General features: G+C 58.4%; 106 protein-coding genes (1 of these 106 only partly in view). 49 read left to right on the top strand and 57 right to left on the bottom strand.

Translation table 11 applies throughout. From position 1 onward, the window contains the following. The 7 genes from WH7805_RS13450 to WH7805_RS13420 form a co-directional block, all read left to right on the top strand. Window positions 1-590 (top strand): sodium:calcium antiporter (locus WH7805_RS13450; protein ID WP_006043690.1); only part of this gene is annotated, 590 nt, incomplete at its 5' end. Between the two features lie 110 nt (window positions 591-700). Continuing rightward, entirely contained in the window at window positions 701-1,201 is a 501-nt protein-coding gene (locus tag WH7805_RS13445) for a DUF2231 domain-containing protein (RefSeq protein WP_006043689.1), read from the top strand. Continuing rightward, window positions 1,198-1,818, top strand: a complete 621-nt coding sequence (locus tag WH7805_RS13440) for a DUF2231 domain-containing protein (protein ID WP_006043688.1) — start codon at window positions 1,198-1,200, stop codon at window positions 1,816-1,818. The genes WH7805_RS13445 and WH7805_RS13440 overlap by 4 nt, the downstream gene beginning before the upstream one ends. After that, window positions 1,815-2,750, top strand: coding sequence for a cytochrome c oxidase subunit II (locus WH7805_RS13435; protein ID WP_006043687.1), 936 nt, complete (start codon window positions 1,815-1,817; stop codon window positions 2,748-2,750). The genes WH7805_RS13440 and WH7805_RS13435 overlap by 4 nt, the downstream gene beginning before the upstream one ends. Window positions 2,751-2,753: 3 nt before the next feature. After that, window positions 2,754-4,442, top strand: a complete 1,689-nt coding sequence (locus WH7805_RS13430) for a cbb3-type cytochrome c oxidase subunit I (RefSeq protein WP_006043686.1) — start codon at window positions 2,754-2,756, stop codon at window positions 4,440-4,442. A gap of 3 nt (window positions 4,443-4,445) precedes the next feature. Continuing rightward, entirely contained in the window at window positions 4,446-5,042 is a 597-nt protein-coding gene (locus WH7805_RS13425) for a heme-copper oxidase subunit III (protein WP_006043685.1), read from the top strand. A gap of 4 nt (window positions 5,043-5,046) precedes the next feature. Then, on the top strand, window positions 5,047-6,567 hold the full coding sequence (locus WH7805_RS13420; RefSeq protein WP_006043684.1) for a GMC oxidoreductase: 1,521 nt from the start codon (window positions 5,047-5,049) through the stop codon (window positions 6,565-6,567). Here the strand turns inward: WH7805_RS13420 and WH7805_RS13415 are convergent. The 6 genes from WH7805_RS13415 to gorA form a co-directional block, all read right to left on the bottom strand. Continuing rightward, a complete protein-coding gene (locus WH7805_RS13415; RefSeq protein ID WP_006043683.1) occupies window positions 6,564-7,031 on the bottom strand; it encodes a hypothetical protein in 468 nt (155 codons plus the stop codon). The two genes, WH7805_RS13420 and WH7805_RS13415, sit on opposite strands and share 4 nt — an antisense overlap. A gap of 69 nt (window positions 7,032-7,100) precedes the next feature. Further along, complete coding sequence (locus tag WH7805_RS13410) at window positions 7,101-7,742, bottom strand: hypothetical protein (protein ID WP_006043682.1); 642 nt, start codon at window positions 7,740-7,742, stop codon at window positions 7,101-7,103. Next, window positions 7,705-8,064, bottom strand: coding sequence for a hypothetical protein (locus WH7805_RS13405; protein WP_006043681.1), 360 nt, complete (start codon window positions 8,062-8,064; stop codon window positions 7,705-7,707). The genes WH7805_RS13410 and WH7805_RS13405 overlap by 38 nt, the downstream gene beginning before the upstream one ends. Continuing rightward, window positions 8,061-8,423 carry a hypothetical protein gene (locus WH7805_RS13400; protein WP_006043680.1) on the bottom strand — a complete coding sequence of 121 codons (363 nt, stop codon included), beginning with the start codon at window positions 8,421-8,423 and terminating at the stop codon, window positions 8,061-8,063. Before WH7805_RS13400 ends, WH7805_RS13405 begins: the two co-directional genes overlap by 4 nt. Continuing rightward, complete coding sequence (locus WH7805_RS13395) at window positions 8,423-8,944, bottom strand: MotA/TolQ/ExbB proton channel family protein (protein ID WP_006043679.1); 522 nt, start codon at window positions 8,942-8,944, stop codon at window positions 8,423-8,425. The genes WH7805_RS13400 and WH7805_RS13395 overlap by 1 nt, the downstream gene beginning before the upstream one ends. 101 nt (window positions 8,945-9,045) lie before the next feature. Continuing rightward, the gene (gorA, locus tag WH7805_RS13390; protein WP_006043678.1) at window positions 9,046-10,407 is read right to left on the bottom strand and encodes a glutathione-disulfide reductase; all 1,362 of its coding nucleotides are present in this window, start codon (window positions 10,405-10,407) and stop codon (window positions 9,046-9,048) included. Window positions 10,408-10,646: 239 nt separating this feature from the next. Here gorA and WH7805_RS13385 point away from each other — a divergent pair, with 239 nt between their 5' ends. Genes WH7805_RS13385 through WH7805_RS13375 form a run of 3 tightly spaced genes read left to right on the top strand, consistent with a single transcriptional unit; the run spans window position 10,647 to window position 12,040 of the window. Beyond that, on the top strand, window positions 10,647-10,811 hold the full coding sequence (locus tag WH7805_RS13385) for a hypothetical protein (RefSeq protein ID WP_232199020.1): 165 nt from the start codon (window positions 10,647-10,649) through the stop codon (window positions 10,809-10,811). Window positions 10,812-10,817: 6 nt separating this feature from the next. Next, the gene (locus tag WH7805_RS13380; protein WP_006043676.1) at window positions 10,818-11,342 is read left to right on the top strand and encodes a DUF2808 domain-containing protein; all 525 of its coding nucleotides are present in this window, start codon (window positions 10,818-10,820) and stop codon (window positions 11,340-11,342) included. A 29-nt stretch (window positions 11,343-11,371) separates the two neighbouring features. Continuing rightward, window positions 11,372-12,040, top strand: a complete 669-nt coding sequence (locus WH7805_RS13375) for a ParB-like protein (RefSeq protein ID WP_006043675.1) — start codon at window positions 11,372-11,374, stop codon at window positions 12,038-12,040. Here the strand turns inward: WH7805_RS13375 and dnaA are convergent. Next, complete coding sequence (dnaA, locus tag WH7805_RS13370; protein ID WP_006043674.1) at window positions 12,037-13,431, bottom strand: chromosomal replication initiator protein DnaA; 1,395 nt, start codon at window positions 13,429-13,431, stop codon at window positions 12,037-12,039. The genes WH7805_RS13375 and dnaA overlap by 4 nt on opposite strands. Window positions 13,432-13,519: 88 nt before the next feature. Here dnaA and WH7805_RS13365 point away from each other — a divergent pair, with 88 nt between their 5' ends. From WH7805_RS13365 to WH7805_RS13355, 3 genes are read left to right on the top strand one after another with little or no spacing between them, the layout of a single operon-like run. After that, window positions 13,520-14,674 carry a trypsin-like peptidase domain-containing protein gene (locus WH7805_RS13365; RefSeq protein ID WP_006043673.1) on the top strand — a complete coding sequence of 385 codons (1,155 nt, stop codon included), beginning with the start codon at window positions 13,520-13,522 and terminating at the stop codon, window positions 14,672-14,674. Continuing rightward, complete coding sequence (locus WH7805_RS13360) at window positions 14,671-15,312, top strand: TIGR04282 family arsenosugar biosynthesis glycosyltransferase (RefSeq protein ID WP_006043672.1); 642 nt, start codon at window positions 14,671-14,673, stop codon at window positions 15,310-15,312. Before WH7805_RS13365 ends, WH7805_RS13360 begins: the two co-directional genes overlap by 4 nt. After that, entirely contained in the window at window positions 15,309-16,010 is a 702-nt protein-coding gene (locus WH7805_RS13355; protein ID WP_006043671.1) for a TIGR04283 family arsenosugar biosynthesis glycosyltransferase, read from the top strand. The genes WH7805_RS13360 and WH7805_RS13355 overlap by 4 nt, the downstream gene beginning before the upstream one ends. On the opposite strand, the gene WH7805_RS13350 is transcribed toward WH7805_RS13355, so the two are convergent. Then, complete coding sequence (locus tag WH7805_RS13350; RefSeq protein WP_038005557.1) at window positions 16,007-16,510, bottom strand: GNAT family N-acetyltransferase; 504 nt, start codon at window positions 16,508-16,510, stop codon at window positions 16,007-16,009. The two genes, WH7805_RS13355 and WH7805_RS13350, sit on opposite strands and share 4 nt — an antisense overlap. A gap of 79 nt (window positions 16,511-16,589) precedes the next feature. On the opposite strand from WH7805_RS13350, the gene WH7805_RS13345 reads away from it, so the two are divergent. Further along, on the top strand, window positions 16,590-17,345 hold the full coding sequence (locus WH7805_RS13345; protein WP_006043669.1) for an alpha/beta fold hydrolase: 756 nt from the start codon (window positions 16,590-16,592) through the stop codon (window positions 17,343-17,345). Here the strand turns inward: WH7805_RS13345 and WH7805_RS13340 are convergent. Next, on the bottom strand, window positions 17,318-19,147 hold the full coding sequence (locus tag WH7805_RS13340; RefSeq protein WP_006043668.1) for an ABC transporter ATP-binding protein: 1,830 nt from the start codon (window positions 19,145-19,147) through the stop codon (window positions 17,318-17,320). The two genes, WH7805_RS13345 and WH7805_RS13340, sit on opposite strands and share 28 nt — an antisense overlap. Further along, window positions 19,147-19,800 (bottom strand): ATP phosphoribosyltransferase, encoded by a 654-nt coding sequence (gene hisG, locus WH7805_RS13335; RefSeq protein WP_038005555.1) that lies wholly within the window; start codon window positions 19,798-19,800, stop codon window positions 19,147-19,149. Before hisG ends, WH7805_RS13340 begins: the two co-directional genes overlap by 1 nt. A 29-nt stretch (window positions 19,801-19,829) precedes the next feature. Here hisG and gloB point away from each other — a divergent pair, with 29 nt between their 5' ends. Next, window positions 19,830-20,588 (top strand): hydroxyacylglutathione hydrolase, encoded by a 759-nt coding sequence (gloB, locus tag WH7805_RS13330; protein WP_006043666.1) that lies wholly within the window; start codon window positions 19,830-19,832, stop codon window positions 20,586-20,588. Here gloB and WH7805_RS13325 read toward each other — a convergent pair. Further along, window positions 20,572-21,702 carry an ABC transporter ATP-binding protein gene (locus tag WH7805_RS13325; RefSeq protein WP_006043665.1) on the bottom strand — a complete coding sequence of 377 codons (1,131 nt, stop codon included), beginning with the start codon at window positions 21,700-21,702 and terminating at the stop codon, window positions 20,572-20,574. The genes gloB and WH7805_RS13325 overlap by 17 nt on opposite strands. Between WH7805_RS13325 and WH7805_RS13320 the strand changes: the two genes are divergently transcribed. From WH7805_RS13320 to WH7805_RS13310, 3 genes are all read left to right on the top strand, one after another. After that, entirely contained in the window at window positions 21,701-22,099 is a 399-nt protein-coding gene (locus WH7805_RS13320) for a RidA family protein (protein WP_006043664.1), read from the top strand. The genes WH7805_RS13325 and WH7805_RS13320 overlap by 2 nt on opposite strands. Before the next feature lie 107 nt (window positions 22,100-22,206). Then, window positions 22,207-22,701 (top strand): hypothetical protein, encoded by a 495-nt coding sequence (locus tag WH7805_RS13315; RefSeq protein WP_156783723.1) that lies wholly within the window; start codon window positions 22,207-22,209, stop codon window positions 22,699-22,701. 42 nt (window positions 22,702-22,743) lie between these two features. Further along, complete coding sequence (locus WH7805_RS13310) at window positions 22,744-22,971, top strand: DUF3136 domain-containing protein (protein WP_006043662.1); 228 nt, start codon at window positions 22,744-22,746, stop codon at window positions 22,969-22,971. 9 nt (window positions 22,972-22,980) lie between these two features. Here WH7805_RS13310 and cbbX read toward each other — a convergent pair whose 3' ends face one another. The 13 genes from cbbX to WH7805_RS13245 all read right to left on the bottom strand — a co-directional run bounded on the left by cbbX (window position 22,981) and on the right by WH7805_RS13245 (window position 36,404). After that, window positions 22,981-23,910 (bottom strand): CbbX protein, encoded by a 930-nt coding sequence (cbbX, locus tag WH7805_RS13305; protein ID WP_006043661.1) that lies wholly within the window; start codon window positions 23,908-23,910, stop codon window positions 22,981-22,983. Further along, window positions 23,894-24,145: a 4a-hydroxytetrahydrobiopterin dehydratase gene (locus tag WH7805_RS13300; RefSeq protein WP_006043660.1), complete on the bottom strand. Its 252-nt coding sequence runs from the start codon at window positions 24,143-24,145 to the stop codon at window positions 23,894-23,896. The genes cbbX and WH7805_RS13300 overlap by 17 nt, the downstream gene beginning before the upstream one ends. A gap of 27 nt (window positions 24,146-24,172) precedes the next feature. Continuing rightward, window positions 24,173-25,321: a CO2 hydration protein gene (locus WH7805_RS13295; RefSeq protein ID WP_006043659.1), complete on the bottom strand. Its 1,149-nt coding sequence runs from the start codon at window positions 25,319-25,321 to the stop codon at window positions 24,173-24,175. Further along, window positions 25,318-26,817, bottom strand: a complete 1,500-nt coding sequence (locus WH7805_RS13290) for an NADH-quinone oxidoreductase subunit M (RefSeq protein ID WP_006043658.1) — start codon at window positions 26,815-26,817, stop codon at window positions 25,318-25,320. Before WH7805_RS13290 ends, WH7805_RS13295 begins: the two co-directional genes overlap by 4 nt. Window positions 26,818-26,824: 7 nt before the next feature. Beyond that, window positions 26,825-28,669, bottom strand: coding sequence for an NAD(P)H-quinone oxidoreductase subunit F (locus WH7805_RS13285; protein ID WP_038004764.1), 1,845 nt, complete (start codon window positions 28,667-28,669; stop codon window positions 26,825-26,827). 81 nt (window positions 28,670-28,750) lie between these two features. Beyond that, the gene (locus WH7805_RS15140; RefSeq protein WP_006043656.1) at window positions 28,751-29,329 is read right to left on the bottom strand and encodes a BMC domain-containing protein; all 579 of its coding nucleotides are present in this window, start codon (window positions 29,327-29,329) and stop codon (window positions 28,751-28,753) included. Window positions 29,330-29,382: 53 nt separating this feature from the next. Beyond that, window positions 29,383-29,634 (bottom strand): carboxysome peptide B, encoded by a 252-nt coding sequence (locus WH7805_RS13275; RefSeq protein ID WP_006043655.1) that lies wholly within the window; start codon window positions 29,632-29,634, stop codon window positions 29,383-29,385. Next, window positions 29,634-29,978 (bottom strand): carboxysome peptide A, encoded by a 345-nt coding sequence (locus tag WH7805_RS13270; RefSeq protein WP_006043654.1) that lies wholly within the window; start codon window positions 29,976-29,978, stop codon window positions 29,634-29,636. The genes WH7805_RS13275 and WH7805_RS13270 overlap by 1 nt, the downstream gene beginning before the upstream one ends. Window positions 29,979-29,980: 2 nt before the next feature. Then, window positions 29,981-31,729, bottom strand: coding sequence for a carboxysome shell carbonic anhydrase (locus WH7805_RS13265; protein ID WP_006043653.1), 1,749 nt, complete (start codon window positions 31,727-31,729; stop codon window positions 29,981-29,983). 7 nt (window positions 31,730-31,736) lie between these two features. Continuing rightward, window positions 31,737-34,103, bottom strand: coding sequence for a CsoS2 family carboxysome shell protein (locus tag WH7805_RS13260; RefSeq protein WP_006043652.1), 2,367 nt, complete (start codon window positions 34,101-34,103; stop codon window positions 31,737-31,739). Window positions 34,104-34,204: 101 nt separating this feature from the next. Then, entirely contained in the window at window positions 34,205-34,546 is a 342-nt protein-coding gene (locus WH7805_RS13255) for a ribulose bisphosphate carboxylase small subunit (RefSeq protein ID WP_006043651.1), read from the bottom strand. A 59-nt stretch (window positions 34,547-34,605) separates the two neighbouring features. After that, window positions 34,606-36,021 carry a form I ribulose bisphosphate carboxylase large subunit gene (locus WH7805_RS13250; RefSeq protein WP_006043650.1) on the bottom strand — a complete coding sequence of 472 codons (1,416 nt, stop codon included), beginning with the start codon at window positions 36,019-36,021 and terminating at the stop codon, window positions 34,606-34,608. A 71-nt stretch (window positions 36,022-36,092) separates the two neighbouring features. Beyond that, window positions 36,093-36,404, bottom strand: a complete 312-nt coding sequence (locus WH7805_RS13245) for a BMC domain-containing protein (RefSeq protein WP_006043649.1) — start codon at window positions 36,402-36,404, stop codon at window positions 36,093-36,095. Between the two features lie 267 nt (window positions 36,405-36,671). On the opposite strand from WH7805_RS13245, the gene WH7805_RS13240 reads away from it, so the two are divergent. Beyond that, on the top strand, window positions 36,672-37,274 hold the full coding sequence (locus WH7805_RS13240; protein ID WP_006043648.1) for a non-canonical purine NTP pyrophosphatase: 603 nt from the start codon (window positions 36,672-36,674) through the stop codon (window positions 37,272-37,274). 2 nt (window positions 37,275-37,276) lie between these two features. On the opposite strand, the gene WH7805_RS13235 is transcribed toward WH7805_RS13240, so the two are convergent. Continuing rightward, entirely contained in the window at window positions 37,277-38,062 is a 786-nt protein-coding gene (locus WH7805_RS13235) for a BMC domain-containing protein (protein WP_006043647.1), read from the bottom strand. 95 nt (window positions 38,063-38,157) lie between these two features. On the opposite strand from WH7805_RS13235, the gene WH7805_RS13230 reads away from it, so the two are divergent. Beyond that, entirely contained in the window at window positions 38,158-38,565 is a 408-nt protein-coding gene (locus WH7805_RS13230; protein WP_006043646.1) for a hypothetical protein, read from the top strand. A 14-nt stretch (window positions 38,566-38,579) separates the two neighbouring features. On the opposite strand, the gene WH7805_RS13225 is transcribed toward WH7805_RS13230, so the two are convergent. Beyond that, complete coding sequence (locus WH7805_RS13225) at window positions 38,580-39,053, bottom strand: hypothetical protein (protein WP_006043645.1); 474 nt, start codon at window positions 39,051-39,053, stop codon at window positions 38,580-38,582. Between the two features lie 137 nt (window positions 39,054-39,190). Between WH7805_RS13225 and WH7805_RS13220 the strand changes: the two genes are divergently transcribed. The 3 genes from WH7805_RS13220 to bchL all read left to right on the top strand — a co-directional run bounded on the left by WH7805_RS13220 (window position 39,191) and on the right by bchL (window position 43,098). Next, window positions 39,191-40,465, top strand: a complete 1,275-nt coding sequence (locus WH7805_RS13220; RefSeq protein ID WP_038005550.1) for a ferredoxin:protochlorophyllide reductase (ATP-dependent) subunit N — start codon at window positions 39,191-39,193, stop codon at window positions 40,463-40,465. A gap of 4 nt (window positions 40,466-40,469) precedes the next feature. Further along, a complete protein-coding gene (locus WH7805_RS13215) occupies window positions 40,470-42,056 on the top strand; it encodes a ferredoxin:protochlorophyllide reductase (ATP-dependent) subunit B (RefSeq protein ID WP_006043643.1) in 1,587 nt (528 codons plus the stop codon). 151 nt (window positions 42,057-42,207) lie between these two features. Then, window positions 42,208-43,098 carry a ferredoxin:protochlorophyllide reductase (ATP-dependent) iron-sulfur ATP-binding protein gene (gene bchL, locus WH7805_RS13210; RefSeq protein WP_006043641.1) on the top strand — a complete coding sequence of 297 codons (891 nt, stop codon included), beginning with the start codon at window positions 42,208-42,210 and terminating at the stop codon, window positions 43,096-43,098. On the opposite strand, the gene WH7805_RS13205 is transcribed toward bchL, so the two are convergent. The 3 genes from WH7805_RS13205 to psaM all read right to left on the bottom strand — a co-directional run bounded on the left by WH7805_RS13205 (window position 43,099) and on the right by psaM (window position 44,625). After that, entirely contained in the window at window positions 43,099-44,049 is a 951-nt protein-coding gene (locus WH7805_RS13205) for a protochlorophyllide reductase (protein WP_006043640.1), read from the bottom strand. A gap of 68 nt (window positions 44,050-44,117) precedes the next feature. Next, entirely contained in the window at window positions 44,118-44,459 is a 342-nt protein-coding gene (locus WH7805_RS13200; RefSeq protein WP_006043639.1) for a hypothetical protein, read from the bottom strand. A gap of 61 nt (window positions 44,460-44,520) precedes the next feature. After that, on the bottom strand, window positions 44,521-44,625 hold the full coding sequence (gene psaM, locus WH7805_RS13195; protein ID WP_006043638.1) for a photosystem I reaction center subunit XII: 105 nt from the start codon (window positions 44,623-44,625) through the stop codon (window positions 44,521-44,523). Between the two features lie 78 nt (window positions 44,626-44,703). On the opposite strand from psaM, the gene WH7805_RS13190 reads away from it, so the two are divergent. The 3 genes from WH7805_RS13190 (at window position 44,704) to WH7805_RS13180 (ending at window position 46,907) form a co-directional block, all read left to right on the top strand. Beyond that, the gene (locus tag WH7805_RS13190; protein WP_006043637.1) at window positions 44,704-45,204 is read left to right on the top strand and encodes a CRR6 family NdhI maturation factor; all 501 of its coding nucleotides are present in this window, start codon (window positions 44,704-44,706) and stop codon (window positions 45,202-45,204) included. Window positions 45,205-45,401: 197 nt separating this feature from the next. After that, a complete protein-coding gene (locus WH7805_RS13185; RefSeq protein WP_006043636.1) occupies window positions 45,402-45,812 on the top strand; it encodes a hypothetical protein in 411 nt (136 codons plus the stop codon). 87 nt (window positions 45,813-45,899) lie between these two features. Beyond that, entirely contained in the window at window positions 45,900-46,907 is a 1,008-nt protein-coding gene (locus WH7805_RS13180) for a hypothetical protein (RefSeq protein WP_006043635.1), read from the top strand. A gap of 2 nt (window positions 46,908-46,909) precedes the next feature. On the opposite strand, the gene WH7805_RS13175 is transcribed toward WH7805_RS13180, so the two are convergent. Further along, window positions 46,910-47,689, bottom strand: coding sequence for a sulfite exporter TauE/SafE family protein (locus WH7805_RS13175; protein WP_006043634.1), 780 nt, complete (start codon window positions 47,687-47,689; stop codon window positions 46,910-46,912). Here WH7805_RS13175 and WH7805_RS13170 point away from each other — a divergent pair. Beyond that, on the top strand, window positions 47,688-48,461 hold the full coding sequence (locus tag WH7805_RS13170) for a lipoate--protein ligase family protein (RefSeq protein ID WP_006043633.1): 774 nt from the start codon (window positions 47,688-47,690) through the stop codon (window positions 48,459-48,461). The two genes, WH7805_RS13175 and WH7805_RS13170, sit on opposite strands and share 2 nt — an antisense overlap. On the opposite strand, the gene WH7805_RS13165 is transcribed toward WH7805_RS13170, so the two are convergent. Further along, window positions 48,452-49,702, bottom strand: a complete 1,251-nt coding sequence (locus WH7805_RS13165) for a site-2 protease family protein (protein ID WP_038005545.1) — start codon at window positions 49,700-49,702, stop codon at window positions 48,452-48,454. The genes WH7805_RS13170 and WH7805_RS13165 overlap by 10 nt on opposite strands. A gap of 72 nt (window positions 49,703-49,774) precedes the next feature. Here WH7805_RS13165 and WH7805_RS13160 point away from each other — a divergent pair, with 72 nt between their 5' ends. Together WH7805_RS13160 and WH7805_RS13155 are read left to right on the top strand one after the other, a co-directional pair. Further along, complete coding sequence (locus tag WH7805_RS13160) at window positions 49,775-50,452, top strand: phosphoribosylanthranilate isomerase (protein ID WP_006043631.1); 678 nt, start codon at window positions 49,775-49,777, stop codon at window positions 50,450-50,452. Between the two features lie 25 nt (window positions 50,453-50,477). Further along, window positions 50,478-50,969 carry a hypothetical protein gene (locus WH7805_RS13155; RefSeq protein WP_038005543.1) on the top strand — a complete coding sequence of 164 codons (492 nt, stop codon included), beginning with the start codon at window positions 50,478-50,480 and terminating at the stop codon, window positions 50,967-50,969. 31 nt (window positions 50,970-51,000) lie between these two features. On the opposite strand, the gene folE is transcribed toward WH7805_RS13155, so the two are convergent. The 6 genes from folE to WH7805_RS13125 form a co-directional block, all read right to left on the bottom strand. Further along, window positions 51,001-51,759 carry a GTP cyclohydrolase I gene (gene folE / locus WH7805_RS13150; RefSeq protein WP_006043629.1) on the bottom strand — a complete coding sequence of 253 codons (759 nt, stop codon included), beginning with the start codon at window positions 51,757-51,759 and terminating at the stop codon, window positions 51,001-51,003. Window positions 51,760-51,771: 12 nt separating this feature from the next. Next, window positions 51,772-52,479 (bottom strand): SDR family oxidoreductase, encoded by a 708-nt coding sequence (locus tag WH7805_RS13145; protein WP_006043628.1) that lies wholly within the window; start codon window positions 52,477-52,479, stop codon window positions 51,772-51,774. A gap of 24 nt (window positions 52,480-52,503) precedes the next feature. Beyond that, the gene (locus tag WH7805_RS13140; RefSeq protein WP_006043627.1) at window positions 52,504-53,493 is read right to left on the bottom strand and encodes an acetyl-CoA carboxylase carboxyltransferase subunit alpha; all 990 of its coding nucleotides are present in this window, start codon (window positions 53,491-53,493) and stop codon (window positions 52,504-52,506) included. A 20-nt stretch (window positions 53,494-53,513) separates the two neighbouring features. Further along, window positions 53,514-54,554, bottom strand: a complete 1,041-nt coding sequence (locus WH7805_RS13135) for a long-chain acyl-[acyl-carrier-protein] reductase (protein WP_006043626.1) — start codon at window positions 54,552-54,554, stop codon at window positions 53,514-53,516. Between the two features lie 137 nt (window positions 54,555-54,691). Next, the gene (locus WH7805_RS13130) at window positions 54,692-55,423 is read right to left on the bottom strand and encodes an aldehyde oxygenase (deformylating) (RefSeq protein ID WP_006043625.1); all 732 of its coding nucleotides are present in this window, start codon (window positions 55,421-55,423) and stop codon (window positions 54,692-54,694) included. A gap of 49 nt (window positions 55,424-55,472) precedes the next feature. Next, on the bottom strand, window positions 55,473-56,318 hold the full coding sequence (locus WH7805_RS13125; RefSeq protein WP_006043624.1) for a creatininase family protein: 846 nt from the start codon (window positions 56,316-56,318) through the stop codon (window positions 55,473-55,475). Window positions 56,319-56,369: 51 nt separating this feature from the next. Between WH7805_RS13125 and WH7805_RS13120 the strand changes: the two genes are divergently transcribed. From WH7805_RS13120 to pgeF, 3 genes are read left to right on the top strand one after another with little or no spacing between them, the layout of a single operon-like run. Continuing rightward, window positions 56,370-57,662, top strand: a complete 1,293-nt coding sequence (locus tag WH7805_RS13120) for a S1 RNA-binding domain-containing protein (protein ID WP_006043623.1) — start codon at window positions 56,370-56,372, stop codon at window positions 57,660-57,662. After that, window positions 57,659-58,573, top strand: a complete 915-nt coding sequence (locus WH7805_RS13115) for a Tab2/Atab2 family RNA-binding protein (protein WP_006043622.1) — start codon at window positions 57,659-57,661, stop codon at window positions 58,571-58,573. Before WH7805_RS13120 ends, WH7805_RS13115 begins: the two co-directional genes overlap by 4 nt. Before the next feature lie 2 nt (window positions 58,574-58,575). Further along, on the top strand, window positions 58,576-59,400 hold the full coding sequence (pgeF, locus tag WH7805_RS13110) for a peptidoglycan editing factor PgeF (RefSeq protein ID WP_006043621.1): 825 nt from the start codon (window positions 58,576-58,578) through the stop codon (window positions 59,398-59,400). A gap of 12 nt (window positions 59,401-59,412) precedes the next feature. Here the strand turns inward: pgeF and WH7805_RS13105 are convergent, their stop codons facing one another. The 6 genes from WH7805_RS13105 to hemH form a co-directional block, all read right to left on the bottom strand. After that, the gene (locus WH7805_RS13105; protein WP_006043620.1) at window positions 59,413-61,080 is read right to left on the bottom strand and encodes an NAD(P)/FAD-dependent oxidoreductase; all 1,668 of its coding nucleotides are present in this window, start codon (window positions 61,078-61,080) and stop codon (window positions 59,413-59,415) included. A 34-nt stretch (window positions 61,081-61,114) separates the two neighbouring features. Further along, window positions 61,115-62,371 (bottom strand): hypothetical protein, encoded by a 1,257-nt coding sequence (locus WH7805_RS13100; RefSeq protein WP_006043619.1) that lies wholly within the window; start codon window positions 62,369-62,371, stop codon window positions 61,115-61,117. 34 nt (window positions 62,372-62,405) lie between these two features. Beyond that, entirely contained in the window at window positions 62,406-62,633 is a 228-nt protein-coding gene (locus WH7805_RS13095; protein ID WP_006043618.1) for a GIVxVP protein, read from the bottom strand. Between the two features lies 1 nt (window position 62,634). After that, entirely contained in the window at window positions 62,635-62,991 is a 357-nt protein-coding gene (locus WH7805_RS13090) for a hypothetical protein (protein ID WP_006043617.1), read from the bottom strand. Then, on the bottom strand, window positions 62,991-64,844 hold the full coding sequence (gene ilvB, locus WH7805_RS13085; protein ID WP_255344571.1) for a biosynthetic-type acetolactate synthase large subunit: 1,854 nt from the start codon (window positions 64,842-64,844) through the stop codon (window positions 62,991-62,993). Before ilvB ends, WH7805_RS13090 begins: the two co-directional genes overlap by 1 nt. 82 nt (window positions 64,845-64,926) lie before the next feature. Beyond that, entirely contained in the window at window positions 64,927-66,102 is a 1,176-nt protein-coding gene (gene hemH / locus WH7805_RS13080; RefSeq protein ID WP_006043614.1) for a ferrochelatase, read from the bottom strand. A gap of 72 nt (window positions 66,103-66,174) precedes the next feature. Between hemH and WH7805_RS13075 the strand changes: the two genes are divergently transcribed. The 3 genes from WH7805_RS13075 to cobO are packed head-to-tail and all read left to right on the top strand — an operon-like array spanning window position 66,175 to window position 68,654. Then, window positions 66,175-67,329 (top strand): site-specific integrase, encoded by a 1,155-nt coding sequence (locus WH7805_RS13075; protein WP_006043613.1) that lies wholly within the window; start codon window positions 66,175-66,177, stop codon window positions 67,327-67,329. 15 nt (window positions 67,330-67,344) lie between these two features. Then, window positions 67,345-67,992 carry a class I SAM-dependent methyltransferase gene (locus WH7805_RS13070; protein ID WP_006043612.1) on the top strand — a complete coding sequence of 216 codons (648 nt, stop codon included), beginning with the start codon at window positions 67,345-67,347 and terminating at the stop codon, window positions 67,990-67,992. Beyond that, complete coding sequence (gene cobO / locus WH7805_RS13065) at window positions 67,989-68,654, top strand: cob(I)yrinic acid a,c-diamide adenosyltransferase (protein ID WP_006043611.1); 666 nt, start codon at window positions 67,989-67,991, stop codon at window positions 68,652-68,654. The genes WH7805_RS13070 and cobO overlap by 4 nt, the downstream gene beginning before the upstream one ends. A gap of 3 nt (window positions 68,655-68,657) precedes the next feature. Here the strand turns inward: cobO and WH7805_RS13060 are convergent, their stop codons facing one another. Continuing rightward, window positions 68,658-68,843 (bottom strand): hypothetical protein, encoded by a 186-nt coding sequence (locus WH7805_RS13060; RefSeq protein WP_038004757.1) that lies wholly within the window; start codon window positions 68,841-68,843, stop codon window positions 68,658-68,660. Window positions 68,844-68,945: 102 nt separating this feature from the next. On the opposite strand from WH7805_RS13060, the gene pyrH reads away from it, so the two are divergent. The 3 genes from pyrH to WH7805_RS13045 are packed head-to-tail and all read left to right on the top strand — an operon-like array spanning window position 68,946 to window position 71,337. After that, window positions 68,946-69,653: a UMP kinase gene (gene pyrH, locus WH7805_RS13055; RefSeq protein WP_006043609.1), complete on the top strand. Its 708-nt coding sequence runs from the start codon at window positions 68,946-68,948 to the stop codon at window positions 69,651-69,653. Between the two features lie 8 nt (window positions 69,654-69,661). Then, window positions 69,662-70,210 carry a ribosome recycling factor gene (frr, locus tag WH7805_RS13050; protein WP_006043608.1) on the top strand — a complete coding sequence of 183 codons (549 nt, stop codon included), beginning with the start codon at window positions 69,662-69,664 and terminating at the stop codon, window positions 70,208-70,210. Further along, window positions 70,207-71,337: an NAD(P)/FAD-dependent oxidoreductase gene (locus WH7805_RS13045; protein WP_006043607.1), complete on the top strand. Its 1,131-nt coding sequence runs from the start codon at window positions 70,207-70,209 to the stop codon at window positions 71,335-71,337. Before frr ends, WH7805_RS13045 begins: the two co-directional genes overlap by 4 nt. Here WH7805_RS13045 and WH7805_RS13040 read toward each other — a convergent pair. From WH7805_RS13040 to WH7805_RS13015, 6 genes are all read right to left on the bottom strand, one after another. Continuing rightward, entirely contained in the window at window positions 71,334-72,815 is a 1,482-nt protein-coding gene (locus WH7805_RS13040) for a deoxyribodipyrimidine photo-lyase (RefSeq protein WP_006043606.1), read from the bottom strand. The genes WH7805_RS13045 and WH7805_RS13040 overlap by 4 nt on opposite strands. Window positions 72,816-72,856: 41 nt before the next feature. Then, window positions 72,857-73,243 (bottom strand): Crp/Fnr family transcriptional regulator, encoded by a 387-nt coding sequence (locus WH7805_RS13035; protein ID WP_006043605.1) that lies wholly within the window; start codon window positions 73,241-73,243, stop codon window positions 72,857-72,859. A 66-nt stretch (window positions 73,244-73,309) separates the two neighbouring features. Beyond that, entirely contained in the window at window positions 73,310-74,482 is a 1,173-nt protein-coding gene (locus tag WH7805_RS13030) for a transaldolase (RefSeq protein ID WP_006043604.1), read from the bottom strand. A 107-nt stretch (window positions 74,483-74,589) separates the two neighbouring features. Then, window positions 74,590-76,380: a penicillin-binding protein 2 gene (locus WH7805_RS13025; RefSeq protein WP_050751996.1), complete on the bottom strand. Its 1,791-nt coding sequence runs from the start codon at window positions 76,378-76,380 to the stop codon at window positions 74,590-74,592. A gap of 3 nt (window positions 76,381-76,383) precedes the next feature. Beyond that, window positions 76,384-76,839 (bottom strand): hypothetical protein, encoded by a 456-nt coding sequence (locus WH7805_RS13020; protein WP_006043602.1) that lies wholly within the window; start codon window positions 76,837-76,839, stop codon window positions 76,384-76,386. An 84-nt stretch (window positions 76,840-76,923) separates the two neighbouring features. Next, window positions 76,924-78,291 (bottom strand): CPBP family intramembrane glutamic endopeptidase, encoded by a 1,368-nt coding sequence (locus WH7805_RS13015; RefSeq protein WP_232199018.1) that lies wholly within the window; start codon window positions 78,289-78,291, stop codon window positions 76,924-76,926. A gap of 110 nt (window positions 78,292-78,401) precedes the next feature. On the opposite strand from WH7805_RS13015, the gene WH7805_RS13010 reads away from it, so the two are divergent. Together WH7805_RS13010 and WH7805_RS13005 are read left to right on the top strand one after the other, a co-directional pair. Further along, on the top strand, window positions 78,402-79,730 hold the full coding sequence (locus WH7805_RS13010; RefSeq protein ID WP_198005779.1) for a histidine phosphatase family protein: 1,329 nt from the start codon (window positions 78,402-78,404) through the stop codon (window positions 79,728-79,730). 6 nt (window positions 79,731-79,736) lie between these two features. Further along, window positions 79,737-81,017: a hypothetical protein gene (locus WH7805_RS13005; RefSeq protein WP_006043599.1), complete on the top strand. Its 1,281-nt coding sequence runs from the start codon at window positions 79,737-79,739 to the stop codon at window positions 81,015-81,017. On the opposite strand, the gene lepB is transcribed toward WH7805_RS13005, so the two are convergent. Then, window positions 80,989-81,672, bottom strand: coding sequence for a signal peptidase I (lepB, locus tag WH7805_RS13000; protein WP_232199017.1), 684 nt, complete (start codon window positions 81,670-81,672; stop codon window positions 80,989-80,991). The genes WH7805_RS13005 and lepB overlap by 29 nt on opposite strands. A gap of 126 nt (window positions 81,673-81,798) precedes the next feature. Between lepB and WH7805_RS12995 the strand changes: the two genes are divergently transcribed. After that, window positions 81,799-83,304 (top strand): hypothetical protein, encoded by a 1,506-nt coding sequence (locus WH7805_RS12995; RefSeq protein ID WP_006043597.1) that lies wholly within the window; start codon window positions 81,799-81,801, stop codon window positions 83,302-83,304. On the opposite strand, the gene WH7805_RS12990 is transcribed toward WH7805_RS12995, so the two are convergent. The 4 genes from WH7805_RS12990 to WH7805_RS12975 form a co-directional block, all read right to left on the bottom strand. Beyond that, window positions 83,267-83,626 carry an arsenate reductase family protein gene (locus WH7805_RS12990; RefSeq protein WP_006043596.1) on the bottom strand — a complete coding sequence of 120 codons (360 nt, stop codon included), beginning with the start codon at window positions 83,624-83,626 and terminating at the stop codon, window positions 83,267-83,269. The two genes, WH7805_RS12995 and WH7805_RS12990, sit on opposite strands and share 38 nt — an antisense overlap. Before the next feature lie 7 nt (window positions 83,627-83,633). After that, a complete protein-coding gene (locus WH7805_RS12985; protein ID WP_006043595.1) occupies window positions 83,634-83,993 on the bottom strand; it encodes a 2Fe-2S iron-sulfur cluster-binding protein in 360 nt (119 codons plus the stop codon). A 93-nt stretch (window positions 83,994-84,086) separates the two neighbouring features. Next, a complete protein-coding gene (locus tag WH7805_RS12980) occupies window positions 84,087-84,599 on the bottom strand; it encodes an inorganic diphosphatase (protein ID WP_006043594.1) in 513 nt (170 codons plus the stop codon). A gap of 290 nt (window positions 84,600-84,889) precedes the next feature. Further along, a complete protein-coding gene (locus WH7805_RS12975) occupies window positions 84,890-85,354 on the bottom strand; it encodes a hypothetical protein (protein ID WP_038004752.1) in 465 nt (154 codons plus the stop codon). A 146-nt stretch (window positions 85,355-85,500) separates the two neighbouring features. Between WH7805_RS12975 and WH7805_RS12970 the strand changes: the two genes are divergently transcribed. The 4 genes from WH7805_RS12970 to WH7805_RS12955 all read left to right on the top strand — a co-directional run bounded on the left by WH7805_RS12970 (window position 85,501) and on the right by WH7805_RS12955 (window position 90,265). Beyond that, window positions 85,501-87,297, top strand: a complete 1,797-nt coding sequence (locus WH7805_RS12970) for a proline--tRNA ligase (RefSeq protein ID WP_006043592.1) — start codon at window positions 85,501-85,503, stop codon at window positions 87,295-87,297. 32 nt (window positions 87,298-87,329) lie between these two features. After that, window positions 87,330-87,755, top strand: a complete 426-nt coding sequence (psb27, locus tag WH7805_RS12965) for a photosystem II protein Psb27 (protein WP_006043591.1) — start codon at window positions 87,330-87,332, stop codon at window positions 87,753-87,755. Between the two features lie 112 nt (window positions 87,756-87,867). After that, window positions 87,868-89,181, top strand: coding sequence for an adenylosuccinate synthase (locus tag WH7805_RS12960; RefSeq protein WP_006043590.1), 1,314 nt, complete (start codon window positions 87,868-87,870; stop codon window positions 89,179-89,181). A 70-nt stretch (window positions 89,182-89,251) separates the two neighbouring features. Continuing rightward, window positions 89,252-90,265 (top strand): adenosine kinase, encoded by a 1,014-nt coding sequence (locus WH7805_RS12955; protein ID WP_006043589.1) that lies wholly within the window; start codon window positions 89,252-89,254, stop codon window positions 90,263-90,265. Here WH7805_RS12955 and WH7805_RS12950 read toward each other — a convergent pair. Beyond that, window positions 90,262-91,071, bottom strand: coding sequence for a precorrin-6A/cobalt-precorrin-6A reductase (locus tag WH7805_RS12950; protein ID WP_006043588.1), 810 nt, complete (start codon window positions 91,069-91,071; stop codon window positions 90,262-90,264). The two genes, WH7805_RS12955 and WH7805_RS12950, sit on opposite strands and share 4 nt — an antisense overlap. A gap of 14 nt (window positions 91,072-91,085) precedes the next feature. On the opposite strand from WH7805_RS12950, the gene WH7805_RS12945 reads away from it, so the two are divergent. Beyond that, on the top strand, window positions 91,086-91,550 hold the full coding sequence (locus WH7805_RS12945; protein ID WP_006043587.1) for a single-stranded DNA-binding protein: 465 nt from the start codon (window positions 91,086-91,088) through the stop codon (window positions 91,548-91,550). Here WH7805_RS12945 and WH7805_RS12940 read toward each other — a convergent pair whose 3' ends face one another. Next, window positions 91,551-91,760: a hypothetical protein gene (locus tag WH7805_RS12940; protein WP_006043586.1), complete on the bottom strand. Its 210-nt coding sequence runs from the start codon at window positions 91,758-91,760 to the stop codon at window positions 91,551-91,553. Window positions 91,761-91,827: 67 nt separating this feature from the next. On the opposite strand from WH7805_RS12940, the gene WH7805_RS12935 reads away from it, so the two are divergent. The 3 genes in view from WH7805_RS12935 to WH7805_RS12925 are tightly spaced (at most 10 nt apart) and all read left to right on the top strand, a layout consistent with a single transcriptional unit that may run on beyond the window. Next, complete coding sequence (locus tag WH7805_RS12935) at window positions 91,828-92,394, top strand: DUF2854 domain-containing protein (protein WP_006043585.1); 567 nt, start codon at window positions 91,828-91,830, stop codon at window positions 92,392-92,394. Window positions 92,395-92,404: 10 nt separating this feature from the next. Beyond that, the gene (gene argB, locus WH7805_RS12930) at window positions 92,405-93,262 is read left to right on the top strand and encodes an acetylglutamate kinase (RefSeq protein ID WP_156783720.1); all 858 of its coding nucleotides are present in this window, start codon (window positions 92,405-92,407) and stop codon (window positions 93,260-93,262) included. 3 nt (window positions 93,263-93,265) lie between these two features. After that, on the top strand, window positions 93,266-94,113 hold the 5' portion of the coding sequence (locus WH7805_RS12925) for a DUF3153 domain-containing protein (RefSeq protein WP_006043583.1). Its footprint extends 244 nt past the window's final position; the window shows 848 of its 1,092 coding nt (coding positions 1-848); it begins with the start codon at window positions 93,266-93,268; its stop codon lies beyond the right edge, outside the window.

Raw genomic sequence — 94,113 nt, 5'->3', positions numbered from 1 at the left:
AGAACGCAGCGAGCGGGGGTTGGATCCTTGCGGTTCTGCGGTTGATCGGAGGTATCGGCATCCTCACCATCGGATCCCGTGTGTTGGTCAGCGGCGCCACTGAAGCTGCCACCTATCTGGGGGTCAGTGAGGCGGTGATCGGTCTGACGATCGTTTCCGCAGGAACCTCGATGCCGGAATTGATCACCTCCCTGGTGGCCGCCCTGCGCGGCCGCACTGATCTGGCCATCGGCAACGTGGTGGGCAGCTGCCTGCTGAACCTTCTGCTGGTGCTGGGCGGTGGAGCCTTGGCTGCCGCTGGCCGCGGCCTGGACGTCAGCCCCGAACTGATTCAGGACGACCTGCCGGTGATGTTGCTGACCAGCCTGGCCTGCTTGCCGATCTTCTGGACGCGCGGTCGGATCAGCCGACTGGAAGGTGGACTGTTGCTGGGTTTGTACATCTTGTACATCGTTGACAACGTTCTTCCGAGAACAACTCTCGCCAGTTGGTCAGACGAATTCCGGCTGTTGATGCTCTGCCTGGTGCTACCGGTCGTGATGATTGTGATCATGACTCAGGCCTTGGTGTTCTGGAGAACCAAGTCCTAACAGCATTCAATTTCGGCCTTTGATGGCTCGGATGAAGTTGTATTTCCACACCCAGTGCTGACCATCTGATCCACCGTGGTCATCCTTGGAGGGTGTCGATCGGCTTGCCGATGCTCGGGCTGCTACCACCACTCAACGACAAAAATCTTCCCTGGCTGGATGTCATTCATCCAATCGTTGTTCACTTCGTGATCTCGATGGCACTGATTACAGTCGTTTTCGACGTCATCGGAGTGATCACAAAAAAGAAAAACCTGTTCGAAGTCAGCTTCTGGAATCTGATTGTCGCGACTATTGCAATCTTTGTAGCGATTATCTTCGGACAAATTGAGGCTGGGCTCGCCAATCCTTACGGAGCCTCGCGCGACATTCTTAATTACCACAGCACGCTCGGTTGGTCCCTGGCTGGAGTCCTGTCGTTGCTCACCGGATGGCGCTATGTAGCTCGCCAAAAAGATGCGACTGCGTTGCCGAAAGGCTTTCTAGCGATTGACTTCGTATTGGCCGGTCTGGTCTTCACCCAGGTTTATCTCGGAGACAAACTCGTGTGGGTTTACGGGCTCCACACTGTGCCTGTGGTGGAAGCAATCCGCAATGGGGTGGTGTCATGACTCTTCTTTCCGCGATTGCGTCGCCGATCAACGACATCGCCGACTCCCTTGGCGCTAACGATCTTCCCTACGCGATTCCCCTTCACCCCAACTTGGTGCATCTCACCATCGGGCTGTTCTCGATCGGGATCGCCTTCGACTTCGCTGGCGCGTTTTATCCCTTGGAGAAACGGGTCTTCCGCTTTCTCGCCCTGCCAGTGACCCGCAGTGGATTCCATGATGTGGGCTGGTACAACCTGGTGGCCTGCAGCGGGATCAGCTTCTTCACCGTGGCTGCCGGCTTTTACGAAATGCTGTTGGCGGTGCCCCTGCCAGGCGTCCGCAGCATTCTCGGCCAGACCGCCATCGACACCATGCTCTGGCATGCCATCGGTGGTGTTGCCATCCTGATGGTGATCGTCGCCATGACTGTCTGGCGCGGCTATCAACGCTTTGTCTGGCGCAAGGATCTCGGCCGTCAGGTGACATGGCTGTATTTGCTCTGTGGAGCCTCGATGCTGATGGTGATGGGCCTACACGGAAGCCTCGGCGCCTGGCTCGCCAGCGACTTCGGAGTGCATATCACCGCGGATCAGCTTTTGGCCGCCGGCGCTGATCTGAATGAGGTGCTGCCATGACGACCACTTCACCGAAGAAAAGCCCCAACATTGGCGCGATCGTGATCATCGTTGTCGCGGTTGTGCTCAATCTGGTGATCGCCAAGCTGATGGCCACTTGGTCCTACAGCTGGTTCCCGCCGCAAGCCTCGACGGCAGCGCCTTACGTCGACGATCTGTTCGCGCTTGAAACGGGGATCGGCTCCTTCATCTTCTTCGGCTGCACAGGCGTGATGGGCTGGGTCCTGCTGTTCAATCGGGCCGGCAAATATGACGAAAGCGACGGTGCGCCGATTGAAGGCAATACCAAACTTGAGATCACCTGGACCGTGATTCCCCTGCTTCTGGTGTTCACCATCGCCTTCTATTCCATGAAGGTGAATGACACCCTTAACACCTTGGGGCCCAAGCAGAAGTACTCCCTCGGGACCGATACCCGTGAGCTGATTACGGCCGATCCCATCGCTCAGGTGGGACCGATTCAAGTGATCGCTCGCCAATGGAGCTGGGAATTCATCTATCCCAACGGCGTTCGCAGTTCAGAACTGCACCTCCCCATCGATCAGCGCGTCAACCTGCAGCTGCAATCTGAGGACGTCATTCACAGCTTTTATGTACCGGCCTTCCGATTGAAGCAAGACATCGTTCCTGGCAGCCTGATCTCCTACAGCCTCACGCCAACCAGGCAGGGGCGCTTCCGACTGCGCGACGCCATGTTCAGTGGCGCCTACATGTCGGTGAATCAATCCAACGTGATCGTCGAATCAGAGGAGGCGTACTCCGATTGGCTGAAGCGTTCGGCGCAGCAAGCTCTCCAACCCGGCCTCGACCCAGGCCGCACGCTTTACGACCGCCGCATCGCCCGCGGGAACAAGGGCTGGGGCACGGTGCCACCGGCACCACCTCCGTTAGTGAATGACCCTGGCGATCCCTCAATCCCCCACGACGCCTGAGCCATGAGCACCACCAACTACGACCCCCGCATCCTCAAGGCGCCCCATCCCGTACCCGGTGCACCGGACAACTGGAAGCGCTTTTTCAGCTTCAACACCGATGCCAAGGTGATCGGGATTCAGTACATCGCCACCGCGTTGTTCTTCCTACTGGTAGGAGGCTTACTGGCGATGATCGTACGTGGTGAGCTGATCACACCTCCGGCTGATCTGGTGGATCCCAGCGTCTACAACGGCCTCTACACCATGCATGGAACAGTGATGCTGTTCCTGTTTCTCTTCCCGATCCTCAACGGCTTCAACAACCTGTTGATTCCCACGATGATCGGGGCACCCGACATGGCGTTTCCAAAACTGAACGCTGCCGCCTTTTGGCTGGTGCCGGTCTTCGCCGTGGTGCTGATGGGCAGCTTCTTCGCCCCTGGAGGACCAGCCTCATCAGGTTGGTGGTCCTACCCACCGATGAGCATTCAAAACCCTCTGGGGCACTTCATCAACGGACAGTTTCTCTGGATCCTGGCGGTGGCTCTGTCGGGCATTTCCTCAATCATGGGCGCCGTCAACTTCGTGACGACGATCATCCGCATGCGGGCCCCCGGCATGGGCTTCTTCAAAATGCCGATCTTCGTTTGGACAGCCTGGGCCGCCCAGACGATTCAACTGGTGGGCCTGCCGGCACTGACCGGAGGAGCTGTGATGCTGTTGTTTGATCTCAGCTTCGGCACCACGTTCTTCCGACCGGAGGGCGGAGGCGATCCGGTGCTGTTCCAGCACTTCTTCTGGTTCTATTCGCACCCGGCTGTTTACGTGCTGGTGCTGCCGGTGTTTGGCATCTTCTCTGAGCTGTTTCCTGTCTATGCCCGCAAGCCTCTCTTCGGCTATCGGTTCGTGGCCATCGCCTCCTTCGGCATCACCTTCCTCAGCCTGATTGTGTGGGTGCACCACATGTTTTATTCCGGCACACCGATGTGGATGCGCAATTTATTCATGGCCACCACAATGCTGATCGCTGTGCCCACCGGCGTCAAAGTATTCGCCTGGCTTGGAACTCTCTGGAAAGGCAATCTGAGACTGAACACTCCGATGTTGTTCTGTCTCGGTGGGCTGTTCAACTTCATCTTCGCCGGAATCACTGGAGTGATGTTGGCCACCGTTCCAATCGATGTGCACGTTGGCAACACCTACTTCGTGGTGGCCCACTTCCACTACGTGATCTTCAACACGATCGGCTTCGGAGTTTTCGCAGGGATCTATCACTGGTTTCCGAAATTCACTGGCCGCATGTATTACGAAGGTCTGGGCAAGGTGCACTTCGCTCTCACCTTCATCGGCGCCACACTCAACTGGCTGCCGTTGCATTGGGCCGGTCTGCTCGGCATGCCCCGCCGTGTGGCCTCCTATGACCCCGAATTCGCAATCTGGAATGTCATCGCCAGCATTGGTGCCTTCATGCTCGGCGTCGCCTCGATCCCCTTCATCCTCAACATGGTGAGTTCCTGGGCCCGGGGGCCGAAGGCTCCCCCCAATCCCTGGCGAGCCATTGGTTTGGAATGGCTTTTGCCCTCCCCGCCACCTGCTGAGAACTTCGAAGACGACATCCCCACAGTGATCAGTGAGCCCTACGGCTATGGCCTGGGCCATCCCCTCGTCGAGGACGAGGAGTTCTACGTTCGCCGCTCCCTGGAGGCCTGATCGATGACCAGCGTCAATCCCGATTTGCAGCTCCATCACACCCCTGGCCATGTGAAGCACGACGGTCACAACATGACTGGTTTCGTGATCTTCCTCTGTTCCGAGAGTGTGATCTTTCTGGCTTTCTTCGCCGGGTATGCGTTGCTCAAGCTCACGGCACCCCAATGGCTCCCCGATGGCGTTGAGGGACTAGAGGTGCGCATGCCTCTGATCAACACGGTGGTGTTGGTGAGTTCAAGCTTCGTGGCTTACTTCGCTGAGCGTTACCTCCATCACCGCAACCTCTGGGGCTTCCGTGCGGTTTGGCTCCTCACCATGGCGATGGGCTCCTACTTCGTTTACGGGCAGTACCTCGAATGGTCCGAACTCACCTTCAGCCTCAGCAGCGGTGTGTTCGGAGGAATGTTCTATCTGCTCACCGGATTTCATGGCCTTCATGTGATCACCGGCATCCTGCTGATGGGTTTGATGCTGGCCCGGTCGTTCCGTCCTGGTAATTACGACAAAGGCGAAATGGGCGTCGCTTCAGTGAGCCTGTTCTGGCACTTCGTCGATGTGATCTGGATCATTCTTTTCCTTCTTATCTACGTTTGGCAGTAATCCCATGATCATCGACGATCGCCATTACGACATCATTGTCATCGGCAGTGGCGCCGGCGGAGGAACCCTGGCGGGAGCTCTAAGCAGGCAAGGTCGCTGTGTGCTTCTGCTTGAACGCGGAGAGGCCATGGCCCTGAGTGATCAGAACGTGGCCGATGTTGATCTCTTTCGCAAAGACCGTTATCACCCACGCAACGAGCGCTGGTTCGGACCGGATGGCGACCCGATCGCCCCACAGACCACCTACGCCCTAGGCGGCAACACCAAAATCTGGGGAGCCGTTCTCGAGCGCATGCGCGAGAAGGACTTCGAAGACCTCCCACTTCAGGACGGCATCTCCCCTCGCTGGCCCTTCAATTACGAGCACCTGGCTCCTTTTTACGACGAGGCCGAAAGCCTGTATCAAGTGCACGGCAAATCGGGCGTGGATCCAACGGAACCGACCCGCAGCGACGACTTCAGCTACGCACCCAAACCGTTGATGCCTTTCCTTGAGCCCTTGCGTGAAAGTCTCAAGCGCCAAGGTTGTCAACCCTATGACTTGCCCTTGAGCTGGTCGAGCAGTCAGGAAGACCCCAGCGGAGACTCCCAGCTGTACGGCCTAGACAACGCCGACCCAGAGAAACTGGAGGTGCGATCGATGGCCCGGGTGTTACGACTCCACGTGAATCCAAGCGGCCGCGAAGTGAAGGCTGTTGAAGCCGATGTAGCCGGTGAAACCTGGTTGTTCTCAGCTGATGTTGTTGTGCTTGCCGCTGGGGCGATCAATACAGCGGCAATCCTGCTGCGCTCCAGCAGTGAAAAGCATCCCCGAGGTCTCAACAACGGGTCTGATCAGGTGGGCCGCAATCTGATGAATCTTCAGCTCACCTCGATTCTCCAGCTGGCAGCTGAACCGAACAATGGTCGCTATGCCCGATCGCTTGGCGTGAACGACTACTACTGGGGAGACAAGAATGTGAGCTTTCCACTGGGTCACATCCAGACGGCTGGTGGTGTTTTGCAGGATGCCCTGTTCGCCGAATCACCACCGGTGCTGTCTCTCGTCAGCAAATTGATCCCTGATTTCGGCTTGGAACGCCTGGCATCCCGGTCAGTGGCCTGGTGGGCCATGACGGAAGTGCTTCCCGACCCCCACAACAAAGTGTGGCTGAACAACGATCAGATCCGCATTAATTATCTGCATAACAATCGCGAAGCCCACGATCGCCTCGTTTATCGATGGATCGACACCTTGAAGGCCGTTGAATCGGATCCCATCACCAAGGTGGTGACCAAAGCACCGACGCACCCTCGTGGAGAAGCTCCATTGAGCGTGGTGGGCTATGCCTGCGGCACTTGCCGCATGGGTGAAGATCCAGCTGCGTCAGTGGTCGATGGTGATGGCCGTTGCCACGAACTTGACAATCTCTACATTGCCGATTCCAGCGTGTTTCCCAGCTGCCCAAGCGTCGGCCCTGGACTCACCACCATCGCCTTAGCTCTTCGCATGGCCGGTGCCCTCAAGCAACGATTCGATGCCTAGCGGGGCAGGAAAAACGCCCGAATCTTGCCAATAGGCCCGCGCGTGTTGTTGTCAATCAGCGCGCCACTAATTAGGCCACCTGCAATCAGCGAGTTGGGAATAATTCTGGAAGCCAAGCGAGCTTCCAGCTCCCCATTCACTTCCTCTTCCGGATAAAAACTGAGCACGGCCATCACCTCCCGATCATCCATGCCGTGGCGCACCAATGGCGTCAGCAAAGCATCAGGGAGGAATCCCTTTCCTCCAAAGCCGAAGCGGTGCTGGATGGCGTGAAAAAACTCGTGGCGGGCCACTTCGCCCAGGGATCGCTGCCCCTGCATCGCATGCTCTGCACAGAGGCTCACCTGCTGATGATCAGGATCAAAGCTACCCAGGTAATGCGCCTTGGCCTCACAACCTTCCCCACCGGTCACAGTGCTGACGCCTGCGAGAGAGGCGAGAAACACCAGAACAAACAACGGCATCAATCATTAACTATTCCTTAACTTCTATTCTTATGGCCCTTAACCCTCTTCTCAAGCAAGAATTACTACTCAATCCAAGGATCGACGAGCGATCCACACGGCCTCATCCCTGGCGCGAAGTAGAAACTCGGCGTCTGGTGATGTGATCACAAGAGCGTTCAGCTGCAACGTGGTTCGAGGACGGAAGGAATCCAGCGGCACCTCTCGCACCTGTGAATCTTCAGGAAACGCACCGAACTCATCGGGCCAGCTCTCGACGGGATCACCCTCTTCCCAGAGGGAGCTGACCTGTTGAACCTCCAGAGGCGGCAAAAACGCCATCGTGCTTTGAGAAGCCAACGCCCCCGTCGCAACAGACGGATTCGTACGGTCTTCCTGATCAGCTTTCGTCCTTGGATCGCAGTTTTGAACCTGCTTTTCCCCAGATGGAGCATCCAGGAGATCCGGTGCAGGTGGCGGGGGCAACGTTTCACTCAAGCGCAGGCCAACCGAGGCCACAGGTTGAGTCTGGGCCACTCGCCTGCTCAGACGCACCAGTTCCCGGGAGTTGTCGATCACTTGCGGGGGCCCGGATTCCACCGTCGTTCGCGGCGCCAGCACCGTGCTGGTACCAATCACAACGGCATGGCCAGCAACGGCGACGCCCACCGGCAACGCAACCATGGCGAGACCGTCAGGAACGCGTCGGCGCAGGGAGTTGAAGATCCACATCGAGGGAGCTGGAATTGAAGAAAGGAATCAGGTCTTGCACCACACCCCAAGACACCTGGGGCGCCAGAGACAAACGGATGCGAGTACCCGGATCAAGACGATTCAGACGAGCGATCAAAGCAGGCAGCATCAATGGCTCAATCGGTTGATTCCAGAGACGCAGTCCGCCATCGGCCTCAAGATGGATCACGATCACGCCGTCACTGGCCGCCTGTTGTTGCTGCCACTGGGGGAGCAGCAACAGTGCTGTCGCGGCGAGAGCGATGCAAAGGGAGACCACTGAGCAGCCAAGCGCACGACGCTGGGCGAGAGGCAATGTCATGGAGCCATCACCTCTGGCACACCCTGCAAACTGACGGGGATCGATGACTGGCGTCTAAGCCAGGCAAGGTCAGACACGACAGCCGATACCGGTCGGGCGCTTGAGGGAAGCAGCACCAGTTCATCTGGCGTGTCCTCACTCAGATCGAGCTGCCGGCTGAGCACCGCAGCTGACATGGGTTGTCCATTGAGATACCAACTACCACCGAGAGATCGGACCACGAGCCAACGCGTCCGTGACGAAGCTCCAGACATCTGCCGCGATTCCAACGAAGGAGTCTGTTGCACCAAAAACGGAAAGGATGCCAGGAACGTCATCAGCGACAGAACAATCACACTGAACGAGAGCACGAGAGGCATCAGATCAGGCCAGAACGACGTTCCAAGCAACGATCGGAGACAGCATTGAGAACCACCTGGGCACGAAGACGATTCAGGCGTTGCACCAAAAGGGCCAGAACCGCAATCAAAAGGCCGAGAACCGTGCCGATGAGCACCTGGCCATACCCAGCGACCAGTTCGTTTCCTTGGGAAGGAAGCGTGAGTCCTGGTCCAAGCGCTTGAAGCAACTGCATCAAGCCGATCACTGTGGCCAGCAGCCCCAGCAGCGGCCCAAGAACCATGCAGAGTTCCAGCGCACCATCCCAGCGACAGAGCTTTCGCTCAAGACGCGCCAGAAGCAAATGCTGACGCAGTGATGCTTCCGATGGATTGAGTTGATCCAGTTCAGGCAACGAAAGCTCGGGACTGAGAAGATCGCCGTGGCTCCATTGCCACCAGAAACGCAACCGCTCCACTCCGATCGATGCAACAGCAACGGAGACCAGCATCAAAGGAACGATCAACATCCCTCCACGACGCAGGGCCTCAAGAGTCAGCACCGCTTGACAAAAAACACTTTCGGCAAAGTAGTGCGTCTTCCGCAGCCCCGCTGTCACGTGGAACCTTGACAGCGATTGGCCAGACGATCTCTAGGCCATCGCTAGGCCATGGTGACAAATTCCTCTGACACCGTGGGATGGAGAGCCATGGTGCGATCAAAGTCCGCCTTGGTAGCGCCCATCCCCACAGCAATCGCCGCCATCTGAATGATTTCAGCGGCATGATCTCCCACCATGTGACAGCCCAGCACCTTGTCCGTGTCGGCCTCAATCACCAGCTTGAGCAGAGTGCGCGGACCACGCTTGGGAAGTGCCTGCGCCATGGATCGGAACCGCGCCCTCTGGATCACAACAGCGTCAGCACCCAATCGACTGATGGCGGCTTCTTCGGAAAGACCGACGGTGGCCAGCTCAGGCTGACTAAACACCGCGCTCGCCACAAGGTCATGATTCACCTGGCGAGGTCGGCCACCAAACTCAGTATCAGCAAAGGCTCTGCCCTCATCCACCGCCACCGGGGTGAGGCAGATGCGATCGGTCACGTCGCCCACAGCGAAGATATGAGAAGTGCTGGTGCGCTGGTCAGCATCCACCGCCAGCTTCCTGCCGTCACTGCGGAGACCAGCTGCTTCCAGGTTCAAGCCCTGCAGAAAAGGCTGACGCCCGGTCGCCAGAAGCACGCCTCCGGCAGGGATCCGATCTCCTTGATCCGTGATGAGAACAAGATCACCGGGCGCGCCTTCGATGGCCGCAGGACTGGTGGATAAACGCAGATCCACCCCCTTCTCGATCATTCCTTCCTGAACCGCAGCGGCGAGTTCCCGGTCGAAACCACGCAACAGGCCGTCGCTCCTTACAAGCTGGGTAACGGCGATGCCAAGTCCACGGAGGATGCAAGCGAACTCGCAGGCGATGAAACCGGCTCCTACCACCACCACGTGGTCTGGGAACCTGTCGAGGAGAAACATGTCGTCACTCACCCAACCCAGCTCTGCACCTGGAATCGCAGGGCGCCTGGGACGCCCTCCCACGGCGATAAGAATGCGGCCGGCATTCAAAACCTTCAAAGCTTCGCCTCCGGGTTTGGAGGAAACAGCAATGCGGTGGTCATCTTCAAAACGACCCCAGCCTTGGATCAGGGTGACTCCCGCTTTCTCGAGGAGGTTCACATGCAGAGCATTCAATCGGTCCACTTCGGCCCGCACCGCCTTCAGAAGCACATGGGTGTTGATCGTCGCCGGCGGAACATCAACGCCGTAGCTCGGTGCATCAGCCAAGTGCTCTGATACCTGAGAGCCGTACACAAGCAGTTTCTTCGGAACACACCCACGGATGACGCAGGTCCCGCCGACCTTGTCGCCTTCAACGAGAGCGACACGTGCGCCATAGGCCGAGGCTCGCTTGGCAGCGGCGAGACCGCCTGAGCCGGCGCCGATCACCACGAGATCAAAATTCTGGTCCACCGGAACACCTCGATCAGGTCCATTCTGATCAAAAGCTGCAACTGCTCCTGTCCCTGATCCTGCTAAGCCGATGTGCGCCGGAACACGGCATGGACGTAAAGGCTTGATTATGGTCCGAGTAAGACCCAAGCCAGGGTTGTTTGATATTTGCTCAAGACACCATGAGCTCTAAGCGTTTTCGCAGAGTCCACCCCCCCGACAGCTTTGCTCTCCAAGCCGATCAGCGCAGGGAGCTGGTCATGATCATCACCAAAGATGATATGAACCAGAGGCTGAAAGAGCTCGCTCAAGAAGGCAAGCGCGATGATTGTCTTGCCTTGATGCGAGAACTTGGGGATTGGCAAGGCAGTTCCAAGCCGTCTGAGGTGCTCTTCGCCCCCTACCTTCGAAGACCAGAACTCTGATCATTGATGAGTCTGATCTACTCCGCTCTGACGGCGGCGCTGATGCTTGTCGCCATCCCAGCAAGAGCCCTAGAAATCAACGGTCAGACCAGTTTTGTCGCGGTACCAACCAAAGCTCGTCTTGTGAATTACCAGTGGTACGCCTTTGAAGGGCGCGCCACTTACTACGTTGTTCTCGACTTTCCTCAAGGTGCCGAAGCGGGACTTGGAGGAATCAGCCTCGAACAAATCCGAGGCGTACAGCCTGCTTTCCAGTACGGGGCTGTCCCAGTTAGAGCATTCCTCGGAACTCCGCGCAAAGAAGGCCGAAACATTCCCACGGCCGCCGAGTTCAGCATCGAGTCCCGCACCGTCAACGTTCAATTCAAAGAACCTGTCGAACCAGGGAACACGGTGACAGTCGCCTTCAAAGCTGGAACCAATCCACCTGCAGACCTCTACACCTTCACACTGGCAGCGATTCCTTTTGGACCGAGTCCCATCCCACAAGTTGTCGGGGTAATACAGATGGATATTCACACTCCCTATTGAGCCAACTCTCCTCATAAGATTTCCTGGCAATGGTGAGGGATTTCCTGCAACTTCCTCGATACGACTCCATCCCTGATCACGACAAAAACCACCCTCTTTTTGAGGTCAAGGTCAATGATCTACAGCCCACGCAGATGTGCGTGGGCCTCACAGAGGTATGGAGCCGGCAGCAAGATTTCCACGACCAGAGCCCCAAAGACAGACTGCGTTATCTCCGCGGAAAACCTGTTCCACTGGTCCGCAACCGCCGAGGGCAGCTTTGGATGGTGGATCGTCACCACAGACTTCGTGCGCTTCTCGAACTTGACCGGAGCGTTACGTCCTTCGGCTATGTAATTGCCGAGCTTGAGAGCGAATCGAGGGAATCGGCACTCGAGGCTCTCCAGAAGCGCGGCTGGCTTTACCTGTTTGACGGTCGGGGTAATGGCCCGAAGCCTGCGACGGAACTTCCCCACACCCTCCTCGGCCTGCAGGACGATCCCTACAGAAGCCTGGTATGGAAACTGAAAAAAGAAGGATTGATCAAACCACAACCCCTGATTCCTTACCACGAGTTCCGTTGGGGAAGCTGGTTGCGAACCAGGCCTCTGCCTCCATTCAGCTCCGCGCGTTTGGAGCCCGCATTACCGGCGGCGCGATGTTTGGCCCGGTCAGCCGCCGCTCGACATCTTGCAGGCTGGAGAGGAGGCGCTGATTAACGCTTCCGGCGGGAGTCAATCTGAAGAAGATCCTTCACCTTCTGCACCTGACTGGCCAATTGCGGGTCGCTCGACAATTTCTTCTCGACCTGTTCGATGGCATACATCACCGTTGTGTGATCTTTCCCCCCGAAGGTGTCGCCGATGCGCGGAAGGCTGAGACCTGTCCCTTGTCGCATCAGAAACATGCCAACCTGCCGGGCCTGACTGACAGCTCGTCGACGGCTGCTGCTGCGCATGTCATCGCAGCTCACTCCGAACACCTCGGACACCTTGTCGATGACCTGTTGCGGGGTGACCTCCACGCCTTGGCCACTGGGATCAAGCATGGGAGCAACCGATTCCACCGTCATTGGCAACCCAGTGATGGAGGCGAAAGCGACAGCCCTCGTCAGTGCACCTTCCAGCTCCCGAATATTGGACGTGAAACGTCCGGAGATGTACTGAATGAGATCCCTGGGCAGGGCCACCCGCTCCTGTTCCGCTTTCTTCTGAAGGATGGCCATCCGTGTTTCCAGATCCGGTGCCTGGATGTCGGCAATCAACCCCATGGAAAATCGGGAGATCAAACGCTCCTGAAGCCTGGGGATTTGACTGGGAGGCCGATCGCTGGCAATCACGATCTGACGGCCTGCTTCATGGAGCGCGTTGAAGGTGTGGAAGAACTCTTCTTGGGTGTATTCCTTGCCCTCGATGAACTGGATGTCATCCACCAAGATCAAATCAGCAGCCCGATATCTGTCACGGAACGCCTGCATTCCGTCTCTGCGGATCGCCAGGATTAGATCATTCGTGAAACTTTCAGTGGAAACATAAAAGACCCGCGCCTCGGGATCGATTTCGAGCCGATAGTGGCCGATGGCCTGCATCAGATGCGTTTTGCCGAGCCCGACACCGCCGCAGATGAACAGCGGATTGAATTCCCGTCCCGGTGCTTCGGCCACTGCCAGAGCCGCGGCATGGGCCATCCGGCTGTTCGGACCCACCACGAAGCGGTTGAACACGTAGCGCATGTTCAAGCCGGGGAGACGGCGTGGTGCCTTCGAAGCCTTCGGCAGCGCCTCGACCGTGGGAGGCGACGGGGCTGACTCGGCAGTCACTGCGGTCGTTTGGCTGTTTGGGCTGCCACCACGGGGCTCAACGTCCCGGGCCTCAACCATCACAAGGACGGGACGACCAACGATCTCACCAGCGACATCGGCAATCGTGCCGGCGTAGTTCTTGCGCAGCCAGTTACTCGCGAAGCTGTTGGGCGCCAGCAGAGTGAGCGTTCCATCCGTGAAAGCGCTGCATTGGGCTGGCCGGATCCAGGTCTCGAACGTGGGCTTGCTGAGGTTGCTCTGAAGGGTCTGCTGAACCTTGCTCCAAAGTTCACTTCCCGTCAGATCCACACCTCTCCTGCCTCGCGGAATTGAATCTACGCACTCTCCGTCGATCAATCGGTCTTTAATGAGGCACTGACAACAACACTCTCTCTTCATGGCTCCCGCCATTAAGCGCTCCAGGCAGCCAATCCTCGCCACGCTGACCCTCGGCCTCCTGAGCACCGGTCTCAGCAGCTGCGATGGCTCGTGGCGGCAGCGCATTGGCCTTGAGACGAAGCCTGTTGCAGAGCCGATGCCAGAGGTCAGTGACGGCCCCCGGTCAGCACCGCTCAAGCCGGGAGAGAACGTGATCGTTGAGGCGGTGGACCGGGTGGGCCCTGCGGTGGTTCGCATCGACACCCTGAAACGGGTGGCCAGTCCACTCGGAAATTTATTCGGCGGCCGAGCCCCCATCCAGAGGCAGGCTGGCCAGGGCTCCGGCTTCATTACCCGATCAGACGGATTGATCTTCACCAACGCCCACGTGGTTGAAGGCGCTGATCAGGTGTCGGTCACCTTGCCCGATGGACGCAGTTTCAGTGGTCGTGTTCTCGGGGGAGACCCGTTGACGGATGTGGCCGTCGTCCGCGTCGTGGCCGACAAACTGCCGGTAGCGCCGTTAGGGAATTCCAATGACCTCAAACCCGGGGAATGGGCCATTGCGATCGGCAACCCCCTTGGACTCAACAACACGGTGACAGCAGGCATCATCAGTGCCGTTGACCGGACCAATGCTGTTGGTGAAGGACAGCGAGTCCCCTACATCCAAACGGATGCAGCGGTGAACCCTGGCAATAGTGGTGGTCCGCTGATCAATGCCTCAGGCCAGGTGATCGGCATCAACACGGCTATCCGGCAGGCACCGGGGGCTGGCCTGAGCTTCGCGATCCCCATCAATCTGGCCAAAAGGATCGCCCAGCAGATCGTCAGTACCGGACAGGCCTCTCATCCGTTCATCGGCGTGAGGCTGCAGAGCCTCACGCCTCAGCTGGCTAAAGAGATCAATGCCACGATCGACCTTTGCAAGGTCCCTGAGCTCAACGGCGTGCTTGTGATCGAAGTTGTGCAAAACAGCCCTGCAGCAAAAGCTGGAATCAAGCCGTGTGACCTGATTCGGAATGTCAACAGCACAGAGGTTCAGGATCCTTCCCAGGTCCAGTTGGCCGTTGACCGTGGTCGCGTGGGTGAAGCGATGCCGATCGTGGTGGAGCGAGATGGGCAACGCCTCGACCTCACCGTGACACCCGAGGAACTACCCAGACAACAATGAGCCATCAGGGTGAATCCGGAGCTCTGCCTGTCCTGATCGTGATGACCCGCTGGCCTGCCAGCGGGCGCTGCAAACAACGCCTAGCCCAAAGCCTTGGGAAGGCTTCAGCTGCGGGCATTCAGGCCCGTTTGATCAGTCACACGCTGGCCGTGGCGGAAAGCCTCGCGCAAAACAGGGTTCTGGACGTAAGGATCGCTGTGAGTGGAGCTGGTCCCAAAGCCTGTCGGCGCTGGCTTTCCCCTCAGCAGGGTGTGTCGGTGAACGCCCAGAGTCGCGGTGGCCTGGGGACCCGTCTCTGTCATGAAGTGCTCAGAGCCCGGGCCCACCGCCCCCCCACTTCGGTGATCCTGATCGGCACGGATCTGCCCGATCTTCATCAGCAGGATCTACTCACAGCGATCGACAGACTGAACCATTCACCGTTGGTGATCGGTCCATCGCCTGATGGGGGGTACTGGCTCATCGGCCTGGCTGCGGAGGAAGACCCTCACTGGCCCTTTCATTCCATTCCGTGGGGAACGGATGCGGTCTGCAGGCTCACCGTCGAGAGAGCCCGGCGTCTGGGCCGGACCCCGGAGTTCCTGAGCTGGCGCAATGACATCGATACGATCGGCGACCTGAGTGGTTGGCTGGCATGAACCAGGCGATCCCATTCCTGAGTGTGGTGATTCCTTGCCTGAATGAGCGCGACAGGCTGCCGTTGTTATTGGCCGATCTCCATCAGGGACGTGGCGATCTCGAACTGGTGATCGCGGACGGGGGCAGCATCGATGGCAGCCCTGCGATCGCTCGGCTCAGCGGAGCCCAGGTCATCACTGTGGAACCGGCTGGTCGAGGCCGCCAGCTTGCCAAAGGCGCCCGTCATGCATCCGGGTCGTGGTTGCTGTTTCTTCACGCTGACAGTCGGCTGCCGAAGACCTGGGCCGAACACATCCGCACGGTTCTTCTCTCACCGCAGGCAGCGGCATCCGCCTGGTATTTCGATCTCCACATCGATCCTGAAACCCCGATGAGGCACATCCTGGGGAAAGCTGTCGCCCTTCGCAGCCGATGGCTGCAAAGGCCTTACGGGGACCAGGGACTTCTCCTGCATCAGACTCTCTACGAACGCTCTGGGGGATTCGCCGAAGTCCCGTTGATGGAAGACCTCGACCTGGTGGAACGACTGAGCAGGATCGCCATGTTGCGCCCACTGCATATCCCTTTGACCACGGACGGACGTCGCTGGGAGCGTTGCGGTGTGCTCCAGCGCTGCTTGCAAAATTTCAGGCTCAAGCGGAGATGGAAACAAGGTGTTTCCCTGGAAACGCTGGCCCGCGACTACTACACCTCCTAGCTGGCGTACCAGAAGCCGCAACGATGACCGGCAGGCTCCAGATCCCATCCCAACCGCTGGTAGAACGGCAACACCCCAGGATCAGCGAAAAGAGTGGCGCGCTCTGTGCCCATCGTGCGCAAGCAATCGAGGATGTAATCCATGAGCTGCTTGCCGAGGCCTGCCCCCTGGTAGAGGGGATGCACAGCCACATCCCAGATGGTGGCCTCAAGCACTCCATCCCCAGTGCAGCGCGCAAATCCAACCAAGCGAGGAATCCGCGCGTCATGACGCCACAGACCAACCCGCAGAAGGCTGTGATCAAGGGCCTTGCGAACTCTGCGCACTGGCCGTCGGCTCCAACCCACCGCTTCCAGAAGCTGCTCCAGCTCCACCAGATCGAACGCCCGGTGCTGACTGAACACCAGAGTCAGCTGCTCGTTGGGAGACATGCACAGCTTGGCCTGTTCGCCGTACATGGCCTGCAGAGTTTCCGGTTGAAGGGAGGAACCGCTGATCACCGACCTGTGCTGCTTTGGAGTGATCCTGACGCACCGGAGGCCCAGAAGACGGCAGGCTGGTCGGGCCACTGACGCTCTGATGAACGACTCTCCCCTGCTGATCGCGGTGCATGGCTGGATGCTGAGCCGACAGGTCTGGGAACCGTTTGTGAAGACCTGGGAACAGCGAGGCATCCCTGTCAGCTTGTGGTGTCTGGACCTGCCTGGCTTCGGAGACCGGATCCGCCCAAAGACCCTTCTGCCAACACTGGCGGCCTACGGACGTTGGTTGGCCACTCAGGCTCTGGATCGAGCAGCAGGTCGACCCTTCATTCTCATGGGGCATTCCCTGGGAGGGAGCGTTGTGCTTCACGCGGAAGCCGAACTGCGCAGAAACGCCAAGTCAGGCTTGTGTGGCCTTGTTTGCGTGGCGGCGGGGGGAGGAATTTATCAGCCCAAACCCTTCCGGCAACTGCGCTCGATCGGACGACTCGTGATCAACATGCGACCGGAGGGCCTGCACCGGCTACCGCCGCCCCTGGGGCGCCTGGGTCCTCTACGAGCCGAGAGTCGAGCTGCCCGGGGGCTTCTAGTGAACAGCACCAGCAGGGGAGCTGTTCGTCAACTGCCGGGGATGGTGGCACGGCTTGCGGTGAACAGCCTGTGGATCAGTGGTGAGCGAGATCAGGTGATGGAACCTGGCTATGTGCGCCACCTGGCGGGATACAGCTCCGGGCATGACTATCGGGAAATCACGAACTGCGGACATCTGCCGATGCGGGAGCAACCGGAGGCGTTATGTACTGAGATTGAGACGTGGCTGATCGCTCAGAGCCTGGCCAGACCACGTTCCTGAAGTTCAGCCAGTTCGGCGTACAACCCCCCTTGAGCTCGAAGCTGGAGATGGCTGCCCTGCTCGATCAGACGACCACGGCGTAACACCAGAATGCGGTCTGCCGCCTCCACGGTGGCCAAACGGTGCGCAATCACCACAGCTGTTCGTCGTTCCAGAAGCCGATCCAGATCGCGTTGAAGCGTGGCTTCGGTTGAGGGGTCGAGAAACGCAGTGGCTTCATCCATCACCAACACAGTGGGATTGCGAATGGCCACCCTGGCAACAGCCAACAGCTGTCTCTCTCCTGAACTGAGATTCCCCCCCCGTTCCCGGAGTTCAGTATCGAGTCCCTCCGGCAGGCGATTGAGAAGGCCACTGAGACCAAGATCCCTGCAGATATCCTCCAGCTTCTGATCAGCAATGTTCTGATCGAGCCGAAGATTGTCAGCGATGCTGCCGCTGAAGAGAAAGGTGTCCTGCAGAACCACTCCGAGCTGATGACGCAAATCGGAGAGGGAGAGGGTGCGGATGTCTTGGCCATCCAGCAGGATCCTCCCCCGCTGGGGTTCATAAAGACGGCACAGCAAACGGATCACCGTGGTTTTTCCAGAGCCGGTTGGGCCGACCAACGCCACATGCTCCCCGGGTGCAATGCGGAAACTGAGGTCTTCAAGGATCGGTTCGTCAGGGCGATAAGCGAAATGCACGTTGTCGAACACCACCTCCCCCCGAGGCGTCTGGATGAGTTGGAGTGGTTTGGTCGTGATGGATTGCTGAACGCCATCCGCAGCGATGGGTTGCTTCTGGATCTCAAGGGGCTCTTCGAGCAGCTCACCGATGCGCTCCACCGCCGTCAACCCGCCCTGAATCTGTGTAAAACGTTCCGCCATCTGGCGAAGAGGATCAAACAACCGCTGGGAATAAAGAATGAATGTGGTGAGCGTGCCCAGCCCCATGGCACCAGCCGTGACCATCCATCCACCCAGAGCGAGAACAATGGCGACGGCACCCAGCGACACCCATTCCAGAAATGCGGAAATGCTGCTGTCGTAAAAGATCGTTCCATTCACAGCCTTTCTGTACGCCAAACCAGTGGTTTCAAACCGGGAACCGTTGAAGGCTTCCCTGCGATACATCTGAACGACTTCCAAGCCCTGAAGATTTTCCTGAAACTCAGCATTGAGTTGTGAGAGCTCTTCTCGCACTCTGTAATTCGCCTTCCTGTAACGACGCTGAAGCCAGAGGATGAACAAAGTGACCGGAACCTGCGTGACGAGGAGGAGCAACCCCAGCCGCCACTCGATCAACACCATTGAAATGGCGATCACTGTGAGTGAAACCAGATCTCCGAGCACACCCACGGCACCACTGCCGAAAACTTCAGCCAAAGCGTCAACATCACTGGTCAGTCTGGTGAGAAGCTTTCCCACAGGCATCCGATCATGGAACCGGAGCGAGAGATCCATGGCGTGTGAGAACAAATCACGCCGGATTCGTGCCGTCAGACGCTGGCCAACAATTTGAATATTGAGCGATTGATAACCCTGCAGGGCCAAACGCAGCAAGACAGATAACAACAACGTGCCGATAATCAGACGGATGGCCACTGAGCTGTCGAGACCCTGGAGAGCTGGAAGGACCGACTCATTCGTGGCACCAGCCACTGTGCGAAGCACAGAAATCGCCTGACCCACAAGAAGCGGCTGGATAGCGCCAGCCAGAGCCAAAGGCACCAGCAGCGTCAGCGTGAGCAGGAGTCGGCGACGGTCACGTCCGAGGTAGCGGCCGAGCCTGCGGATTCGTTGCAGATCCGAACCCGCCATCAGCTCACGCCCACTGCATCGTGCCGGGAGCCCTGCATGACATCAACGATGCCCTGAAGTTCTCCCTGATCCAGACGCAAGGCAAGCGGATGACCGACAAGACGAGCCGTTGTATGAAACAAATCCTCGATGGCCACGAGCCCGTTGTCACGCAACGTTCGGCCTGTAGCCACCAAGTCCACGATGGCTTCAGCAATCCCTGTGATCGGTCCAAGTTCCACTGACCCGGAGAGATGAATGAGCTCAACCGGAAGGTCAATGGAATCGAAATATTGACGCGCGCATCGGGTGAACTTGCTAGCCACCCTGCAATGCGGAGGGAGATCCGTTGCTCTTGTGTAACCGCTTGAGCTCTTCACGGCCACAGACATCCTGCAGCCTCCGAAACCGAGATCCACGAGATGGGCAACCGGCATTTGGTGTTCGCGCAACACGTCGTAACCCACAATTCCAAGCTGGGCCTGTCCATAAGCCACGTAAACAGGCACATCTCCGTTGCGCACGAGCAGGGCTCTGGCCCGTCCGCAGGTGGAGGGAACCATCAACTGGCGGTTGTCCGGATCAAGCACCGCTGAAAAGTCCAGACCGGCCAAGCGGAATCGTTCCACGGAATCCCGCAACAGCGCGCCCTTGGCCAATGCAACGGTGATCATGGACTTCTGCAACATTTCGGACTTTAACGATGAGCCTGGTATCGGAGAGGAAAGCCATTCAGCCTCTGCCTGTCCTGCAGGACAACATCATCTGGATCTGGTCACGTGGATCCGAGGCCGTGGTTGTGGATCCCGCCGTTGCAGAGCCGGTCATCCAGACACTTCAGCAGCAAAAGCTGACGTTGATTGCTGTGCTGCAGACCCATCACCATGCCGATCACATCGGCGGCACGCCCGCGTTGCTTGATCAGTGGCCTCAAGCCGCCGTGATCGCCTCAGGACAGGATCGACGGCGGATCCCTTTTCAGACCCAATCGGTCTCGGCCGGTACACGATTCCATTTGCTTGGCATGCCCGTGGACGTCATCGACGTACGGGCTCATACCAATGCCCATCTCGCCTTTGTCTTACCGGACGGCTGTTCGCCCGCTGAAACAACCCCTGCACTCTTCTGTGGCGACACCCTGTTCAGCGGAGGATGCGGACGACTGTTTGAGGGCTCTCCCGACGACATGCACAGGGCCTTGCAGAAACTCGCGGCCCTGCCTGAATCGACGCGTGTGTACTGCGCCCATGAATACACGGAGGGCAATCTCCACTGGGCCCGTGCACTCAAGCCTGATGACCAGGCGATCAAGGCTCGGCTCAGGGACGTGGTCGAACTGAGGAGCCATGGACAACTCACCGTGCCGAGCACGATTGGTGAAGAACGTCGATCAAATCTTTTTCTGCGAGCGGAATCTGCCGAAGAGCTCGGTGACCTGCGCAAACTCAAAGACGCCTGGTGAGGGCTTTAAGAGGCCGGCGCTGAGGATGCAAGAGCACGGTTGCCCCCGGTTGAAGTTGCAGATGGCATCGAAGGCCCCGATCGTGATCTTCCGCCAGTGGTCTCAGAAGTCGAAGCTGACGCTCACCACTCTGAACCCGATAAAGCCAGCCGTGGCCAAGGAACTCTCGTCCCATCACACAGTCTTCTCCGGAAGGGTCAGGGTGCAGGATGATGGCTTCTGGAGCGACGAGGACAGTGGCGTCCTCCGGCAGTGATTCCTCATCGAGGTCGCCTGGATCCCCCAGATCACCGAGGGGACATCGAAGACACCCGGCCGAGAGCTCTCGCCAAACTGGAAGCACATTGCTCTGCAACACGAAGCGGCCGACGAAGGGCGTGGCCGGTGACGCCACGAGTTCTCTTGGGCTGGCGCACTGATGCAGGGATCCATCACGCAAAACAGCCACGCGATGACAGATGGCCAAGGCCTCTTCGGGGTCGTGGGTGACTAGCACTCCGCTGGCGCCACAAGCACTAAGGACAGAGGGGAGCTCACTTCGCAGCCTTAGTCGAACCTCCACATCAAGATTGGAGAACGGCTCATCCAGAAGCACGACCGACGGAGCGGGTGCAAGGGCCCGAGCTAAAGCCAGCCGCTGCCGCTGGCCTCCCGAAAGTTCATGGGGATAGCGCTGCTGAAGACGCTCAAGGCCAAGGAGTTCCAAAAGCCACGAGGCCCGACTGGTATCCGCCCCCCGTCGCAGGCCGAAACAAGTGTTGTCCCATGCGTTGAGGTGCGGGAACAGGGCGTAATCCTGAAACACCATGCCAACACCGCGTCGCTCCGGCGGCAGGGATCTCTCTGGTGTGGCTACTTCACTTCCATGCAGACGCACCACACCACGGGTTGGAGTCTCAAATCCAGCAATCAGTCTCAACAGCGTGGTTTTACCGCAACCGGAAGGTCCCAACAGCCCCACCAACTCACCACTTTGAAGCTTGAGATCGATTGCCTGAAGGGTCCAATCATCAGCGGATCCGCCATAGCGATGCCAGAGACCATTGATCTCGACCGGCAAGGCCCCCATCGGCACAAAACGCGAAGATGCAGACACATTGTGAGCCTCAACCATGACTCTTTCTGCGATTCAGGCCGTTTATACCGATGCTGCTCCGGCTCCAGTCGGCCCCTACAACCAAGCGGTCCAGGCTGGCGGATGGCTTTACTGCTCAGGACAAATCCCTCTTGATCCTGCCAGTGGCGAAATGGTGGGAGAAGGCGATGTGGAGGCAGAAACACGCCAAGTCCTTCACAACCTTGATGCGGTACTGAAAGCAGCAGGCACCGATGGATCACGCGTGGTCCGCACAACGGTGTATCTGGTGGATCTCAACGACTTTCAGGTGGTGAATGCGATCTACGCCGAATGGTTCGGAGAGGGTGTCAGCCCGGCCAGAGCCTGTGTGCAGGTAGCTGCCTTGCCCAAAGGATCAAGGGTCGAGATCGATTGCATCGCCTGCCTCAGTTGAGCTGGGGACAATCCCGCATCCATCCACATTTCAACATGAAGTATCACGGCAAACGCAAGGCACACGCGTCCATCTTTTAAGTCTCTTGTGCCTTGCTGAACCTTGTCGTGGAGTCCCTTACCCAATCATTTGAAAAGGTTGTTCAGCAGGCTTCTGAGGAAGTCACGCCTTGGCTGAATGCCAGGGAAGAGGCAACGCGATCACTGGTCGCCAACGGCTGGCAGCGGCTGTATTCAGGGCTCACACCCCATCGAGCCAGTGTCACACTCCTTGACCCAAGCGAAAGCCTGCAGATCAGTCTGCAGATTCCTGTCGACGCCGATGGTGAAGCGCAGGGCGATTGGGATCTCTGGATCGAAGCCTGCCAAAGGCAACTCAGCCTTCCATTGAGAACCTGGCTGGAAGAGCAGGGCATTGAGCGGAGCACCCTGCGTCGTCTGAGCGGAACGGAGCGGAACGAATTGGAGGAACCGCTCGATCTGAAGGCGATGCTTCAGGTGGCTCACTGGCTGCAAGGTCCAATTGAAACGATCGAGAAGCTGGCAAAAGCGAACAGCAGCCAATTGGTCCTCCATCTCGCTGGCCTTGGCCCCAACAGCTGACCGACGGTTTCATAGGTTGAGGGTTGCACCTGAGCAATCCTCATGCCCCAGGCAAAGCTGACCATCGGCGAACTGGAAGCGGGTTACCCCTTGTACTGCAAGGCTTTACGGAGACTTTTGAAAGAAGGACGCGAGGTCAAAGAGATCGAGAAAACTGTCTGCTGGGGACACCTCGAGACCCTCAACCGCTGCCTTCCTGGTCGCTACAAAGCGCCGTCCTATCTCATGGCGTTAATCAGGCGGGACCTCGAGCAAGCCAGCCCCACCTGACCCTGCTCCTCAGCTCGCGGAAGGGGGCTCGATCTCGGTGAGAGGGATCGAAGGATCCTCCCCCTCCACCATCCCCTGAAACACACGACTGGCCAGCACATCTGCTGCTTCAATCGTCACAAGAGCATCCCGATCAAGAGGGCTGTGCATCTGGGAGAACAGGCGGTTCGCTTGCCTAAGACGAAGGCGATCCACCGCGTTACGCATGGAACGGGCGTTCGCGAAAAAAGGGAGCTGGCGTCGCCTGGAGATATAAGTCACGAACGCATCAGCAGCATCAGCGCTGAATTCGTATTGCTGCTGATGCAACAACAAGGTGGTGATTTGCAATAGCTCAGATTCACTGTAATCCGGAAAATCAATATGATGAGCGACACGTGAAGACAAGCCTGGATTAGAAAGGTAAAAATCATTCATCTTATCTTTATATCCAGCAAAAATCACAACGAGATCATTGCGCTGGCTCTCCATCTCCTGCAACAAGATTTCAATCGCTTCAGCGCCGTAATCACGTTCATTACCTGGCTTGTATAGATAATAAGCCTCATCAATAAATAGGACCCCTCCATGTGCCCTTTTGATCATCTCTTTCGTTTTAGGTGCTGTATGTCCAACGTATTGCCCCACTAAATCATCTCTAGTCACAGTAACGACATGGCCTTTTCGGAGGTAGCCCAAACGATGCAAAATCAGTGACATGCGAAGTGCCACCGTTGTTTTTCCTGTTCCCGGTTGCCCAGTAAAGGACATGTGAAGACTGGGTGCCGTACTGACTAGGTCAAGTTGACGTCGAGCCTGATCAACGAGAAGCAACGCTGCAATCTCGCGGATTCGAGTTTTGACTGGATGCAGGCCAATCAGTTCATGATCAAGCTGCTGAAGCAAGTCAGCAACACCAGAAGACTTATAAGAGGATGCGAGATCAATCAACGAGCTCATCAATGAGTTTCGCGAATGAATGGTCATCACTAGTCAGCACTGCATCAACGTCGTCGCTCACCGGCCGCAACGTGATGTTGACATAAGTTTTGCCAAAGCTGAGATCAGGGAAGCGATCTTGAGCTTCACTCAAGCAACCAAGACGATCAAGAAAGTCCCGAGTTTCAGCATAGGAAGAGAATTCAATGCGTTTTTCCAGACAAACCGGACGTTTGCGCTCAGTCCACTGATCCATCCTTTTGTCAGACCAACTGAAAGAAAGCTAGAGGAGAGCCCCACGCTGACATCCCATCAACCGACCGGCCCATGCCTCAGCATAGGCTCTGTTAGCCGCTTGATCACAAGGTTCCGGGCTTTCCAATGGATGAGGCATGGTGCCTGCAATAATGGCCGCGTTTGTGACGCAGAACATTGATTTCTGGAAGCTCACACAGATCTGCACGTGCACGTCAGCATCAGAGCGTCCATGAGACGCATACCAAACGTTCAGCTCCTCCGGGAGGTTTCTAAACATATCCTGCATGCAAAGGCTCGGAGGGATCCCAGCACCCATGCTGGGCACTGGATCGGCGTAGAGCGCCCCATACTTAAATTGGCTTTGATCGGGAGAGATCTGACGCGCCTGAGCGTTGTAAGACACCGTTCCAAGGAAAGGCATCCCGCGAAAAAAGACAGCCTCTACATAAGGAACCGCCACATCCACGAGGAAGGTAAGCCCAGCCTCGGGTGGTAGAAGCCACACGGATTCATCACCCAGGGTGACTTTGTAAGTAATCGGGCTTGCAGCTGCAGCAACGAGTCCATCCCGGATGTGATGGACAACATCGAGGACACAAGCCACTTCGCCGATTCGATACCGACGCGCGAGATCAATGAAAATATCACTCATCACCCGCCAAAACAGACCAAGGGCGTAGATCGTGGTCATCGAACGAATCGCCTCAGGGGCAAAGCCGGGATAAAGCCCGTTAACGAGGCGCAACAGAGGATCGCGACGGCTACGTAAACCAATCACCTGCTGACAGGCACTCTTGAAGGCATCCGAATCGAAATAGGCATCCATCCCGCCCGTGCCATGCCAAAACATCGCCTTCTGGCAGTATTCAGCATATTCAAAATTGATGCGATCACCAAGAAGATGAGACCAAAGACGATCTAAGGAAAAGCCTTCGTGAAAAAAACGTAGAACTGGAAAAGGATTGAGAAGCTGAGTATTTCCTTGATGAATCAAATTGCGACTATAAGCATCAAGAACGAGTCCGTAGCTTTCAAGAACATTGACCACCTGCAACAAGTGGTCAGGGGTATCAGCCAGGAGAGGGGTGTCTGAAAGGAGGCGCCGAACCAGCTCATCCTGATCAGGAAGAGCCTGAGCTGGGGTTTGAGGCAGCGACTGAGTGCTTGTGATCATGCGAAACCTCCAGATGGAACCAGCGAGGCAAGATCGCTCAGCTGCGTCGTGGCTGCTTGGCTGAGTCCAACCAGAAGGTGTGGAGCCAGTCCAAGGATCAGGATCAGCGCAGACATGGACAACGCTGGAAGTTGTTGAAACAAGGGCACCTTATCGAGAATATTCGGATTGAGAGTTTCGCCAGGAGCAGTTGCAAGGCGACCAAAAAACGCACGGTTAACCAGCAGCAGGAAATACACAGCAGTCAGACCGGAGCCGACCATGGACAAGAGGGTGGCCAAAGGGAAATGCTCGAAACTTCCTTTGAAGACCAGGAATTCAGCAATGAAACCTGCCATCCCAGGAATACCAGCACTGGCCATCACACCAATAATCATCAGTGTCCCTGTGAGAGGCAAACCCCGTTGAGGGTTGAGAAGTCCTCGAAGAACATTGAGATCACGCGTTCCTGTTTGCTGATAGACGATGCCGACCGCGAGAAAAAGCACAGCGGATATCAATCCATGACTCACCATCTGGAACAAAGCGCCCATAATCGCCAATGGCGTTGCAGCAGCTGCCGCAAGCAGCACATACCCCATGTGGCCAACCGAGCTGTAGGCCACCATGCGCTTCATGTCAGTCTGTGCAATGGCAGCCAGCGACCCGTAGAGCACTGAAATAGCAGCCCAGCCTGCTAACCAAGGGGCCGCCACAGACCAGGCTTCAGGAAAGAGTCCCAGGCAAAAGCGCAAGAGTCCGTAGGTGCCGAGCTTGAGAAGAACACCTGCCAGCAAAACTGAAACGGGCGTTGAAGCTTCGGTATGAGCATCAGGCAGCCAAGTGTGGAAGGGGAACAAGGGAATCTTGATGCCGAATCCAACGAGAAGAGCACCCATCAGCAACAGCTGGGTGAACAAACTCATCTGACCGACAAGAATTGGACGTATTCCAAAGTCAGCCGATCCAGTAACTAAGGCAATTCCAAGAAATGCACCCAGAATGAGTACACCAGAGACGGCAGTTATAATCAGAAACTTTGTCGATGCATAGGCTCGATTTGCACCACCCCAGATTGCGATCAGCAACCAAAGAGGGATCAACTCCAGTTCGTAAAAAATAAAAAACAGCAGCAGATTCTGAGCGAGAAAAGCACCATTAACCGCTCCACTGATCACCAACAGTAGTGAGAAATAAAGCCTCGAACGGTTATCAACTGAACGCGAAGCGAATGCAGCAACCAGGCAAAGAACTCCATTCATCAGCACCAGTGGCAGGGACAAGCCATCAACACCAAGGCTGAACTCAAGACCTACAACAGGGAGCCATGGAACGCTGTCAACCAATTGCTGGCCAGCCTCGCCCGCCTGAAAAGGAATTAACAAAGCAAAGCTATAAACACACTGAATAGCAAGGGTTAACAATGCAAGAAATCTATTTTTGCCGGAATCCTCAGGAGGGAGAACACTGATGACCAGCGCACCAAGGAAAGGAATTAAAAGAAGAATCGTAAGCATGACAGAGTCAGTTCAGGATCCAGCTAAGGGAGGAGAGAAGAATCACAATGGCCGCGATCACCGTGAGTACATAAGACTGAGTCTGCCCACTGATGCTGAGTTTGAGACCTTCAGCCGATTGAAGAGAGATTCGAGCCAAGCCGTGAAGCACACCATCAACAACAGTGCTGTCGAACCAACCTGCCAAACGAGAAAAGCTTGCCACGACATTAACAATGGTCACCCTGTAAAAACGCTCTGTGTAGAAATCATTTTCCAAAAGATCTTGAAGCCATCGCAAAATGGGATTAAGAGATCGGGACCAAGCCTTGTTCAGTGGGATCAAACCACCGATCGAAACGCCGATCACTCCACTGATGACCACCAGTGCTGCTGCCCATAGGGGGAATGCAAGAAGACCATCGAGGGACTCCAGACGAATTAGCAGGAATGGTGTTAGGAGCACAATCACTGCCAGCGCAACCATTGGCAGAGCCATCAACCAGTTCACCTCAGCGGCTCGCCTCGTCTTCGCGAGGGACTGACCAAGGAAGACCTGTCTGAAAACGCGAGTGAGATTGAGTGCCGTTAAAACATTTGTGATCAAGAACACAGGCACAAAAATCACCTCTCGAGCGCCAATCAGCTCAACCGCCTGTGCCAGACAGAGAAATCCCCCCAGCGGCAAAAGGCCGACAAGTCCAGCACCACCAATCAGGAATGAGCCTGTTGTCGCCGGCATGCGACTGGCCAAGCCACCAAGCTCGGTGATGTCCTGGCAATTGGTTGAAGCAATCACTCCCCCCACACTCATGGAGAGCAGTGCTTTCGAAACTGCATGAGCGTAAAGAAGTAGTAAGGCCAACACAGGGACCTGAAGGGAAATTGCGATAAAGACCAGGCCCAGATAAGCGGTTGTGGAATAGGAGAGTGTTCGCTTGATATCCACCTGAGCAATCGATACCAATGAACCACCAATGGCGCTGATCGCACCGATCACCTGAAGAACCACCAAGGTGACGGGAGCGTTTTGAAGAAGCGGCATTACCTTCAGCAGCACGATGGCACCACAAGTCACCACCACAGAATTGCGAAGAATGGACGCGGGGTTGGGACCTTCCATCGCTTCATCCAACCAGAGGTGCATGGGAAACTGTGCACACTTACCTGTAGGTCCAGCAATCAGTCCAAGCCCGAGAAGCGTTGCCGCAAGAGGAAGAAGTGTTCTCTGAGCAGACCAGCTGTAAAGATCCTCAAAGCTCGTCACGCCAGACCAAGCGGTCACTGCCACAACACTCATCAGCAGCAACACGTCTCCAACACGCTTGGTCAGAAAGGCATCTCGGGCTGCGGTAACAACAAGCGGCTGGGCATACCAAAATCCAACCAACAGATAGGTTGACAATGTAAGCATTTCCAGAAGGAAATAACTCTGAAAAAGCGAGTCACTCAGAACAACACCTGACATAGCCCCTTCGAAAAATCCAAGCAGCGCAAAGAAGCGAGCCAAAGCCCACTCTTTGTCCATGTATCCAAGTGAGTAAATCTGGGACAAGAGGCTCAATCCAGTGATCAGCTCAAGCGCAGATACATTCGTCAGAGAAAGGCTGAAACTGATCTCGAGATTCAGATCTGCCACGGAAAGCCAGGGCACTCGAATCAAAGCCGGCCCGGTGAGCATGACGTCTCTGAGCACCAAGCTGCCATGAATCACCGCAACCAGGGTGAGCAGAATGTTGAGATAAGCGGGAGGCTTGTGGGCATCTCGACGGAACCAGCCAAAGGCCCAGGGGAGAGAGACAATCATCCCGGCCAATCCGTAGAGAGGAATGAACCAGGCGGTCTGGAGTGGCAGCGTCAATGCTGAGGTCAAAGGAAACGAGACCGGGTCGATCTTCGTATGTCGTGTTGGCCGGGGAATCTACCCTGAAATGTCGAAAGGCGACATCTCTGATCAGCTACGTCGTCGCACATTGGTCGCCATGAGCGCGGGTTCTACTTCCTGATGCGGCCTGGCGATGATGTGAGCGGCAACGAGCCCGTCACCGACCCGCTCACAGGCGTCAGCCCCGGCACGCACGGCAGCATTCACAGCGCCGGTCTCTCCGCGCACCATCACGGTCACATAACCACCACCGACGTACTCACGACTGATGAGAGAGACCTCTGCAGCCTTGGTCATCGCATCAGCAGCCTCGATGGCAGGCACCATGCCACGCGTCTCGATCATGCCCAGAGCGATGCCCTTGATGGGCTGGGCCGCGGATGAGGACGTGGTCTCAGGCTTGGACACACTGCCCCGACCTCCGGAACCTGTCGCTGCACTGCCGCGTGTCGTGGAGCGACTGGCGGTTGCCCGGGTGACCGGTGAACTAGCCGCTGTCGAACCAGTGGATGCCGCTGGGGTGGAGCTAGCAGCCGGATCTGGAGAGGTGGAAGCAGGTGTAGCCACAGGATTCACATCAACGGTCTTGTTCGCAGCGGCACTGCTGCGGGTGGTGCGGCGACGGGGAGAAGGGGATGGAGTGGCCATGGGGTTAACGGTGTGGAAGCGGAACGGAAACGGAGGAGAGAGGGGAAAACTCCCTATCCGTCCGGATTCCAGTGATCAATGATCCCGCCGATTGTCAGATCGGTCAGGACCGTGTTGTCGGGGCAGGCATGTCGGGCGGCAGAGCCACTGGCGGTGAACACCCAGTTGCCCTCTCGGGCACCCACAGGATCCACTGCCACCAGTTTTTTGCCCTTGGAATTGCACAAGACGCGCAGGTGCATGTGATCCAATCCCGCCACACGGAAGGTGCAGACCAGAGTTCCCATCACCTGCATAATCTCCATCAGCCAGCCGCTCCTCCCGCTGGATTCGCTGCGGGGGCAGACGTTGGTGCTGGTGCAGGCGCTGAGGTTGGTGCAGGCGCAGGGGTTGGGGACTTGGGAGGGTCTGGTTCCCAGTGGTCGATGATTCCCACAATTGTGAGATCGCTGGGATACGACTTACTCCCGGCGGCTTCGCGGGCAGCAGAACTGCTGACACAGATGACCCAGTCGCCTGGTTTGGCGCCTACAGCATCCACCGCCACTTTTTTGGTACTGCCGTCTTGCACAACCTGAAGATGCTTGTGCTCGAAATCAGGAATCCGGTTAGTGGAGACCAGCGGCTTGATGACCTTGACGATCAACATGATCAGTGAGCCTCCTGTTGAACGGGATCGAGTGTTGAACCAACGACAACGGCGGAATGAGGTTGATCGCGGTCGCGGATGGTGAGCAGCGTATGAAGCAGTCCCTGACTCACCAAAGGTTCATAACGATCGTTGATCGCCGACTGGATGCGATGACAATCAGCAATCGCTCGATCACGGGCACCTGGAACCTTTCCTGAGTAGTCGAAACGCACCACAACTGGAATCGGAAGATCACGGGATACATTCAGACCTTTGAAGATCTTCACTCCCACATCCAGATCAGGAGCTCCCTGTTCCACCGTATCAAGGTGAGCAAAATACGTGAGATTGCGAAGATGAACCTCCTTGAATCCAATACCAACGCCAATGAATCGTTCGGCATGACCTGCGTCGGGATAGGGGCCGCGGTGCAAAGCACGGACATAGTCCTGCTGAGAAAAGTTATTAACCAGAAGCTGTGAAACAAAACGCACCATGCCCGGATCAGGAGCCGCTGCAACATGCGTAGTGACAGCAGCTTTCACGGCTTCATGCGCCTGCTCTGATGTCAAGGACACCGTGCTGTCGTACAGCGCCCTGGCACATAACCATTGGTCAACACGGATCTCACCCTGCTGATCGGGAACATGGACACGGATCGCATCCGTATCGGTGTCTAAACCGATCAGAAGTAAATCAACAGACGCTCCGCAGCAAAAACTATTTTCAACAGCCTCTCTGAAATCAAGTAGGCGACGAAGCCCGGACGATGCCGCTAAACCATCGTCACTTCCATGCGCTGCACATCCCTGATGGAGAGGATCAACTGAGCTGAAGTGATACGCCACCATTTTCAGATAACGCGTTGAAGCATGAGCTTCATTCGGAATCTGCTCTCGGAAACGTCGATGTTCGGTCTTGACCCAGCGATTGACAGTGTTCTCAATATCGAACATCGCACCAGCGTGGGAACGTCGGCGAACAGAGCTGAAAGGAATGCGCAGGGCATAAGCAATGGTGTGCGCTAGCCGACCATCAGCACAGGGAGTGACATCCAGTAAATGGAATCCACACTCGAGGAGAAATGAATCAAATGCCTGAGCATTTGAACTCCCCACAGCGCTCTTCAGAGGATCCTCCTGAAAGAAGTGATCGCTGAACTGCTGGTGAGATTGAAAAACACACCAGGCGAACAACGCTCGCATATCCAGGGGACGGACCCAGGACTTTTCAAGAATGTGATCCGGCAGATCAAATCCCAGTTCGGCTCGAGCCAGACGTTGGGCCTGCGACAGGAAATCTGGCTCATGCTGCAGGACCGCCACCTGCTTGAGCACAGGAACAATCCGATCAAATCGTCCTTTGATCTCAGTCTCATAAGCCTGAAGATCACGGTTCTGCTGTTGATCCGTCAGAGGGTGAAGATCAACGGTCCATGGAAGAGACGAGCGGCTGAGATTGACAGTCGAACGCGATGGCTGAGAGACCTTCTTGACCCAGCCAGGCTGCTGGGTTGAAGGTCGGGGACGGTCTTGCTGAGTGCGAACTCGCCCAGCAGCGACTGAACCAGAGTTAAGAACTGCAGCCTTACCAGCGGTGGTCAACGCTTGTCGGCGTTGCAGCGCTGAAGAACGCGTCTCGGATCGGGTTAACGGAATGGAGGACCCTGGAGATGATGACGGTTGGTCATCCTGAGAAAACAGTTGACGCCGCGTCGGAGCCGTGGGCGCCTGAGGTCGCCCGCCGCGGAGAGGCATGGAGCGAACCATCAGATCCTCAACCCCGTGCGCCGCCAGACACTGTGATCAGAGATCCCTTGTCGGTATTGCCGCTGGAACCTGTGACACGACTGACAGGCCAGTCGGTTTCTTGATTGCGCTTGCGCTCGAAAGGTGGCATCGCACCCATCGCCCCGGTGCGGCTGGGATTGCGCCGACGGGCGGAAGCGCCCTCGGTGCCGGTGACGTGCTCACCACGGTCCCAGTCATCACCAGTCACTTTCCTCGCTGAACCTTCACCGGTGACCCGGGAGACCTGACGTAGATCCTCATCCATGGTCACCGGAGCCTCAGCCACTGGCGGAGTGGCTTGAAAATGACGACGCTGGAATTCGCGATTGTCGAAGCGGAACTGCTCGGTGCCGGTGACCTTGCCACCGGCCATGTCAAAAGGGCCGGTGATGCGGTTGCCCTGCTCGTAAGAAGTTCCAGTGACAGCACCCTGGGCATCGCGCTGTTGCTGGGCGGCGCGGGCAGGGGACATCACGCTGAAGCGAGTCCAGGCTGCACCCTCGGGGGATTGACCGTGGGTCTCTGTACCTGCGGGAGATTCATCACCACAGGCCTGGGCAAGCTGGTCTGCGCCCACATAGGGAGTACCGGTGACAGCTTCGCAGGCACCTTTTTCGTCGCCCGTCATCACACCACCCACACCGGGCTGAATACCGGTCATGGCTGCCGACGGCGTACCGAGACGCACAGGGGTGCGTTCGCGAATGGCCTGCACAGCTGGAGTACCGCAGTGTTGGCCGGCCTGCTCAAGACCTGCATAGGGAGTGCCGGTGACAGCCTGGCAACTGCCGGGCTCATCGCCAGTCACACGCTCCGAACGACCGGTGCGGGTGCCGCTCACCACCTGGTTGCGGTTGGTGATGCTGAAGCCGACTTTGGCAGCTTCAGGTTCAGGCTTGCTGCCGCAGAAGGCATTCACCTGTTCTGCACTGATGTATTGATCGCCAGTCACGCGATGGCATGAGCCGAACTCATCGCCTGTCACCTGAGAGGACCGGCCCACCATGGTGCCGGTGACACCTGTGCCGGAGAGAGTTCCCGACAGGCCAACCTTGGCGGCAGGACGACCGTCAGGGAGGGGATCAGACCCGAGGTATTGATCACCGGTGAGATTGCGGCCAGCGCCAGCCTCATCACCGGTGACACTGGAGGAACGGCCCACCATCACCCCACTCACAGGACGCCCTTGCTGGGTGAGGCTATGGCCCACCTTGCGAGGTGAAACCTGCGAGCTACCGCAGTAGGCAGCGGACTGGTTGGCCGAGATGTATTCAGTACCCGTTACGTTTTTGCAAGTCCCGGGCTCATCACCGGTGACTTTGTCGGAGCGACCAACCTCGTTACCGGTGACCCGGTTGCCATGACTGGTGGCGGACACTCGCACCTTGGCGGGGGTGGTGGGCTCAGGTGCCTGCTGGCAGAACGTCTGGAACACCTCAGCGCCCAGATATTCGGTACCCGTGATCGAACGGCAAGTGCTGGCTTCGTTGCCAGTGGTCTTGACCGAACGGTTGGCTTGCGTGCCTGTGACGGTCTGGCCTGAGGTGGTGGTGCTTTCACCCACCTTCCAATGCGCATCGGCAGCAGCAGCCTGTTTGGCACCGTGACGGTTCGGGCCAGTGGGCCGGGTCACACCGGCGCTTTGCTTGTTGCGGGCACCGGCCTTCGTGCGCAGCTCGCGCACCTGCTGAGCGAGCTCTCGGCTGGTGAGGTCTGGATTGGCCTGGCGAGCCACAGCCGCAGCACTAGTGGGCTGTTTACCTGCGGTTTTGCCATGCTTCGACATGGCGTCTCGTCGAGCGAGCACAAGAGCACGACTCGGGTTCTCGATAGCGCGACGCTTTGGCGTCGCTGAACGACGCTCCGTGCGAGCGGACAGCTTGGGTGCCGATGCACTCAGTGAAGTCAGTGCAGTCTTCTCAACAGCACGCTTGCCACCGCAGCCACAGCTCTTGGTGGATTCCGCTGGTGCAGCCGCTGGTGCAGCCGCTTTGGTTTGACGGGCGACATCTGCTCGGCTGCGATCGCGGCTGGTGTCAGCGGTCTTACCGCGGCGCGACAGGGCCTCACGACGGGCCAGCACTAGATCCCGGCTGGGATGACGCTGGGGCTTCACCTGAGAACTGCGGGAAGGGGACGCCGGTGTAAACGACACCTTGGGTTTCACGGGAGCGGCAACAGCTGGAGCAGTGGGCTCAACAGCGGCAGCAGCCTCCGTACGGGTGGGACGTGCGTCGGCGGCAGTGCGCACGCGATTGGCACCATCTCTTGCAGCCACAGAGGACTTCTTACCGGAGGTGGTCAGCGCCTTGCGGCGCTCGAGTGCGAGTTCGCGACTGGAAAGTCTTGCCATGTCCGCCCGAGGGTGTCGTCGTGAAGTGGAGGGGCACCTGCCCCTCCTGAAAAAACTGGAGCCCTGAGCAGTTCAGGGCTCGGAACCAAAGGTTCGAAGGATCAGCGTCCTTCGAAAACCACGAAGCAGGCACCCTGGCTCTGGGTGTAAGCGTCGTAACCGACGATGCGAACGTGGTGGTCGGGGTAAGCGCGATGGCAAGCCTCGAGCTCACTCACAACAACGTTGAGGTCCTTCTCACCGAAGAAGGGGAGCTTCCAATAGGACCAGTACGTGGCCATGGAGTTGCTGGGGTGGACGTGCTCGACGAGCGGGCTCCAACCCTGGGCAATGATGTACGCGATCTGGTCGTAGATCTCGTCCTGGGTCATCGGCGGGAGAAAGCCGAAGGTCTCCAGGGTGGCGACTGTTTGATAGTCACCCACGGTGCTCTGGAAAGGCATGGGGATCCTGGTTGTAAAAAAAGGGTTGGGCCGGTTGCATCAACCGGCCGTAGAAACGATCAGTTCTGAACGTCGAGCTTGTCGACGGTGTCGAACTCGAACTTGATCTCCTTCCAGGTCTCGAGGGCGATCGCCAGCTCAGGGCTGTGCTTGCCGGCTTCCATAAGGATGTCGCGGCTCTCTTTCTCGAGATGACGGCCGGCGTTGCGGGCCTTGACGCAGGCCTCGAGGGCCACGCGGTTGGCCGCAGCACCTGCAGCGGAACCCCAGGGGTGACCGTGGGTACCACCACCGAACTGCAGAACGGAGTCGTCGCCGAAGATGGTGACCAGGGCAGGCATGTGCCACACGTGGATACCGCCGGAAGCAACGGCGAACACGCCAGGCATGGAACCCCAGTCCTGATCGAAGAAGTTGCCGCGGCTGCGGTCTTCGGGCACGAAGGATTCGCGCAGCTGGTCGATGTAGCCGAGGGTGGTCTGACGATCACCTTCCAGCTTTCCGACCACGGTGCCGGTGTGGAGCTGGTCACCACCGGACAGACGCAGACACTTGGCCAGAACGCGGAAGTGGATGCCGTGCTTGGGGTGACGGTCGATCACCGCGTGCATGGCGCGGTGGATGTGCAGCAACATGCCGTTCTTGCGGCACCACTTCGACAAACCGGTGTTGGCCGTGAAGCCACCGGTGATGAAGTCGTGCATGATGATCGGCATGCCGAGTTCCTTGGCGAACTCAGCGCGCTCGTACATCTCTTCGGGAGTGTTGGCGGTCACGTTGAGGTAGTGACCCTTGCGCTCTCCGGTCTCCTGCTCGGACAGCTTGATGGCTTCCGCAACGAATTCGAAGCGGTTCTGCCAACGCTGGAAGGGCTGGGAGTTGATGTTCTCGTCGTCTTTGGTGAAGTCCAGACCACCGCGCAGGCACTCATAGACAACACGGCCGTAGTTCTTACCGCTCAGGCCGAGCTTCGGCTTGATGGTGCAACCCAGCAGTGGACGTCCGTACTTGTTCATCCGGTCGCGCTCGACCTGGATGCCGTTCGGCGGGCCGTAGCAGCTCTTGATGAACGCCATCGGGAAGCGGATGTCTTCCAGGCGCAGGTGGCGAAGAGCCTTGAAACCGAACACGTTGCCGACCAGGGAGGTCAGAACGTTGGTGATGGAACCCTCTTCGAACAGGTCGAGGGGGTAGGCGATGAAGGCATAGAAAGACTCCTTGTCACCAGGGACGTCTTCGATGCGGTAGCAACGGCCTTTATAGAAGTCGAGATCGGTGAGGAGCTCGGACCACACAGTGGACCAGGTGCCGGTGGAGGATTCAGCAGCCACAGCAGCGGCAACTTCTTCCTTGGGCACACCGTCTTGGCCGGTGCACTTGAAGCAGGCCAGCAGGTCGGTGTCGAGGGGGACGTAATCAGGAGTCCAGTAGGTATCCCTGTACTCCTTGACCCCAGCGTCGTACTTCTTGCTCATGGGAAATCTCCGTTAGGTCGGTGAAGAGGTTGAGACGTTCGCGTGCCTCATCAGAGGCTCAGCGGAAGATCTCAGTCCTTCTGACCGATGAAGTTGCCGTTGCCCAGAGCAGGCTCTACTTCGCGGTGGGGGCGGGCAATGATGTGAGCAGCGACCAGGCCGTCGCCGACACGTTCGCAAGCATCGGCGCCAGCACGCACAGCAGCGTTCACAGCGCCGGTTTCGCCGCGCACCAGAACGGTGACGTAGCCGCCGCCGACGAACTCACGACCGATCAGGCGCACTTCGGCAGCCTTGGTCATGGCATCAGCTGCCTCGATGGCGGGGACCAGACCGCGGGTCTCGATCATGCCGAGGGCGATGCCCATGGTTTCGTTAGCCATTGCCTACCGGGAAAGGGGGTGGAATGTTCGCCGCTGAGCCTGCTCTGCCAAAGGCCTGGCCGTCAAGCGATCTGGAGAACTCTCGAGATCACTGTCCATAGTGAACTTCATAAGCTCCACTGATCAGCCTGTCTATGACTGATGGGAACAGCTGCTGGTGTATCGCGTGAGCACCTGAACACATTGGGTTGCCGACGACGGCAAAAGTCTTTGTTTACAAAAAAACATGCCTCAAGAGGGGGTTGGTTGCCCCGTTGATCCCACACAATGGAACCCTTCAGAGGGGGTTCTTTGCGCAGGCTGATCATCGCCAGTGGCAATCCACACAAAGTGGCGGAGATTGAAGCCATGCTCGGTCCGATCAACGTGGACGTGAGCCGCCAGCCTGCGGATCTTGATGTGGAGGAAACAGGAAGCACTTATCTCGAAAACGCTCGCCTGAAAGCTCTCGCCGCCGCTCTGCGAACAGGATGCTGGGCGCTTGCCGACGATTCCGGCTTGGAAGTCGACGCTCTTGACGGTGCTCCTGGGCTCTTCACGGCAAGGTTCGCCGCATCGGACCACGACAAGCTGGAACGCCTTCAAGCGGCGATGGCCGACATTCCCTACCGAAGCGCATGCTTCCGCAGCGCCATGGTGCTCTGCTCACCGGAGGGGACCTGTGATGAGGAAGCTGAAGGGTTCTGCTGGGGTGAATTGCTCCATACCCCTGCCTATCCGGGTGGAGGGATTGAATCCCTGTTCTGGGTTCGTGAAGCAGGCTGCAGTTACGGCCAACTCAACGCCTCCCAGCTCTCGAGGCTGGGCAGTCGCGGAAAAGCCGCACGCAATTTGGCTCAAGGCCTGCGTAGACGCCTCAATTTGGACTGAAATCAGCGCAGTGTTGAACGTCGATTCACCAAGTCGATGGCTCGCATGGCGGCGGCAGCGGCCTCTTCAACATCACCTTCTCGCCCCGCCAGGGTGAGACGTCCGAATGCACCCACCGCTTTCACATCCACCAATGTGATGTTGGAAGCCTTCTCGGCTTCATTGGCTGCGATCAGCACGTAACCAGCTGGTTCCGTTTCGAGGATGAACATGCTCATCCCCGCCTCAATCATCGAGCCCCGTCGATTTTGCCGATTAATCAGCACCGCATGGTCAGGTGTAATCGCACGAATCACCTCAGTCCAGCTCACCTCAGCCGGACTGCGCTGGTCGATGGAGCTGCCGATCGCCTCGAGAACCACATCTCCGGAGTGAAGCACTGTGCTCTGATCGCGGTGATACAAGGCCATGGAGCCGAAAGCCCGCTCCACCACCATCTGTCCGAGCCGCACATTGCTGGCCTTCAGGGCGATGTCAGTGACACGATGAACGGCCATTCCCGGTGACACTTCCATCCAGAGACAGGCATCTCCTGGGATCGGAAGAAAACCTTGGCTGACAGACCCCATATACGCCGCTAGTTGGGGCTGGAGGGAGTCAATGAAGACATGCGTGCGCAGTTCGATCGACTGCACATGGCTGTTTCGGCGGGTAAAGCGTGACGATTCGGAATCAGTGGTAACAACGCAGCTGGCTCCACTCGCGGAAGGATGAACTTCCGTACCGGTAACGAGGGCGCTGCCGCCGACGCGCCGCTCCCTGGCATCGAAGCCGGCGAAACGATTCATGGCGCGGATCTTACCGGAAGCCGACTGTGAGCAAGGGCTTTGCGCTTGCGTCGCTGAAGCCAGCCGATACCTTCAGCCCACATGCATCAAGACCGATGACCTCGACACAGGAGCCCCGCCTGAACGATGGAAATCCAGCCACTGAACTGAATGCCGAACAGGCGCTCGGACTGGTGAGCTATGGCCTGATGCAGCGTTTGGCCCGAGAAGGACACGCCGAACTGCCTTGGTTGCCATCCCAAAACGAAAACAAAGCCCAGACCCTGCATCAACTGCGGCAACGGCTGGAGCTCACCGCATTGGCTCTGGAGACCGGAGCACCACTGAGTACTGCGGAAGTGGGTTTCCTGCTCGGTGCCCGACCTGGAACCGAACAGGTAGAGCGCGGTGGGCTGTGCGCCAAGCGCGTGAGCCGCAATGTCTGGCGGCTCACGAAAATCGAAGTTTCTGACGAGAGATCGGGCGGAAGCTATGGCGATGACCGCTTCCGCCGTCGCCTCTGAACGACGAATCGCATTTAGGAGGGATCCTTCATGGAGTCATCTTCCACAGCCACACAAACGGTGCTCGCAGCCAGCTGCTCGCGTGCGGCCACCACAGGTGCAGCCTTGCCTTTCAACTGATCGGCAGCTTCGGCAAGGGTGAGATTTTTGTTCTTACTGACGTCATTGACGGCCTGACGGAAGATTTCAACCTGATCGCGGTACTCCTTCACCTCTGCCTTCACCAGCTGATCTTCAGCCTTGTTCAGTGCGGACAGTGCGTTGTTGAGCTTTTCGCCTGCTTTCTCGGCCTCGGCAACGGTGGATTCAGCTGTAAGCGCCTTGACCGCGACCACGGCGTCATCAACATCCGCCTGAGCAGCACAAACCGCCTCAACACCTCGCGCAACCTTCACTTCATCCATGGCCGCTTTCTTCTCAGCGGACTGGCAGGCCGCAAGTGCCAGGCCAAGGGCTAAGGCCGCCGAGAGGACGCGCAGCGAGGACATGGATTCGTCCGGTCGTCGGTCGAAATGTAGTCAGATTTCCAGATTCGAACCGTCACGATCCCAAAGAGTTTCAGGCAGTTGGCCCCTTTTGGGATTCCAGCGCCATGGTGAGAACAGGATCTGTGGACGCAGGCGAAATGAGCGCCAATCTTCTCAAGGAGTCCGGGCCTCGGGAGGTGTTCTGCGGCCTGACGTCGATCGTGTGGCTGCACCGCCGCATGCCCGATGCCTTCTTCCTCGTGGTGGGATCCCGCACCTGCGCGCACCTGATCCAGAGCGCCGCCGGCGTGATGATTTTTGCCGAGCCTCGATTCGGCACCGCCATTCTCAGCGAGCGTGATCTTGCTGGTCTGGCTGATGCCCACGACGAGCTCGACCGGGTTGCCCGGGAACTCTTAAAACGGCGCCCAGAAATCCGCACCCTTTTCTTGGTGGGATCTTGTCCAAGCGAAGTCATCAAGCTGGATCTCGCCCGAGCCGCCGAACGCCTCAACGAAGAGCTCCAGGGGCGCGTCCGGGTTGTGAATTATTCGGGAAGCGGCATCGAAACAACCTTCACCCAGGGGGAAGACGGAGCCCTGGCTGCACTCGTGCCTCTGCTGCCGGCCAGCGACGCCCGCCAGCTTCTCCTGGTGGGCACCTTGGCTGATGCCGTGGAGGATCGCCTGATCCACCTCTTCTCGAAACTCGGCATCGAGACCGTTCGCAGTCTCCCGCCGCGCCAGTCCTCTGAGCTGCCACCGGTGGGGCCCGGTACCACGGTGCTGCTGACGCAGCCCTTCCTCACCGAAACCGCACGGTTGCTGCGTGACCGGGGCGCCACGGTGCTCAAAGCCCCCTTCCCACTAGGCGCCGAGGGCAGCCGACGCTGGATGGAAGCTGCCGCAGCCAACTTCCAGTGTCCGGAAGCCAGCGTCCGAGAAGTTCTGGATCCTCTCGAAGCACGGGCCCGGATCGCCCTCGCCCCCCATCGTGAGGTGCTGGCTGGAAAGCGCATCTTCCTGCTGCCGGAATCCCAACTTGAACTTCCATTGGCCCGCTTTTTGCACAGGGAATGCGGCATGGAGCTGGTTGAGGTGGGCGTTCCTTATCTCAATCGCGAACAAATGGTCGAAGAACTGGCCCTGCTTCCTGATGGGACAACCGTTGTGGAGGGGCAGCACGTGGAACGGCAGCTGGATCGCGTGCGCGCCGGCCGCCCGGATCTGGTGGTGTGTGGGATGGGACTCGCCAACCCCCTGGAAGCGGAGGGGATCACAACCAAATGGTCGATTGAACTGGTGTTCAGTCCGATCCACGGCATCGACCAGGCCGGCGATCTTGCAGAACTGTTTTCACGCCCACTGCACAGACGCCAACTGATCCACCCGGCTCTGCACCCAACGCCCTCCGATCACCCCGTTCACGCTTGATTCGATGGAACTGACGCTCTGGACTTACGAAGGCCCCCCCCATGTGGGTGCCATGCGCATCGCCGCCTCAATGCAAGGAGTTCACTACGTGCTTCATGCACCGCAGGGCGACACCTACGCCGATCTTCTGTTCACGATGATCGAACGTCGCGGGCAACGACCACCGGTGACCTACACCACCTTTCAGGCCAGAGATCTGGGAGGCGACACCGCAGAACTGGTCAAGCGGCACGTGCAAGAAGCAGCCGATCGTTTTCAACCCGATGCTCTGCTTGTGGGAGAAAGCTGCACGGCCGAACTGATCCAAGACCAGCCCGGTGCTCTGGCGCAGGGAATGGGATTACCGATGCCCGTGGTCACCCTGGAGCTTCCCGCTTACAGCAAGAAAGAGAACTGGGGAGCTGCTGAGACCTTCTACCAACTGGTGCGAGGGCTGCTGAAACAAACCGTCCCGCCGCAGCCGAACCATGACGTGAAAGCCTGGAAGCAGGAAGGGCGTCGCCCACGGGTGAATCTGCTCGGGCCGTCCCTGCTTGGTTTCCGTTGTCGAGACGATGTTCTTGAAATCCAGCGACTGCTATCACTTCACGGCATCGACGTTGGCGTTGTCGCGCCGCTGAGTGCAGGGGTGAAGGACATTCTTCGACTGCCCCAGGCTGACTTGAATGTGTGCCTCTATCCGGAAGTGGCTGAATCCAGCTGCAGCTGGCTGGAACGCAACTTCGGAATCCCTTTCAGCAAAACGGTGCCGATCGGAATGGGGGCAACCCACGACTTTCTTGTGGAGGTGCATGCCCTGCTTGGGATGGCCCCCCCGGAGGCTGCAGAGGGATACCAGCGATCCCGCATGCCCTGGTATTCCGAGTCTGTCGATTCCACTTATCTCACAGGCAAGCGGGTCTTCATCTTTGGCGACGGCACCCACGCCATTGCCGCAGCAAGGATCTGCAGCGAAGAACTTGGATTCACCGTGGTGGGGCTGGGTACCTACAGCCGGGAAATGGCCAGACCTGTTCGTGCCGCTGCCAAAAGGCTGGGTCTTGAGGCCCTGATCTGCGATGACTATCTGGCGGTCGAGGCAGCCATGGCCGAAGCGGCTCCCGAACTCGTCCTGGGTACCCAGATGGAACGGCACAGCGCTAAACGGCTTGGGATTCCTTGCGCCGTGATCAGCACCCCGATGCATGTTCAGGATGTTCCTGCACGCCACAGCCCTCAGATGGGCTGGGAAGGCGCGAATGTGATCTTCGATGCCTGGGTCCACCCATTAATGATGGGCCTGGAGGAGCACCTGATCGGCATGTTCCGCCACGACTTCGAGTTTGTGGATGGGCACCAAAGTCATTTGGGGCACCAAGGAGGTGCGGGAGCTGAGAACGGAACTGAGGTCTCAAACGAAATTGACAGCCATCACGAGGCCTCATCCGGCCAACTGGTTTGGACCGCCGATGGCGAAGCCGAATTGAAGAAGATCCCCTTCTTTGTGCGTGGGAAAGTTCGCCGCAATGCCGAGTCGTATGCCAAGGAGGTGGGATGCAAGGAAATCAGCAGCGAAACGCTCTATGACGCCAAAGCCCACTACAAAGCATGAGCATTTCCACTCAATTATTTAACCCAATCAACCAATAATCAACAGTGAAGCTAAAGCTTCTGAAAGCAGATCTTTCATTTACTGCTGAATCACAGACAGAACACATCCGCTGCTGTTGAATGACATTGATCCATTGTGCAAAGGTCGCTGCATGACCACGACCCTGAAGCGTCCTGTTGATGGCGACGGCAGTGTTCAGGTCCATCAGGACCCCTCGCTGAACATCGAAGAGGAAACCCTGGTCATCGCCGTTTACGGCAAGGGCGGCATCGGCAAGTCCACCACCTCCTCCAATCTCTCGGCCGCGTTTTCCAAGCTTGGCAAGCGGGTGCTTCAGATCGGCTGCGATCCCAAGCACGACAGCACCTTCACGCTGACCCACAAGATGGTGCCGACGGTCATTGACATCCTTGAGGAAGTGGACTTCCACAGCGAGGAACTGCGTCCAGAGGACTTCGTTTTCACAGGCTTCAACGGAGTGAAATGTGTGGAAAGCGGAGGCCCGCCCGCAGGTACCGGTTGCGGCGGTTACGTCACCGGCCAGACGGTGAAGTTGCTGAAGGAACATCACCTGCTGGAAGACACCGATGTGGTGATCTTCGATGTGCTCGGCGATGTGGTCTGCGGTGGCTTCGCCGCCCCCCTGCAGCACGCCAATTACTGCCTCATCGTCACCGCCAACGATTTCGATTCGATCTTCGCGATGAACCGGATCGTTCAGGCGATTCAGGCCAAAGCCAAGAACTACAAGGTGCGGCTCGGGGGAGTCGTGGCCAACCGCTCAGCTGACACTGATCAGATCGACAAATTCAACGAGCGCACGGGCCTGCGCACCATGGCGCACTTCAAAGATGTCGACGCCATTCGACGGTCGCGTCTCAAGAAGTGCACCATTTTTGAAATGGATGATGCAGATGAGGGAGTTCAGGCCGTTCGCCAGGAATATCTGCGTCTGGCGCAGAACATGCTCGAGAACGTGCAGCCCCTCGAAGCCACATCGCTGAAGGACCGAGAGATCTTCGACCTGCTCGGCTTCGACTGATCAGAGTCCCACCAGCTGCATCGACAGTTCCCAGACCCGTCGAGCGGTGTCTGGGTCGGTAGCCTTATCTGACAGCTCCTGGCTGAATTGCTGCCCATCTTTCTTCTGCCGGTTGCCCCAGCTCCAGTGCACGCCCGATTCGGCGAAGTCGGGATTGGCGACAACGTCGGCAACCCGTTCTCCCGCCAACGCTTGAGAGACATAGCCGCCAGTGATGTTCTTCTGGAACCAGGGAAAAATTGTCTGGAAGGCCTTGGGTGTGTTGCGGAACAGCGGAGTATCCGCCACGCAACCGGGGTAGAGCGACGTGAAGGTGATCCCCATGTCCGCGTGCAAGCGGCGATGCAACTCCTGCGTGGTGATCATGTTGCAGAGCTTGCTGTCTTTATAGGCCTTGCCGGGCTTGAAAGGCTTGCCACTGGCCATCGCAATGGGGTCTTTGAAACCGGCCTCGAAACCGGATAGATCTCCCAGATCAGCAGGAGCGGGAATGGGGATTTTGCCGCCTAGTTCCTTGGAGTTGGCCGTGACGGTGCCAAGGATCACGACCCGCCTTGAGGGGTGACTGGAGTTCTGCAGGCGACCCAACAGCAGCTGTACCAGAAGGAAATGGCCGAAGTGGTTGGTGGCCATTGAAATTTCGTAGCCCTGAGGCGAACGCTCCGGTTGCTTCAACTTGGGTTTATAAACCGCTGCATTACAAACCACAGCGTCCAACGTCTCGGGCAGAGCATCAACGGCTTGGCGCACACTCTCGAGATCTCCAAGATCCATCAACACGTGTTGCAGCCGCTCTTTTGGAAGGTCCAGTTCGTCTGCAGCCGCCGCAGCCCGCTGTGGGCTGCGGTTGGCTGTGATCACCGTCCAGCCTCGACTCACCAATGCACGTGTGGCATTCAGGCCCACACCCGATGTGGTGCCGGTGATCAGAACGGTGCCGGGCATGGACATCTCAAAACCCTTGAAAGGAAGCCAGTCTGCCCTTCAGTGCTGCAGCGCTCACCGCAGGATCACGAAACTCAGCGCCAGATCACTCTCAGGCGGTTCGGTGCGATCCACTGATCCTGTTCATCCATTAGGCGATCATCACCGCCCAGAGTGAAAAAAGCGTCGAAGCGCCGCTGCAGGTTTTCGAGCTTGGATGTTTCTACATCAACGACAGCAGCCATCTCGCCATGCCGTTCGAGTCGCTCCTGGTAAGCCATGGAAAGGCGAATCAAACTCACGACGCCCAGGAGCATGAGTCCGAGTTTCACTGACAACGCGAGAGAGCTGCAAAATTTCTCTCTGCGGTCATTTTGCCGTTGAAGGAGCGCAGCCAGAGTGGCTGCGTCGGTCGGTTCTGAAACAGCTTTTCGCATGCCCGCTTGTAACGCAGGGATAACACCGTGCCAAGGGGATCATGCAGGGGTCATCGACCGCTCAGGCTCGGTAAAGGCTGACGCACAAACGCACAGCGAGCACCCCTGCATGGGCAGCGACCACGAGAGCGATGAAGATTTCGGCCTGGGTGATGGAGCTGACCATGACGAACCTCGAAACCCTTGCATTCTTTCGCCAAGCCCCCTTCGAGCGCCATCATTCGCAAAGGCCTGTCACACCTTTATGGAAGCCGGATGCCATCAGTCTTCGCTGACCATTGGCGCAGATGCGATTCAACGACTGGATCTGAGGGCCCTAGACAGCTGGATGGACAAGCCCCTGACCAAGCTGTTGAACGACGGAGCTGTTCTCGAGTTGACTTATGAATGGCCCCGTCCGGCAGAAGATCCTCGGGAGCTGAGTGAATGTGCAGAACCCAGACTTTGGGCTTTAAGAGCTGACGCCAAATATCCCTGGCTACCACTCCTGCTGGATCGCCCGAAGGGCTGCCTCGTTCAGCATGTGGCCATGCTCGTTCCCCATGATTTTCGCCCGAGCGATGGAATCCGCTTCGACCCTCAGGCCCTTGAGCTCTGGATCACTCACCGACTGATGGTTCTGGATCAGCATGGGGCAGATGCAGGGATTCCTGGACACCAACGCGGCAATCTCTCCTTGATGGCGGCAAGCCTCGGCTTCGAGTTGGATGGGGGCTTCTGGGAGCTGCTGGACCAGGCGCGATGACCCCGAGAAGAGCCAGATATCAATGGTGCTGCCTCATGCTGGCGGGGGTTCTTCTCCAGGGCTGCTTGAGGCGGTCGCCACCAGAACAAGCCCTCACATCCCCAGCACCAGCGCGAGCCTCCATCCCTGCAGCGATATCAGAATCACAGCCACAGGAACCTCCGCCACCGGGGCAGCTCGGCCCAACGCCAGAACTTATGGCCAATCTGAGCCAAGCTCCTCTCTCTTTGTCGGCTCGACGCACTGAACGCGAACGTCCGGATGGAGAACGCCTCTGGTTACTGGAGCTTCATCAAGACGATCGACTTCTGGCCAGCTGGGAGGCCGTGAGCGGGTTTGCTTCCAGCCAATCACTCGATCGCCGCTGGTCTCCCGGCAATGGAGCCCCCCTGCCTGCAGGCAACTACTCCTTGGGTCTACCTGAAGCCTGGGGAGACGACATCTGGTTCACCCTGACGCCACGCTTCGAAACAACCCGCTCCGGCTTGGGCATCCATGGTTGTAACCCCGGCAGTGGCTGCGTCTGTCTTCCAGATCGCACCTCACTGGAGGCCCTCGCAAGCTGGGCAAAAATGTCCCAGATCCAATCACTAACCGTGTTGAACTAATTCTCGAAAGAAGACAGCACGCAATTTGCGAACAATCCACGTGTTGTACGCATCACACAAGCACCCCAGAACGGTCCCTAAAAACGGATGGAATTCCTTGGATCGATGGACGCCAACATCTGGATGATTATTGGCTTTTTGTTAGCTGCCTATTCAGTGGTGGCGAACGATTCGCTTCAGACACTGGGCACTTACATTTCATCCAACAAAAAACGCACTCCCAAGGTGGTGCAGATGATCTTCATCTGCATGGTCACGATCTTCGTGCTGATGCTCGGCTGGTCCATTAACGGCGGCGACCCGGCCTGGGGACGGCTGGCAAAATTCCCAACTCCTGAAAACTTCACCTGGGTTTACATCATTCCTCCGCTTGCGGTGCTGGGCCTCACCGCCTGGGGTGCACCCGTGAGCACATCCTTCCTGGTGCTTTCAGCGTTTGTTCCCAAGAACATTCCCAAACTTCTCGAAAGCTCTCTCTCCGGGTATTTCTTGGCGTTCTGTCTCGGTCTGGCGGCCTGGGGGCTTGGTCTGTGGCTGCTGGAGCGTTGGGTCTTCCGGCGTACCCAGGAGGGCAAGGATTTCAACAAGGTTTGGTATGGCCTGCAGTGGTTCTCCACCGGCTTCCTCTGGAGCATGTGGATGGTTCAGGATCTCGCCAACATTTTCGTCTTTCTGCCACGCAATCTCGGGTTATTCCCGATGCTGATCTGCACCGCCATTCTCTGCATTGGTCTTTGCGTGCTCGTGGCCATCGGAGGTGGTCCAATTCAGGGTGTACTTCGCTCGAAAACAAACACCGCTGATCTGCGTTCAGCCACGGTGATTGATTTCATGTTCGGGCTTTGCCTGTTGTACAAGGCATTTCTGAGCAGCTTCCCATTAAGCACAACATGGGTCTTCCTGGGTCTGCTCGGTGGACGTGAGATCGCCCTACGCATCAAAGAACAGGAATTCGAATACGTGTTCACCAATCGGTCCGGAGGCAATCTCGGCAAGATCATCGGCAGTGATCTCTGGAAAGCATTCATCGGCGTGATTGTCAGCCTTGTGATCGCTCTCGGCCTCCAGCCGCTAATCGCATGGACTGGGGGCTGAGTTCAGTTCAGTTGCAGTGCAAGTGTGATGGCCCGTCGTCCGCTGTCGATGGCCAGCAGGAATGCAAGAAGCCGCAGAAGCCAGGCCAGCGTTCCTGGCCTGACGCGATCCAGGCGAGATGCAGTCCACTGGGCTGAAACAGCAGCGACACCTCCCAACAGCAACCCCATCGAAGCAAGTCCCCGTCCTTCCTGGAGAAACTGGAGCGAAGCCGCACTGGCTGAACAGGCCACGGCCAAGGTGCTCAGTCGAATGGCCTGACGGATGGGCATCGACAGTCCACTCACCATCAGGGGCACCATCAACAGACCTCCGCCCAGACCCAGCAGTCCTCCGGACAGACCGGCCACAGCTCCAACAGCAGACAACCCCCAGGGAGAAGGACGCTGCCCATCAGTTTGCGGAGCCGTCTCACGATCAGCTCGGATTGAGCCGGCCAGCACCAGATACAACAAGGCCTGCAGGGCCAGGAGGTGCCAGCCGGCCACCAGACCTCCCAGACGACTGAAGATCAGTGCGGTCGCGAAGGCCGTCAGGCCGATCACAAAGGCAGCCTTCAGCGGCAAGGAACGGCTCCGCCAATGGGTGAAACTTCCGCCGATGGCGGTGGGAACAATGGCAAAGGTGCTGGTGGCCAGGGCTTGATGCGGGGTCAGCCCCATCCACAGCAGCAGAGGCGCGAAAATCAGCCCTCCGCCGATGCCCAGCAGGCCTGCCAGGGCTCCCGCGAGCAATCCCATCGGCAGAACCACTAGACCTTCTGCCAAAGTCATCGCTGTCATGACGCTGCCTGCATCTTGCCCGCCCGGCAGACGCCGCCCAGCCCGGCTTGTGCCGACCCAGAGCCGCAGCGGTGCTGAACAGATGGCTCTTGACGCCCTGCTTCTGGAGCAGAGCTGCAGCGGCGGATCTGACGCCCTGATTCTGCGTTTTTATCAATGGCGTCGCCCCACCCTCTCCTTAGGGCGCCACCAGGGGCCCCCGACCGAGCAGTGGCGACAGCTCGCCGCCGCCGGCGACCTGGATCTGGTAAGGCGCCCGAGCGGAGGTGGCGCCGTGCTGCATGCCGGCGGACTCACCTATGCCCTGATCTGGGCCGATCCACCCCGTCAACGCCGGCAGGCTTATGCCCAGGTGAACCAGTGCCTTCAAGAGGGATTGGAGGTCCTGGGCCTGCATCTCAAGCCCGGGGTTGCCTCAGCGACCACAATCGTTGCTGACTGTTTTGCGCAGTCCACAACAGCGGATTTGGTCGATTCCGGCGGCTGCAAACGCATCGGCAGTGCCCAATTCTGGAAACGGGGTCACCTGCTTCAGCACGGGGAAATCCCCCTGGATCCACATGAAGGCCTCTGGGAGGCTGTGTTTGCATCCTCTCCCCCCCGCTGGACGCCCTCGGCACCCTCGCCAGCAAGCCTTGAGCTCGCTCTGAAGCAGTCGTTCCAAACACTCAACCCAGGTCTGAATTGGCGCGAGGAAGATCTATCCCAAGAGGAGATTCGGCAGATGGACAAGCTCACGACCCGTTACTGCCTTGAACCGGATCAGGCCTGACGCTTGAGAAGTCCTGACGCCTGCATGCTGTTGACCACTTGCAGCAGGGGCAGACCAAGGGGGTAGGTGTTGTTCCGCCTCGAGCTTTCCAACATGGCATCAGGAAGCTTCACAGCCAACCCACGAAGCACGGCCTCACCAAGCTCACTGCGATCAAGGGTGCCGTCGGGGAGTCCTGCGGGGCCCAGCACAAGCAGACGACCCTGATCACTCTTCTCAAGCGCGAGGACCGCCTTCCAAAGTGGCGATGACTGTTGGATTGAGGGCAAGAGGTCCAAAGGCTGCAGATGATCGCTGATCGTCTGCCGATCCCATTGCTGAACAGGGAGGTCTTTGAGGGGTTGATCGGTGATGAATCCGACCCATCGACCGTTCCTGCAGACCAGAACCCAGTCGGAAAGGCGGGGATCATCCGTCTCCACAGCCCCAAGCCTCATCTGACTCAGCGTGCGCAGGGGCTGATCGGCTTCAACAACACGAAAACGTCGGGACGCCGTCTTGCCGACAGTCTCGTTTTGAAGAACCTGCTGCAAAGCAAGAGTTTGGGTTTGGCTGCGTGAGGCCCCCATGCCAAACCAACCGAGCATCACCAACCAAAGGCCTGGCCAGACGGCACCTTTGAAGATCAACCAAAACCCAATCACCATCGCCAAAAGCGATAGGAAACGTCCGCTGGCCGTTGCCACCTGGATGCCCTTGCGTTGGCTGCCGGTCCACTGCCAGACAAGGGCCTTGAGGATCAGACCACCATCGAGGGGCAAGCCGGGCAGCAGGTTGAACAGGGCAAGGATGAGATTGAGCCAACCGAGCTTTGCAACCAGATTTCCCAGCAGCGGATTCACCTGTCCGGCTGCCTGCACGCTGGCCAGCAGACCAGCGGCAAGAAGCAGACTCACAGCTGGCCCTGCCGCCGCGACCCGCAAGGCCCCCATCGGCGTGGGACATTCCTTTTCAACTCTGGCTACACCCCCGAGCAGGAACAGGGTGATGCTGCTGACCTTGACGCCCTCGCGGATCGCCATCACCGAATGCCCCAGCTCATGCAGCAGAACGGAGACAAACAGCAAAAGAGCGGTCAGGAAACCCGTTAACCAGCTAGCCCAGAGCAGCCCTTGCGCCTCCGGAAGCTGAGCCACTTCACTCTGGAACGCCAGGGTGAAGAGAACCAAAATGATGAACCAGCTGGGATGGACCCGCAGCGGGATGCCACCGATACGCATCAGTTGCCAGCCATCAGCCAAGAGATTCGCCGGCAAAGCCGGTCGCCATCAATTCCATGATCCTAGAAAGGATTGCGATCGTCGCTTCTCGCCATGGTTGGCCAAGCCCTGCACCTCAAGATCTGCGGTCTGACCGACAGCGCTCAGGCTTGCGCCATCGCGGCCTTGGGGGTGCAGGCCATCGGGGTGATCGGAGTGCAGGGAACGCCACGCTGCGTCTCTTCCGAGAGGCGAAGGGAGATCTATGCCAAGTTGGCCTCTCAATCAAACGTTGAGCGCGTCTGGGTGTCTGCTGACCCCGATGACAATGAACTCGACGAAGTCCTGAGCGGCCAGGGAACGCCTTCGGTGGTTCAACTTCATGGTCAGGAATCAGAAGCACGCTGCGCGGATCTCCGCTCCAGACATCCGAGCATCCGCTGGTGGAAGGCACTGCGCCCTCGTGATGATGCGGATCTCGAGACGATCAAGCGCTACTGGAGCCATGTGGATGCACTGCTAATTGATGCCTGGAGCTCCAACCAACTGGGGGGAACGGGGCACCAGCTGAACCCGACCTGGCTCAAGCGGGTGCAAGATCAACTCGCAGGTGGTCCCCCCTGGTGGCTGGCCGGTGGGGTCTGCGCAGAATGGGTACCGAGCTTGGACAAGATCCATCCTTATGGATTAGACGCATCAAGCCGGTTGGAAGTGCGTCCCGGAGTGAAGGATCTCAACCGCGTGCGCGCTCTCGTGAACTCTGTGGAAGACAGAGCCAGAAGGCTCAAATAGCTTGAAGGCTCTGAGTCACAGCTTCATGCTTCGACTTCCAACGCTGCTCATGGTGATCACAGCAGGCCTGTCAGCAGGGACGTCAGCCCAGGGGCTACTTCCTGGATGCCGTCTCGAAAACGGAAGCCTGCAGTGCGTTCCAGGACTTACAGCCGATCCCCAGCAGCAAATTCAGGTTTTGGACGGCAGGATCAACCGTGACGTAAGGACCGAAGGTCAGCTGGAGCAAGCGATCGAAGGATTAAAACGCTTTGAACTGATCGGCGAAGCCAAAGAAGGGCAGCTGATCAAGGCTGAGTTGATGCTTCAAGGTGGAGGATTCGATGAAGTCCACATCCATTGGTATCGACGAAGCGACCAAGGAAATTGGCAGTTGGTCGATAACGTCAGCGAAAGTACTTACCGCATTCGTTCAAGCGATCGCGGAGATCAACTAATGGCCGTTCTCGTTGTAGAAACTTCTGACGGGAAAGCCCAGCGGATTTCTAGCAATGTGATCGGACCTGTCAGGAACTAAGGAGCCAAAGAGAACCGTAAAAATATCTGCCTTAGGTACTTAGAAGAGCTTCCTGCTGGCGAACGAGCTCAAAGAATTCCTGTTTAAGGCTGGGATCATGACGGAAATCGCCCCGAACCACTGAATTCACCATGCTGGTCTGGGGTTCTTTCACGCCGCGCCATTTCATGCAGTAGTGCTGGGCTTTGATGATGATCCCCAAACCCTGCGGTTCGCAAAGTCGCTCAATCTCATCGGCCAGAATCATCACAGCTTCTTCCTGGATATGAGGTCTTGAAAAAACCCAATCAGCAACTCTTGTGAATTTGGAGAGGCCAATGACTCTCTCGCCAGGCTTGATGCCGATCCAGCAATTACCCATGATCGGCACCAAGTGGTGAGAACAGGCAGAACGCACAGTGATGGGCCCAACTGTATAAATCTCATCAAGCCTTTTAACGTTAGGGAAACTTGCAACTTTTGGCTGATGATGATAGCGACCCTTAAAAACTTCGTGCAGATACATCTTCGCCACTCGTTCTGCTGTTTCCGCAGTGTTGTGGTCGTTCTCGATATCGATCACCAAGGCATGAAGGAGATCACGAACACGATCCGCAACTTCAACCTGCAAATCATCCAACTCCCCAGGGAGGATGTGGTCAGCCACATTGTCATTGGCTAGAAACGACACATCCTGTTCCCGCAATCGCGCACGGATGCGATCGGAAACGCGCGAATCTAGAGCAGGTAACTTTCCGTTCTGGGATACGGAACCGTTGCCGTTGGTGGAGACAGGAAGAGTGGAAGTCATATCGAGCTGTGATCAGAATGCGCCGGTGGCCGGCATCAGGGTGAGGTCTTCGATGACCTGAGTGGCGGGTTGCTGAGCAAGGTGCAGGAGCGCGGCAGCTGCCTGATTCACGGGAAGCATGGCACGGCGGTCGAAATTGCTCTCCACTGTGGGCGAATCCCAGAGTGACGAGTCAACAGCTCCGAGGGTGAGCGTGCAAGCGCGGATCCCATTCGTCCGCTCCTCTTCTGCTAAACAGCGAGTGAAACTTGCCAGAGCAGCTTTAACAGTGCAGTAGGCCCCCCAACCTGGGAACGCGTTACGTGCCGCATGGCTGCTGACATTGATAACAAGACCGCCCGCGGGACGCATGGCCGGAACCACGCTTGCACAGACTTGAAAAACGCTTGTGAGATTGAGCTGCATGAGCCACGCCCAACGATCAAGAGGCATGGCAAGCAGATCACCAGTCCAGGCCGCACCCGCATTGTTGATCAGTACCGAAGGACGCAGACCCTGGTTGAGGAGATCTTGCAGACCCGGAGCGATGACTGAAGGGTCAGTGAGGTCAATGGCTTGATAAACAACTCGGACTCCACTGGCTGAGAGTTCCGTCGTAAGGGACTGAAGAGCCGCCTCACTTCGTGAAACCAGAAGGAGATCCCAACCAGCCTCTGCAAATGCTTTTGCAGCTGCGTGACCAATTCCCCGGGATGCACCTGTAATCAGTACGGAAGGCAATGAATCCGCGCGAGCTGCAGCACCCTAGTCATCTGAGACGACTTCCGTCGATGAGCCATCAAGAAAATGCCCCATGGCCCGGAATTTGCGGTAGCGCTGCTCTCTCAGTTGCTGCTCGGAAAGCTCGAGCAGGGCCTCAAGATTTCGGGAGAGCGCCTCTCGCAAGATTTCACCAGCCTCAAGTGGTGCCCAATGATTTCCGCCGACTGGCTCAGGCAGCACCTCATCCACAACACCAAGACTGAGCAGATCCGGGCCCGTGATCTTGAGAGCTGTCGCCGCTTCCGAGGCTTTGGCGGCATCACGCCAAAGAATGGAAGCGCAGGCCTCAGGACTCGCAACTGTGTAGACGCTGTGCTCGAACATCAGCAGCCTGTCGGCAACACCGATACCCAGAGCGCCACCGGATCCACCTTCACCAATCACTGTGGCGATAATCGGCACTCCAAATCTGAACATCTCGCGCAGATTCACGGCAATCGCCTCTCCCTGGCCCTGTTCCTCGGCGAGCAAGCCCGCATAGGCTCCGGGGGTATCGATAAACGAAAGAATCGGCAGATGAAAGCGATCGGCATGATCCATCAGCCGGAGGGCTTTGCGATAGCCACCAGGCGTCGCCATCCCGAAATTCCGTGCCACGTTTTCTTTGGTATCCCGTCCTTTTTGATGTCCGATCAACATCACTGAACGATCTCCCAAACGACCAATACCTCCGATTAGAGCCTGATCGTCACTGCCACGCCGATCCCCATGGAGCTCAACCCAGTCATCACACAGGATCTGGATGTAATCCAGCGTGCTTGGGCGGTGGGGATGACGGGCTACTTGAATCTTTTGAGCGGGTGTCAGGGATTTAAAAATCTCCTCACGACGACGTGCGGCCAATGTTTCGAGCTGCTGGAGCTGAGGGCTGACATCAACCTCAGAATCTCTCGCTCTCTGTCTGATCTGTTCGATCTGCTGTTCGAGTTCGACCAGGGGTTTCTCAAACTCGAGAAGCGGACGGCGTGGCATTGCGGTTCGGGAGAGTGAGGTCAGGCAGCAGCAGCCTGCGGAAGGCCTTGCAGATTGAGGGTGGAGAAACCATGGCGAACGGACGCTCCACCGATGAAGTCCATCTTCTCAAGCGTGATGTTGTTCCGCCCCCAGCTGAAGTTGGTGTGATGCGACTCAAACTCGAGGAGCATGGCTTCGGCAAAGCAAGCAAACATCTGCCGTTGAGGTTTCTCCATCTCTGCTATTTCCATCATCGACCATCCAATATCAGTGAAGAATTCAACAATCCCTCCCTTCAGAACGTGAATACCCTTGGCAGCCACACGGGCATCAAGGTTTTTGGGGTAACCACCATCGATCATCAGACAGGGTGTTTTCAGTCGTGACGCATCGATCTCGAGGGTGCGCGGCATGCTGGCAACCCAAACCACCACATCAGCTTCCGGCAGGGCGTCCTCGAGACTGAGAATCCGACCGCCACCCAGCTCATCCCGGAGATCTTCAAGTGGTTTCTGTTGCCGGGCCACGAGCAACAATTCAGCCACCCCGGTTCGGGAGGAGAGCCAGCGGCACACAGCACTGCCGATGTCGCCGGTCGCTCCAACAACAGCAACCGAGGCCTTTTTGAGATCGATGCCCAAAGACGGAGCATTGTTTTCAACCTGCCTGCAGATCACCCAGGCCGTGTGGGTATTCCCCGTAGTGAAACGCTCCCAAGCCAGGGTTGTGCTGCGCACATGCTGATGCTGAAGCAGGTTGAAATTCTCGAAAATAATCGATGTGAATCCGCCAAGAGCCGTGATGTCGATCCCCTTTTTCTGGGCGAGCTCCATGGCATTGAGCACTTTGCGTCGTGCTGTCTTGAAACGACTCAGCATTTCCGGCACGAAGCAGGAATCGATGTAGGCACCCTGGATGGATTTACCTGTGGGGCTGGTGACTTCGACATGCTCCACAAGCTGAGGAGGAGCACTGCACCACACATCGAGATCTCCCTCGGCAATGTGATCGAACCCAAGGTCGGAAGCCTTCCGCCTGGCGGCTTCGAAACTTGTGGAATGTCCAATCAGACCAAACATATGCCGCCGACGGTCGTGTGTGAACGCATGGAACAGAAGCTCACGCGAAGGTGGGCTGATAGATCATGGTCCCACGTTGGCACGTGTTGTGCACAACGTGACTGTGGGAGAACCGGACCTGATCGAGGTTTCCGGGTTCAGACCGCGAGTGCCGCAGCAGCCATCCGAGCGATATCTCTCGAGGTGAATCCAATCTGTTCAAGCGCCTCTTGGTAAGCGATCAGGAAATCCTCAATCAGATCTTCCTTCTCCATTTTGAGGACAGCGGCATCCTCGGCCACCTGCTCGAGCATTGAACGGATCAGCGGCAAATTCACTTTGTTGGCTTCCATCAATTCCTCGCGGCTTGCGTCGAAATTGGCCTTCAACCACTCTTGACCATAATTGAGATGGGTGTATTCATCCTTCACCACACCCTCAGTGATCTTGCGTGCAAACGGATCAGCAACTGGTATGTAGATGTGATATGCGGAGATTGCGAAAGCTTCAATCAGCAACGCCTGTATGAGCAGACAGGTCACAACTTTTCCGTCCTTCAGAGCCGTCTGAAAATTGCCATGAAGGGGAGCGAAGAAAGTTTTTGCGAAAGGCATGTCTGCGTCAACACCCAGATTGCGTCCGCAGGATGTGAATCCTTTCATGTGCTTCATTTCCATTCTGGCGAGGCGAGCCAGTTCATCGGCCTGATCAGGGATCAATGTGCCCAGTGAGATGTAGTTGTCATGAGCTTCTTGCTCACCTTCAATCACGATCGCATTGATCCGGCTGTAAGCGTCTTTATAGGCTTCGCTGGAAAAGTCGGGGAGCAGCGAAGCGGACCCAGCCTGCTCGTCAAGGACGGCGACCTCGGAGGTGACAGGGGTCGGCATGGATCTTTCCGTATTCATCGATGCGACTGACTGTAACTAGTGCAACCCACTATGGATGTTCGGTTGATGGTCCTCTCACACGCCTGGCGTCGGCAGAGGGCGGCCAGTCAGAAGTCATCAGGCTTTTGAAGAGGCCGGTCCAGTGCTCAATCAGGACCTCACGCAGACGCTGCCCAAGGAATGCGTCGGCCCCACGGCTGTCTCCGACAACTCCGCTGTGACTGATGTCGGCTGTGAACCAGGCACAAGGGGCGGCACCCTCGAGGCTCCATCCGTCGGGAGGAGGCGTGGAGAATTGAAGGCCGTCGCAGGGGCGCTCCACGCCAACGAGATCAGGGGCAAGCGCCAGCATGAGACTTGTTTCTGCCAACCCTGCGTGCAATCCGTTCTGCAGCTCCTGGCGCGGGATCAAGGCCTCGAGCCCAGGGACCCCACTCCACAGAAAGCAGGGGAGCACGGCCATCGAAGGAGCCCGAACCGCCAGTTCCCTGGCCGCGGTCTGAAGCAATCCAATCTGCCCACCATGAGCGTTGAACAGCACAAGTCGCTTCACCTCCTGGTCCGCCAACTGCTCCCCCACCTCCACGACCAACCGGATCAGCAGGTCGGCACTGAGGCTCAGGGTTCCAGGAAAGCCGCGGTGTTCAGGAGACAGACCGATGGACTGAGGCGGGAGGGACCAGATCGGCCATTGGGCAGGGAGTGACTCCAGCACCCTGTTGAGGATCTGCTCCGCGAAGAGAGCATCTGTGGCGAGAGGCAGCTGAGGGCCGTGCTGTTCCAGGGCTCCGAATGGCCAGACCAGCGTTGAACGGTGAGCTTTCAGCCCTGACGCGGCATCAGGCCAATGCAGAAAATCAAGCCGTCGCGACCCGCGGGAGTCCGAGCATTCCATCGGCACTTCACCATTTCCTGTCAAAGTGGCTGATCAAGGACGACGGGTCCCATGGCCGGCACAGAACGTCAAAATTCATCTGAAGAATCCCCTAAGGCATTGACTCCCTCCCCTCAGCCGCCGAAGAAGCCCTTGCAGGTGATGCACATCAGCAAGCGTGAGGAGCAAGACCGTCTCCGCCGGGAAGCCGAAGAAGCCAGAGCTGCGGCAGATGCGGCGGCAGCGAAGGCAGAACAGCTCGAGCAGGCGGCCCGTGAAGCCGGGACGTCCCTTGCACCGCCTCCCCAGGCAGCCGTGCCTGCAGCTCCCCGCACAGCGGAACCCCAGGCGAGCCGATCACCCGATCACGACGATTTCGGCGGCATGACCATGGCCGATCTCATGGGTGGGTCTGAGCCTCGCCGGAAGCCTGCTCAAATGCAGCAGGCCCCAGGAGGGCTTCAGCGCAGTGTTGATGATTTCGACTTTGACGAGGATGCCTTCCTGGCTGCCCTGGACGAGAACGAACCCATCGGCACCACAGGCGAGGTGGTCACAGGAACGGTGATCGGGATGGAAAGCGATGGTGTGTATGTCGACATCGGTGGTAAAGCGCCTGGCTTCATGCCGAAGAGCGAGTGCGGGCTGGGAGTAATCACAAATCTCAAGGAACGTTTCCCGAAAGGCCTCGAGATCCAGGTGCTGGTGACTCGGGAGCAGAATGCCGACGGCATGGTCACCATCAGCTGCAGGGCCCTGGCACTGCGTCAAAGCTGGGACAAGGTGAAGCAGCTCGAGAAGGAGGGCAAGGTTGCCCAGGTGAAGGTCAGTGGTTTCAACCGTGGAGGCGTCACCTGTGATCTCGAGGGTCTACGTGGATTCATCCCCAGATCCCAGCTTCAGGATGGCGAGAACCATGAAGCGCTTGTTGGCAAGACCCTTGGCGTCGCCTTCTTAGAGGTCAATCCCGACACACGCAAGCTTGTGCTGTCCGAGAAAAAGGCTGCAACAGCGGCCCGCTTCGCCGAACTCGAAGTCGGTCAGCTGGTGGAGGGCCATGTGGCCGCAGTCAAGCCCTATGGACTCTTTATCGATCTCGGCGGCATCAGCGGACTTCTTCACCAGTCGATGATCACCGGCGGCAGTCTGCGATCAATACGGGAAGTCTTCGATCATGGTGACTCCGTCAAGGCGCTGATCACTGAGCTAGATCCCGGACGGGGACGCATCGCCCTCAACACGGCCATGCTTGAAGGGCAGCCTGGCGAGCTCCTCATCAATCGTGATGGAGTGATGGAAGAAGCGACCGATCGCGCCAACAGAGCTCGTAACGTCCTCAGGCAACAGGAACAGTCAGCTGGATGATCACCGCTCCGCAGACAGCCGGGAACAATGGAGAGCAATCCTCGGCCCAGAAACAGGCTGACTGGGAACTTGATTTCTATTCGAGACCGATCCTGGAAGCCGATGGGAAGAAGCGATGGGAACTTCTGATCACAAGCACTCCTACCCCGACAGAGCCGGTCTGTTTCCGCTTTGAAAAGCGCTGTCCGGCAGGAGATGTGAACTCCACCTGGCTAACTTCCGCACTTCGCGAAGCCCTGACCGCAGCCAACGAACAGGGATGGTTACAGCCCAAACGATTGCGCACTTGGCGCAGCGCGATGCGCACGATGGTGCAACGCGCAGCCAGCGAGCTGGGTCTGGAGATGATTCCAAGCCGGAGAACCTATGCACTCCTCGACTGGCTGGAGGAGCGAGAGCGCAGCGTGTATCCCCTGGATGAGGGGTTCATGGCCGGCCCGATCGCTCCACCTCCTGCACCGATTGCCACGCCTCCATTGCCCTTGCCTGAGGCCGTTCGGGGAGACGCCTGGTGCTGGGCAGCCCTGCCTTTGGGAAGTCTGCTTGAAGCCGGCGAATGGCCCATGGGATTCAACGATCTGCTTCCGATTCCAGAGGGGATGGATCCTGAGCTGCCGGTTCCAGGCCTGCGCCTCTTCAGCCAAACCCGCGCCCTGGCGCTGGCTGGCTGGCTTGGAGGCCTGGAACCGGTCCGATTGCGAGTAAGCAACCAGCAACTGGTGCTTGACGCCGGACAGGATGACAGTTGGCTGGTCAGCGACCTTGGCCAGATGGAGGCGAATCAGTGCCGTGAGGCCCTCATGGACTCGGTCAGCAGGGGCCGCGGCCTTCAGTTCATCTCCGTACAGACCACACCGGACAGCCAACGGTTTGATGGCTTCTGGATGCTCAGAGATCGACCCGAGATCTGAGCGTGGATCCAATCAAAACCAACGACTGCAATGGCGGACCCTTCCAGAGCCCTGACCGCTGCTTCAATGTTCTCGAGCAGTGGACATGGGTCGGCTGTTACGGGGGGTATTACCTCACCTCTGACCTCCTGCACGCAGCGGGGTTTGAACATGGTTTTTTCACCCGGCGCTGGCAGGGCCGGGGACCTGATGAACTCGCCGGCTACCTCTCAGCGGGCGCCAGTGTGCACCGTCCTCAACAAGTGCATGGCAACGTCGTTCTGCCAGCCTCGAAAGCGACTGAATCACCCTGGCCTGAGGCCGATGGGCTGGTGAGCGATCAAGGCGGGCAAAGTCTCTGGGTCTGCGGTGCTGACTGCACGCCTGTACTGATTGCCGATCCGGACACCGGTCACGCCTCGGCCTGTCACGCCGGATGGCGAGGCGTGGCCAGCAGGATTCTTCCGGAAGCGGTCTCTCAACTGGAAGCACTGGGTGCCCGAAAAGACCGCCTCCTGGTTGCGATGGGTCCTGCCGTGAGCGGTGAGCTTTATCAGGTTGAAGAGGCTGTGGCTGAGAAAGTTGGAGCCTCGTTAGGGAGCCGGCAGGCATCTTTCCAGGCCCTGGAACAGGACGGAATCATTCGTGATGATCCCCAGGACGGTCACTATCGCCTCGACATCCGCAGGGCCGCCTTCTCCCAGCTGGTGGACTGGGGCCTGCAAGCTGACAGGATCAGCTTGTGTCCTCTTTGTACTGTCGGCGAACCGGACCTCTTCCACTCCTGGCGACGCGACCAGGTCAAGGCGGTCCAATGGAGTGGCATCGTCGGTCAGGCCGCGGCCTGAATTCAGCCAGGGTCAGTTCGAGGGTCGTTCCAAAAGGCGCAAAGCCACAGCTTCAGCGACCCGGATCCCGTCAATCGCGGCGGACAGGATTCCCCCCGCGAACCCCGCACCTTCACCGGCGGGAGTCAAACCCGCAACATTGATCGACTCCAACGCCTCATCGCGCGGGATGCGCAGTGGAGACGATGTGCGCGTTTCGACGGCAGTGAGCACGGCATCAGGGTGGTCATATCCGGGGAGTTGATCCGCGAAGGCCGGCAGGGCCTCCCTGAATGCAGCAATCATCGTTTCTGGCAGCAGTTCGGCGAGATCTGCAGGACGTACACCTGGTTGGCAGGACGGGACCACAGAGCCGATGTCCTTGGACGCACGGCCCTTGAGGAAGTCTTCCAAGCGCTGGATAGGGGCGCTGTAATCGCCTCCTCCCAGGTCGAAGGCGCGGCTTTCAAGTGCACGTTGAAACGCCATACCCGCCAAGGGATCACCCAGGAAGCGGGCATGGGGTTCCAGGTCATCGTCCATGACCGGGATCACGAGCCCACTGTTGGCATTGCGCTCATTGCGGGAGTGTTGGCTCATGCCGTTCGTCACGACACGGCCCGCCTCCGAGGTCGCACCCACCACAAATCCGCCGGGGCACATGCAGAAGCTGTAGACGCACCGACCGTTGCTGGCGTGATGAACAAGCTTGTATTCGGCGGCACCGAGCAACGGGTGACCGGCGCAGTCTCCCCAGCGGGCGCGATCGATTAGGGCTTGAGGATGTTCGATTCGAACACCTACGGCGAACGGTTTGCGTTCCAGTGCAACGCCAACACGTTCCAACATCTCGAAGGTATCTCTGGCCGAATGTCCCGGCGCCAGAACCAGCTGGTCACAAGCCAGATGCGTGCCATCAGAAAGCCTCACTCCGGAGAGCTGCAACGGTTTCATGGCGGACGATGATCCTGGTTCGATCTCCAGTGCATCCACCCGGCTTCCAAAGCGCACTTCACCTCCCAGCGCTTCGATCCGTGACCGCAAGCCCCTCACCACGGTGGCAAGTTTGAAGGTACCGATATGGGGGCGATGCAGAGTGAGGATCTCACTGTTGGCACCGCAGGCAACAAGTTCCTCCAGCACTTTCCTGCCGTAGTGGGCAGGATCACTCACCTGGCTGTAGAGCTTTCCGTCGGAGAAGGTTCCTGCCCCTCCCTCACCGAACTGCACATTGGATTCTGGCTGAAACGCCGAGGTCCTTCTCCAGAATCCAAATGTGTCGGCACTGCGCTGCTTCACTGGCTGCCCCCGCTCCAGCAGAAGAGGCCGAAAGCCCATCTGAGCGAGCAGAAGTGCCGCAAAATAACCACACGGGCCAGCGCCGATCACAACAGGACGAAGCGGACCACCCGCGCAGGGGGACGCAGGAGCCTGCGCGACGTAGTGGTAGCGCTCATCAGGGCTGCGACGGATCCTGCGATCCTGAGCGAACCGACGCAGAAGGGCGTCCTCTCCGCGCACCTGCACGTCAACGCTGTAGATCAGGCGAATCCGATCGCGACGCCGCGCATCAATGCTGCGTTTCACCAGATGGCACTCGAGCAGGCGCTCCCGTGAAATTTTCAGGCAGCGAAGAACAGCTTGTTCCAGATCCTCATCCGTGTGATCAAGCTCCAGACGGAGCTCGCTCAGCCTCAGCACAAGTCCACTCTCCCGAGTCGTCCCCCTTGAAAACCTACCGACCGGGGATCCGGCGGATGGTGGCTTGCCCTGAAGGAGACTGTCCAGGGCGCAGCACCAGATCGCTTGCCGCACCAATCAGACGCACGGGCTGTCCGCCAAGACGATCCTCAATCGCATCACAAAGGAGTGTCGGCTCTTGGGCAGGATCCAGCCAACCCAGCGGGTCCCGGGTTCCCTCCGTTGAAACCGGTGGTGGGGCCAGAGAGGAGAGAGCCACCAGCCGTGCGGTATCGAACCCAGACGCCGCCAAAAGAGTGGGCTGTTCCCCACGTGAACGGCGATAGATGGACGCAAAGTCACCCCAACCGGGGCCATGGGCGGGCTGATCGAGAATGAGCTGTGGCCAGGAACGTTCAGACAGATCGCTGACGCGGTGATGAGGCAGCAACCAAACCCGAAGTAGGGCCTCAGGACGTTGTCCGAGACGGCCCGAAGCTTGAGCTCGATCCAGTTTCTGAGCCAGGACACTGTCATGAGCCGCGGCCAAAACGATGGCCTGAGGTCCCTTCCAGGACACATCCTTGAACAACCGTTCCAGAGCGGCCGCATCATCTGCACTGACCGTCTGTACCAGGGATGGTTCGTAAGAGTCCACAATTCCGCCATCCCCCTGGAAGGCCGAAACAAAACTCTCCGCTTGATCGGCACTCCGATCAGTCGGATCGGCCACCACCATCACCCTGCGAATGCCCTGGTCGAGAAGGTCACCGATCAGTTGATTGAGATCCTGCTGATACGGAGGAACAACCGGATGGAGGCGTCCTTCAGGATCCAGTTCAGCAAGGCTCCTGAGGGATTCTCCACGCTGATAGGGCAGTAGAACCCCAAGCTTGCGCTGGCTTGCGAGCTGGGCATAGATGGACAGATCAGCGGAGAAAGGCGCCACCAACACAGACACCTGTTGGCCAAGAAGAGCCGATGGATCATCTCCTGGAGCAACCGACAACCAGTCAACGGATGCAGGATCTACGCCACACGCCCTGACCTGATCCAGACCGACAGCAAACCCCGCCATGAATTCAGCATTCGCGCCAGAGCCACCACCGTTCGAAATGGCAACCACAGAGGATCTCGAGGAGGCACTGGCTGATAAGGCCTGGCAACCGATCACTGTGGCCAGAAGCACAAAGCCGGATTGCAGGAAGCGAACGAAAGGCGGCTGACCACCCACACACTCCTCGGGAGGAGACTCCGCAATGGGTTCATCCGATGCAGGGACCTTGGAAGGTGCTTGAGAAGGATGGGTCATGACAAAACGCACCCAGGTTTTGAACGTAGAGATTTCAGACTGGATCGTCGGGTTTTGTCACAGGATCTTGCGGTGTGTCTGGAGCATCCCCCTGAATCAGCAAGGCGAGACAACCGGCGAGAACAAGCAGAGCTCCCATACCCAGAGCAAGCGGTCGATTGCCGGAGGCAGCATCCCCCCAGATCGCTGTACTGAAGAATGCCGACCCGAGCAGGAAGCACGGGACCATCACGATGCCGGAGGCGATTCGGTTGCGCGCCATCTCAAGCAGGGGGACAGGTGGCGTGGGCCAGGCCCTCATCCACCAGAGCAGCACCCAGATCCTGTTCAACACCGATCGGCGTCACCCGTGCAAGGAGCACACCATCGACACTTCCTTCCGGACGAAGATTGACGCGTCGGCGACGGGGTAGTGTCCGGCGCAACCAGTCGACGGCCAGTTGCTGGTCCTCCGGGGACACCTCGATACAAGCCAAGCGAACGCTGTAATTGCGGTTGCGATCACCGACCTGCAGAAGCGTGGCTTCACGAACCTGAAGAACTTCAGCGGCCTGGGTGAGCAGGGGCTGAATCAAAAGCAGCATGAGCGCCAGTGCAACACCCAGGACATGACGCCCCATCACAGAGCACTGCCACAGGAAGGGCAGAAACGGTGATCACTGGAGGTGACGGCACCACAAGCTGGACAGTTGCGTTGGGTATCCATGGCCAATTCAGGATGAGAGGGTAAACCAACCATCTGGGCGTTGCTGCATCCCGGTGGCACCATCGGATAGCAGTTCTCCCCCCGTCGGACATGCACATCAACAATCGTGGGATGGGGTGAGGCGAGGGCTGCAGCCAGTCCCGACTTGAGCTCGGCACGTTCAACAATTTTGAGTCCCTCAACGCCGAAGGAGCGCGCCAGCATCTCGAAATCCGGCATTCCTCTCAGCATGTCGGATGCTGAATATCGCTCGTCATAGAAGCTTTCTTGCCACTGCCGGACCATGCCTTGCCAGTGGTTGTTCACGATCACCACTTTCACGGGCAAGTCGTACTGCGCGAGCGTGCCGAGCTCCTGAATGTTCATCAGAATACTGGCGTCGCCTGCGATACACACGACCCTCCGATCGGGACAGGCCACCTGGGCGCCGAGTGCCGCAGGCATGCCAAATCCCATCGTTCCCAGACCCGCACTGCTGATCCAGCCTCGGGGGCCATTGCGCAGGTACTGGGCAGCCCACATCTGATGCTGCCCCACATCGGTGGTGACGATGGCATCGGACGCCAGATCTCTGACCGCCAGAAGAACCTCCTGGGGGTAGATCGATCCTTCAGCAGGAGGGATTGTTAGGGGATAACGCTGTTTCCAGTCCTTGATCCTTTCGAGCCAGGCTGCGGTGCGAGGTTCATGTCCCTGTTGCAGGCTCAGTTCCACCAGAGCAGCCAAGCTGGCCCCGACGTCCCCGAGCACGGCCACATCCGCTCGCCTGTTCTTGCCGATTTCAGCAGGGTCGATCTCAAAATGGATCACCCGTGCCCGGGGGGCGAAGGTGTCGAGCTTGCCGGTCACGCGATCGTCGAAACGCGCTCCCACAGCAATGAGCAAGTCACAATCAGTGACCGCGAAATTGGCGTAAGCGGTGCCGTGCATGCCAAGCATGCCGAGCGCCAGTGGGTGGTTTTCATCAAAGGCCCCCTTTCCCATGAGTGTTGTTGTCACGGGGAGCTGATAGCGCTCCGCCAGCACCATCAGGCTGTCGTGGGCGGAAGCGGCGACAGCCCCACCACCCACATACAACAAGGGGCGGTTGGCCGTCTTGATCAGCGCAAGCGCGTCAGCAATCGCAGTGAGATCTGGAGGTGGAGTGGCGCTGAAACCGGCAGGAATCACCGTGCCCGGCTCAACGGGCTCGTAATCGAACTCCTCCTGTCCGACATCCTTTGGGATATCGATCAGCACCGGGCCTGGACGCCCGGAGGCAGCGATATGAAAGGCCTGGGCAACCACCGAGGCAAGATCCGCAGGATCGCGAACCACCCAGGAATGCTTCACGATCGGCAGGGTGATTCCGAAGATATCGGTTTCTTGGAAGGCGTCGGTGCCGATCGCCGTTCGGGGAACCTGCCCGGTGATCACAACCATCGGAACAGAATCCATCTGCGCCGTCGCGATGCCGGTGACGAGATTGGTGGCGCCAGGTCCTGAGGTACCGAAACAAACGCCGACGCGACCTGTTGCCCGCGCGTAGGCATCGGCGGCATGCGTTCCTCCCTGCTCATGCCGAACCAGCACGTGACGCAGCCACCCCTCGCTTTCCGCCACATGAAGAGCGTCATAGATGGGGAGGATGGCGCCGCCTGGATAGCCGAAGATCGTGTCGACTCCATGGCGACGCAAAGCGTCCATCAGGGCATTGGCACCGGTCATACGGCACCCATCCCCTAGTCCGGACGCTGCATCGACCTTGGGAGCGGAGGTCAGCGTCACAGCGGCATCACGACATACTGTTCATCAACATTAAGGTTCAACCTGCTTTCCTGCCCGGCGTTGAGGCGGCCTGTTGCAACCATCAGAGAAGCCCGAGGGCATGCAACGGTCCGTGACCACTGATCAGCTCGAAAAGAAACGCCGAGAATCCGAGCATGGCCAGGCGACCGTTCCAAACTTCAGAGCTGTTGTTCCAGCCCCATTCCCATTTCTCCTGCGGATAAAGCTTGACCTTCGTGGGCAGCTCAGCTGCAGCATCAAGACTGACTTCAGGGCCGTCCAGACTGGTTGCCACGAGATCGGCCAACCCTTCGATGAACGGCGGATAGGTATCAAGAGCTCGGACACGCCGGAAATTCACCACGCCAGCTTCCGTGGCCAACTCGCGATATTCAATGTCGATCTCTTCGAGAGTTTCGATGTGCTCGCTGACAAAGCTGATCGGCACCACGACCAGGTCGTTGATCTTGGCCTGACCAAGTTCCTCGAGCGCTTCCTCGGTGTAGGGCTTGAGCCATTCCACCGGGCCAACCCGGCTCTGGTAAGCGAGGGTGAAGGGATTCTCATGGCCCATCAGCTCGCCTAACGCCTTCATGATCAGATCCGTGCAGGATTCGATCTCCTGCTGATAGGGATCTCCCGCTTCCTCCACGTAACTCTTGGGAACACCATGAGCGCTGAAGAACACATGCGCTTGGGTGGGATCGTCGCTCTTGCGCACTTCCTCGGCGATCAACTCGGCCATCGCCCGCACATATCCCGGGTGATCGAACCAACTGCGGATGCATCGAATCGGCAGCTTTTCAAAGGATGCATCTCCCTGCCTCAGCCGCTGAAGCTCGCGGAAGCTCGAACCACTCGTGCTGATGGAAAAGTGAGGGTAGAGGGGCAGAACCACCACTTGATCCATGCCATCGGCCTTGATGTCGGCAACGGCGGATTCGGTGAAGGGATGCCAGTAGCGCATGGCCACATAGCTGGTGGCATCAATTCCGCGCTGACGCAGCAAACTCTGAAGTTCCCTGGCCTGCTGCTCAGTGATCCTCCGGAGCGGTGACCCTCCTCCGATGGAGCGGTAGGCCTCCTGGGACTTCCCACTTCGCAGGGTGCTGATCAACCAGGCCAGTGGCTTCTGCAGCGCCGGTATAGGCAACCGGATGATCTCCGGGTCAGCGAAGAGGTTGAACAGGAAGGGGCCTACGTCCTGAATGCGCTCGGGACCACCCAGGTTCAGCAGTACGACGCCGACGCGGGACATAGCAATCACACCGGGTTAAGGGGGTTGAGCGTAGCGGCCATTAACGCGATCCTTGGCGTCGGCGACACATTTATGGAGTTCGAGAAGGCGCTGGTTTCCGCCAATACACAGTTGGCGGCGCAGGGATCGAAACTGCGAATCGAGCAACGCGGCTCCCGCTTGAACCTACGCGGCGTGCTGCCATTGCGTCTGGATCCGGGGCAGACAAAACTCCAGCGCATTAGCCTCGGCGTCAAGGCAGACCCGGCGGGCCTCGACCATGCCCTGAATGCCGCATCCTTGGTTCGACTGCATATCGATCAGGGCTGCTTTGACTGGTCAGCCTGGTCATCCCGCCGAAGCGGTGCCAAAGCACTCGAGCCGCCCCACGCGGTTAACTCCGCCTTGAAGCGTTTCGAAAAAGCCTTTTTCTCAGATCCCAGGCGTCGCCGCTCTCCATCTGGCAGTCGCACAACCTGGAGCGGTGCGTACCTTCCTTACCTGCGCCGTCTGTCGAATCAGTCCGCTGACGGCACCATCAATGCCGATCTGTTGATGCAGACTCTCACGAGTTACGAAGACGGGAGCCGCAGTCGCCAGCAATGCGCCACAGCGCTTGCGGCCCTGGCCCGCTTCATGGAGATTCCGCTGCCTGATGACTGGCGCGAAGAAGCCGGAGGTTATGGCCTGCACCGGGCCCGGTTCCGCCAGCTGCCCACAGATCGCCAAATTCTCGAAACCGCACTCACCATCCCGAATCCAAGCTGGCGCCTGGCCTACGGCCTGATGGCCACCTACGGACTTCGCAACCATGAAGTGTTCTTCTGCGATTGTTCCGCGTTAGCCGAGGGCGGAGATCGCGTGCTGCGGGTCCTGCCCACCACCAAAACTGGCGAGCACCAGAGCTGGCCCTTCCATCCCGAGTGGGTCGAGCGCTTCGGCCTTCAACAGCTGGCCGACAACCCGAAAGCGCTACCGGCGATCCGCACCGACCTGCGACGCACCACCCTGCAGCAGGTGGGGCGTCGGGTGAGCGAGCAGTTCCGCCGCTATGCACTGCCGATCACCCCTTACGACCTGCGTCATGCCTGGGCCGTGCGCACCATTCACATCGGCCTGCCGGACACCGTTGCCGCCAGGATGATGGGCCACTCAGTGGCGATTCACACGCGCACCTATCACCACTGGATCACCCGCCGTGATCAGCAGCAGGCGGTAGATGCGGCCTTAGCCCGTCATCGAGCCTGACCCCCCCTTCCCTAGATGTCGTCATTTCTCCGCCCCCTGGCCTATCGCTATCGCTGGATTTACGACGCAGTGACGGCAGTGTCGTCCCTGAGCGTGGGCGGTGTGGAGAAACTGCGAGGGTTAGGCCTTGAAGCCCTTCAACCGCATCTACAAACTGGAGCTGCCGTACTGGATCTCTGTTGCGGCAGCGGCGAGGCAGCCGCCCCCTGGCTGGCTGCGGGCTTTGCTGTCACGGGCCTCGATGTCTCCCCTCGTGCCTTGCAGCTGGCCGCAACTCGCCACCCGATGCTGCAACGCGTGGAGGGCCTTGCCGAGGCCCCCCCACTGCGTTCCGGGAGTTTCAGTGCCATCCAGCTGAGCGTCGCCTTGCATGAGTTTCCACGCCGTGAGAGGGCGATGGTGTTGAGCAGTGCGCTACGCCTGCTCCAACCCGGCGGTTGGCTGGTGCTGGTGGATCTACATCCTGCTGGTCCTTGGCTGCGCCTGCCTCAGCAGATCTTTTGTGAGCTGTTTGAAACGGACACCGCGACCGCCATGCTGGAGGACGATCTGCCCTCCGAACTTCAGCAGCTTGGTTTCACATCTGTGAAGCAGGAGCTTCTCGCAGGGCAGGCACTGCAGCGGATCACCGCCATGCGTCCCATCCAAACCGAACAGCCATGAGTACGAAGGATCTCGATCAATCGGCAGCGGAGCTGGGCATGGGCGGCAAGCTTGCCCCTGAACCAGACGATGCCGGATATCGCAAACGGATGGAGCGACGCCAGCAGGTCCAGAAGCAGCGGGTGGAAGAACGCAACAAGGAAAAGGGCCTGATTCTCGTGTTCACTGGCCAGGGCAAGGGGAAAACAACCGCAGGACTGGGTCTCGTCTTGCGAATGCTTGGCCATGGTGAGCGGGTGGCCATCGTGCAGTTCATCAAGGGCGGCTGGGAACCGGGAGAGGCACGGGCGCTGAAAGCTTTCGGAGACCAGGTGCGCTGGCATGCCCTGGGCGAGGGCTTCACCTGGGAGACCCAAGACCGGGAACGGGATCAGCAGCTGGTGGAAACGGCCTGGAAAACAGCCCTGGAGTATCTGCGAGATGAAGCGGTGAAGCTGGTGCTGCTCGATGAATTGAATGTGGCTCTGAAGCTGGGCTACATCGATGCAGACACCGTCATAACCGGGTTGAGAGAACGGCCCGCGCTGACCCACGTAGCCGTGACAGGGCGAGGAGCCCCTGCAGAGCTTGTGGACGCTGCCGATCTGGTCACAGAAATGACCTTGATTCACCACCCGTTTCGCGAGCAGGGCGTTAAAGCGCAGATGGGTATTGAATTTTAGAGATCACTGCTGGTCGAGATCGCTGCGCAACAGCCCCATAGCCGCAGTCAGAACTGACAATCCACTCACCAGGAGTGCACGGTGAACCAGGGGATCACGCCAACAGGAAGGATCGTGACTGGCACGGTCAAGGGCTGAAAGAGTGAGACGGGCCATTACCGAACTGCGTGCGCCGTTCTCTTCAGCCATGGATTCCCTGTCGTTTCCCTATCCAAGCGGCTAGCGCACGATCGCGCCAGTGTTGGGACCGTCCGATCTCGCTTGCTACTGTCTTCAGGATCAGGTGGATGAATGGCCTACGCGCGCGCACTCCTGAAACTCAGCGGGGAAGCGCTGATGGGAGATCAAGGCTACGGAATCGACCCTGCCATTGTTCAGGCCATCGCCCGAGACGTGGCCGGTGTCGTGGCCAGCGGCACCCAGCTGGCGATCGTGGTCGGTGGTGGCAACATTTTCAGGGGACTCAAAGGATCGGCCGCGGGAATGGACCGAGCCACGGCGGATTATGTGGGAATGCTCGCCACTGTGATGAATGCCATCACCTTGCAGGATGGTCTCGAGCGGGCTGGCATCCCCACGAGGGTGCAGACAGCCATCGAAATGCAAGAAGTCGCCGAGCCCTACATCCGCAGGCGGGCCATCCGGCATCTTGAAAAAGGTCGTGTGGTGGTCTTCGGTGCAGGATGCGGAAACCCCTTCTTCACCACTGACACCACCGCAGCCCTAAGGGCTGCAGAAATCGGAGCCGATGTGGTGTTCAAGGCCACCAAGGTCGATGGGGTCTACGACAAAGACCCCCACAAGCACGCCGATGCGGTGCGCTACGACGCTCTGACCTTCCAACAGGTTCTCAGCGGTGAATTGGCGGTGATGGACAGCACCGCCATCGCCCTCTGCAAAGACAACAACATCCCCATCGTGGTCTTCAATCTGTTCGAAGCCGGCAACATCGGCCGTGCCGTGGCAGGTGAGCCCATCGGTTCTCGCATCAGTAACTAGTCATCGTCATGTCTCACTCCGATCTCGAATCCAGCATGCGCAAGTCGGTGGAAGCCACCCAGCGCAACTTCAACACCATCCGAACCGGTCGAGCCAATTCGTCTCTTCTCGACCGCATCAGCGTGGAGTACTACGGGGCAGACACACCATTGAAATCTCTGGCCACCCTCTCAACACCGGATTCTCAGACGATTCAGATTCAGCCGTTCGACATCAGTGCGCTCGCCTCGATCGAAAAAGCGATCGCCATGAGCGAACTTGGCTTTACGCCGAACAACGACGGCAAGGTCATCCGCATCAACGTTCCACCTCTGACTGAGGAACGCCGCAAGGAATTCTGCAAGCTGGCCTCAAAGTATGCCGAGGAAGGCAAGGTGGCTCTGCGGAATCTCCGCCGGGATGCGATCGACAAAATCAAGAAGCAGGAGAAGGATGGCGACCTTTCCGAAGACCAGAGCCGTGATCAACAGGATGAGATCCAGAAGCTGACCAATCAGTTCATCGCCGAACTGGAAAAGCATCTCGCCACAAAGGAAGCCGACATCCTGAAGGTGTGAGCGTCTACGACGTCGCTGTGATCGGAGCTGGGGCAGCCGGCTCCACAGCAGCTTTTCACCTCGCCAATGCCGGTCATCGGGTGTGCGTTCTGGAAGCGGTAGAAGGACCGCGCGTCAAACCCTGCGGTGGCGGCATGGCGTCATCAGTTCAGCAGTGGTTTCCCTTCGATCTCAGCCCAGCGGTCGACGATGTGATCCGCCGGGTGGATTTCAGCTGGTGCCTGGACGATCCGGTGGTTGCTGAGCTACCAGGAGAGGCACCGTTCTGGATCGTGAGACGCGAACGTCTCGATTGTCTGCTGCTGGAGAAGGCCCTGGAGGCTGGAGCCACGCTCCACTGCCCTTGTCTTGTGCAGCAGGTCGAACGTGAGGATGGTCAATGGACAATCCGCGGTGACAGCGGCAAGTCGTTGACGACCAGAGCGGTGGTGATTGCGGATGGTTCGGCATCGCCCTGGTCGGGTCAGTTCGGCCTTGGACCACGAGACCTCCATCTCGCCAGCACACTCTCCGTTCGTCTGGAAGGTCTTGGAACACTCAACCCTGGTGTCGCTCGCTTCGAATTCGGTCTTGTCCACCACGGTTTCGCCTGGGCCTTTCCCCTGAATGAAGGCATCAACGTGGGCGTGGGCACATTCATCGGCCGGAATGCGATGGATGCAGAAACCGTTCTCAGCGCCTTGCTTCCTGATCTTGGATTCCCAGCGGACGCTGGACTCCGCCAACAGGCGGCCCTGAGGGTCTGGAATGGTCACAGTCCATTGCACCGCGACGGAATGGTGGCGGTCGGCGATGCGGCATCACTGTGTGATCCATTTCTGGCTGAGGGATTGCGACCGGCACTGATGAGCGGATATGAGGCAGCGAAATGTCTCGACCGCTGGCTGAACAATGAGGTGGCATCCCTCGCGGACTACTCCACGGTGATGCGTCACCGCTGGGGCGACTCCATGGCGTGGGGCCGCCGCATTGCCCAGGTGTTCTATCGCTTTCCCGGTGTGGGGTATCAGCTTGGAATCAAGCGTCCCACGGCTCCCCGCCGAATTGCCCAGATCCTTTCCGGTGAGATGGGCTACGGAGACATCGCCCAGCGGGTGATCCGTCGCCTTCTTCTGCAGCGGGGCTAAAGATCCAGCGCCAGTTGCTCAATGCCGGGGTCAGTGGTCAGCCGGCTCGATCGTCTCCGCCTGGTCGAGGGCAGACCTGAACGTCGGGACCCATGGCGCTGCTGAATGGCATCCGCATGGCGATCAAAACCTGCGGAGCGGCGAATCTCAAAGATGCGCTCTTTGGCTTCACGCGCTGAAATCGCGCAATCAACGATCGGCATCGACCTGGGAGCACCGAGAAGAGACCAGGGTTCATGCAAATGCACGGCAGGCACGTCCTCGAGTTCCGGACACCAACGACGGATGAAGGCTCCATCAGGGTCGTGATCATGCCCCTGCTTGATCGGGTTGTAGATGCGGATCGTGTTAATGGAGGTGCTGCCCGACTGCATCTGGCACTGGCTCCAATGAATTCCTGGTTCGTAATCCACGAACTGCCTGGCCAAATGCAGACCCGTATCACGCCAAGGAAGCCAGAGGTTGTAACTGGCGAAAGACATCAACATGGCCCGCATGCGGAAGTTGATCCAGCCATGGGCTCGCAGAGCCCTCATGCAGGCATCCACGAAGGGAACGCCCGTTTGGCCCTCAGCCCAGGCCGCGAAGCGGGCGTCATCCAGAGAACGGATGCCGCGCATGAAGGGGTGAAAGTCCTCCCATTCGATCGGAGGTTGATCTTCCAGTTTCTGGATGAAGTGGCAATGCCAGTGCAGCCGCGAACTGAAGCTGCTCACCCCACGCCCCTGGAATTCACGGCTGCGTTGCAGCACTTCCCGCATGGAGAGGCAGCCCCAGGTGATGTAAGCGGAAAGTCTTGAGCAGCCCTTGAAGGCCAGATTCGGACTGGAGATGGAACGGCAGTAGCCCTGAACCCGATGCGCGAGGAAATCATTGAGCTCCTGGAGGCCCAACCGACGGCCGCCACGCTGCCGGTAGGGGCATGGATCAGCCTGCAGAGCCAAAGCATCGTTGGTCGGCAGGTCTCCTGGAGCGATGCCAGAAAGGGGCGTCAAGCCAGTGGGTGCCGGGGTGATCGCCTCACCCATGCGCTCCTCCCAGCGGCGGGCCCAACCCCTGCGCGTCTGTAACCGCCTGACGACTCCAAACTGAGGCAGTTCATGCCAAGGAATGCCCCGTTCCCTCGCCCATGCAGCGACCCGCCGATCCCGGGCAAAGGTCCAGGCATTGCCTGTTTCCTCATGGCTCCAGAGTGCCGAAATGCCGAGCTGACGCCGGGCCCGTTCGAGCACATCCACGGCATCGCCGCTCCGGATGATTAATGGTTGACCAACCTCAGCAAAGGCTTCCTGAAGATCCTGCAGGGATTCACGGCAGAACGCCCATTGCCTGGCTGAGCAATCCGGTTGACTCCAGAGTTCCGGTTCAACGATATAGAGAGGCAGAACAGGGCCCCTGGCCAGCGCTCTGGCCAGGGGCTGATGATCCACCAGCCTCAGATCACGTTTGAACCAGACCAGCTGGAGGCCATGGACCACAGACGGAGCCGGCTTGAATTCGCGGACGATAGAAAAGCGAGTCAGCCGACGGAGGTAATTTTCAGATCCCGAAGACGCGCATCCACAGAAGCCAGCAGCTCAATCGCGAACATCGGCGCTTCCTGAACAGCGAACAGGAACTTCTCCCTGTTCATCTCAATCAGACGGCAAGGACTTTCAGCTTGCGCTGTCCCTAGGCGACGGTGACCATCCATGACAAGGGCTCCGGCTCCGAACACATTCCCAGCGTGGATGAGCTCATATCCCTCATTTCCCTCGTCATTTTTCCACGACAAACGAACAGAACCCTCAAGGACTCCAAACATCGAAGCCCCGGGGTCGTCAGCCTTAAAAATGATGTCGCCTGTCTTGAACGTGTGAACCTCGCTCTTCTGAGCGAGGCCACGCATGGTGTCGAGAGCGTTCACGAAAGCAGCTAGATCTCTTGGAATTCTGATCAGCTCAGATCAAGAGTGGGTAATGGGATCGCCGACTCAGGCGGTTGTGAGGGCAAGAGCTGCACCGAATCCCCTGCGGACGTCCTCTGGAGTGAGAAGCCCATCGTGATCCAAGTCCAACGCGTCGAACACCGCATCGCTCCCGAGCCACTCATCACGGGTGATGCAGCCATCACCGTTCATGTCATTGAGCAGAAAGATTTCCTGAACGGCATGACCAAAAGCCTGACCACCTTCGAGTTCAGCCAACCGGTGGGCCAACATGCTCTCAAGCGTTTCGATCGCTTTGCTGAATCCTTTGATGCCTTCAGCAAGTTTGTCGGTGGCCATGCGGTCCGTCTTCATCAGGGCCTCGAACTGCTCACGGTCCACATGGATCTGAGTTTCATTGCTGGAGGGATTCTCACCGTCGAGTTTGCGGGAGAGAGTGGCTTGGCTCTCACGCAGCTGATCGAGAAGCTTGGGTGAAATAGTCAACAAATCGCAGCCAGCGAGCTCAGTGATTTCGTCAATGTTGCGGAAGCTGGCCCCCATCACCTCGGTTTTGTAGCCGTAGGTTTTGAAGTAGTTGAAGATCCGGGTCACAGACAGCACCCCGGGATCCTCAGGACCGGGGTAGGAATCACGACCGGTGTCCGCTTTGTACCAATCGAGAATGCGACCGACGAAGGGTGAAATCAAGGTGACACCAGCCTCGGCACAAGCCACGGCCTGACCGAAACCGAACAGCAGCGTTAAGTTGCAATGAATTCCCTCTGTCTCGAGGATTTCGGCAGCTTTGATGCCTTCCCAAGTGGAGGCGATCTTGATCAGCACACGGTCGTTGCTGATGCCTGCATCGTTATAGAGGCGAATCAGTTTGCGGCCTTTTTCGATCGTGGCCTCTGTGTCAAAACTGAGCCGGGCATCGACCTCGGTGGACACACGCCCGGGAACGATCTTGAGAATTTGTTTGCCGAAGATCACACTGATTTCATCCAGCGCTTCACGCACCACCTGTTCCACCGGTGCGGTGTCACCAATCAGTCGACGAGAGGATCGCAGAGCTTCATCGATCAAATTCTGATAAGCAGGAATCTGGGCAGCCGCGAGGATCAGAGAAGGATTCGTCGTGGCGTCTCTCGGGGTGAACTTACGGATTGCCTCCAGATCCCCGGTGTCTGCGACCACAACGGTCATCGCTGAGAGCTGATCGAGAAGACTGGCCATAGCGCTGAAAGTCTTGATAAGTGCAACGTAGCTAGGTTTCGTTGGCTGGCACCCTTGCGGGTATCCCCCTGCACAGGCCGTTGTAACCCTGACCAACCCTTTTGAATTCAACCAGGGGATTGAGCGATGCTCGGCGGAATTTTCTCAATGACCAAAAGGCCATCAATGATGGACTTCGCAACAGGCAAGGCCACAGTTGAGCCATAGGCATTTCCGCCCTGGGGCTCATCGACAACCACCAGCACGACATAACGCGGATCCTCAATCGGCAGAGTGGCAACGAAACTGCAGATCAAGGCGCCAGGGACATACACACCATTAAGAGCTTTCTGTGCGGTTCCGGTCTTGCCTCCGATCCGATATCCAGGAGTTCGTACTCCCTTACCACTGCCCTTCTCCACCACAGACTCCATCCAGGCGAGCACCGTGCGAGTCACCTCGGGCTTGAGCAGCTGTTGACCTTGACGAGTTCCAGCTGATGCCAGGGCATTACCAGCACTCAGTCCCCTGGTGATGTGAGGACTGACCAATCGACCACCATTCGCCAAAAGTGCATGCAATTGAACAAGTTTGAGTGGCGTCAATGAAAATCCCTGACCGAAGGATGCCGTAGCCGGCTCGATGGGTTGTTTGGTGAATTGTTCTTTTGACTTGAGCTGCCCAGCAATCGCTCCGGGCAAGTCCGTATCAGGGCGAGCATCGAGACGCAGACGACTGAGCCAGTCCCAGTAGCTGTCAGCCGGCAGACGACGCATGGCCTGCACCATTCCCACATTGCTCGAGACCTGCAGAACGGTGGCGAAATCAATCACTCCGTTGACCTTTCGATCGTGGTTGTTGATCGGCCAGCCACCGACCTTGATCATGCCGTTGTCATAAACCTGCCCATTGGCCTTGATTGCTCCCTCCTGGAGAGCGATAGCCAGGTTGATGGGCTTGAAGGTTGAGCCTGGTTCGTAGAGGTCCTGAACAGACCATTCTCTGAATCGAGCAGAGGAAAAGTCCCAATACCGATTGGGGTCGTAAGTAGGAACTGAAGCGAGGGCGAGCAACTCACCATTGGTGACATCCATCACGATGGCGACACCTTTTTTCGCGTTCCATTTCTTCACTTGAGCACTCAGAGCTTTCGCAGCCAGAGCCTGAAGACGCGCATCAAGGGTGAGTTGAAGACGAAGATCATCACCGAAGAAAACGCCGGCATCGAGGTTGTCAGGCAGGGGGGTTCCATCTGCACCACGACGAAGACTCCTGGCCAGTTCATGACGCTGCAGATCGTCGTGACGGCTCTGTTCCAGACCTGCCTGAGGAACACGTTCCTGATTGAGAAAACCAACCACATTGGCGAACAGTTCTCCCTGGGGATAAACCCGATGGAGATAGGACTCAAGATCCACACCACTGATTCCAGTGGCTCGAACAGCGGCAGCCGTTTCAGGATCGAGTCCTTCGAGAAGCTTGATGCCGGAGGGCCGATCGCCGATCTGCTTGAGGATCTTCGTGGAGGGGATCGACAGAAGAGGGGCAAGGCGATCGGCTACATCAGCAGGTGGCCGAATGAGAACTGGGTCGTCGCCAGGGAGGTTGAAGTAGCGGGGGTGCAACCAGAGGCGATAGCGCTCTTCATCGAGAGCGATGATCCGTCCGGTGCGATCCACGATCGGTCGTCGTATGCCGAGAGGCTGCGTGCGCTGGGTCTGCACAGACCTGGCACGGGCTTCAAGCGCCTGTGCTTGGAACAACTGCAACCAGGCCATCCTCCCCATCAGGCCGAACAACCCAAGACAGAGCAGGGCAAACACCCAGCGCATGCGTCCAACAGGAACGGGCTCCAGCGGCACAACCCTCCGACGGGTTGATGACGGGATCGACCGTCCTACGACACGTGGGCGACTCATGAATTAGTAACCGTTCTTGATCGGATGCTCAATGAGGGAGCCGAGCATGGTCAGATGATCAGGTTCGCCTTGAGGCACAACCGCTCCGGGCTTATCGAGGTAAAGAAGGTTGGCCACGGTCGTGGGCACCATTCGTTTTGGAACCCTGGAGTGTTCCAGCAGGTGCCGTTCGAGCATCGCTGTGGACTCCGTAAGACGGTGGGTCAGAGCACGAGTCAACTCAAGCTGCCTGAACGCCAAAGTCCAGCGATGCTGCCAGTGAAGTGTGAGACCGCTGAGCAGGAGAACGGCCGCGAAAACCCCGAGAAGCCCTCCATCGGCAACGCGATGGAGTCCGGCCAGGAGAGGGGAATGGCGCGCAGCACGACGAGCCGACAGGGAGCCCTGAATAAGCTCAAAAGTTCCAGCGTTGGACGACTGTTGCGGGGAAATCGGCTGGGGTTGTGGAACCGCGACCACGGCTGAAACTCAGCAATGCGCCAGTGAACCACCTGAAGAGAAGAGCCGCAAGGCTGAAACCTTGATCAACACTGGGGGCTTCGATCAAGCCCCAAGCAGCAAGAGATTGAGGAACGTCACGCCATTCCAGAGAGAATGCATCACCACACAGGGGAACAGGCGCCCGGTACTGAGCCGCAGCAACGCCAAGCCGACGCCAAGAACGAGCAGTGGAGGCAGCTCGCCGATGCTCAGGTGAGCAATCGCGAACACAAGCGCACTGACCAACACACTTCCGACACGCCCGAGGAAACGGCCCAAAACCGGTAGCAACACCCCCCGGAAAATCGTTTCCTCAAAGAGCGGGGCCAGAACAACAGCTGTGATGGCCAGCAGTGCCAAGGCCAAGGGGTCTCGGCTGTTCAGGACGATCTCCAGCAAAGGGTTGCTCCCCCCCTGATCCCCGATCCATCGACTCACGAGCCAACCGCTCAACACCACAGGCGGCATCACCATCAGCCATCCCCTTGCACCTTGGAGAAGGGCTGAGGAGATTGGGCGGGCCTGCCACTGCAACCAGCCCCCCGATGGAGGAGCCTCCTGATCGCATTGCGACAACTGCTGGCGAAGGATGAGCAGAGGAGGAACCGCCAGAGCGGCATACCCGACAAGGACGGTCAACCCTTGCATCAGTGCAGGAGACAGGCCTCGGCTCACCCAGGCAGTGAATGGAGCGATCAACAGTGGAACCAGCACCTCCCCCAAAACAACAAAGCCACCGGCCACCAGCAGAACCATGTCGAGCGGGCTGAGGGGGGCCGACACAAGCGGCGGCCAGGACGGCAACCGACGGCGCAGCAGCAGCCACCCATGCCTGATCAAGAGCAGGCCTCCAAGAATCAGGGCCGCCAACGGGAACACCTCGCTGAAGACCAGACGGCGCGCTGCGGCGGAGGCCTGAGCTGAATCCACGCAGTCAGCGGATGAGCCTCCCAAGGCACTGCACAAAACTCTGCGGATGAGAGGGTCGGGAGCAAGAGCCAGCAATTCGGATCGTCCCTGTTCGGGACCCTCGTTCCCAAGCAAGGCCTGCTGAAGCGGAATGAGTTCTGGCTGGCCAATGGTCACCTGCCGAAGGCTCGCCCGGTAGGTCTCGTCTTGTTCAAGGGCCGTGAACAGAAGGATTTGGCGATCATCCAGTCGGTCCAACGGGGTGTCGCGCAGGGTGTCCAGCAGGGAAGCAGCAGGGTCTTTACCGACCACCAGAGGCCGAAGCGGTTCTGGGATGTTGGGCTGGGCCAAAAGGGACAGCTCCTTTTGCTCCAACGACAAAGCCGGAGCAACGGACGGCTTTCCAAAGCTGTCCACCAATCCCAGGATCCACACCAAGGTGGCCAGAACGAGAGAGACGAAGGCCAGAAACACCTTCAAAAACCGGTCAGCCGATGGACGTCCGGAAGGTGGGCTGGTCAACACGCCGCAGGCAACTCAAAGTGATTCTGGTCGGTGACGGGTGCAGCGGGCGAGGCCAGAGCAAACAGGGGCTCACTCATACGATGGCGGCGCCCTGCACGCACGAAGCCGTGACCCTGCGTCTTCTCCTCGTTCGCCACGGACTCAGCAGCTTCAATGTGGAGCGCAGAATCCAGGGGCGGGATGACCTCTCTACGCTGACTGAAACAGGCGAGGACCAGGCACGCCGCACCGGCACGGCCCTCGCAGACGTGCCGATCACGGCGGTGTACAGCTCTCCGCTGAAACGGGCTGCATCGACCACGGCAGGAGTTCTGGCAGCCCGGAACGATGCGCTTGAGCCTTGCTTCGATGACGGTCTTCTTGAAATCGATCTGGAACCCTGGAGCGGCCTCACGGCAGCCGAACGAGCCGAGCGTTTTCCAGAGGAGTACGCAGCCTGGAGGAGTGATCCTGAGCAGCTGGAGCTGACACGTCACGACGGCACCCGCTACCGACCGCTGCCTGAACTGATGCAACAGGCCAGCCAGTTTCTTGACGCACTGCTGGCCCGTCATCCTGTTGACGGCAACGAAACAGTGCTGCTGGTTGGGCACAACGCCATCCTGCGCTGCCTGATCACAACATTGCTGGGCAATCCTGCGGGAGGCTTCCGCCGATTGCGACTCGACAACGCCTCCTTGTCTGTCTTCAATCTCATCCCTCAGGGGAGTGACCACCAGGTACAGATCGAGTGCCTGAACAGCACGGCGCATCTCAATCCACCGCTCCCTCCCAAAGGAGCCGGTTCAAGGATGATTCTGGTTCGGCACGGGGAAACGAACTGGAACCGTGATGGGCGCTTTCAGGGGCAGATCGACATCCCCCTGAACAGCAATGGTCACGCCCAAGCCGAAGCAGCAAGGGCTTTTCTGGAAACCGTGTCGATTCAGCGTGCTTACAGCAGCGCGATGTCCAGGCCGCGACAGACAGCCGAAGGAATCCTGCGCTCCCATCCCGGAGTGCCGCTGACGGTCACCCGCGGACTGGTTGAGATCGGCCATGGACTCTGGGAAGGGAAGCTGGAATCAGAGATCAGGGCCGAATGGGCTGAGCTTCTTGATGAATGGAAACGCACACCTGAAACGGTGCAGATGCCAGAAGGAGAGACCATCCAGGATGTATGGGAACGCTCGGTCCACAGCTGGAACACCATTGCGGAATCCCTGGATCGGTCTGAAACCGCTCTGGTGGTCGCTCACGATGCGGTGAACAAGACCATTCTCTGTTCACTCCTTGGCCTCAGTCCCAGTGACATCTGGGCTATCAAACAAGGCAATGGTGGCGTCACCGTGGTCGACATGCCCACGGAAACAGGGCAGCCTGCAGTTGTTGCTTGCCTGAACCTCACCTCCCATCTCGGAGGGGTTCTGGACAGAACAGCTGCTGGAGCACTCTGAACCCTGATGGATGCATCAATGCTGCTGGATCCTGTCCAGGTCCTGGTCGGACCGGGTCAGGCTGTAGAAAAGCAATCCGCTGTTCTGATTAAGAACCGGCGGCTTGAAGCCTTTGGGGACGAAGCCCGCCGAAAGGGCCGATCCGAAGCTCTGGAGCCGCAGGACGCCGGCCATCAGCTTCTGGCCCCCTGCCTGGTGGATTGTCATTCGGGACTTCCAGAACCGTTCCACGGCAGGGGAGAAACCCTGGGGAGCTTGGTGCGGACAGCTGGATTGGCCGGCTTCGGCCAGCTCGCTCTGCTTCCAAGAACTTTGCATGGTCAACGGGAACAGCCAGACCATCTGCAGGGATTCCAGCGGAGCGACTGTGATGTCAGCGTTCACCTCTGGGGAGGTTTCAGCAGCGGGGGCTCCGGAGTGGAGTTAACGGCCCATGGCGATCTGCTGGAAGCCGGAGCCGTCGGCCTCAGTGACGGCAGGTCCATGCCACCGATTGCCCTCCTCGATCGCGCACTAACGCTTGGAGAGATGAACGCAGCACCCCTGCTGATCCCACCGCTTGACTTAGCGCTACGGGGCGAGGGTCTCCTGCGGGAAGGAGTGAACGCCTTGAGGGCCGGATGGCCTTTGGACCCGGTGAGCAGTGAGACGTTGCCCCTCAGCCAGCTTGGGCAACTCCAGCAGTGTCACCCAGACCGCCGACTGGTGCTGATGGCACTCTCCACCGCTGACGCTGTAGAGCTGCTGCAACAGATGCCATTACGCCCGAAAGCCACCGTGAACTGGTGGCATGTAGTGGCTGATTCCTTTGAAAGCAGCGCCACCGCATCCACATGGTTTGTGGATCCATCCCTGGGATCACGGTCGGATCGCAAGGCTTTGATTAAAGGACTGGCAAAGAACCTGATTCAGGCCGTCGCCGTTCAGGCCACGCCACTGGACGACGAGGAATGCCTCCTGCCGCCCGATCAGCGCTCTCGCGGGATCTCTGGGCATCACCTAGTACTGCCGTCCCTCTGGCAGACCCTGGTCGTCGATGAAGGATGGACCCCTGAACAGCTTTGGCAGGTCATCAGCTTCGGGCCATCCACGCTGCTGGGAGTGAAGGAAGAAGTGCTGGCACTGGGCAGCAACCGCTGGCTGCTATTCGACCCTGAGCACCCGTGGACGCCCTCACGTTCCGACCCCATGAGTCCTTGCTCTGCCAATCAGCCTCTCCTAGGCAACGAGCTGAAAGGCCAGGTGATGCATTGCGGACTCAGGATCCCAGAGAGCCGACTCTGTTAAGGGGCCAGAAACGCCAGAACGCCCGGCCAATGATCTGGTCCTCCGGCAGGAAAGGACCGCCTGGCCAGTAACGACCATCCCAGCTGTTGCTGCGGTTATCACCAAGTGCCAGCACATGCCCCTCGGGGACTGTCACATTGAGAGTTCGGCAAAGGCTCATGCCCTGGTCATCCAGGGGGCAGAACTTCGTGACGTAAGGCTCATCTAAAGCCTTGCCATTGACGGAAACCTCTCCGCGAGGATTGACCACCACGCGGTCACCTCCAATAGCGACCACACGTTTGATGTAAGCGTCACAAGCGGGATGCCCCAGCCCTGGAATCAATCCGACGAGTGGAAAACTCACCAGACCGCAGCGCAGTGGAGAGGGAGAGCCAGCTGCTTTGAGCGCAGGGTCGAATGCATGGGGCGAATTGAACACCACAATCTCACCGCGCTGCGGGCTCCTTCCGCTGTAAGTGAGTTTTTCCACCAAAAGCCTGTCCTGAATCTGCAGACCGGGGAGCATGGATCCTGAGGGAATGAAGCGGGCCTCAGCAACGAAGTGGCGGATGCCTAAGTACAGAGCCAGGGTGAACAGGACAGGGCCCCAGAAATCCCAGAAGGGATGAGAACGGGACACGTTGGATTCAACCAACGCCTTCGACGCCTTCACGGACGAATTGGGACCCGATGACGATGAATCGTGCTGCTCGTTGGGCAACGGAAACCTATGGCCTTAAGCAACACAAGATAGGCGTGGAACGATGAGCTCCTAGCCTCATTTCATGAAGGAGGAGCCATGGTCAGACCCCGCTGGCAAGGCGTGCGGCCCAGCGCGGCCAAGCGCTTCTGGCTGGGCTGGGACAGGGTTGTCGCAACCATCGCTGCGATCAATCTGGCCTGGGTCATCTTTGATGTGACCTACGTTCCACTCCGGAATTTCTGGCTCCAGCGAACCCTGTTTCCGCTGCCCTCGATCAACCTGGCGATTCCCCTCCCATGGCTGCCAGACATCACGCCGGCGTACGACAGGGTCAAGGGAATCGAACCCCATCGGGACACGCAGGGATACATCAACCATTTCCGACGCCTGGAAACAGCCGCGGCAACGAAAGGAATCGACAACCCAGAAGTTCAGCAGCTCCGCCTCGAGATGGTGGTTCGCAACAGCCAACTGATCGACGAAAATCCCTTCGTGAGTTCGGGGAAGGCGGGCACACTCGAGAAGCTCAAAAGCCGCCTCCGTTCCAGAGCAGGCATGGATTCGGCAAAACAGGCTGCTGCCCATCTCCTAGGAGAGGACCACCTCTCAGAACAGAACTGGGAGGAGGAAAGGCGCTTCTGGAACAAGAGCATCCTCCCCTTGGCCGGTTCGAATTACTGGCGCGGAACCGATGAGAACGGACAGGCGATCGATCGATCCTGGCAGATCGATACCCCCTTCCAGATCCTGTTCCTACTTGACATCCTCATCCGCAGCTTTCGCCTGAAGCGGCGTTACCCCGTCATCACGTGGCGTGACGCACTGCTGCGCCGCTGGATTGATTTACCGCTTTTGATTCCTTTCTGGAGGTTGCTACGCATCATTCCAGTCACCGAGCGCCTGTCCAGTGCCCGATTGCTTCAACTGGAGCCGCTGCGGGCTGTGATCAGCCGCGGCGTTGTGGCTGTTCTCGCTCTGGAACTGTTCGAAGTGATCACCTTGCGGATCCTTGACACCGCTCAGGATGTGGTGAAATCTCCCCGCCTACCTGAGAAGATCCGTCGACTGTGCACCCATCAGAGTGTGATCGACGAGGGGGAACCAGAGCTTGCCGAACTCCTCAGGCTCTGGCTCCCGCTCATTCTCATTCAGGTCGGTCCTGCCCTTCGCCCTCAACTGGTTGCCCTGATCGGCCATATCTTGCGGCGCAATCTGGAGGAAACAGCGATTCCAGGAGCCCTGAGAACACTCCCAGGAGTCGACAATGCTGAACAGAAGCTGAGCCAGACGTTGTCTGCCGGTCTGGTCGACTCGCTTTTGAATCTGTCGCGCAATGCCGGAGATCGGCTCGGCCAGAAGGATCCAGTCCTTGAAAGTCTTGGGGTAGAGACAGCGGATCGATTCTGGGAAGAACTGGCTCACAAGCTGGAGACAGGGGCTGTGCTCGAACGCAGCCAGGAGCTCATCGCTGTCTTTCTTGAAGATCTCAAGAGGTCGAGCATGAGTCAGCTCCGCCTTCAGAAAGATGTTGATGAGCTGATTACGGAGCTGGATGGCTTGAACTTCAGTTCAGAAAGGCTTCCGCCCAAGCCTCAGGCTTGAAGCCAACCAGGAAGGAGTCATCAGCGCAACAAACGAAGGGTCGCTTGATCAACTTTCCATCAGCAGCCAGTGCGTCGATGGCTTCGTCGTCTGTCATGGCCTTAACAACAGCAGCACCCAAAGCCCTGTAGCTCTGACCACTCGTGTTGAACAAAGGCTTCACTTGCCCGAACTGCTGAAGAGCATCCGTAAGGGTCTGCCGGTCAGGGGGCCTGACGGTGATGTCAATGACCTCGGCACTGATGTCGTGGGACTCAAGCCATGCCAGAGCTTTGCGGCACGTTGCACAACGGGAGTAGCTGTAAACCTTCAAATCCGCCATGGACCGATCAACGGCCTAGAAGGCTCTTCACAGCACCGAGAAGGCTGTTGGAACCTTTGCCGACACCATCGTCAGGACGGGTACGGATCGTGACGTCTCCGTTCACACTCGTGCGACAGCTGAGGCGATAGTTGGCTGGTCGATCAGAGAGATAGACCTCTTCAACATCGCTGCGGGGGGAAAGATTCTGGGAACCCTCCAGAACCTCCACGACGCAGGTGCCGCATTGGCCAACGCCTCCGCAGTTATTGAGGTTATTCAGGCCTTTGTAGGGATTAATGCCTGAAGCAAGAGCCGCTTTGCGCAGATTGGCACCTTCGATACAACCGACCTGCTGGCCTTCCTGCTCAAAACGGATGGTGGGCACGGTCGTTCACAGGCTTGGCGCGAACCAACTTACAAGCAGCAGGGGACTTGGCGGGAGCCAACAGACAATTTTTGGTCGAACGTCACCTTCGACTCAGCGCTCTGCGGCCTCGATGCAAGCCTGAAGCAAGGGGGCCACAGCCTCCGAATCCCTCCAACCACCGATTTCAGTCACCCGCCCTTCCATATTTTTGTAGGTACGAAAAAACTCCGCAACATCCTCGAGCTGGCTGGGAGCGATCTGATGAATACTGTGGATTTTTCGTTGCCGGGGGTCCGCCACAGGCACACAGAGGATTTTCCCGTCGTAATGCCCCATGTCGTGCATATCGAGGACCCCGATGGGCCTGGCTTGGATCAGGCAGCCTGCGAACGTTGGCTCTTCCATGATCACCATGGCATCGAGGGGAGATCCATCGGCTGCAAGGGTGTTGGGAATAAATCCGTAATCGAAGGGGTAACGCACTGAAGAGTGGAGAACTCGATCGAGAGCCATCACTCCGCAAGCTTCGTAATACTCGTATTTATTGCGACTTCCCGCTGGAATCTCCACGAGGAGATTGACCAGTCCTGGAGAGGGAGATGGGGTAAGAGCCCTTAGGTCCATTGCTCTTCGTGACAGAGGAGGACTTTGATGATGGTCGGTCACTCAGAACCGCGACCATCGGAATGCTGAGCCCTGTTACGGCAAGCGTGAACCCCAGAAGAACAAGCAAAGGGAGGGAGACCAGCGGAGCAGATACTGGTGCGGTCTCGAAGACAGGCTCAGGGTCCATTAAGGGGAAAACAGGGGCATCCCGGGTTCAGCTCGCGGACTGAATCGAGAAACTGAACTCTCGACCGGGAATGGCAAGTTTTTAATGTCTTGCCACTGCCATTCTGGCACTTTTCGGCTCTCTATGCAGCGGGCCGCTCCTGGCGGTCACGACGAGACGCCAAATCCGATGGAGCCGCAGGAATACCGTCCAACTGAGTCCTAATGAGACGCAATTCCTCGAGAATTGCAGCGAGAACCTGCTGGGTCGCCGTTGACGGTGAATTTAAAACCTCAACGGTGACCTCCTTAATCCTGAGCACGTCCTTAGCGAAACGGGCCACTTCGTTGGGGTGAAACAACAAAGGATCTTTCTGATCGCTCCGATACTCAGGATTTAGCTTTCTAGGATTAAAAGGAGGATTGAGATTGCGAGGATCTGTATTTGTATAACGGTAAACAGAAGCCCGCGAACGATTCAGAGACTTTTGCACATCATCGATCCCCACTAAAGAATCAGACTGTGAAAGTACAGAGCCAATTTCTTCACTTAGCCCCACTGAATCGGCCGCGGAAGACACCGAACCATCAAGCGGGCGAGGAAACATGAGACAGCACTGGGACGGCTTGGATTCCGCAGACCATAGCAGCTGAGACTCGTGATGCCAGCAACGATCACAGCCAAAAGGACACTTCTCAGATCGACCTTTTTATCAGCGGTGATAACTTTCGGAGGTTGTTTTGTTTGGATGTCATGCGCGTCTCCCGCCTGATGCTGGTGACGCTGAGGGACGTCCCTGCTGACGCAGAAATCCCCTCACATCAACTGCTGGTTCGCGGTGGGTATATCCGACGGATTGGCGCTGGCATCTATGCCTACCTGCCGATGATGTGGAGGGTTCTTCGCAAGATCAACGCGATTGTTCGCGATGAGCTGGATAGCCTTGGAGCGCTCGAGACCCTGCTACCCCAGCTACAACCCGCAGACCTCTGGGAGAGGAGCGGCCGCTGGCAGGGTTACACAGCAGGTGAAGGGATCATGTTTCACCTTGAGGATCGCCAAAACCGCCAGCTCGGTCTCGGTCCCACCCATGAAGAAGTGATCACCGAACTGGCCGGAGACCTGCTGCGCTCCTATCGACAACTGCCGGTCACGCTCTATCAGATCCAAACCAAATTCAGAGATGAGATCCGTCCTCGCTTCGGCTTAATGCGCGGGAGAGAATTCATCATGAAAGATGCCTACTCCTTCCACGCCAACCAGGACGACCTCGAAGGCACCTATCAGGCGATGGCTGCGGCCTATGCGCGAATTTTCAAGAGGTGTGGCCTTGAGGCTGTCGCCGTAGACGCCGACAGCGGCGCGATCGGCGGTGCAGCCTCGCAGGAATACATGGTGACTGCCGAAGCTGGCGAGGATCTGATTCTCACCAGCAGCGATGGCCTGTACGCGGCGAATCAGGAGAAAGCAACGTCGTTGCCCCCCATAGCCCAAACGCTCGAGGCCGGTTCAGAGCGAATGATCGACACACCTGATCAAACCTCAATCGAACAGCTGTGTGCAGCCAATGGTTTGGAGCCCACCCAGACCGTGAAAGTGCTCGTACTGCTCGCCCGCCTCGACGACGGAAGGGAGCAGCCGATTCTGGTCAGCCTGCGGGGCGATCAGGTTCTCAATGATGTGAAGCTGGCGAATGCGGTGAGTCGATCGCTTGATGCCACGGTTCTTGAAATCAGTCCCATCTCCGAACAGCAGCTTCGCCAGCAGGGGCTATCAGAGCTTCCTTTTGGATCCATTGGCCCCGATCTCAGCGACACCGCACTACGAGGAAGCCGCACCTGGCAGACCCATTTCCTGCGACTGGCCGATGCAACGGCACTCGATTTGTCGCGATTCGTCTGTGGAGCCAACAGCAGAGATCAACACGTTTGGGGCCGCACATGGGACGCGATACCGACGCAGATCAGAGCTGACCTGAGGACAGCCCACCCTGGCGAACAGTGTGTGCACGATCCTTCCCAGACCCTTTCCGCATGCCGAGGAATTGAAGTGGGTCATATCTTCCAGCTCGGACGAAAATATTCGGAAGCACTCGATGCTCGATTCACCAACAGTGCGGGACAGCAGGAAGCACTGCTGATGGGCTGCTACGGCATCGGCATCTCCAGGCTTGCCCAGGCTGCTGTGGAACAGCACCACGACGATGCCGGTATCTGCTGGCCTGTGGGTATCGCCCCGTTCCAGGTGATCGTGGTCATCGCCAAGATGAAGGATTCCAACCAGGTCGCCCTGGGAGAAGGGCTTTATCAGTCGTTTTTAGACGCCGGCATCGATGCCTTGCTGGATGATCGCGATGAAAGGGCAGGCGTGAAATTCAAGGATGCGGACCTCATTGGCATCCCCTGGAGAATTGTGGTGGGAAGGGATGCTGGAGATGGGGAGGTTGAGGTGGTGGAGAGATCGGCATGCAAATCCACAACGATGGACCATCAAAAGGCCTATCGACAGGTGAAGGAGTCCATCCTCAACACCCTGCGACCAGAGATCTGACCCCCATTAAAGTTCCGCAAATCCTCCACGCCATGCACGCCGCGCTGACCCGTCTAGGCCGACAGCTGACAAGCCTCACCCTGTCGCTCTGCCTAGGACTCACTCTTCTGCTCACCGCCTGTGGTGACAGCACAACCTCGCTGCTTTCCGGGGATTACGTCGAAGACACCGTGGCTGTGGTCCACATGCTTCAGAACACACTTGCCCTGCCTTCCGACTCGGAGGGTCTGCAGGACTCCGAGCATGAAGCCCACGATCTCATCAATGACTACATGTCCCGGTACCGTCCACGGCCTCAGGTGAACGGATTGAGCTCATTCACAACCATGCAGACGGCGCTCAATTCTCTGCAGGGTCACTACAACACGTACACCAATCGTCCAGTGCCGGATGCTCTCAAAACTCGCGTTGAGAAAGAGCTCAGCAAGGCGGAAAAGGCGGCTCTTCGCGGAACCTGACACAACGACCACCTTGTCGCTGTCACATAGTTCTAAGCATCTTTGACCTTAGGCACGCAAGTCTGAGATAATCACGGATTGTGCAGAACCGCGGCTTCGGGCCGCCGAGTCTTTGGCCAACGTTGTCGTCATCGGTGCTCAGTGGGGTGACGAGGGAAAAGGAAAGATCACCGACCTTCTGAGTCGTTCCGCAGATGTGGTGGTGCGCTATCAGGGAGGCGTCAACGCCGGTCATACCATCGTTGTTGATGATCAGGTGCTGAAGCTTCACCTGATTCCCTCAGGAATTCTCTACCCAGACACGATCTGTCTGATCGGATCAGGCACCGTTGTGGATCCGCGGGTGATGCTCGGCGAGTTGGACATGCTCATCAAAAATGGCATTGACATCTCTGGCCTGCAGCTGGCGTCAACGGCCCACGTCACGATGCCGTACCACCGTCTTCTCGATCAGGCGATGGAACGGCAGCGGGGCGACCGCAGAATTGGAACCACCGGAAGGGGCATCGGTCCGACCTACGCCGATAAGTCTCAAAGAAGTGGAATCCGGGTCATTGATCTGCTCGATGAACAACGGCTGAGAGATCGCCTCGAGGGACCGCTTCAAGAGAAGAATCAGCTCCTTCAATCCATCTATGGAATGGATCCTCTCAACGACGAGGAAGTCATCGCCGAGTATCTCGAGTACGGCCAGCGCTTAGCCCCCCATGTTGTGGACTGCTCCCGGGCCATCCACGGAGCTGCCCGCAATAGGAAAAACATTCTTTTCGAAGGTGCTCAGGGAACACTCCTCGACCTCGACCACGGCACTTACCCCTACGTGACCTCGTCCAATCCGGTGTCCGGTGGTGCCTGCATCGGCGCAGGCGTTGGCCCCACTTTGATCGACCGCGTCATCGGCGTGGCAAAGGCTTACACAACTCGCGTGGGAGAAGGTCCCTTCCCGACTGAACTCGACGGAAGCCTCAACGATCACCTCTGTGACCGAGGTGGTGAATTCGGCACCACCACCGGTCGCCGTCGCCGCTGTGGCTGGTTTGATGGCGTCATCGGACGTTACGCCGTGGAGGTCAACGGTCTCGACTGCCTTGCCGTCACCAAGCTGGATGTGCTCGATGAGATCGATGCCCTCCAGGTCTGCGTGGCTTACGAACTCGATGGCGAGCGCATCGACCACTTCCCGAGTTGTTCCGAGGCATTCGCCCGCTGCAAGCCGATCTACGAAACACTGCCAGGCTGGCAATGTTCCACCGCAGACTGCCGCCGCCTGGAGGATCTGCCTGAGAAAGCAATGGCCTATCTGCGCTTCCTCGCCGACCTGATGGAGGTTCCCATCGCCATCGTGTCCCTCGGTGCCAGCCGCGATCAGACCATCGTGGTGGAGGATCCGATCCACGGACCGAAACGGGCACTGCTGAGCGCCTGATCAACCAGGGAGTGCGGCAACGAGGGGGCCACGAACAGCGAGACTGCCCCAATTCACGCGTTCTGCCCCCATGAGCACATCACGATTCGCCAACTCCACCACCACGTTTGACGTGGTGGGGATCGGCAACGCCATCGTTGATGTGCTCGTGCAGACCGATGACGCATTTCTCGAGCAGCAAGGCCTTCAGAAAGGCGGCATGGCCCTGATTGATGAGCAGCAGGCAGAAGCGCTCTACCGATCCAGTGGTCCAGGATTGGAGACCTCCGGTGGCTCGGTGGCCAACACGATGGTGGGCATCGCCCAACTCGGCGGCCAAGTCGGATTCATCGGACGGGTGCGGGATGACCAGCTCGGATCGATCTTCAGCCACGACATCCGCGCCGTGGGTGCACGTTTTGACACACCTGCGGCCACCAGCGGATCCACCACCGCCCGCTGCCTGATCTACGTCACCCCGGATGCCGAACGCACCATGTGCACGTATCTGGGTGCATCCACGCAGCTCGAGCCAGATGACCTGGATCTATCGATGGTGAAGCAAACAAAAGTGCTTTATCTGGAGGGGTACCTCTGGGACAGTCCTGCAGCGAAGCGAGCCTTCATCGCTGCAGCTGAAGCCTGCAAGGGCGAGGGCGGCCAGGTCGCACTCTCCCTGTCGGACGGCTTCTGCGTCGACCGGCACCGCGACAGCTTCCTTGAACTGGTGAACGGGCATGTGGATGTGCTGTTCGCCAATGAGAGTGAAATCACATCGCTCTACAGCACGGATGATTTCGACTCCGCACTCGCGCAGGTGAAAGGCTGCTGCAGTGTGGCCGCACTGACCCGCAGCGAGCAGGGGTCTGTGGTGCTCAGTGGAAGCCAGCGCTGGGACATTCCTTCTTATGCACTGGGAGATCTGATCGACACCACAGGCGCCGGCGACCTCTATGCCGGGGGCTTTCTGCACGGGTACACCCAGGGACTTGCCTTGGAGACCTGCGGACGGATCGGCTCCATCTGCGCTGGACAGGTCGTGACGCAGCTCGGGCCGCGTTCCCAGGTGTCACTCAAGGACTTAGTCGCCCAGCACCTGAGCTAAACCGACAAACCATCCAGACAAGCGAGGAGCTCTTGCGGGCTCTGAACGATAGGGACAGTCTCTGGGGGGGAAGGACGCTTCAACTTCCACAGATGAAATCCGACGGACTCGGAAAGAGCGCTCCAGAGCGCATCGGCCGCACCTCCTGACTGCCTGCAGAGCACATCGGTGATGGCCCAGCGGCGGCAGACAGCGGCCTCAACGGCCCCTGGACGAATTCCACTCAGCGGTCGCAAGACCGCCAAATCCTCTCCGGAGAGACCCGCGGCCCCTGCAAGCCTGATCGCGGCAGGTGTCGGCAACACCCGAGCTTTCACGATCGCACCGGCAGCCCGGCCGGCCTGCGTGGCCGCCGCCAGATGCCTAGCGCCCAAAGCCAGTAGCAACCTGCGACCCTGCAGGGGCTGATGGGCGAGCGCGTGCACCTCGCTGAGCAAGGACGCCCGGTCTCCCGTCCATCCCGGGCGTTCAAAACGAACCAGCGGTAAAGCATGGGCGATGCACATCTGATGCAGCTGAGCGCTGATCGTGAGCGCGAAGGGATGGGTGGCATCCACCACCGCATCAACAGCGTGGGTCAAACAATGGGAGCCGAGATCCTCAGCTGAGCGAAACGAACCCACATGCAGATCTCTGATGTCTGCCAATCGATACGCCTCAGCCGCCGATTCCGTGACGACGCTGACGCTGACGCCCCGACCGGCATGACCGAGGGCCGCGACCAGCGCAGGGCCCTCGCCGGTGCCAGCGAAAACAAGAACGTGGCTCTGGCGATTCGTTCGTCGGTGCATCAGGATGGCGCTCACCGCATCGATCGAGGATGAATCACTGCGTTCTGGAAGTGGATGTGCTCCAGGCTCCCACCCTCCGTTACACCCAGGACAATCAAACTCCGATCGCGGAAATGGACGTGAGCTTCGATGCTCTTCGACCGGATGACCCCCGCGGGCAACTGAAAGTTGTCGGGTGGGGCAATCTCGCCCAAGACCTCCAGAACCGCGTGCAGGTGGGACAACGTCTGTTGATCGAAGGTCGATTGCGCATGAATACTGTTCCTCGGCAGGACGGCACCAAGGAGAAACGGGCTGAGTTCACCTTGTCCCGCCTGCATGCAGTGGGCGCCACACCGTCCCCAGCGCAGGCGACTCCAGCCGCCCCCCAGGGCCAGCGAGCCTCTCAACCGACAACGCCGCGGCCACCAGCTTCGCAGCCTCCTGCATCAGAGCCCGCCGCGCAGTGGAACAGCGCTCCACTGGTGCCTGATACGGACGACATTCCCTTCTGATTACCGCTCGGCCGGTCGCTGCTCCGCAGCCCTGCGAAGCAGCTGACCGAGTTCGCGTTCCAGTGCGGCCAGGTCCAATCGGAAGTCGGACCAGCGTCCGCGATCGATCTGCTCAAGCAGCCAGGCTCTGTCCTGTTCCAACTGTTGGATGAGTTCCAACGCCCCCTCCTCCGGCTGCGTGAAGGGTTCCCGGGGTGTGGCGCTCTCCATCGGCGTGATCGTTAATCAACCCATCCTGGCCCCTACGCCGGCAGAATGTCCCAACTGTCGAGAGCGAATGAAGGATCTGCTTTCACCGGGAAGTCTGGTCACTGTTGCCGGAGGCGTGCTCACCGTGGTCGGTGCAGTGGCCTACACCACCGGCAACGCCAATCTCAGCCTTCCCACAATTTTCTATGGAATCCCGATCCTGCTTGGAGGCTTGGCACTGAAGTCATCGGAACTGCCACCCGCCAGACGCATTGTTCCGAAGAATCAGCTCCAACAGGAAAGGGAGGCTGCAGCGCCTGAACTTGGCAAACTGCTCGGCGATGTCACGCGCTGGAGATACGGTCAAAAAGCTCACCTTGAGAGCTCCCTTGAGGCGTTGAAACTGTGGGACGAAGATCGCCCTCCTCAGTTGCTCGAGATCGAGGAACTCCATGGTGAGTCCGGCTATGGCCTGCGCATGCGCTTCGCCTGCGAGGCGGTTCCACTCGAGCGCTGGCAAGAGCGCAGGGAACGTCTCGGTCGGTTCTTCGCCAAAGGGCTCTCGGCAACCATCACGCCACTGGACAGGGACAGCCTCGATCTCACCCTTCTGCCGGCGGGCGCCTCCTCGGCAGGCGAGCATGGTGAGTCCTGATCACGAACCAATGGATGATGCCCTCAGGGTTTCCGTCCTGAGCGAAGCCCTTCCGTACATCCAGCGATTCGCAGGGCGACGGATCGTGGTGAAGTACGGCGGCGCAGCAATGGCCCATGCCGCACTGCAAACCGCTGTGTTCAGGGATCTCGCCCTGTTGCGAAGCGTGGGTGTGCAACCGGTGGTTGTTCACGGCGGCGGACCTGAGATCAACCACTGGTTGAAACGACTCGACATCGCACCTGAATTCCGCGAAGGCTTGCGGGTGACTGATCCAGCCACGATGGACGTGGTGGAAATGGTTCTCGTTGGCAGGGTCAACAAACAAATCGTTAATGGACTGAATCGCCTCGGAGCCAGAGCAGTCGGCCTGAGTGGGAGCGACGGCAGCTTGGTGGAAGCTCGCTCCTGGGGCGATGGCAGCCACGGACTGGTCGGCGATGTCGCGCGCGTCAATCCGGATGTGCTCGAGCCTCTTCTGGATCGAGGCTACGTACCGGTGATCTCCAGTGTTGCCGCCAACGTTGAAGGGGTCGCACACAACATCAACGCAGACACTGTTGCCGGCGAGCTGGCTGCAGCGTTAGAGGCAGAAAAGCTGATCCTGCTCACCGATACCCCAGGCATTCTCAGAGATCGCGAATCACCGGAGTCCCTGATCCGACAACTCAAGCTGTCGGAAGCCAGGCAACTGATCGACGACGGCGTCGTGGCTGGTGGCATGACGCCGAAAACCGAATGCTGCATCCGAGCACTCGCCCAGGGTGTCTCCGCCGCTCACATCGTGGATGGCAGGGTCCCCCATGCGCTGTTGCTGGAGGTGTTCACTGATGCTGGAATCGGCACCATGGTGCTCGGACGCGGCTGAACCATGATCATTGGCCTGGCAGAAGCGCAGCAGGCACTGGATCGGGGTGACTATGGACGCTGCCTCCGTCTTCTGGAACCGCTGGCATCCACCCACCCCATCAGCGAATCCGAAGGGGCGTTGATCCGCATGCTGATGGTCACTGCATGGATGGGACAGGGTGAAGATCGTCGAGCGGTGACCACCTGCAGGCTTCTCACCCGCTGCAGGGACCCGGAACTGCGCAACCGGGCCAAACAGCTTCTGAGTGTGCTGGAGGCTCCAAGCCTTGAACGACCTGCGCGCTGGTCGATGCAGCTCCCCACCCTTGAAATGACGCCGCGCATGGGTCAGCGGCCACGCATCAGCCGACGACGTCGACAACCGACTCCGCCACCCCCACCGCCGACGGGACCAACCAAAGGACCATCGGCAGGCTTTGCCGCTGTGGTGATCGTGGTGCTCGTCGGTCTCACACTTCTTCTGGGAGGCTGCATGCAGATCCGGGCGGATCTGGATCTGGTGGGCCCAGACCGACTTGAAATGACCTGGCACATCAACAGCCTGAGCGGCCGCACATTGCCCTGGCAAAGCAATTTCAGATCAGCGGTGCGCGATCCAAACCCGATCTGGACTCAGACAACCTTGCGTGAGGGTGAACTCACTCTCACCAGTCGGCCTCTGAACGCTGATACAGCCGCAAGATTGATGACCGACACCGTTGAACGCGCGGGACGCACCGCAGGACTGTCGCTGCCACCTCCTGATCTCAGCATCCATGAACGGAACTGGTTGGTCGGCGTGCAGCAGAACCTAAGCCTGAAGCTTGATCTGACGGAGATCGACTCGCTTCCCCGCGATTCCCTTGCAGT

This window comes from Synechococcus sp. WH 7805 (assembly GCF_000153285.1).
Lineage (GTDB): Bacteria > Cyanobacteriota > Cyanobacteriia > PCC-6307 > Cyanobiaceae > Synechococcus_C.
The sequence above is the reverse complement of the archived record's forward strand: the minus strand, read 5'-3'. Positions and strand labels throughout refer to the sequence as shown.

Excerpts from the sequence above, each read along its gene's own strand:
- WH7805_RS13295 (WP_006043659.1), bottom strand. The coding sequence starts at position 25,321 with ATGATCACAAGCACTCAGTCGCTGCCTCAAACCCCAGCTCAGGCTCTT.
- WH7805_RS13400 (WP_006043680.1), bottom strand. The coding sequence starts at position 8,423 with ATGCCTCTCGTGCTCTCGTTCAGTGTGATTGTTCTGTCGCTGATGACG.
- WH7805_RS13325 (WP_006043665.1), bottom strand. The coding sequence starts at position 21,702 with ATGGTTGAGGCTCACAATGTGTCTGCATCTTCGCGTTTTGTGCCGATG.
- WH7805_RS13410 (WP_006043682.1), bottom strand. The coding sequence starts at position 7,742 with ATGTGGATCTTCAACTCCCTGCGCCGACGCGTTCCTGACGGTCTCGCC.
- frr (WP_006043608.1), top strand. The coding sequence starts at position 69,662 with ATGTCTCACTCCGATCTCGAATCCAGCATGCGCAAGTCGGTGGAAGCC.
- bchL (WP_006043641.1), top strand. The coding sequence starts at position 42,208 with ATGACCACGACCCTGAAGCGTCCTGTTGATGGCGACGGCAGTGTTCAG.
- WH7805_RS13360 (WP_006043672.1), top strand. The coding sequence starts at position 14,671 with ATGAGCCATCAGGGTGAATCCGGAGCTCTGCCTGTCCTGATCGTGATG.
- WH7805_RS13385 (WP_232199020.1), top strand. The coding sequence starts at position 10,647 with ATGATCATCACCAAAGATGATATGAACCAGAGGCTGAAAGAGCTCGCT.
- WH7805_RS13100 (WP_006043619.1), bottom strand. The coding sequence starts at position 62,371 with ATGACCCATCCTTCTCAAGCACCTTCCAAGGTCCCTGCATCGGATGAA.
- WH7805_RS13005 (WP_006043599.1), top strand. The coding sequence starts at position 79,737 with ATGGATGCATCAATGCTGCTGGATCCTGTCCAGGTCCTGGTCGGACCG.
- WH7805_RS13240 (WP_006043648.1), top strand. The coding sequence starts at position 36,672 with ATGGAACCCTTCAGAGGGGGTTCTTTGCGCAGGCTGATCATCGCCAGT.
- WH7805_RS13060 (WP_038004757.1), bottom strand. The coding sequence starts at position 68,843 with ATGGCTGAAGAGAACGGCGCACGCAGTTCGGTAATGGCCCGTCTCACT.
- WH7805_RS13130 (WP_006043625.1), bottom strand. The coding sequence starts at position 55,423 with ATGCCGACCCCTGTCACCTCCGAGGTCGCCGTCCTTGACGAGCAGGCT.
- WH7805_RS13425 (WP_006043685.1), top strand. The coding sequence starts at position 4,446 with ATGACCAGCGTCAATCCCGATTTGCAGCTCCATCACACCCCTGGCCAT.
- WH7805_RS13405 (WP_006043681.1), bottom strand. The coding sequence starts at position 8,064 with ATGACATTGCCTCTCGCCCAGCGTCGTGCGCTTGGCTGCTCAGTGGTC.
- WH7805_RS13155 (WP_038005543.1), top strand. The coding sequence starts at position 50,478 with ATGCTTCGACTTCCAACGCTGCTCATGGTGATCACAGCAGGCCTGTCA.
- psaM (WP_006043638.1), bottom strand. The coding sequence starts at position 44,625 with ATGGTCAGCTCCATCACCCAGGCCGAAATCTTCATCGCTCTCGTGGTC.
- WH7805_RS13355 (WP_006043671.1), top strand. The coding sequence starts at position 15,309 with ATGAACCAGGCGATCCCATTCCTGAGTGTGGTGATTCCTTGCCTGAAT.
- WH7805_RS13180 (WP_006043635.1), top strand. The coding sequence starts at position 45,900 with ATGGAATTCCTTGGATCGATGGACGCCAACATCTGGATGATTATTGGC.
- WH7805_RS13415 (WP_006043683.1), bottom strand. The coding sequence starts at position 7,031 with ATGCCGTTGTTTGTTCTGGTGTTTCTCGCCTCTCTCGCAGGCGTCAGC.
- WH7805_RS13265 (WP_006043653.1), bottom strand. The coding sequence starts at position 31,729 with ATGGTTCGCTCCATGCCTCTCCGCGGCGGGCGACCTCAGGCGCCCACG.
- WH7805_RS13095 (WP_006043618.1), bottom strand. The coding sequence starts at position 62,633 with ATGGCGCGCAACCGAATCGCCTCCGGCATCGTGATGGTCCCGTGCTTC.
- WH7805_RS12990 (WP_006043596.1), bottom strand. The coding sequence starts at position 83,626 with ATGGCGGATTTGAAGGTTTACAGCTACTCCCGTTGTGCAACGTGCCGC.
- WH7805_RS13435 (WP_006043687.1), top strand. The coding sequence starts at position 1,815 with ATGACGACCACTTCACCGAAGAAAAGCCCCAACATTGGCGCGATCGTG.
- WH7805_RS13030 (WP_006043604.1), bottom strand. The coding sequence starts at position 74,482 with ATGGCCAGTCTTCTCGATCAGCTCTCAGCGATGACCGTTGTGGTCGCA.
- WH7805_RS13430 (WP_006043686.1), top strand. The coding sequence starts at position 2,754 with ATGAGCACCACCAACTACGACCCCCGCATCCTCAAGGCGCCCCATCCC.
- folE (WP_006043629.1), bottom strand. The coding sequence starts at position 51,759 with ATGACTTCCACTCTTCCTGTCTCCACCAACGGCAACGGTTCCGTATCC.
- WH7805_RS12995 (WP_006043597.1), top strand. The coding sequence starts at position 81,799 with ATGGTCAGACCCCGCTGGCAAGGCGTGCGGCCCAGCGCGGCCAAGCGC.
- WH7805_RS13090 (WP_006043617.1), bottom strand. The coding sequence starts at position 62,991 with ATGGGGCGTCATGTCCTGGGTGTTGCACTGGCGCTCATGCTGCTTTTG.
- WH7805_RS15140 (WP_006043656.1), bottom strand. The coding sequence starts at position 29,329 with ATGGCCACTCCATCCCCTTCTCCCCGTCGCCGCACCACCCGCAGCAGT.
- WH7805_RS13215 (WP_006043643.1), top strand. The coding sequence starts at position 40,470 with ATGGAACTGACGCTCTGGACTTACGAAGGCCCCCCCCATGTGGGTGCC.
- WH7805_RS13260 (WP_006043652.1), bottom strand. The coding sequence starts at position 34,103 with ATGGCAAGACTTTCCAGTCGCGAACTCGCACTCGAGCGCCGCAAGGCG.
- WH7805_RS13345 (WP_006043669.1), top strand. The coding sequence starts at position 16,590 with ATGAACGACTCTCCCCTGCTGATCGCGGTGCATGGCTGGATGCTGAGC.
- WH7805_RS12935 (WP_006043585.1), top strand. The coding sequence starts at position 91,828 with ATGAAGGATCTGCTTTCACCGGGAAGTCTGGTCACTGTTGCCGGAGGC.
- WH7805_RS13160 (WP_006043631.1), top strand. The coding sequence starts at position 49,775 with ATGGTTGGCCAAGCCCTGCACCTCAAGATCTGCGGTCTGACCGACAGC.
- WH7805_RS13375 (WP_006043675.1), top strand. The coding sequence starts at position 11,372 with ATGGTGAGGGATTTCCTGCAACTTCCTCGATACGACTCCATCCCTGAT.
- WH7805_RS12945 (WP_006043587.1), top strand. The coding sequence starts at position 91,086 with ATGAATCACTGCGTTCTGGAAGTGGATGTGCTCCAGGCTCCCACCCTC.
- WH7805_RS13115 (WP_006043622.1), top strand. The coding sequence starts at position 57,659 with ATGATCACCGCTCCGCAGACAGCCGGGAACAATGGAGAGCAATCCTCG.
- argB (WP_156783720.1), top strand. The coding sequence starts at position 92,405 with ATGGATGATGCCCTCAGGGTTTCCGTCCTGAGCGAAGCCCTTCCGTAC.
- WH7805_RS13200 (WP_006043639.1), bottom strand. The coding sequence starts at position 44,459 with ATGCGAAAAGCTGTTTCAGAACCGACCGACGCAGCCACTCTGGCTGCG.
- WH7805_RS13230 (WP_006043646.1), top strand. The coding sequence starts at position 38,158 with ATGACCTCGACACAGGAGCCCCGCCTGAACGATGGAAATCCAGCCACT.
- WH7805_RS13075 (WP_006043613.1), top strand. The coding sequence starts at position 66,175 with ATGGAGTTCGAGAAGGCGCTGGTTTCCGCCAATACACAGTTGGCGGCG.
- WH7805_RS13070 (WP_006043612.1), top strand. The coding sequence starts at position 67,345 with ATGTCGTCATTTCTCCGCCCCCTGGCCTATCGCTATCGCTGGATTTAC.
- cbbX (WP_006043661.1), bottom strand. The coding sequence starts at position 23,910 with ATGAGCTCGTTGATTGATCTCGCATCCTCTTATAAGTCTTCTGGTGTT.
- WH7805_RS12940 (WP_006043586.1), bottom strand. The coding sequence starts at position 91,760 with ATGGAGAGCGCCACACCCCGGGAACCCTTCACGCAGCCGGAGGAGGGG.
- psb27 (WP_006043591.1), top strand. The coding sequence starts at position 87,330 with ATGCACGCCGCGCTGACCCGTCTAGGCCGACAGCTGACAAGCCTCACC.
- WH7805_RS13190 (WP_006043637.1), top strand. The coding sequence starts at position 44,704 with ATGGAAGCCGGATGCCATCAGTCTTCGCTGACCATTGGCGCAGATGCG.
- WH7805_RS13250 (WP_006043650.1), bottom strand. The coding sequence starts at position 36,021 with ATGAGCAAGAAGTACGACGCTGGGGTCAAGGAGTACAGGGATACCTAC.
- WH7805_RS13125 (WP_006043624.1), bottom strand. The coding sequence starts at position 56,318 with ATGGAATGCTCGGACTCCCGCGGGTCGCGACGGCTTGATTTTCTGCAT.
- WH7805_RS13205 (WP_006043640.1), bottom strand. The coding sequence starts at position 44,049 with ATGTCCATGCCCGGCACCGTTCTGATCACCGGCACCACATCGGGTGTG.
- hemH (WP_006043614.1), bottom strand. The coding sequence starts at position 66,102 with ATGTCCCGCGTCGGCGTCGTACTGCTGAACCTGGGTGGTCCCGAGCGC.
- WH7805_RS13245 (WP_006043649.1), bottom strand. The coding sequence starts at position 36,404 with ATGGCTAACGAAACCATGGGCATCGCCCTCGGCATGATCGAGACCCGC.
- WH7805_RS13175 (WP_006043634.1), bottom strand. The coding sequence starts at position 47,689 with ATGACAGCGATGACTTTGGCAGAAGGTCTAGTGGTTCTGCCGATGGGA.
- WH7805_RS13340 (WP_006043668.1), bottom strand. The coding sequence starts at position 19,147 with ATGGCGGGTTCGGATCTGCAACGAATCCGCAGGCTCGGCCGCTACCTC.
- WH7805_RS13440 (WP_006043688.1), top strand. The coding sequence starts at position 1,198 with ATGACTCTTCTTTCCGCGATTGCGTCGCCGATCAACGACATCGCCGAC.
- WH7805_RS12970 (WP_006043592.1), top strand. The coding sequence starts at position 85,501 with ATGCGCGTCTCCCGCCTGATGCTGGTGACGCTGAGGGACGTCCCTGCT.
- WH7805_RS13365 (WP_006043673.1), top strand. The coding sequence starts at position 13,520 with ATGGCTCCCGCCATTAAGCGCTCCAGGCAGCCAATCCTCGCCACGCTG.
- WH7805_RS13135 (WP_006043626.1), bottom strand. The coding sequence starts at position 54,554 with ATGTTTGGTCTGATTGGACATTCCACAAGTTTCGAAGCCGCCAGGCGG.
- WH7805_RS12975 (WP_038004752.1), bottom strand. The coding sequence starts at position 85,354 with ATGTTTCCTCGCCCGCTTGATGGTTCGGTGTCTTCCGCGGCCGATTCA.
- WH7805_RS13270 (WP_006043654.1), bottom strand. The coding sequence starts at position 29,978 with ATGTTGATCGTCAAGGTCATCAAGCCGCTGGTCTCCACTAACCGGATT.
- WH7805_RS13025 (WP_050751996.1), bottom strand. The coding sequence starts at position 76,380 with ATGAGTCGCCCACGTGTCGTAGGACGGTCGATCCCGTCATCAACCCGT.
- WH7805_RS13140 (WP_006043627.1), bottom strand. The coding sequence starts at position 53,493 with ATGCCACGCCGTCCGCTTCTCGAGTTTGAGAAACCCCTGGTCGAACTC.
- hisG (WP_038005555.1), bottom strand. The coding sequence starts at position 19,800 with ATGATCACCGTTGCATTGGCCAAGGGCGCGCTGTTGCGGGATTCCGTG.
- WH7805_RS13300 (WP_006043660.1), bottom strand. The coding sequence starts at position 24,145 with ATGGATCAGTGGACTGAGCGCAAACGTCCGGTTTGTCTGGAAAAACGC.
- WH7805_RS13120 (WP_006043623.1), top strand. The coding sequence starts at position 56,370 with ATGGCCGGCACAGAACGTCAAAATTCATCTGAAGAATCCCCTAAGGCA.
- WH7805_RS13220 (WP_038005550.1), top strand. The coding sequence starts at position 39,191 with ATGAGCGCCAATCTTCTCAAGGAGTCCGGGCCTCGGGAGGTGTTCTGC.
- WH7805_RS13235 (WP_006043647.1), bottom strand. The coding sequence starts at position 38,062 with ATGAATCGTTTCGCCGGCTTCGATGCCAGGGAGCGGCGCGTCGGCGGC.
- WH7805_RS13320 (WP_006043664.1), top strand. The coding sequence starts at position 21,701 with ATGACTCTTTCTGCGATTCAGGCCGTTTATACCGATGCTGCTCCGGCT.
- WH7805_RS13225 (WP_006043645.1), bottom strand. The coding sequence starts at position 39,053 with ATGTCCTCGCTGCGCGTCCTCTCGGCGGCCTTAGCCCTTGGCCTGGCA.
- WH7805_RS13290 (WP_006043658.1), bottom strand. The coding sequence starts at position 26,817 with ATGCTTACGATTCTTCTTTTAATTCCTTTCCTTGGTGCGCTGGTCATC.
- WH7805_RS13380 (WP_006043676.1), top strand. The coding sequence starts at position 10,818 with ATGAGTCTGATCTACTCCGCTCTGACGGCGGCGCTGATGCTTGTCGCC.
- gloB (WP_006043666.1), top strand. The coding sequence starts at position 19,830 with ATGAGCCTGGTATCGGAGAGGAAAGCCATTCAGCCTCTGCCTGTCCTG.
- WH7805_RS13420 (WP_006043684.1), top strand. The coding sequence starts at position 5,047 with ATGATCATCGACGATCGCCATTACGACATCATTGTCATCGGCAGTGGC.
- cobO (WP_006043611.1), top strand. The coding sequence starts at position 67,989 with ATGAGTACGAAGGATCTCGATCAATCGGCAGCGGAGCTGGGCATGGGC.
- WH7805_RS13170 (WP_006043633.1), top strand. The coding sequence starts at position 47,688 with ATGACGCTGCCTGCATCTTGCCCGCCCGGCAGACGCCGCCCAGCCCGG.
- WH7805_RS13445 (WP_006043689.1), top strand. The coding sequence starts at position 701 with ATGCTCGGGCTGCTACCACCACTCAACGACAAAAATCTTCCCTGGCTG.
- WH7805_RS13275 (WP_006043655.1), bottom strand. The coding sequence starts at position 29,634 with ATGGAGATTATGCAGGTGATGGGAACTCTGGTCTGCACCTTCCGTGTG.
- WH7805_RS13310 (WP_006043662.1), top strand. The coding sequence starts at position 22,744 with ATGCCCCAGGCAAAGCTGACCATCGGCGAACTGGAAGCGGGTTACCCC.
- WH7805_RS13185 (WP_006043636.1), top strand. The coding sequence starts at position 45,402 with ATGGCCAATCTGAGCCAAGCTCCTCTCTCTTTGTCGGCTCGACGCACT.
- pyrH (WP_006043609.1), top strand. The coding sequence starts at position 68,946 with ATGGCCTACGCGCGCGCACTCCTGAAACTCAGCGGGGAAGCGCTGATG.
- WH7805_RS12955 (WP_006043589.1), top strand. The coding sequence starts at position 89,252 with ATGAGCACATCACGATTCGCCAACTCCACCACCACGTTTGACGTGGTG.
- WH7805_RS13255 (WP_006043651.1), bottom strand. The coding sequence starts at position 34,546 with ATGCCTTTCCAGAGCACCGTGGGTGACTATCAAACAGTCGCCACCCTG.
- WH7805_RS12980 (WP_006043594.1), bottom strand. The coding sequence starts at position 84,599 with ATGGACCTAAGGGCTCTTACCCCATCTCCCTCTCCAGGACTGGTCAAT.